This window comes from Bacillus pretiosus, from assembly GCF_052947655.1.
The window spans coordinates 4,765,391-4,880,733 of record NZ_CM129593.1 but is presented as its reverse complement, the minus strand read 5'-3'; the positions used below and the strand labels follow the sequence as shown (position 1 = coordinate 4,880,733).

The following is a 115,343-nucleotide window of genomic DNA, read 5'->3' as shown; positions in this document are numbered from 1 at the left end:
ATATGCATATTAGTACATATGAGCAAGGGAATCGTTTCAACCATGATCCGCTTCGCACGAGAAAGTTACTTCTTCATAAAAAAGAAATTGAGAAGTTAACGGGTGCTTCAAAAGAAACAGGCTATGCATTAGTTCCAGTTAGAATTTATTTAAAAAATGGATTCGCGAAAATGGCACTTGGTTTAGCAAAAGGTAAAAAGCAATATGATAAGCGTAACGATTTAAAAGAAAAAGAAGCAAAACGTGAAATTGCACGCGCGTTCCGTGATCGTCAAAAGATGTAATACAGATATTTACATTTGTAAAACGACGCGCGTATGTTATAATAACTTATGTAAGATTGTTGCACATTGAAAAACAGCTCTTAGTAGCTATCACGATATTTCTTCGTATGCTCCATTTTTATCATGGGGACGTTACGGATTCGACAGGGATAGTTCGAGCTTAGGTTGCGAGTCGAGGGGATCGGCCTCGTTAAAACGTCAAAGCCTATAATTGGCAAACAAAACAATCTTTCTTTAGCTGCTTAATTGCACTAAAGGTTCCTCCCTCCATCGTCCATGTGGTAGGGTAAGGGACTCAAACTAAGTGGACTACGCCGGAGTTCGCCGTCTGAGGGCGAAGGAAGAGAACAATCAGACTAGCAACTTGGAAGCCTGTCGATAGGCCGAAGAGTTCGCGAAATGCTAATATATCGACTACACTCGTAGAAGCTTAAGTGCCGATATTTTTGGACGTGGGTTCGACTCCCACCGTCTCCACCAATACATATTTGGTGGTTTTTTTATTTTGTATGATATGAACCATAACTTTTCCAAATTGGCGAGGTTATGGTTCTTTTTGTTTTGTGGTTTTATAAAATGCTTAAGTTGATGAGGGGGAGGGCGGTACCCCTGAAACAGAAAATGAAGAAATAGTTATTGCTGATAAACAGGTATATACTATAGCTACCTTTAATGATTACATAATATGTATTTAAATCTTCATATCCTTTGTGTTTCTATTCATATCTATTGTAAGATTATATAGAGTTCTCCTAATAAGCTGTTACAATGGCCTTTTTTAGGGGTTTCATATTTATAAATTTAAAAATGTTTTTTTGAGATAAATTGAAGTAGAGGTGAACCATCGGTGAGGCAGGTGTTAGTAATTAAGAATGAACGGTCTTTAGCAAAAAAAATCGTAAGCGGTTTAACGCAAGAGGGCCATTTCATTTTAAAACTTCACAATGAAAACCAAGGTTTAAATATAGCATATGAACAAGATTGGGATATTATCATATTGGATTGGGATTCATTAAGTATATCGGGACCAGAAATTTGTAGACAAATACGACTTGTTAAAACGACACCGATCATTATTGTGACTGACAATATTTCTAGTAAGGATTGCATAGCAGGGCTACAAGCAGGAGCAGATGATTATATTAGAAAACCATTTGTGAAAGAAGAATTAGTAGCAAGGGTTCAAGCTATTTTAAGGAGAACTGACTATATCCAGCAAAATGAGACAAACTTTTTTCAATTTAAAGATCTCTTTGTTGATACATCTAGCAATATTGTGAAAAAAGGTAGCGAAAATCTCTCGCTTACGAAGCGCGAGTACGATTTACTTGTATTTTTAATTAAGAATAAAAATACAATATTGAGCCGTGAAATGCTTTTAAATCAAGTTTGGGGATATAACGTAGTAGTGAATCCAAATGTAGTAGACTTATATATTGGGTATGTAAGAAAAAAGTTAAAGTGTGAGAAGAGAGACAGGTATATTCAAACGATACATGGCAGAGGCTATTCAATGGTTGAATGATAAAAATAAGATAATAAAATAGTTTCTGTGAAATATGAAAAGAAGGAAACTATAAAAAGAAGATTGCTATTAGGAAATGGTCATTGTTTTGCAGTAGAAATCATGGTTCATAAGGTGCTCAATCTATTGATTAGCACGTGTGTGGACTGACTCTGGTGCGCATTAGATGAGGTTGTATCTAATTTATGTTTAATTTGATTAACTCACACCATTCACAAGATTTTCACAGAATTAATGACTATACTTATTTACAGGATGTTCAAATGAAAATGATTATCAATAGCAATTTAGATACATGAAAGTTACTATCTAATTCAATCTATGGACGTCATCATTTTCGAACTAAATTACATAATAAGGAGTATACGTATGAAAAAAACTATGCTTTTAAAATTAGTAAGTATTCTAGCAATTTTCACTTTAATGTTAGTAGCTTGCTCAGATTCAAGTAAGGAAACTTCGAAAGCTAATAAAGGTGATAGTAGTGATAAACCAAAAACGGTTGAAATCACTGATGCTCATGGAACTGTTAAAGTCCCTGTAAATCCAAAGAATGTAGTTGCTTTAGATAATAGAACGTTTGAAACTTTAGCTGATTGGGGAATTAAATTAGCGGCTGCTCCAAAGGATATCATGCCTGCGGATTCAGCATATAAAAAGGATGATTCAGTTAAAAATATCGGGAATCACCGCGAACCAAATCTTGAAATCATTGCAGCGGCAAACCCTGACCTTGTAATCGTTGGTCAAAGATTTGCTGATCATTACGAAGAAATCAAAAAATTAGTGCCAAATGCAGCTGTTATTGATCTTAATTTTGATGTTTCTGAGAAGGCTACTAAGCCTGGAGAAAACTTAGTAAAAGGACTTAAAGATTCTACAACTACTTTAGGAAAAATCTTTGCTAAAGATAAAGAAGCTAAACAATTAGTAGCTGATTTCGATAAATCTATTGAAAAAGCAAAATCTGCTTATAACGGAAAAGATAAAGTTATGAGTGTTATCGTTACTGGTGGAAATATTGGCTTTGCTGCGCCGCACTCTGGTCGCGTTTGGGGACCTATGTATGAAATTTTCGGTTGGACTCCAGCATTAGAAGTTTCGAATTCTACTGCAGGTCATAAAGGTGATGACGTTTCTGTTGAAGCTATCGCACAAACGAATCCTGATTGGCTTTTCGTATTAGATCGTGATGCTGCAACATCTGATGCAGCTAAGTCAACACCTGCTAAGGATGTTATTTCTAAATCACCAGCTCTTCAAAACACAACTGCTGTTTCTAAAAAACAAGTTGTTTATGCACCAGAAGATACTTACACAAATGAATCAATTCAGACTTATGTAGAGTTATTTGGAAATCTTGCAAAAACTTTAGCTAAGTAGTGTAAAGGGGTACGAAACAGTGTCAAAAAATATGATTTCTAGGGTTGAGAATATTTCTCAACCCCAGTTTTATAATCACAATAAAATATGGACAAAACCTTTTATAATAACGGTTATAGTTGTTATAATTTTAGGGATTATATCACTGTTTACTGGAGTTTATGATATACGTGGACAAGAGGACGGAATGGAGATGTTTTTCATCACTCGTGTTCCAAGAACAGTTGCATTAATGCTTACTGGAGCTGCAATGGCGATGGCAGGACTCGTAATGCAACTCATTACACAGAATCGCTTTGTTGAACCTACTACAACGGGGACGATTGAATGGTCAGGCTTAGGCCTGCTTTTTGTGTATTTATTATTTCCTGCCCCGACTTTAGTTCAAAGAATGACTGGTGCAATCATTTTTTCTTTTATAGGAACTATGATTTTCTTTCTATTTTTAAGAAGAGTTAAGCTTCGTTCGTCTTTAATTGTCCCGATTATTGGATTGATGCTTGGAGCAGTTATTTCTGCAGTGTCTACTTTTTTGGGACTTCTTTTTCAAATGACGCAAAGTATTGAAACTTGGTTCGTAGGTTCATTTGCTAACATTCAGGTGGGAAGGTATGAATATTTATGGCTGATTGTTATCGTTACTTTGCTTATTTTTATGTATGCTAATAGATTGACTTTAGCTGGACTAGGAGAAGATGTCGCAACAAGCCTTGGCGTTAATTACAATAGAATTGTTCTTTTTGGGACTGGTCTTATCTCTGTTGCTGTTGGAATTGTTGCAGCTGTTATTGGACACTTACCTTTCTTGGGATTAATTGTGCCAAATATTGTTTCCATGTTTAGAGGAGATGATCTTAGAAGTAATTTACCTTGGGTTTGTGTGATTGGAATGGGGACAATCACTGCCTGTGACATCATTTCTCGGACAATTATAAAGCCTTTTGAAGTCCCTGTTTCTTTAATACTTGCAACAGTGGGAGCGGTCGTGTTTATTACTATTCTATTGAGACAAAGAAAACCAAGGAGGCTGCGATGATCACATTAGATTATAGAAATAAAGAAAATGTCGAAGTCGATTCTAGCCTTCATAATGAAAGTAGATCAGCTAGTGCTTTTCGTTCTAAGAAGGAGGCAAGACGTTATTGGATTGTACTGACAACATTGATTGCTTTAGGTCTCCTTTCTTCATATGGACTTTTAGTTTATAACAATCCAGTTCCGATAGATTCACCTTCTTTTATCCCGGTTGTTAAGAGAAGGATAGTAGCTATTGTTGCAATGATTATTGCTGCAGTTTGCCATAGCTTATCGACAGTTGCTTTCCAATCTATTACGAGCAATAAGATTATTACTCCTTCACTTTTAGGTTTCGAATCACTTTATTCAGCAATTCAAACGAGTACAATATTCTTTTTTGGTGCTAGTGCATTAATAAACTTTAATGGAATTGGGTCATTTTTATTTCAAGTTGTTGTGATGGTCTTCATGAGTTTGATACTTTATGGATGGTTACTTTCCGGTAAATACGGGAATTTACAACTTATGCTTTTAGTTGGAATTATTATTGGCACCGGGCTAAATTCTGTGTCAACTTTCATGAGAAAACTACTTGCGCCTTCAGAATTTGATATTTTACAAGCGAGATTATTTGGTTCTGTTAATCATGCAGACCCTGCATATTTTCCTGTTGTAATTCCTATGATCATAATTGTAGCGTTATTAATTTTTGCTCATTCTAAGAAGTTGAATGTTTTGTCACTAGGAAAGGATGTTGCTACTTCTTTTGGGGTTAAATATCAACCTAGTGTAATTTATACGCTTGTGTTAGTAGCTATTTTAATGTCTATCTCAACAGCTCTAATTGGGCCACTTACGTTCTACGGCTTTTTAGTAGCAACTTTGAGTTATCAGGCGGCGTCAACTTATGATCATAGATATATTTTCCCAATGGCTTTTGCTATAGGATTTTTAATAATGACGAGTGCATACTTTTTAATGTATCATGTATTCCATGCTCAAGGTGTAGTTTCAGTTATTATTGAATTATTTGGTGGAATCATATTCTTAACTATAGTTTTAAGGAAGAGGGCTTTATGATAAAAATCGATAATGTTAAAAAGTTCTATACTGATAAGGTGAAAATAGGACCTTTGGATATTGAAATACCAAAAGCGGGCTTTACTTCTTTAATTGGACCAAATGGCGCTGGAAAGTCTACGACACTATTGATGATTGGAAGACTTTTAGATATGGATGAAGGCCAAATTCAAGTAGCGAATATGGATGTTTCTGAATCCAAATCAAAAGACTTAGCAAAAATTTTGACTATATTGCGACAAGAAAATCATTTTGTAACGAGGCTTACCGTTAGACAACTAGTTGGATTTGGGCGCTTTCCTTATTCAAAAGGAAGATTAACTAAAGAAGATGAGGTTATCATTTCTAAATATATCGATTTCTTAGATTTAACTAGTTTAGAGAATAGATATTTAGATGAGCTTTCTGGTGGTCAAAGACAAAGGGCATATGTAGCGATGGTATTGTGCCAAGAGACTGAATATGTGCTATTGGACGAGCCTCTGAACAACCTTGATGTTGCGCGCTCTGTTCAAATGATGGAGCATTTGAGGCGTGCAGCTAATGAATTCGGAAGAACAATTTTGACTGTTATGCATGACATAAATTTTGCAGCTAAATACTCTGATAAAATTTGTGCTATGAAAGATGGGCAAATTGCTGCTTTTGGAACAGTAGAAGAGGTTATGGACCCAACACTTTTGACAGATATTTTTGAAACAAAAATAGAGATTATTAATGGTCCTTATGGGCCGATCGCTGTTTATTAGTTACAAAATGAGTATGCAAAAAAAAGCTGCTGTCTATATTTTATAGGCAGCAGCTTTTTTTTGCGATTGCCCATTCCGCGGATATTTCATTTGCGACGCTTTGAGCGCTCAGAATATGAGGTTGTATTTATAAAAAAGTTCTTTTACATACGGTGAATGTTATTCTCTCATTTCGAAAATGTCGTAATCAAAAGAGGTGATTAACATTATGATTTAACTCACCTTCAATCATAATTTTGCTATAATAAATAAGTATTTACGTGAAGGAGAGTGTGAAATGAAGTTTAATATCGATCATTACATAGCTAGCGTTTTGCAGTGGATATTGAATATAGCGTTAATTATATTGTCCATTGTTTTATCGATCTTTTTAATTAACGAGACGATTACATTTATTCAATACATATTTTCAACAAAGGAATATACATCGTATAAATTGGTTGAGAGCATCATCGTTTATTTCTTATATTTCGAGTTCATCGCATTGATTATTAAGTATTTTAAGTCGAATTATCATTTCCCGTTACGTTATTTTATTTATATCGGAATTACGGCGTTAATTCGTTTAATTATCGTATCTCATGAGGAACCGATGGAGACGTTGTTATATGCGGGATCCATTCTTGTTTTAGTCATTGCTTTATACATATCAAATATGAGAGATTTGAGAAAAGAGTAGTAGTGCAGACGTAAGTTTGCACTACTTTTTTACGTCTTGACATTCAAGTTGCTTGAAAGTTTACAATGTAAATAGGGCGTTTGAAATTGAAAAAAATTGAGAAATTAAGTGAAGAAGTTTCTTTTACTTGGAGGTTATAGCAATGAGTCAGGATTTGAAGTTACGTCCTTTAGAACGAGAAGATTTAAAGTTTGTACACGAACTGAATAATAATGCACATATTATGTCGTATTGGTTTGAAGAGCCATATGAGGCATTTGTGGAGCTGCAGGATTTATACGATAAACATATACATGATCAAAGTGAACGGCGTTTTATCCTAGAGAAAGATAATGAGATGGTTGGATTAGTTGAGTTAGTGGAAATTGATTATATTCATCGAAGAACAGAATTCCAGATTATTATTGATCCGAATTATCAAGGACATGGTTATGCAGCGGAAGCGACGCGTTTAGCGATGGATTACGCTTTTTCTGTATTAAATATGCATAAACTCTATTTAGTTGTTGATAAAGAGAATGAAAAAGCAGTACATGTTTATAAAAAAGTTGGATTTATGGTAGAAGGAGAACTTCTCGACGAATTTTTCGTTGATGGTAACTACCATAATGCGATAAGAATGTGTATGTTTCAGAAGCAATATTTTAGAACGAAATAATGGAGTGAAAAGGCTATAGATAATGATTGTCTATAGCCTTTTTTGTTGTGTTTAACAATAACTATTTATCGTAAAACAATAAATAGTTATTGACTGAGAATGTTAGTGGGCTTATTATGATGGTAGTGATAATAGTAAAAAGGAATGCAGATAAATTAATTGTGAAATCAAAGGAGAATATATGATGAAAAAATATTTATTAGCTTCTAGTCCAATATTTTTAGGAGTGTTATGTATCATTATGTTTAATGTAATTGGTTCGGAAGTAAAACGAGATGGAACTTTAGTGGAGCCATTTTACTTAATTCCGTTAGCATATTTATTTACTTTCACTGGAATTGTTGCAATTTTGTGTGTGGCTCTTTTCTCGGTGCTTCGAAAAAAGACAGCGTAATAAAACACTTGTCATGAAATAGAAACATACGATAGGGAAGAAAAATAAAAAGTGAGCTGAATCATGGTGAATCATTATTGTTATCCTGAAAGGCAAGTTGGATCGGCTATTACTTTGGCAGGAGCACAGGGGACAATTCATGCTGTGAATCAAGCGATTCAAATGCAGCAGCAAGCATATTTTGCACAAATGATGCAAGGGCAGTATATGTCGTACTCACAGCCTCCGATGCAAATTGTACATTACGATGTGCATCCAGCGGGTTTATTCTCCATTCCATATGGCGGGACATACTTCTTATGAAAGAAAGCGACTGATAAGAGTCGCTTTCTTTTTTTATATTCCGCCTAGTTTCATTCCAAGGAATGCAAAAAGGATACCAATAATATAAGTAGCACTTAAATATAGAAATAGTATGCCAAAGTTTTTACGATTGAAGAGCTGAATGGACTCTAGTTTAAATGTTGAAAACGTCGTAAAGGCACCCATAAATCCAGTACCTAATAATAATTGCCAACCTGTAGTGACTCCGTTGCCAATTATATATCCGAGTAAAAACGCGCCTGTTATATTAATGAGAAATGTAGCAATTGGAAAGGAAGTTTTATTTCTTTTTTTAAACCAATTACTAATTGCAAATCGTGTAATAGCACCGAAAAATCCACCTGTTGCTACTAATAAAGCTTCCATCATAAGTGATCACCTTCCGTAAGATGTTTCTTAATTAAGAAATCACCTAGTGTATAGCCAAGAGCAGACATAATGAGGCCACCGAGTATGCTGCATGATACATATAAGAAAGCCGTACCCCATTCAGAAAGATGGATTAGTTGCACAGTTTCTACACTAAATGTTGAAAACGTCGTAAAGGAACCGATGAATCCAGTCCCAATGCCTGTGATAATTTCTGCAGGCAAGATGTTTCTCCGAGCGATATACGTAGTCAGCCACGCTAATAAGAAGCAGCCGATTAAGTTGATGAGCAATGTAGCTAGCGGAAATGAATGATTCCATGAAGTATGAATAGTAAGACCTAAATAATAGCGAGAAAGGGCTCCTAATATACCGGCTATGCCAACGATAATATAAATCAATTTCTTCACCTCTTTAAATAGCTTGCTCAAAAAAATAGACTCCTACCAGTAGTTATACTGGTAGGAGTCGTTAGCTAAGCAGCAGTTATGGCGAACTCCATCGCCTATGATTATTACATATAGTGTACTAAAAATTGCGTAGAATTTCCAGTGAAGAAGTGGAGCTGTTTTGTATGTATGTGATGGTTTAGGATAGAGAATTTATACTTATAAACTAAATATAGTGATATAAGGTTTTTGATATGATAAAATGTTTCGTATGTCTGTCATTCGCTTCAGTTAACTGAAAATAAAGAAAAGTAAAATTGGTAGTTTTAGAAAAGGAGTCGTTCGTTTGAAAAAATTATTAAAAATAGTACTTATATGTATTTTAGTAGGGGTGGGAGTTGTAGGTGGTTTTTTAGCGTATATGACACTTACAAAAGAACAGCCAGCTAATGTTATAAGTTTGAAGGTGGAAAATAATAAGGAACGCGTGTTAGCGCTTGGAAATGAATTTAAAGTTACAACATTTAATATTGGATATGCTGGATTAGATAAGGATCAAGACTTCTTTATGGATGGTGGAAAAGGTTCTGGTTCAAGTAGTAAAGAGCAAACGGAAACGAATTTAAAGAAAATGCTTTCGTTTTTACAAAATGAGAATAGTGATTTTACGTTATTACAAGAAGTTGATATAAAATCAATGCGATCTTTTGATGTAAATGGGCATGAATTTTTGAAAAAAGGATTACCTGATTATGCTTCGTCGTTCGGAAAGAACTATGACACAAAATGGGTCCCTGTACCAATTACAAGTCCAATGGGATATGCGGAGGCTGGATTAAGTACGTTTTCTAAATATACAGTTCAAACAGCGCAGAGGTTCCAGCTTCCTGGAATGGAGCCTTGGCCAAAGCGTTTGTTTGATTTAGATCGAGCGATTGTTGAGCATAAAATACCTGTTAATAATGGGAAGTTTGTGAGACTCGTAAATTTACATTTGTCTGCGTATGATGAAGGCGGGAAAATTAGAAAACAGCAAGTAGAGTTTTTAAAAGAATATATGAACAAGCATTATGAAAATGGTGATTACGTAATAATGGGCGGAGATTGGAATCAATTACTTTCGAACGCTCAGTTAAGTGATCCGAAGTTTGTGAAAGAGCGTCCTGAGTGGTTAGTGGAGTTACCAAAGGACTTTACTGATGGTGGCTTTAAGTGGGCTGTAGATCCGTCTGTTATGACTGTGAGAGATGATGTGAAGAAGTATGTGGAAGGTGAAAACTTTGTCACGATTATTGATGGTTTTATCGTTTCACCGAATGTGGAAATTGTAAATGTACAAGGGAAAGATTTAAAGTTTGAAAATAGCGATCATAACCCAGTAAGTGCGGTATTTAAGCTGAAGTAATCGATATGTATAAGTAGAAGGTGGGGCTTCATATATGGAGTGGTTAAAGAGAACTTGTTTTTCTAACCTGGAGAAAGAATCACAGAAAAATCATTTATTGCTGTTCATTACGATTTGTAGTTTCTTTCTTGGAATAATCGCGATTGGGTATTACGGATATATTTTTACAGAGAGAGCAATAGCGTTTTGGGTTTGTGGTATTTCAGTTGTTGTATTTGGAACGCTGTTTACTTTTATAGAAAGCATGGAAGCGATGTATAAATATATCATGACATTTATGTTGCTTATTATGTCTTTCATTATGGTACAAGCTTTTAATGAAAGTCCGGCTGTATTTCAAATGGTCTACTTTACATTAGCAGTTTCACTTATTTATTTAAGTGAACGTCTCGTTATCATTCTCGGCGGAGTGGCGGTTATTATCACATTTATTCTTTGTAGTTATTGGCCGGAGCAATTTTTTGCTTATACAGCGGCATCTGAAGCTGCAAACTTCGCAAGCTTGTTAGCGATCGTAACGATTGCAATGTGGGGCGTAACGAAGATTGGCTCTAATTTGTTAGCTCGTTTAAGTGATGAGAAGCAAGAAGTAATGAGGAAAGCTCAGGAGCTAGAAGAAACGCAAAGACTGATTGAGGAAACGGTTGGGAAACTAGATAATAATTTCAATCACTTAAGAGAAAATATGAATACATCGATGGAGTCGATGAGTGAAATTAATTTTGCTTTTGAAGAGGTGGCAGTTGGCACTCAATCACAATCAGAGATGATGGCACGTTCAGTAGAAGTATTGAACGATATGGAAGGGAATATTGAACAAATCATTTCGCAAGTAAGAAATGCATCGACTCGTGTTGATGAAAGTTTAGAGATTTCAAAGGGTAGTGTACATACTTTACGAAATTTTGAAGCGAATATGAGAAGTTTAAATGATGTTGTTTCACAATCAGGAATTATATTTAGAGATTTAATGATGCAGTCGAAGCAAATCAACGAAATTGTAGATGTAATAACGAATATCTCAAGTCAGACGAGTTTGCTAGCTTTAAATGCAAATATTGAAGCGGCAAGAGCAGGCGAGCATGGAAAAGGATTTGCTATTGTAGCGAATGAAGTATTAAAGCTTGCCGAAGAATCAAATCGCTCTGCGGGGAGAATTCAAGGTATTTTGAAGGAGTTTAGTAATCAGGCAAGTAAAGTGGAAGTACAGGTAGAAAAATCAGAAAAAGTACAAGAAGAATGTAATGAAATGCTAGCAAGTGTTTTAACAAATGTAACGGATTTAGGAAAGTTTATTGATGCAATTAATGATGTAATGAGAGAGATTGTTGGTCATCAAGAAAACTTGCAGGTTAAAACGACAAATATCGTAAAGGATGTTACACATGCTTCTAATGTAATTCAGCAAACTTCTGCGGCTACGGAAGAAGTGTTGGCAAGTGTGGAAGAAGAAAAACATCGAAATGATATATCGGTGAAGACGTTGCATACTGTTAGCGAGCAAGTGAAGTTGCTAGAAAATATTTTAGAAAAGTAATATCTCTTAAAAAGGGCACACTATGTGTGCTCTTTTTTCATTTAAATGAATACTTGATAGTAATTTAATTGCTTTTCTGCGCGTTTTCTGCCAAGCTTAAGGAGATAAACTGAGACTTTAATTAGTGGGGCAATACGCTACTGATTATTAGTTGAACCCCGCAAATAGCGGAATAAAATACTTCAAAGAAAGAATTATATAGGTGACGCATATGATCGAAGTTAAGACTTCTGAACTTAGTGATGGAGAATTTAATAGAGGGGTATTTGCAACTCGTGATATTAAAAAGGGTGAGTTGATTCACTCAGCACCAGTTATCTCTTATCCGAATGAACAGCATGAACACATTGAGAAAACGTTACTTGCTGACTACGCATTTGAGTATGGGGTAAATCATACAGCATTCCTTTTAGGATACGGCATGTTATTTAATCATGCATATAATCCGAATGCAACGTATGATATTGTCTTTGAGAATCACACGTTTAACTTCTTTGCTTACAAAGATATAAAAGCGGGAGAAGAGATTCTAATCAATTATAATGGTGAAGTTGATGACGATGAGCTATTATGGTTTGATAAGGAAAAAGAAGAGAACGAAAAGTAAATTATAATAAGTAATAAAAAAGATGCTTTTACATAGGTAAAAGCATCTTTTTTTATTGATGAAAATAAAAAAAGATTACAAAAAAATACCACTTTATTTTCGTATGGTATAGTAAGATACTGAAGGATAGTGTTTTGAAAAAGTAATATATTTTACAAATTGTTGTCTTTCTGATGACATGTCAAGTTTAGTAGCCCATTTGGGTTGCTTTATTATGCAATATATATTTTAATATGAGTGGCACCTCTTATAAATTAAGAGGTTTATAGGTGTCTCGAATTGATTTTGGGTACACTGTATCCACCACTTTAGGTTCGTTCATGTATGTGGGGATATTATGGGCCCGTATAACGGGATAAAAAGAATATAGAAATAGAGGAATCGTAAAATGAATATGCAAGAGGTTTATAAATATTTAAGTACGGTATTGCCTGAAGGTCATGTGAAACAAGATGAAATGTTAAAGAATCATACGCATATTAAAGTTGGTGGAAAAGCAGATGTGTTCGTTGCGCCGACAAATTATGATGAAATTCAAGAAGTTATCAAATATGCTAACGAATATAATATTCCAGTTACGTTTTTAGGAAATGGATCGAATGTCATTATTAAAGATGGTGGAATTCGTGGGATTACCGTAAGTTTAATTCACATTACAGATGTGACTGTAACAGGAACGACGATTGTAGCACAGTGTGGTGCAGCAATTATTGATGTATCACGTATTGCATTAGATCATAATTTAACGGGTCTTGAGTTTGCTTGTGGTATTCCAGGTTCAGTTGGCGGAGCTTTATATATGAATGCTGGCGCATACGGCGGTGAAGTATCGTTTGTATTAACAGAAGCTGTCGTAATGACAGGTGATGGAGAGTTACGTACTTTAACGAAAGAAGCATTTGAATTTGGATATCGTAAGAGTGTATTTGCAAACAACCATTACATTATTCTTGAAGCGAGATTTGAGCTTCAAGAAGGTGTGCGTGAAGAAATTAAAGAAAAAATGGATGATTTAACGTTTAAACGTGAGTCAAAACAACCTCTAGAATATCCTTCATGTGGTAGTGTATTTAAGCGTCCACCAAATAACTTTGCTGGTAAATTGATTCAAGAATCAGGACTACAAGGTAAGCGAATTGGCGGAGTGGAAGTTTCTTTAAAACACGCTGGATTTATGGTGAATGTTGATAACGGAACAGCACAAGATTACATCGATTTAATTCACTTTGTACAAAAGACTGTTGAAGAGAAATTTGGCGTGAAGTTAGAGCGAGAAGTAAGGATTATTGGAGAAGATCTATAATAATCTTTGAATTAAAAGCGTATAAAAGTATGAATTATTTTAAAATAATATTTGGGTATTGTTGACAAGTTGTTTTCAATTCAATATAATGGCTAATAATTTAACAAATAACATACGTTGAAAGAGCCCAGTAGCAGTTTGTCACTGTTAACGAGAGAGCTAGGGGTTGCTGGAACCTAGCACAAACAAACTTGCGAATTACACTCTGGAGTATCTTAGGTAATGCTAAGCGGATTGGCAATCGATATTATTGCTAAGAGTGGTATGAGTAGCTATGCTATTTATACAAACTGGGTGGTAACACGGTGAATAATCGTCCCTATGTCATAGACATAGGGACTTTTTGTTTTAAAAAATAAAGGGGATGACAAAAGATGAATATTATTGATGAATTAGAATGGCGCGGCGCCATTAATCAACAGACGGACGAAGAAGGGTTACGTAAGCTAGTAGAAGAGAAAAAGATTTCACTATACTGCGGAGTTGATCCGACAGGTGATAGTATGCATATTGGACATTTAATTCCGTTTATGATGATGAAGAGATTTCAGTTAGCTGGCCATCATCCAGTTATTTTAATTGGTGGGGCAACAGGAACGATTGGTGATCCGAGCGGACGTCAATCAGAACGTCAACTTCAAACGTTAGAAGTAGTTCAGCATAATGTGGATGCGTTAACAGCGCAAATGAAAAAGCTATTTGATTTTGGCGGAAATAGCGAAGTGAAGATGGTAAATAACTACGACTGGACACATGAAATAAACATTATTGAGTTTTTACGTGATTACGGGAAGAACTTTAGCATTAATAGCATGTTAGCGAAGGATATTGTAGCAAGTCGTTTAGATACAGGAATTTCTTTTACAGAATTTACGTACCAAATTTTGCAAGCGATGGACTTCCATCATTTATACACGAAAGAAGATGTTCAACTGCAAATTGGTGGTAGTGACCAATGGGGAAATATTACGAGTGGTTTAGATTTAATTCGTAAGTTAGAAGGGCACGAAGCGAAAGTATTCGGATTAACGATTCCGTTATTACTGAAATCAGATGGTACGAAGTTCGGTAAATCAGCAGGTGGTGCAGTTTGGCTTGATCCTGAAAAAACAACACCATTTGAATTTTACCAGTTTTGGGTGAATACAGATGACCGTGATGTAGTGAAATACTTGAAATACTTTACGTTCTTAACGAAAGAGCGCATTGATGAATTGGCAACGAAGGTAGAAACAGAGCCTCATAGACGTGAAGCGCAAAAAGTATTAGCGGAAGAAATGACGAAATTCGTTCATGGAGAAGAGGCCTTCCTGCAAGCTGTGAAAATTACAGCAGCGTTATTTAGCGGAGATATTAAATCATTAACAGCTGATGAAATTGAGCAGGGCTTTAAAGAGATGCCAACATTCCAGTCTTCAAAGGAGACGAAAAATATCGTAGAATGGCTAGTCGATTTAGGAATTGAGCCATCTAGACGACAAGCACGTGAAGATATTAATAATGGAGCTATTTCGATGAATGGCGAAAAAGTAACGGATGTGGGTACAGATGTTACTGTAGAAAATTCATTTGATGGACGATTTATTATTATTCGTAAAGGGAAGAAGAACTACAGCTTAGTGAAGTTAGGAGAATAATTTGTGTGAAAGGATGGGAGTAGGAAGAATACTTCCATCTTTTCATATACACAATTTAGACATAAAATAATCAGTAAATTTAGATAATTAAAAGGGTTATAATATTCTTCTGCCGAATAAATAAGTTAGAGAAAATTACGGACAAAAATAGCCCGAACCATGCAGGGCATGATTCGGGCTTATATTCAGATTAGTAAGCTAAGCTGAATAGACCTTTAATGTGTGATAAGTAACGAACGTTACTTGCTTCTTTCATTAATGATGCTGGTAAGCCTTTAAGTGGAGTATTGCTTGCTCCAATTGTAGCAACAGCATCTTTACGTCCTAGACTAGCAAGTGTTCCAGAGTTTACAGGTGCGAACTCTTCGAATGCTTTGCCTTCTAGTGCTGCGTATAAGTTGTATCCAATTAACTCACCCATTTGCCAAGCGATTTGTGCAGTTGGTGGGTATGGACGTCCGTCTGGAGCGAAGACAACAGCGCTGTCTCCAGCAACGAATACGTCTTTGTGAGAAGTAGATTGTAGGTATGCATCAACTGTTGCACGGCCACGGTTTACTTCAAGACCTGATTCACCGATTAATGGGTTACCTTGTACGCCGCCTGTCCAAACGAATGTGTTAGCAACAAGTTTTTGACCGTCTTTTAAGTCGATTTCATTGCCAGCAACGTTTGTTACAGGAAGACCTGTTAAGAATGTAACACCGCGTGCTTCTAGGCTAGTAGTTGCACGTTCGATTAAGTGGTCTGGTAATACTGGAAGGATTTTTGGACCTGCTTCAACAAGAAGAAGTTTAACTTCTTTTGGATTTACGCCGTGGCTTTTTGCAAGTTTAGGCATAATGTCAGCAAGCTCACCAACTAGCTCAACGCCAGTTAATCCGCCACCACCGATTACGATTGTAGCATCAGCTTCGTTTTTCGTTTTCGCGTATTCACGAATACGGTCTTCAACGTGTTTGTAGATTTTGTTTGCATCAGCAGCAGATTTTAATACCATGCTGTTTTCTTCTAGTCCTGGAATACCGAAGTAAGCAGTTTTACTTCCTAAAGCAACTACAAGTGCGTCGTAAGATAAAGTAGTGCCACCAGCTAGTTTAATTTCTTTGCTATCAACTGAGAATGACTCAACTGTTGCGATTTTAAGATCGATGTCTTTACCTTTGAAAAGCTTTGTAAGTGGCATTGCAATTGCTTGCTCAGCAACGTTACCAGCTGCAAGGCGGTGTAGTTCAGTGATGATTTGGTGTGTTGGGTATTGGTTAATCACTGTAACTTGTGCTTCTGATTTGCTGTAATATTTACGTACGTTTAAAGCGGCAAGAAGACCGCCATAACCAGCGCCTAAGATGACAATTTGTTTTGACATAGTATGATATCCCCCGTCTTTACTAATTGTTGTTATAAGTTAACTTATTTATTGTTACGTTCTGCACTAATTTGAAGATATGCGTTCACAAAGCGGAACATTTTTTGTGCTTGTGGGTCTTTTAGTAATTTTAATAGACCGAACAGGCCGATAACTTCGTTGCTTTCGTCAGCACGATCTTTCGCTTCGATAGCAGTCGCAGCCATGCCTTTCACTGTATCTTTTACAGGTTCTACAAGCTCTGTGATTGCACTAACAGTGTCGCTTTTTAATACTTCATCAGTAGCAACAGTTTGAGCGAAGTCATAAGACTTAGTTAAAATATTAACAAGCTCAGTTAATTTTGGAAGCTGTTCTACTAGTGTAGTTAATGATTCTTGTACCTCAGGTTTTAACAACTGATCAAGTACATCAAGTTGTCCTTGGCTAGCAGAAATTTGTACAGTTTCTTGTTCTGGCTTTGTTTGAGTCATAGTTTCTGGCATCTCCAATTCTCCTTTACGATAGCAATACTCTTATTTTTGATAGGTAAGATAGTAAACGTTTGCGAAACTTTATACAAAGTTTCACAAAGCACAATAAAATGCCTTTAAATTTATGCCAGCAAGTAAGCTGAAATCATAAATCCAAAACCATAATGTCCTACCTATTATTTATGAACTGTCCGATACATGGCTTGTCCGCATAATGGAAAGTTCCTTTATCGGAAAGTGTATATAATATATATCCTATATTATATACTATATACACCTATGTTAACATAAAAATGATTCCTAATTATTTGATATTAAGCGTATAATGTAGTACTGACAAGGCGTGAAAGCGCATAAATTATTTTGTTAAGGTTAGAAAGGTACGTATATATAAATAAAAAAAGGAAAAAATGGACAAATTTATGTTCATTTTTTCCTTTTTTTATTGTTCACCTTCTGTAATTAGCATCGATGTGTTACCGCTTTTTTCAAGGTGGCATTCGCCCCAAGTACAAAGGGAATCAAGAATGGATTCTAAAGACCAACCGTAGTCTGTAAGAGAATATTCTACTTTCGGTGGTACTTGATTGTATACCTTTCTTTGAATAACTCCGTCTTCTTCTAATTCGCGTAATTGCTGTGTTAACATCTTTTGTGTAATACCAGGCATGAGACGTTTTAATTCACTCGTTCTCTTTGTACCTTTCGTTAAGTGGCAAAGAATAACGACTTTCCATTTTCCGCCGATAACCTCTAAAGTCGCTTCAACGGGAATATTATATTTCTTCATATAAAAAAATCTCCTTTGATGAATATAGATTTCAATTCTCCAACAAAAGAAGCCAAATAATTTAAATGTTACTAAAAAGTACCTATAGCACTTTAAAGTACGTACTTTTTATCATGTTGAATATGTTCCATAATAGCATACGTAAGAGGGAAATGAGTAGTACGGTACTAAAAAGTGCCTATGTTACTTTTTGGTACCTATCGTACTTTAAAGTGCGTTCTTCAAAAAAAGAGTGAAGCCATTCATAATAGCATATATCAGCAGTAACATTATTTTTGTAGAAGAAAAAAGGCCTTTTTTCATACTATTATGATTGGATTTCTCGTATTAAGGAGGAGTTCAATTGAATTCATATACAGTATCTTCTTCGGTAGTACAGACGAATCGGAGAAGCATGTTTGCTTTATTAGCACTAGCAATTAGTGCGTTTGGAATTGGTACAACCGAATTTATTAGTGTCGGTTTATTACCATCTATTTCAGAGGATTTACATGTTTCTGTTACAACAGCGGGTTTAACCGTTTCTTTATATGCATTAGGAGTAGCGTTTGGTGCCCCAGTATTAACGTCATTAACAGCTAGTATGTCGCGAAAGGCGTTATTAATGTGGATTATGATTATTTTCATTATTGGTAATGGAATTGCGGCAGTGGCAACAAGTTTTACTGTGTTGCTTATCGCAAGGGTTGTATCTGCGTTTGCACACGGCGTTTTTATGTCGATAGGATCCACAATTGCGGCTGCGCTTGTACCAGAGAATAAACGTGCGAGTGCAATTGCATTTATGTTTACTGGTTTAACTGTTGCGACCATTACAGGCGTACCGATTGGAACATTTATCGGTCAACAATTTGGCTGGAGAACATCGTTTATGGTAATTGTGGCAATTGGAATCGTTGCCTTAATCGCCAATAGTATGCTAATTCCTTCTAACTTAAAAAAAGGTACGTCTGTATCATTTCGCGATCAATTCAAACTGATTACGAATGGAAGGCTATTACTTGTATTTATTATTACTGCATTAGGATACGGGGGAACATTCGTAACGTTTACGTATTTATCTCCGCTATTACAAGAAGTAACAGGATTTAAATCAAGTACCGTTACAATTATTTTGTTAGTGTACGGAATTGCAATTGCGATTGGGAATATGGTTGGCGGGAAATTATCAAATCATAATCCGATTCGAGCATTATTTTACATGTTCTTTATTCAAGCAATTGTATTATTTGTTTTAACATTTACAGCGCCATTTAAAGTCGCTGGACTCATCACAATTATTTTTATGGGACTATTTGCGTTTATGAATGTTCCAGGGCTACAAGTGTATGTCGTTATCTTGGCTGAGAGATTTGTTCCAAGTGCTGTTGATGTGGCATCAGCGATTAACATTGCAGCATTTAACGCAGGAATTGCTCTTGGTGCTTACTTGGGCGGTATTGTAACGAACTCGTTAGGGTTAATTCATACGGCCTGGGTAGGCGGCATCATGGTAGCAGGGGCTGTAATTTTAACAGCGTGGAGTATGACATTAGAAAAAAGGGATTAAGTGAAATAAGGGAGAGAAAACATAATGAAAAATTTACAAAGTACAACAACATTGCATAACGGTGTAGAAATGCCTTGGTTCGGTTTAGGTGTATTTAAAGTAGAAGATGGACCAGAACTTGTAGAAGCAGTAAAATCGGCGATTAAAGCAGGATACCGCAGTATTGATACAGCTGCGATTTATGGAAATGAAAAAGCAGTTGGAGAAGGAATTCGCGCTGGTATAAAAGAAGCCGGGATTACTCGAGAAGATTTATTTATTACTTCAAAAGTGTGGAATTCGGATCAAGGATATGAAACGACACTTGCTGCATATGAAGAGAGCTTAAAAAAATTAGAGCTAGATTATTTAGACTTATATCTTGTCCATTGGCCTGTAGAAGGGAAATACAAAGATACGTGGAGAGCGTTAGAAACACTGTATAAAGAAGAACGTGTGCGTGCAATTGGCGTAAGTAACTTCCAAATTCATCATCTGAAAGACGTATTAGCAGGTGCAGAAATGAAACCAATGATTAACCAAGTGGAATATCACCCTCGTTTAACACAAAAAGAATTACAAGCGTTCTGTAAAGAGCAAGGTATTCAAATGGAAGCATGGTCACCACTTATGCAAGGTCAATTATTAGATAACGAAACATTAAAAGAAATTGCTGATAAGTATGATAAAACGACAGCTCAAATCATTTTACGTTGGGATCTTCAAAATGAAGTTGTAACAATTCCGAAATCAACGAAAGAACACCGCATTATTGCAAATGCTCATATATTTAATTTTGAATTAACGAAAGAAGATATGGAGAAAATTGATGCGTTAAATGAAAATCATCGCGTTGGTCCAGATCCTGATAACTTTGATTTCTAAACTTATAGTGGAGAGAAGGGGTGCAAACAGTTTGCACTCTTTTTTGTTTTGCTTATGCATAAAAAAAGTTTCTAACTAAATAATAAGCAGAAGAAAATTTGTTATTTCATAAGGGGTTGTAAACATGAATATAAAAAGATCGTTCAAGCTAATGGCCGCTTTTTTGAGTGTTTTATTTGTATTTGCGAACTTATTATTTCCACTTCAAAAAGCATTCGCGGAAGTTATGGATCATACAAAGTATGAAATGGATTGGAGTTATAGTAGGTCAAAGAAGAAACCAATTCGAACAGAGCTTATTAAAACAGCAGATGGAAAAATTGCCTTTTGCTTAAATGTAGATTTGAAATCTCCAAGCGGTCAAGATTTACCGGAAATGGGCAAAGTGGATATTAATGTATACCGTGTACTGTTAAATGGGTATCCGCAAAAGAGTCCACAAGAATTAGGTGTTTCTGATTGGAGAGAGGCACATTATGCAACGCAGCTTGCAGTATGGAATGCGTTAAAACAAATTGATATTAATGATTTAGATTTCCGTAATAAAAATGTAGAAAAGGTAACGAAAGATATCGTTGCAAAAGCAAGTGCTAGTGAAGAATTACAAGAAATTACGATGAGCGTAATACCGTCAGAAGAACAACAAGCAGTGTTGAAAAATGATTTCTTTGAAACAGGTTTATATACAGTAGAAACAAATGCGAAAAGCGGAACATATAAAGTGCAAGCAACAGGTGCACCAGAAGGCGCGAAATTTGTAAATGAAAAGGGCGAAGCAAAAACGGAATTTAATGTAGGAGAAAAGTTCCGCATCTTAATTCCGAAACAAACACCAGCTGGTGGGTTTAGCTTTAAAGTATTAGGAAATTTAACAAAGTTACAAGGGATTGCACATAAAGGGACACCGACTATTCAAAATGCAGTTGTATTACTTGAGCGTAGTGAAGAAAAAACAAGTCCGGAGTTATCGGTAAGTTGGAAAACAACAAATGGTCATGAGAATAATAAACCACATACTCCAAATGAACCACATAAACCGAATCAAAAGAGATAATGAAAAAGCATTGGCACACAGCCAATGCTTTTTTGCAGTTCATTTATTTACAGAGCCATTATCTTTAGTAAAGCAGTTTGCATATGCACTGAATGGATCTTCGATACTTTTCATTATATGGTTGACGCTTTTACAATGTATCGTTTGGTGGTTATTCGTAGATAGAAAAAGGAGTGGATTATAATCGATAAAGATATTTTAATGTTACCGCTAGTACTTATAGCGATTGCTCTATTTCTTTTCACTTCACAAATCTACATAGCGACCCTTTTGTATAAGTATGAAAAGTCTTGGTGGTGGGGAGGACTTAGTTTTCTTTTACCGTTCGGACTCAATGTGTATATATATCAAATTATTATATTAGAAAATCGAGTGGGGATATTGTTTGAAGGACTAAATTTAAGTGAAAGAAAATTATGGAGAAAAATATATGTTCTTGTTTGCATGCTTCGGATTTCTTGCATCACCAACATGAATATTTTGATCAGTACGGTATAATGAAAACAAGAAATTAGAGAGAGAGATAAAAAATGAAACTTCGTATTTGTGAAATAACGACAGAAAATCGGCATGAAATTGCTAAGTTAAAAGTAACAGAGGAACAGCATAAATTTATTGAAAGTACAGTTGAAAATTGTTTAGTTGATACTGAAACAAAATATAAAGAAGATGCAATTTCAGTAGGGCTATATGATGGTGATACACCTATTGGATATGCAATGTATGGCTGGTTTGAGGAAGAAGAAAAGGCTGTATATTTAAATCAATTTGTCATCGACAGTGCATGCCAAGGAAAAGGGTATGCAAAACCATTATTACGTTTGTTGATGGACCATTTTAACACAGAATATAATTGCAAAGTTATGTATTTAAGCATACATCCAGAAAATAAACTTGCACAAAAGTTATATGAATCAATAGGCTTCCATTTAACTGGTGAAATTGAAGATGAATGGTTACATGGAAAAGGATTTATAATGAAACGTATGCTGGATTAATAAAAACCTGTCCGGAAGATTAGTATCTTTCAGGCGGTTTTTTATTTTAAAATAGCATTGGAATTTAAAATTTGAACATTACGATTTTTGGATTAATTCATAAAATTTTAATATTAATCTAATTGAAATGTCTATCTAAGGAGAAAAATATCGTGTACAATTCACTTTGGAAAAACTGTCCATAGATGGATGCCTATGAATTAATTGTAAAAAACAATATTTTTATACACATTTTTCATGTATAGACAACAATACATATTAAATGTATTTCTTATCATTATCCCGTGATGTAAAAAAAGGAGAACTCATCATAAAACATAGAGAAAGATGAGGAGGAATTTTAGACTTAAAATTTTTTTCTATATAAGAAAGCGAATACATATAGGGAATAAAGGTAAGCGATATTGGGGCGCGAAGTTTTGTTGTGTATTTAAAATGGTTGTATAAAGATAAATTGATTTTGCAGTAAATGAATATATCTATGATGGTTTGCATTACAAAAAGAACAGGGGACACAGATTATGTCGAAGAAAAAGAGTAGTAGGGTATTAGTGGCTGGGATATGTATATCTACATTATTATCGCCAGTAGCTTTCGAAGCATCGAAAGGATATGCAGCACCTTTGGAAGAAAATAAAGGTGGAAAATTAGAAGAGGTTAAAGAGAATAAGTTTGAGCAAAGGACGTTTCATGTACCTGGAAAAGGTGATATAGAAAAGGAAACGAAACGCTTAAAAGTAAGTGTTCACCTTTCGGTTAACGAACCGACTGGAATTTATGCAGCGCCAAACGAAAAGATTACAATTGAAATAAAAGGAACGCAGTCTATTCAAGCTTTTATGGGAACGAGATCATATGATGAAAAGGACCCTGAAAAGTTTGATTTAAAACCTGGTAAAAATGTTATTTCATCACCAAATGGTGGTATTTTATATTTTTACAATATGAACGACGAAGGTGAGGTAACGGCTTCTGTTACGAATGGTGGTAGCCATTTTCCTTTGTTTATTTTAGGTAAGCATACGAAAAAAGATTTTGATGAAATGTTGAAGAAATATAAGGATCCTTATGCAGTTGAATTAAAAGGTGAGAGAAGTTTAATTACTGCGAGTTATAATGCTGTTCAAGATCATATGAACGATACAGATCCAATAAAGTTAATGAAATTACATGATAAGATTATTCGTTTGGAAAATGCAGTAGCAGGATTATCTGAGGACGGTATTGGAGTCGCAAAATCTCCAAATCATTACGTTCAGTTTGTTGAAAAACGGAATCCGGATGAAGATGATTATATGTTTGCAACAGATTATCGTACAGCATATATCCCAAAAGTAATGAATAGAGTATTGGATTTAGAAGTACTTGAAAAGGATGGTTGGGGACCATGGCATGAAGTTGGACATTTACATCAACAAAGGCCGTGGGACTGGGATGCTGTTGGGGAAGTAACAGTCAACATTTATTCTTTAGCAGTACAAAAAGCATTAGGGAATAAACTAGACATGGAAGAACATTATGAAAAATCATTTGAGTATTTAGAAAGACCTATTGCCGAAAGAGTAATTGATGAAATTGATCCGCTTACGATGTTTTGGCAATTAAATATCGTTTATGGGGAAGATTTTTATCCTACATTGCATCAAGCGTATCGCTTGTTATCTGAAGAGGAAATGCCTACTTCTGATGAAGAGAAAAAGCAAATGTTTGTTTATATGACATCAAAAGTGGCAGGACAAAATTTAGTTCCATTCTTTAAAGAATGGGGATTAACTCCAAGTGATGAGACTAGAGAAAAAATAGAAAAATTAAATTTACCTAAATTAGAAAAAGAAATATGAAAAGCTACAGATAGTAATGATATTCGCGAGAAGCAAGTTGAACCGTATAAAGTTCCGTATGGTGAACCTGCTAATGAGGTACAAAACCTTGTAGTTGGTACGAATTTTGATGAAGAAAAAGCGGGTAAACTTGTTCAAAATTTAGGTGAGAATGTAAAAGTAACAGGTAAGATTATATGGTCTAAATTAGACGCTGGAAAACAGGAAGTGTTAGTAGAAATTGAGGATGAGAAGGGAAATAAAAATTAAATTCCTGTTCAAGTTAATGGTATTTATGGTGACAGTATCATTTTTCAAGGAATTTCAAATGATGTAATGTCAACAGTGACGCTTCGTCACAATGAAAAAGAATTAAATGTAAACTTTACTAGTAATAAAATACATTACCGTTTTGAAAAAGAAGCATATATGGGTTTGACAGTATATGATCGAAATGGAATTGAAAAGAAACGTGTATCAGCAGAAGGGCAAGAAACTGGAAAAAGATTTGCTGAACTAAATGGAGTGGATTTTGAATATGGAGATGTAGTGAAAGTGTATCATGCCGAGTCAGGTCGTTTAATTTGGTACAAAAATAGTGAGTTAGTTGGAAAAGGAGATAAGAAAAAGTTTAAAGAAATTTCCTTCAAGATTACTCCAAATGGCTTAGAACAAGTGCAATAATAAAAAAAGCTCGTAAAACATTATGTTTTACGAGCTTTTTTTATTACTCAGCTTCAGAAACTACTGTGAAGCGTTCGTTTACGTGTTTTGGATTTTCGATTTCATCAAGTGCTGCAACTGCGAAGTCTTCGTAACTTACGTAGCTATCACCTTTTGCGTTAACAAGAAGGTTGTCTTTGCCAGCTGTATAAGAGCCTGTGCGTTTTCCTAATGCAAATAGTGCAGAAGGGCTGATGAATGTCCAAGTTATATCGTTTGTTTGTTGCAAGATTTCTAAGTTTTTACCTTGGTTTTGAGCTGTTGCAAGGTATTCATTTGGGAAACCTGGCGTATCAAATACACGCGTTGTTTTCTCTTCGTCTACAAACAAGCTTCCAGCGCCGCCAACTACAAGTAATTTTGTGTTAGGTGCACCTTTCATAGCTTCAATTAGTACGTTTCCTGCATCTACGTGAAGATGTTCTTCTCCTGCTGGAGCGCCGAATGCATTTACAACTATATCAAATGCTTGTAGGTCATTAGATGTAAGAGCGAATACATCTTTCTCTAAAACTTTTATATTTTCTTCTGTAATTTTTGCAGCGTTTCTTACGATTGCAGTTACTTCATGTCCGCGATCTAATGCTTCTTTTAAAATACGACTTCCTGCTTTACCAGTTGCTCCGATGATTCCGATCTTCATAATAAATCCCTCCAAATTGTTTTGTTAAAGTGTATATCTGAAAGTAAATGAATTTGTTGTAATAAGGTTTGTTACAACCTGATGTAATCATTATAGTTACAGGTTGGTGTTTTTGTCAATGGGGTAGTTTGTATATTTACTTTTTGTTTTAGTATGTACAGTTAAAGGGAGGAGAGTCATAAAGATATTGTTACTTCGTGTCTGGCTAATATTTGGAAATTGCAAATTGTCGAAAAATGTTGATTTTTAAATGTTTTTTAAATATAATTCGTTTTATGGAGAAAAGGAGGGGTTAATTGTATGAATATTTTAGAGCAATTTGTTTCATCAACGAATACAATTCTTTGGTCATATATTCTTATTGCAATGTTAATTGGTTTAGGTCTTTATTTTTCTATTAAATTGAAATTCGTACAAATTACTCATTTAGGGGAAATGGTTCGATTAATGAGTGATGGATTAACTGGAAAGACGCGTAAAAAAGGTAGTGTATCTTCTTTCCAAGCGTTCTGTATGAGTTCAGCAGCTCGTATTGGAATCGGGAACTTAGCCGGTGTAGCGTTAGCTATTTCTATGGGAGGACCTGGAGCGGTATTTTGGATGTGGGTTATTGCGATTGTCGGAGCGTCTTCAAGTTTCGTGGAAAGTACGCTTGCACAAATTTATAAAATAAAAGATGGCAGTGGCTTCCGTGGTGGTCCTGCTTATTATATGGAAAAAGGTTTAAATAAACGTTGGATGGGAATTTGGTTCTCTATCCTTATTACAATTAGTTATGGTTTAATTTTTAACTCAGTACAAGCAAATACAGTTACATTAGCATTTAAAAACGCTTTTGGTATTGAGCGTTACGTTGTTGGGATTGTATTAGCAGTATTAGTTGCGGTTATTATTTTTGGTGGCGTGAAAAGTATCGCGCGTATGTCTGAAATGATCGTTCCGCCAATGGCACTTATTTATATTGCAGTAGCAATTTTCGTTGTTATTAAAAATTATTATTTAATACCGGATATGTTTACAGAAATTTTTAAAGGAGCATTTGGTTTAGATTCAGCTGTAGGTGGCGGTATCGGTGCTGCAATGAAGTATGGTATTCAGCGCGGATTATTTGCGAACGAGGCAGGTATGGGTAGTGCGCCGAACGCGGCAGCAACAGCTGATGTAACGCATCCGGCGAAACAAGGTTTTATTCAAACAATTGGAGTGTTAGTGGATACATTCTTAGTATGTACATCAACAGCATTTATCGTACTATGTTCTGGTGCATATAAGGCAACAAATTTAGAAGGTATTGAATTAACGCAAAATGCATTAAGTTCACAAATTGGCCCATGGGCAAGTAGCTTCTTAGCGATTATTATTTTCCTATTCGCTTTCAGTTCACTTCTAGGAAACTACTATTATGGTGAAACGAACATTGAATTCATTAAACAAAGTAAAACTTGGTTAACGATTTACCGTATTGCGGTAGTGGGAATGGTATTATTCGGTTCTGTTGCCACACTTCAAGTTGTATGGAATATGGCGGATTTATTTATGGGACTAATGGTAATCACAAACTTAATCGCGATTACACTTCTTGGCCGATTTGCATATGCTGCTTTGGCAGACTATGTAAGGCAAAAGAAACAAGGAAAAGATCCAGTCTTCAGTGCAGATTCTATTCCTGGTTTAACGAATACGGAGTGTTGGGATAAGCCAGTGGTAACAGATAAAGAAAAAGCAGTGTAATGAAAAGGTGAGCATCGAGATAAATTCGATGCTCACCTTTTTTGTTGTAGTAAATGATGAAAAGGGTGAGAGGGAATTATTAATATAATTTTGTTTGTTCATTATTCCCGTTATTTGTAGAGAACGCACTGTCTTAAAAGTATGACCGGTCGAATGGGATGAGTGATTGAGTATTGGATAAATGCACATACTGGTTATATTTTTACGTAAAAAAACATATATGTTAAGAAATTTAACGTGTACATGTTATAAAACCTAACATAAAGTTCTTGATTACTAAAAGTTTTTAGAATATAATTTTCTTATTGTTAGGAAGAGGGGGCAATGCAATTATGGATTTTTTAGCTAAGGTAATTGGGGATGTAAATAATGTCCTTTGGTCATATGTCATTATTGCGATGTTAATTGGGTTAGGGCTTTACTTTTCATTTCGTGTGAAATTTGTCCAAGTTCGTTACTTCGGTGAAATGATTCGATTGCTTGGGGATGGGGCAAGTTCGAAAACGAGGAAAGCTCAAAAAGAGAAGAGCGGTGTATCATCGTTCCAAGCTTTTTGTATGAGTACAGCCTCTCGTGTAGGTACTGGTAACTTAGCTGGTGTAGCTATCGCAATCTCAGCAGGTGGACCAGGAGCGGTATTTTGGATGTGGTTAATTGCGGTAATTGGGGGTGCTTCTGCATTTGTAGAGAGCACATTAGCGCAAATTTATAAAGTAAAAGATGGGAATGCATTCCGTGGTGGTCCAGCGTATTATATGGAAAAGGGTTTAAAGAAACGCTGGCTAGGAGTTGTCTTCTCTGTTCTAATAACAGTTAGTTTCGGATTAATTTTCAACGCCGTGCAGTCAAACACAGTAGCGGCGGCTTTTGATGGAGCATTTAACACAGATGGTAAGTTTGTAGGTCTGTTTATGGCTGGTTTACTTGCAATCATTATCTTCGGCGGAGTAAAACGTATTGCACGTGCGGTTGAAATGATTGTTCCAGTAATGGCAATTATATATGTAGCAGTAGCATTATTCGTTGTTGTAACAAACATTACGGCAATTCCGTATGTATTTAAAGAAATTTTCTTACATGCTTTCGGAATTAAAGAAGTAGTAGGTGGGGGATTAGGAGCTGCGATTTTACTAGGGGTAAAACGTGGATTATTCTCAAATGAAGCAGGTATGGGTAGTGCGCCGAACGCAGCTGCGACTGCAAACGTAACGCACCCAGTTAAACAAGGTTTCATTCAAACTTTAGGGGTATTTACAGATACATTATTAATTTGTAGTTGTACAGCATTTATCATTTTATTATCAGATGTGCCTGGAGCGGCTGATTTAAACGGAATTCAATTAACGCAACAAGCATTAAGTCAACATATCGGACCGTGGGCTTCTATATTTGTAGCAGTTGCAATCTTCTTGTTTGCATTTAGTTCATTAGTGGGTAACTACTACTATGGTGAAACGAATATTGAATTCTTAAATGGAAGTAAAGTGTTATTAAATGTATACCGCATTGCTGTGCTTGGTATGGTTGTTTTAGGATCTGTAGCAACAATTCAAATCGTTTGGGATTTAGCAGATTTATTTATGGGGATTATGGCTGTTATTAACTTAGTTGCGATCGTATTCCTTTCTAAGTACGCTTTCGCGGCATTATCAGATTACGTTAAGCAAAAGAAACAAGGAAAAGATCCAGTATTCTATGCGGAGTCTATTCCAGGTTTGAACAATACAGAGTGCTGGGATAAGCCAGCAGTAGCTGATAAAGAAAAAGCAGTATAATGAGGTGAGCATCAAGTGAAACTTGATGCTCATTTTTTTGTTTTATCCTGCTATTTGTGAACAGTAAAACTCTCGATTGATACGGGCTAATAATCAGTGGGGATGATACTGATTAAAGTTTCGCTATATAATGTAAAAGACGAACATTCATGAACGTTTTATAATAAAATGTAATTTTTTTAAGAAAAGTGCGGATATGAGTTGTGATTTATGTTAGAATGGAAAATGCCTTTGAAACAAGAGGTTTTATGATCTTTCCTATTCGATTGAAGGTTTTAGAGGAGAAATGGAAAGTTCGGATTATTTCTTATTTCAAGTGGTCAGACGTTCAACGTTAATGAAGAGTTAAATGGAGGATTTTATTAATGAAGTTTGTTATGTTTCTTGTAGGATTGCTCGTTGTATTTGTACTCGGTTTTCTTATAAGTGCCGATCGAAAGAAGATTAAGTATAAACCAATCGCAATTATGCTTGTTATTCAGCTAGCGTTAAGTTATTTCTTATTAAACACGCAAGTTGGTTATATTTTAGTAAAAGGAATTTCAGATGGATTTGGCGCGCTTCTTGGATATGCGGAAGCTGGAATCGTTTTCGTATTTGGCGGTCTTGTTAATAAAGGAGAGGTTTCATTCTTCTTAACAGCGTTATTACCAATCGTATTCTTTGCCGTTTTAATCGGAATTCTGCAACACTTTAAAATTTTACCGATATTTATTCGTGCTATTGGTACTGCGCTAAGTAAAGTAAATGGTCTAGGAAAACTAGAATCATATAACGCAGTAGCAGCTGCCATTGTTGGGCAAGCGGAAGTATTTATTACAGTAAAAGATCAATTAAGTAAAATCCCAAAACATCGTTTATATACATTATGTGCATCTTCCATGTCGACAGTATCAATGTCAATCGTAGGTTCTTATATGAAAATGATCGAACCGAAATATGTAGTAACAGCACTTGTATTAAATTTATTTAGTGGTTTCATTATTATTCATATTATTAACCCGTACGATATTACAGAAGAAGAAGATACACTGAAATTAGAAAATAAGAAAAAACAGTCATTCTTTGAAATGCTAAGTGAATATATTATGCTTGGTTTCACGATTGCAATCACAGTAGCGGCAATGTTACTTGGTTTCGTAGCATTAATTACAGCAATTAATAGCTTGTTTGATTCAATGTTCGGTATTACATTCCAAGCTATTTTAGGATACATTTTCTCACCATTAGCATTTGTAATGGGTATCCCGCAAGCAGAGATGGTAACAGCGGGACAAATTATGGCAACAAAATTAGTATCAAACGAATTTGTTGCGATGCTGGATCTTGGAAAAGTAGCTGGTGATTTATCAGCTCGTACAGTTGGTATTCTTTCTGTATTCCTTGTATCATTTGCGAACTTCTCATCAATCGGAATTATCGCAGGTGCAACGAAAGGTATCGATGAAAACCAATCAAATGTTGTATCATCATTCGGTCTACGCCTTGTGTACGGTGCGACATTAGTAAGTATTCTATCAGCGATTATCGTTGGTGTTATGTTATAAACAAAGATGGCCCTAGCTTATAGCTAGGGCTATTTTTTATGGTAAATTTGCATGAAAAAACCAATTAGTTAGGAATATATTAACATATAAAAATCTTTTAAAATTTATATTGCATTTCGATTAGATAACGCTTACAATTTGATTTGTAGGTGGTATCAATTTCAGACTTTCAAGTATGGTAGGAGAGAAGAAGCTACCTTTTATAAATTGCAATTTATGTAAACGCTTACTGATTTTAGAAAACAGTTGAATAATATTTAGGGGTTTTAAATTTTTTAACATCAATGGTCAGACGTCATTCGTTATACGTTATACGACCAATAACTCGTGGGAGAAGTGGAGGATTCACATATGAAGATCGTAATGTTTCTAGTCGGTTTACTTGTAGTATTTGTACTAGGGTTCCTTATCAGTTCAGATCGTAAGAAAATTAAATATAAACCAATTGCACTTATGCTTGTCATTCAATTGGTACTTGCGTATTTCTTACTAAATACAAAGGTCGGATTTGTATTAGTAAAAGGGATTGCAGATGGATTTGGCGCTATTTTAAAATTTGCGGAAGCAGGGGTTAATTTCGTATTTGGTGGTTTAGCAAATGATGGACAAGCACCATTTTTCTTAACAGTATTATTACCAATTATTTTCTTAGCAGTATTAATCGGGATCTTACAACATATTAAAGTTTTACCGATTATCATCCGTGCAGTCGGTTTCCTATTAAGTAAAATTAACGGCTTAGGAAAACTAGAATCATATAATGCAGTAGCAGCTGCAATTGTTGGTCAAGGTGAAGTATTCATTACAGTAAAAGATCAACTAAGCAAATTACCGAAAAATCGTTTATACACACTTTGTGCATCTTCCATGTCAACAGTATCGATGTCAATCGTCGGTTCTTACATGAAAATGATTGATCCAAAATATGTAGTAACAGCACTTGTATTAAACTTATTTAGTGGATTCATTATCGTTCATATTATTAATCCATATGACGTAAAAGAAGAAGACGACATTTTAGAATTACAAGAAGATAAAAAACAAACATTCTTTGAAATGTTAGGCGAATATATTATGCTTGGTTTCTCTATCGCTGTAACAGTAGCGGCGATGTTAATCGGTTTCGTAGCATTAATTACAGCAATTAACGGTGTGTTCGATTCAATTTTCGGAATCACATTCCAAAGCATTTTAGGATACGTTTTCTCACCATTAGCATTCGTAATGGGTATTCCAACATCAGAGATGCTAACGGCAGGACAAATTATGGCAACGAAATTAGTAACGAACGAATTCGTTGCAATGCTTGACCTTGGAAAAGTAGCTGGTGATTTATCAGCTCGTACAGTAGGTATTTTATCTATCTTCCTTGTATCATTTGCGAATTTCTCATCAATCGGAATTATCGCAGGTGCAACGAAGAGTATCGATGGCAAACAAGCAAACGTTGTATCTTCATTCGGATTAAAACTTGTATACGGTGCAACGTTAGTAAGTATATTATCAGCGATTATCGTTGGGGTTATGCTTTAATAAAAACAAACGAAGTCGTTTATCTCTCGCCTAGAGGGATGAACGACTTTTTTATTTTGGTATGATAAATAATATAGAGAGGGGGAATTAGGGTGAAAGAATCGGATAGTTTAAGGGAGTTTGATGAGATTATAGAGAACATTAATCATTTAACTGGAGAAGATGCTAGAGCGTTTTTGAAGTTTATACATGGATATTTAAGCATAGTAGAAGAAGGAGATGGGACTTTTACTAATAGTAACTTTGTTGAAAAGGTTTCAGGGCTTTATAAGAAGGATTTGGCGAGGGTTATTCAGCTTAGAGAAGAAATAAAAAAATCACCTTAATACATTCATTAAGGTGATTGAAATACTATTCAGCTGGAGGCGTAAATGTACGTTTCTCTAATTCAGCGTCTAGCATAAATAATGCGTTTGAATCGCTTGTAATACGTTTTAATTTTTGGATGATGCTATCGAATGAAGATTCTTCTTCTACTTGCTCATCGACGAACCATTTTAAGAATGTAATTGTTGCATGCTCACGCTCATCCCAAGCGATATCAGATAAGTTGTAAATACGCTTCGTTACTTCACGCTCGTGCTCAAGTGCCACTTCAAAAGCGTTCAGTACAGATTCGTATTTGTTATTTGGATTATCAAATCCAGTAATAATAGCGCGCTCACCGCGGTCATTAATGTAGTTGTAAAGCTTCATTGCGTGGAAACGTTCTTCTTCAGCTTGTACAAGGAAAAAATTAGCGAATCCATCATAGCTCTCCGCCGTACAGTAAGCAGCCATCGCCATATAAGCATGGGCAGAGTAAAATTCAAAGTTCATTTGATCGTTTAATGCGTCGTGCAATTTTTTAGATAACATAAAATCCCCCTTAGTATTGTGACAAGAACATTATACCATAATTGATAATATTCTCATTTGGATACTTCGAACCTTTTCGAAAGCTTTGTGACGTGTGCCTCCATAATGTCTTGTAAATCTAAATCATATTTTTGTGAAAGAATAATAAGATTAGATAGTACATCACCAAGTTCTTCTTTTAACTCTTGTTTTAGTTCTTCTTCTGTTTTCACTTTTTCGTCAGGACGATCACGGCCAATTTCGATTGCGCGAACAACGCGTGAAACTTCTCCGACTTCCTCTGTTAAGAAATTTAAGCGAATAAAGGAATTATACTGTGACCAGCTTCGTTTTTCGTAAAATTCCTCCACCCATCTTTGAAATGCGACGATATCCATTTCTTCCTCATCCCTTCAATATGTTGTACAATATTCATTGTATCATAACAATATATAGTTTCGGGGTGTAGGAATGAGAAAGATTTGTGTGTTTGCAGGTTCCAACTTAGGGGAGAGGCCTGAATTTAAAGAGCAGGCAATAGCGTTAGGAAAAATGTTTGTTGAGAACGATTATGAGCTTGTATACGGTGGTTCTTGCGTTGGATTAATGGGAGAAGTGGCAAACGAAGTTCTTCGCTTAGGCGGACGTGTAACAGGTGTTATGCCGCGCGGTCTATTCCGAGGAGAAATTGTTCATACAGGGCTAACAGAATTAATTGAAGTAGAAACGATGCACGAGCGCAAAGCGAAAATGGCAGAGCTTGCGGATGCTTTTATTGCATTACCGGGCGGATACGGAACGTTTGAAGAGCTATTTGAAGTAGTATGTTGGTCACAAATTGGTATACATAATAAGCCGGTTGGTTTATTGAACATAAAAGGCTTTTATGGACCAATTTTGCAAATGGTTGAACGTGCAGCAGAAGAAGGATTTATGAATCCATCAAATAAAGAGTTGATCGTTTCAGCTGAGACGGCAGATAAACTAATTCATGCAATCCAAAATTATGTGCGTCCTGTTTTAGGAACGAAGTGGAAGCAGCTATCATAATACAATTTTATAGATGTTTTTGGAAACACATGTCATTTTATCTTGAAAAGGCATGTGTTTTTAATTTAGTTAAATATATTAATGTTAAGATGTAATATTTTAGGAAAAGGAGAAATAGATGGAGGAGTTTGTGTATTTACGTCCTGTTTTTAAAAGTATTTTAGCAGCGTCTATTCTTGCTATGCTAATTGTTTCAACACAGAAGAAAGAGCTAATTAATGAGTTTTCGCTTTGGTTTATTTCGATATTGTGTATCGGTGTTTCCGCGATAACATTGTTTATGTCTGGGTTTATCGTTGATGAGTATGATTTAGCTGGGGATGCACAGAGTTTTAGCATGTTTATTGCAATTGGCTGTATTAGCGGTTTGAATTTTATTATTTATTATAGACGGCAATAAAAGAAGGCATTCCGTATTACTTTGGAATGCCTTTATCACTTTGATTACTTTGTTTTTTATACAGGTACCAGCCACCCCAGCCGCCACCAATTGCTACAACAACGAGGAAAGCATAGTCTTTAACCTCGACACGTATATTGAAAATATTAGCTATAAGTAAGAGAATCCCAACTGTTATTAACGCAAAAAATGCTCTAATTAAGTAGTCTTTCAACTGAACCACTCCCGCCATTTAAGTAGTAAATGATGAATATGGAAAAGCTTTTTTGGATCTATTTTACTAAAGGATGTTACCTATATTTTAACATAAAAGGGATTGTAATATATTGATAAAAGTAGAGGAGAGGGGTGCTAATATTGTCGTGTTTTGTCGGTAAGTCGATATATTGGAAAAATCGCTGATATATTTGATGGAATCGCCGATATAATGCAAAAATCGCTGATATAAATTTCATGTACTGATATGCGCGATTAACCCCATAGAAAAAAGCGACTCTGAACGAGCCGCTTCCGCTTTAAATGATATCCAGCTCCGGTGACTAGAACAGTCGGTCATTTCGCGCCTTCCTGTGAGGCAAAAAGCGCCTCTTCGTCAGGAGCTCCAATGCCCTCTTGTTCTGAGCAAGTCACCTCCGCTTTTAATATTATCCAGCTCCAGCGGCTAGAACAGTCGGTTGTTTCACTCCTTCATTCGAGGCAAAAAGCGCCTCTTCGTCAGGAGCTCCAATGCCCTCTTGTTCTGAGCAAGTCACCTCCGCTTTTAATATTATCCAGCTCCAGCGGCTAGAACAGTCGGTTGTTTCACTCCTTCATTCGAGGCAAAAAGCGCCTCGTAATCAGGAGTTCCAACACCCTCCTGTTCTGAACGAGCCGCTTCCACTTTTACATAATATCCAGCTCCAGCGGCTAGAACAGTCGGTTGTTTCACTCCTTCATTCGAGGCAAAAAGCGCCTCGTAATCAGGAGTTCCAACACCCTCCTGTTCTGAACGAGCCGCTTCCACTTTTACATAATATCCAGCTCCAGCGGCTAGAATCTCCGGTCATTTCGCTCTCTCGCTCGAAGTAAAAAGCGCTTCAAGGTCGAGAGCTCCAATGCCCTGCGATTCTGAGCAAGCCGCTTCCGCTTTTAAATATATTATTGATTCAAGAACGCGCGTAGCATCCAAGCGTGTTTTTCTAGTTCTGTGTAGATGCCTAATAGTAGGTCAGATGTCATTTCGTCATCAGAGTTTTGAGCGATTTCCATGCCTTTTTTCAGTTCGACTAGCATCATTTCGTAGTCTTTCATAATTGATTCAACCATTCCTTCTGCAGTTTCGCCGTATGCTGCTTCTTGAATAGAAGATAGTTCTAAGTATTCTTTCATTGTTGCTACTGGTTTGCCGCCAATTGCTAAAATGCGTTCTGCAATTTCGTCGATGTGAGTAGCTGATTCTGTGTAAAGTTCTTCGAATTTCTCGTGTAATGTGAAGAATTGAGGTCCTTTTACGTACCAATGGAAGTTGTGTAATTTTGTGAATAAAACGCTCCAGTCTGCTACTTGTTTGTTTAATACTTCGATTACTTGTTTGTTCATTATGATCAATCTCCTTTTGAGTTGTTATGTTATATCAATTACTAATTTATAATAATTATAATCTAGTAATTTGTATAAATCAACCCTTTTGCTGGAATTAATTTGAACAAATTATGAACTGTTATAAATAAAAATCCCTATTACTGTGGAGTAATAGGGATTTTTATTTTGATATATAGCTCTTGTTCTAAACGAGCCACTTTCGCTTTTAATGATGTCCAGCTCCAGCGGCTAGAATCTCCGGTCATTTCGCTCTCTCGCTCGAAGCAAAAAGCGCTTCAAGGTCGAGAGCTCCAATGTCCTGCGATTCTGGACGAGCCGCTTCCGCTTTTAATTATTACACAGCCTTCTGTTTCTCTTCTACATCCTGTCCATCCCAACACTCTGTATTCTGTAAGCCAGGGATAGAACTTGCAACGAAGACAGGATCTTTTCCTTGTTTCTTTTGCTTTATATAGTCTACTAAAGCTGCGTATGCAAACTTGCTAAGGAATGAGATGGCAATTAAGTTTGTGAATACCATTAGTCCCATAAAGAAATCAGCTAAACTCCAAACTGTTTGAAGGGCAGCGATAGATCCGAAGAACACCATTCCGACAACTGCAACACGATAAATCAGTAACCATGTTTTGCTTTCTTTAATGAATGCGATGTTTGTTTCACCATAATAGTAGTTTCCTAGTAAAGAACTGAAAGCGAATAGGAAAATAATGATCGCTAAGAAAGTACTTGCCCACGGTCCGATTTGTGAACTTAATGCACTTTGTGTTAATTCAATACCTTGTAAATTTGTTCCTTTGTACAGTCCGGAACATAATACGATAAATGCTGTTGATGTACATACTAAGAATGTGTCCACGAAAACACCTAATGCTTGAACAAGTCCTTGTTTTACAGGATGAGATACATCTGATGTTGCTGCTGCGTTAGGAGAACTACCCATACCTGCTTCTGTCGCGAATAGACCACGCTGAATTCCGAACTTGATTGCTGCTCCAATACCACCAGCGATAGCTTGGTCTAAACCGAATGCACCATTAAATATTTCCATAAAAATGCTTGGTAACATAGTGAAGTTGTTAATAACGACAAAAATTGCCACACCAATATAAATAATTGCCATTGGAGGAACAATCATTTCTGTAATACGTGAAATGCTCTTGATACCACCGAAAATAATAACTGCAACTAATAAAGCTAATAGAGCTCCTACGATCGTTCGCTCTAATCCAAAAGCATTTTCAAACGCTATTGTTACCGTATTTGCTTGTACTGAATTGAAGATTAATCCGTACGCAACTGTAATAAGAAGTGAGAACCAAACACCCATCCAGCGTTTGTTTAATCCTTTTTCCATGTAATATGCTGGTCCACCACGGAACCTGCTGCCATCTTTTACTTTATAAATTTGCGCGAGCGTACATTCTACGAAACTAGTAGCTGCTCCGATAATTGCGATAAACCACATCCAAAATATTGCACCAGGTCCACCCATTGAAATGGCTAATGCTACACCAGCTAAGTTTCCGATACCAATGCGCGCTGCTGCACTTAAGCAAAATGCTTGGAATGGAGAGATGCTATCTTTCTTTTTTTCTTTTCGATTAAACCCTTTACTAATTAAACTGACCATCTCACGGAAATGAGTAATTTGGACGAATTTTAATTTGAAAGAGAAATAAAGACCGAAGCCGATTAGCATTGCAATAAGAATATATGACCATAAAATATTATTCGTTACCTCAAGGAATCTGCTAAAGATATCAACCATATAATACACTTCCTTTTTTCCGTAATAAGAAAATTATATGCAAAAAATATACGAGAATCAATTTTTCTAAAAAATTATGTTACATAAACATATTTTGTGTTATGATTATGTTACATCGTAATATTTTTAGAATTATTTACATTTTAAAAAACTAAATGTAAAGCGAGAAAGAGGGGATAATTTGAAAGAAGAAACTTTATTGAAAGTAAGCCTTAAAAGTTTGAAAATGAGAAGTAATATATTTTTTATCATTACATCTTTAAGTATCTTTTTAGGAGCCACTTATTATTACAATAAAAGATTTCCAAGTCACAGGTATCCTGAATGGTTAGAATTTCTAAAATTGATTTAATGAACAAAAGACAGAAAATTCAAATAAAGAAGTTATGGAGGAGCTAAATATGAATATTAGAGAAAGTGAACTTCCGGGTATTGGTTATAAGTTTCAAATCGTTACGAAAGGTAACGAAAAGATGGTGATTGTTATTCATGATGATGGACGTAGAGAAATGTATCATTTTGATTCAGATCATGAAGAAAGCATCTCAAGTATTTCATTACGTGACTCAGAGGCAAGACAAATTGCAGCAATATTAGGTGGAATGGTATACAAGCCTAGAGCATTAGAAAATGTTGAAATGGTCTTTGAAGGTTTAGCGATTGAGTGGTTTAAAGTAGAGAATGCTGCTCCAGCGCTTGGAAAAACAATCGGTGATCTTGAAATAAGAAAAACATATAGCGTAACGATCATTGCAGTTATGAAAAAGAATATGAAAAAATTATTTAATCCAGGGCCAGAAACGGTAATTGAAGAAGGCGATATGCTTGTAGTTTCAGGCGAGAGAGAAGAAATTAAAAAGATTATTAATGAGTTACTTTCGAATAGGGGGACTGACTAGATGGATACGTTAATTTTTGAAGTTGGTACAGCGTTAGTATTAGTTGCAATTGCGGCAGTAATTGCTGGAAAGTTTAAATTCTCAGTAATTCCGTTTCTAATTGTTCTTGGAATGTTAGTAGGGCCACACGCGCCGACAATAGGTGTTATCGATTTCAAGTTTATTGAAAGTGCAAGTGTCATTTCCTTCCTTGGACGGATTGGGGTTCTGTTCCTTCTGTTTTATCTAGGACTTGAGTTTTCGATGAAAAAACTAATAAAATCTGGACGTTCTATTGCGATTGGCGGAACGATCTATATTTTAATTAACTTTTCACTTGGGTTATTATACGGATTTATAATGGGATTCCCTTTACTAGAAATCTTAATTATTGCGGGTATTATTACGATTTCTTCTAGCGCTATCGTTGCAAAGGTGTTAGTGGACTTAAGAAGAACTGGTAATAATGAGACCGAATTAATTTTAGGAATTATTATGTTTGAAGATATATTCCTTGCTGTATATTTATCAGTTGTCTCTGGTTTAGTTCTAGGGGATCATGCTTCCTTCCTAGGTGCTCTTACTTCAATTGGAATTGCTCTAGGATACATGCTTCTATTCTTTATTGTAGCTAGAAAGGCGACGCCGTTATTAAATAAATTGCTCAATATTAGTTCAGATGAAATTTTCATTATTGTAGTATTTGCTTCGTTATTCTTTATTGCAGGTTTCTCGGAAACAATTCACGTTGCCGAAGCAATTGGAGCACTTCTTTTAGGGTTAGTTTTCTCTGAGACAGAGCATAGTGACAGAATTGAGCATCTCGTTGTTCCATTTAGAGACTTTTTCGGAGCTATTTTCTTCTTTAGTTTCGGATTAAGCATTGATCCGTTTTCATTAGGCGGAGCGATATGGTTAACGTTAGGTGCTGTCCTTCTTACAATCATCGGTAACTTTGTTGCAGGAATGATTGCAGGGCGACAAGCTGGATTATCTCATAAAGCGTCAACAAATATTGGATTAACAATCGTTTCAAGAGGAGAATTCTCCATCATTATGGCCAATATCGGAATCGCCGGTGGTTTAATGTCAGTCTTGAAACCATTCTCGGCACTATACGTGCTTATACTATCCATCTTAGGTCCACTTCTGACGAAAGAGTCAAAGAATGTATATAAATTTTTAAATAAAATCTTTAAGTGGGATACGAAGACTAACTAATTTTAAAAAAATAAAAGTACAAGATATTTACTGCTTGTACTTTTATTTTTTGCAATGAAAAAAGTAAAGAGAGGTACATAATGTTAGGAGAGTTGATTCATTCCGTTTTAGTTTTTCTAGAAGGACTTGGTTATTGGGGAATTATCTTGGATTGATGTTAGAGGTTATTCCGAGTGAAATCGTATTGTCTTATGCAGGTTATTTAGTATCAACAGGAAGCATTACGTTTTGGGGCGCTGTCGCGTTCGGTACAATTGGTGGTGTAATCGCACAATTATTCATTTATTGGATCGGTCGATACGGAGGAAGACCCGTCCTTGAGCGATATGGAAAATATATTTTAATTCAAAAGAAACATATTGATTATGCTGAAGATTGGTTTAATCGTTACGGAACTGGCGTTATTTTTACAGCGCGTTTTATTCCTGTTGTGCGTCATGCTATTTCGATACCAGCAGGGATTGCAAAAATGTCACATGCTAAGTTTATTACGCTAACTACATTAGCTGTTATTCCGTGGTCAATTGTATTTGTATATTTAGGTTTTAAATTAGGAACAGAGTGGGAAAGTATTAATAAAGTAGCTGGGCCATATGTGAAATACTTTGCACTTGCTGCTATTGTTTGTGCAATTGGTTACTTTGTATTAAAAAAAATGATGAAAAAAAAAGTGATTACGTAAAAAGAATCTATGCTGACATAGATTCTTTTTTTATTGTCATTTTTCGAAAGGGGAAAGAGTAGGTTTAATATTTTACATATTGTGGCATACATATAGGAAAAGGGAGTTTGGAAAGGGGATTATAGAAAAATGGAACTCCAGTTTCAAAATGTATATCAACAGGTGGAGAATTGGTATGTGTTGGATTCGGAGCTTCCTTGGGATGTCAAAAGGCTTAGAGATGATTTGTTTTCACTGATTGAAGTATGTAAAACACCAGTTATTTTTTGTGATACGTGTGATGCGAATCATGTGCTTCTATCATTAGGAGAAGAAGAAGAGGAATTCTTATTCCCAGTAGGTGGTTTTTATCATAAAGAAAAACAATTAATTTTTGTTTGCATATGGGAAGAGTATGAGCAGGTGCTCAAAACACTACTGCATGAATTTCGCCATGCGATGCAGCATAAGAGGGAAGTATTGTATGTTGGAAGTGAATTGTACGAAGATAGATGGATTGAGAAAGATGCGAGAAAGTTCGCGGAGAGGAAGTTAGATGAATATAAAAATAGAAAGTTAATGTAAAGCATAGTGGAGAAATGGCACTGTGCTTTCTTTATTAATTACTAAAAGTAAGTGATTGACTTTTATAAAGTTTAGTTCTAAACTAATGGTATGAAATGAGCGAGGTGATAGAATGAAGACAGAAGATAGACTCGGATTACTATTATGGTTTCGTTTATCACGTTTTTATAACAAAAGTATTCGTGAGACGAATCAGCATTTGAAAGAATGGAATGTATCTGCCGCTCAGTTTGATGTGCTAGCTCAAGTTGGAGGACATAATCGTCTAACGCAGCAAGAGCTCGGAAATAAACTATTTGTTACGAAGGGAAATATCACGCAGCTATTAAATAAAATGGAGCAGCTGGAGTGGATTCATCGTGAACAAGAAGGTACTACAAAATATATTTCGTTAACAGAAAAGGGAAAAGCTTTATATGAAGAAATCGTCCCGCCTCAAGAAACGTTCCAAGCGGAGCAGTTTCAAAATTTAAATGTAGAAGAACAACATCAATTATTACAATTACTAAAAAAATTACAGTGAGAAAAATTTTAAAAATAAATCTTGAATTCGAGATAATATGAGGTGAAGGATATGTTTAGAAAAGTTGATCATAAAAATATGGGAAGAGCAAATCACGGTTGGTTAAATACACATTTTCATTTTTCCTTTGCGAATTACTATAACCCGAATAATATGAACTTTGGAGCATTGCGTGTAATTAATGATGACCTAGTAGCGGCACAAACTGGTTTTGATATGCATCCGCACCGTGATATGGAAATCATTTCGTACGTTGTAGATGGTGCTTTAACACATGAGGATAGCATGGGGAACCGCGGAACAATTGAGCGAGGACATGTTCAATATATGAGTGCTGGCACAGGTGTATTTCATAGCGAGCATAATTTAGGAAATGAAACACTACGTTTATTACAAATTTGGATTTTACCAGATCGTGCGGATCATAAACCAAACTATGGTGAGTTTACATTTGATTGGAGTAAGCGTGAAAATGAATGGTTCCATATGGTATCTCCAGTAGAAGGAGAGGCACCAATTCGTATTCACCAAGATGCAAATTTATATTCTTTATCGTTAGATGCTGGAAAAGAAATTCATTTTCCGGTGCAAGAAGGCCGTCAATTGTACCTTGTACAAATTGAAGGGAGTAGTGTAATAAATGGTGAAAATCTTGTTATGCGTGATGCAGCAGAAGCGATAGAAGAGGATATTCATATTGAAGCGAAAGAACGATCACACTATTTAGCAATCGAATTGAAAAAATAATAGAACGTTTATGGAAAAGAGGACATCGAATGGATGTCCTCTTTTTTTGAGTGGAATTGTCAGAAAAAACTTTCTCAATATTTAGAAAAAGGTATTGGCCCGGAAAATAAGAATTGTATAAAAGTGTCAAAAATCTTTATGGGAATGGGGAATGTTATAGTGAAAAAGCAAGTCATTTCATCAGCATTAGCGTTAACTGTTATAGCCGGAGGATTTGGAACATTTGGAGCAACGACAACGAAAGCGGAAGAACAAAAAATTCAATATCATCAAGAATTTAAAACACCTGCATACATAGGTGAAGAATGGAAAGCACCGGAAGGACTAGATAAAAAAGAGACGGTCTTTCAATATTTAGAGAGTAAGAAAGATATGTTTAAATTAGCAGGAAATATTGATAAACACTTCAATGTCGTTGGAGAGGAAAAAGATGCTGAATCTGGTACGACACATGTGAAGTTAGTTGAGAAGCATAATAACATTCCTGTGTATGGTTCAGATCAAACTGTTACACTTGATAAAGAAAATAATGTAAAAGCATTCTTCGGACAAGTTATTCCGAATTTAGAGGATAAAAATATTCCTGCGTTTGCAAATATTAGTGCAGAGCAAGCTGAAACGATTGCAAAGGCAGATATTGAAAAAGAAGTTGGTAAAGTAAAGAATTATGACGGTGTGAAAAAAGATTTATTTGTGTATGAAAAAGATGGGAAGTACTATCTTGCATACTTAGTTAAAGCATCGATTTCAAAACCAGCTCCAGGATATTGGCATTATTTTGTTGATGCAACGAATGGAAATGTGATTGAGAAATATAACGCTGTAGATCACATTACAGGATTTGGTTACGGAGTATTGGGCGATAGACAATCATTTGAAATTGCTCAAGATGAGAAAACAGGAGCGTTCAACTTATTTGATGGTAAACGAGGACAAGGTGTTCACACATTTGATGCAGAAAATATGGATGAAAACTTGTTTAATTTATTCTCACAATGGCTTGGATATACAGGAGAAGAGGTTGAGAGTAAATCTAAGTTCTTCGAAGATAAAGCAGCGGTTGATGCGCATGTAAATGCAGGAAAAGTATACGATTACTACAAAAAGACATTTAATCGTAACTCTTTCGATGATAAAGGTGCGAAGCTTATTTCTACTGTTCACGTCGGAGAAAGCTGGAATAACGCAGCTTGGAACGGTGTACAAATGATGTATGGTGATGGCGATGGAAAAACATTCATTCCATTATCTGCTGGACTAGATGTTATCGGTCATGAATTAACGCATGCTGTAACTGAACATACAGCAAACCTTGTTTATAAAAATGAGTCAGGTGCGTTAAATGAATCGTTATCTGATATTATGGGTGTCATGGTTGAGAAGAAGAGCTGGGATTTAGGTGCTGACATTTATACACCTGGAAAACCTGGCGATGCACTTCGTTCTCTGAAAGATCCAGCATCTATTCCAAATCCATTAAAACCAAGTGAAGGTTACCCAGATCATTACAATAAACGCTACATTGGAACAGCTGATAATGGCGGCGTTCATATTAACAGTAGTATTAACAATAAAGCTGCATATTTAGTATCTGATGGCGGAGAGCATTACGGTGTGAAAGTAACTGGAGTAGGCCGTGAAGCGACAGAAAAAATTTATTACCGTGCTCTTACGAAATATTTAACTGCGAACTCTGACTTTAAGATGATGCGTCAAGCTGCTCTGCAGTCAGCTGAAGATTTATATGGTAAAAACTCTAAAGCTGTACAAGCTGTAACGAAAGCTTATGATGCAGTAGGCGTAAAATAATAAGAGAAAAAGACCTGACTAGGATGTCAGGTCTTTCTTTATTTAGTCACGAATACCTAATGCGATTTTCGCCATACGTGACATGCGTTCTTTAGACCAGGGTGGATTCCAAACGACATTTACTTCTATTTCATTGACTTCAGGTACGTTCGTTGATAATACTTTTTTAACGTCTGATACAATTTGCCCAGCCATTGGACAACCGATAGAAGTCATCGTCATCGTAATGACAGCATTATTATTTTCATCTGCTGTAACGTCATAAACTAATCCAAGATTAACAATATCAACACCTAGTTCAGGATCAATAACAGCTTCTAAGTTTGCATATAACTTTTCTTCAAATGCTTGTTGTGACATGTATAGCACCCCCTACATATTAATGATATCGGTTCTCATTATAACGGATATATATATAATATGCAGGGAATGAGCTCAAAAAAATATTCCTCTTGAAAGAGGAATATTTTTTGAAAGCTATTCAGTCTTGAAATGAGATACGAGTTGATCTAATTCTTCAACTGTTTGTTTCATTTGTTTAGCAGTTTGTGTCATTTCATTCATCGTAATGACTTTTTTCTCAGCAGATTGTGCTGTTGTCGCTGTTTCACTAGATACTTCAGTCGAAATAGAAGCGATGTTATTCAGTGAAGCGTTCATTTCTTCAGCGCTTGCAGCCATTTCCTCAGCGGTTGCTGAGATGTCTTGCATTTGAGTAGATACTTTATTTACTTGTTCCACAATCGTTGTGAAAGAGTTGCCGGCTTCACGAATGACATGAATGCCTTCAAATGCTTCCGAACGGCCTTGGGACATCATAGAGCTCGCAGTTTCAGTGTCTTGTTGAATTTGATGTAGTAGTTGGTTAATATCTGTTGCCGCTGTTTTAGATTGTTCAGCAAGTTTTCGAACTTCGTCAGCTACGACAGCAAAACCTTTTCCTTGTTCGCCAGCACGAGCTGCTTCGATAGATGCATTTAAAGCAAGTAAGTTTGTTTGTTCTGCGATATTAGAAATAGATTGAACAGCTGTATCAATATATTTCGTGTGGGTGATTAGACGTTCGACCACTTCTGACGTAGCATTTACCGCGTCGTGTATCGTTGTCATTTGTGAAACGGATTTTTGAATAACTGAACTTCCATCGTTAGCCTGTTCAGATGTAGTTACAGCAAGTTCAGTTACAGATGAAGCAGATTCAGCAATACGCTGAACGCTTACTGTCATATCGTCCATTGCAGTTGAGCTTTCTTCCATACTAGAGGCTTGCGATTGAATATTTGCATTTAAGCTAGACATCGAGCTTTGAACTCTTATTGTTGCCTCGCGTGATATATTCGTCTTTTCTAGCATATTTTCAGAAGCGTTTTGTACTTCTACGGATGTTTTTTGAACACGATTGATAATATGTTGTAGGTTTTCTAACATTTTATTAAATGATGTTGCAATCGTACCAATTTCATCATTACTATTTACTTGTAGGCGGGCTGTTAAGTCACCTTCTTGAGATGATAATTCTTTTAGCTTACTATCAATTTGTTGAATTGGTTTTACAAGTTTACCAGAGAACCACCATGCAAGAATGATAGCTACGATAATACAAATAACAAGTGATAAGAAGATAACATATTTAATTTGTAGTGAAGATTGATCAATTTTTTTGATAGATTGATCACGTAACTTAGCTTGTTCATTACTGTAATTTGTGAAATCACCAATTACTTTATAAACAGAGCCATTCTCTGTAGAAGCTACTTGTAAAGCTTCTTCCCACTTTTGTTCTTTTGCAAGGATGAAGACTTTTTCTTCAATAAATTTTCTCCAAGTGGACCCTAAATTCATTGTATCTTTCACGGATTGAGAAATATTTGGATTAGAAAGAAGTTTATCTTTTGAATCCTCCAGACGTTTACTCATCTCGTTAAACTTGTCTAATTCTACTTGATCGTGTTGTAGTAAATAACCTCTTAAAGCAGAAAGTTGTACTTGATAAGCGTCTCCACGCTCTTTCAATTCTGTTGCTAGAGGAGAAATTTCTTTTTGTAATGTTTCAGCTTTACGAGATTGGTCAATAGCAAAAAATAAAATAAAAGCTAAGGCGATGCCAAATAAAGCGCAAATCGTTCCCATCATGAACATTAGTTTTTTTCGAATGCTAATAAAATTCATATGATAAAAAGCCCCCTTTGTGAAATCTTAGTATTAGAATTAATTAATGTAAAAAATCGAAAGAAAGCTTTACTCCATCTGGAATAAAGCTTTCCTCTTTCCTCTAGGAATTATAGCAGACGTAATGAGAGATAGAAAGAGATATTTTAAGGTTAAAAAAAGAGAGACTGTAAATCTCTCTTTTTAACAACTTGGAGCTCATAGAAGTATAAAGGAAAGTTTCGCTTTAAACGTTTGTTTTGAAATGAGAAACGAGAACTTCAAGTTCTTGTACGGTCGTTTTCATTTCAGAAGCTTTTTTAGCAACGACACTCATTTTATTTACTTGGTCACCAGCCGAAGTTGCTGTTTGTGATGTTTCGGCGGCAACTTCATTTGAAATAGAGGCGATGTTATTTAAAGCTGCATTCATTTCTTCTGAACTTGCGGCCATTTCTTCAGCAGTTGCAGACATTTCTTGCATTTGTGTAGAGACTTTGTTAATGTGGTTAACAATTTCCGAGAATGAAGATCCAGCGGTACGAATGACTGTAATTCCTTCCGAAGCCTCTGACTGACCTTGTGTCATCATTTCATTTGCTATTTTTGTGTCAGCTTGAATTTGATGAAGTAAATGGTTAATGTCAGTTGCTGCTAGCTGAGATTGTTCAGCAAGTTTTCGTACTTCATCGGCAACAACGGCGAATCCTTTTCCGTGTTCGCCAGCACGTGCTGCTTCAATTGAAGCATTTAAAGCGAGTAAATTCGTTTGTTCCGCGATATTAGAAATGGATTGAAGTGCAGTATCAATATGATTTGTATGTGTAATGAGTCGCTCTACTACTTGTGATGTAGCGTTAACAGCTTCGTTAATTGTATGCATTTGTGTAATAGATTTCTCAATGACTTTATGCCCACTATCTGCTTTTTCTGAAGTTGTAACAGCTAGGCTAGCAACAGTAGAGGCAGATTCTGCAATACGCTGAACACTCGTTGTCATATCGTCCATTGCAGTTGAACTTTCTTCGATGCTTGAAACTTGTGAACGAATATTATACTCAAGAGCATTCATAGTTTCTTCGGTTTTTGCTGTATTTTCCATAGAAGCAGTGGTTTCGATAAACACATTTTCAGACGCTTCTTTTACACTTGTGGATGTTTGTTGCACTTGTTTTATGATACGTTGTAAGTTAGCGAGCATTTGATTAAAGGAATTGGCGATATCACCAATTTCATCTTTACTCGTTACGTGTAATCTAGCAGTTAAATCGCCGTCTTGAGAAGCTAATTCTTTTAATTTCTCATCAATTTGTCGTATCGGTTTAACGAGTTTACCAGAGAACCACCATGCTAATAAAATAGATGTTAACGTACATGTAATGAGTGAGAAGAAAATAATATATTGAATAAGAGATGAAGAAGACTCTACGTCAGCAATTAATGCGTCACGTTTATCATTTTCTTCATTTGCATATTTAGTAAAACGACTTAAAAGATCGTTTACATAATCGGTTTGAGCTAAAGCGATTTTGGACGCTTCGTCCCATTTTCCTTCGCGAGCGAGAGGGAGGACTTCATCATCTATGACGCTTCGCCATTTTGCTCCCATTAAAATCGCCTCTTTCATTCCTTCTGGGAGTTTTTTATCACTTGTTACTTTCTCTCTAGTATCAGCAAGTTTCTTTCCTTCTCGGTTGAATTTATCCAATCCTTTTTGATCATGTGACAGTAAATATTCTTGTAAACCGGCAACTTGTGCTTGGAACCAATCACCACGTTCTTTTAAAATTGTTGCTCGTTTTGATACATCATTTTTTAACGTTTCAATTTCGCTTGCTTGGTTCATAGCGAATGAAAGAATAACAATAAGAGCAATACTAAATAAAGAAGAAATGCTTAAGAGTGTGAACAGTAGTTTTTTGCGAATACTAACATATTTCATCGTTACCCCTGCCTTTAAAAACTATTTATTATGATTTATAAATATTAAGAACGCCATTAATAAAAACATCATTATGAAGTTATTAATCTGTTCAATGAAAATTATAGCAGATAATGGAAGATGGCAGATTGATATGAGTAAATGTTCTTAAAATGTATACATTTGTATATCAAAAAGTTCATAAATAAAAATGAGAAATGCTATTGTAATTTGAAATAACATCATGTATACTTCTAATTAGTTGATAACGATTATCAGTATCAACTGTAACATTACTCTTCGTTATGTTGGTCATACCCCTTTTTGACGACGTAAGTCAGAGACGAAATGTTGAAATATCTTGTGTCCTATTCTACAGAATTATGGTAATCTCCAACCTCAACTTATATGCGTGAGCATGCAAAAAGGATCCTATCCGTGAAGGGATCCTTTTTTGCATGCTGTCGCAATTAATGTATATAAACCAGGCACACGATCTTCAATTTCTTCCGGTGCAGTAGGAGGGAAGACCCACCTTTGATGAGACCCGTGTTCTTCAACTAGTTTTTCAATTTTAAAATGTTCTTCCGCAAGTGTTGTAATAATTTCTCCTAGCGTCCAGCGACGGATGGTTGTTTTAGGTAATGATTCTTTCTGCGCTTCTGTCAGAAGGATGCTATAAGCAACATCATCTTCAATTAATTCTTCATCGAAATAATTTCCGTTAGCCCGAAATGATGGGTGGTCTACGCCTAATAATTTCGTGTAAACAGGATGATAGTCACGAAGGATAAGCGTTCCATCTCCTTTAAGCAAGGTAGCAATTTTTTTAAAGAGCGGTTTTAAATCTAGAAAGTAATGGAGTACACCAAGTTCCAGTAATACGATATCAAATGATTCGGAGAGCTGCACATTTAGTACATCAGAAACGACATACTGGATAGAGACACCTGCTGCTTCCGCAAGTTCATTTGCATATTTTGCATTACTTGCCGAAATATCAACAACTGTTACGTCAGCTCCTAAAAGAGCGAGAGCAACGGCTTTATTGCCTTTTGAACCGAGTAAATTAATAATATGTTTTCCTTTTGGAGATTGTATGTAGGGTAAATAGTAATCTACCTCGCGCACGGGATCTTTCATAAGCTTTTTCGCATAATCGGCCGGTGCCCCGTGGCGATTCGTCCAAGCTTCATAAGCAGCTGCATTCCAGCTTTTTTCATTACGTGCGCTTAGTTGTTTTTGATTCAATCGTATCACTCCTTTTGTGAACGTATAGTTATTCTATGAGAGGATAGGATTTCCTTTTCTTTCTGAATAAAAGTTTGATTTTTCTGCAATTAAGTCGTAAAATACGTGTTATATATATAAGCGTTGAAAAGGAAAAGTAGGATGAAGCCATTCTTTCCAGAGAGCTTCGATAGCTGAGAAGAAGCAAGAATATTCATTTGAACAATGGCCTTTGAGCTTCGTCCTGAACTTATCAAATGATAATAGTAGGCGGCGACGAGAGTTGGTACTCGTTATCAAAACCACAGTATAAGAGCATATAGCTCCGTACTTGTTAAGGCTAATTATGTGAGTAATTGGCGAAATAAGGTGGTACCGCGACTGTTTATACAGCCCCGCCCTTATCTTTTTTAAGATAAGGGCGGGGCTTTTTTATATTTAAAAGGAGGAATGTAAGATGAGTATTTTTATTGGAGGCGCTTGGCCATATGCAAATGGTTCGTTGCATCTTGGACATATTGCGAGTTTGTTACCTGGAGATATTTTAGCACGTTATTACCGGGCAAAAGGTGAGAATGTGTTGTATGTTTCGGGAAGTGATTGTAATGGAACACCGATTGCAATTAGGGCAAAACAAGAAGGTGTGACGGCGAAGGAAATTGCTGATAAGTATCATGAAGAATTCCAGCGATGTTTTCATAAACTTGGTTTTACGTATGATTGCTATACACGTACAGATAGTGAGCACCATCATGAAACTGTTCAAAAAGTGTTTTTACGTTTATTAGAAGAAGATTATATTTATAAAAGGACAGTGGAACAAGCGTATTGCGAAGCGTGTACGCAGTTTTTACCTGATCGTTATGTAGAAGGCATTTGTCCACATTGCCATGAAGCAGCAAGAGGAGATCAATGCGATGCGTGTTCAGCTATTTTAGATCCACTCGATTTGTTAGAAAAGAAATGTAAGTTATGTGGTAGTACGCCATCCGTGCAGGAAACAGAGCATTTCTATTTTGCATTGCATACATTTCAGGAACAAATTAAAAGGGCTGTAGAAACTGCAAAACAAGAAGGAACATGGCGTGACAATGCGATTCAACTAACAGAGAGATATGTAAAGGAAGGATTACTAGATAGGGCTGTGTCACGTGATTTACCAATTGGGGTACCAATTCCAGTAGAAGGGTATGAAGATAAAAAAATTTACGTATGGATTGAAGCAGTGACAGGCTATTATTCAGCGAGTAAACATTGGGCTGAAGAAACAGGGAAAGATGATCAAGAGTTTTGGGGTAGAGAAGCGAAAACATATTATGTGCACGGAAAGGATAATATTCCGTTTCATTCCATCATTTGGCCAGCGGTATTACTTGGAATAGGAGAAGGAGCAATTCCTCGTCATATCGTTTCAAATGAATATTTAACAGTTGAAAAAAGAAAGTTATCTACAAGTAAAAACTGGGCAGTATGGGTGCCGGACATATTAGAACGCTACAATCCAGATTCTATTCGTTACTTTTTAACAGTCAATGCACCAGAAAATCGTGATACTGATTTTTCATGGCGTGAATTCATTTACAGTCATAATAGTGAATTGTTAGGTGCATACGGAAACTTTGTGAACCGGACATTAAAGTTTATTGAAAAGTATTATGATGGCATTGTACCGAATGGAATGATTAATGAAGAACTGAAAGAGAAGGTAGAAGGATTATATATAAATGTAGGAGAATCAATTGAGCAAACTAAATTTAAAGTGGCGTTAGAAACAATATTTGATGCAGTACGTTTTGCAAATAAATACTTTGATGAGAGGCAGCCTTGGAAACAAAGGGAAGATAATCCAGTTTCATGCGAAAAAACGATTTATAACTGTGTGTATCTTATCGCTAATTTTGCAAATCTCCTTGAACCGTTTTTACCATTCTCAAGTGAAAGAGTTAGAAATACATTATCGATTGTGAACCGAAATTGGGAGCTTCAAAATACGTTGCCGAATAGAATTGATAGTGTGCAGCCACTATTTGAACGAATTGATGTAAAACAAATTGAGCATGAGATAGAAAAGCTATATGGAGCGGTAAAGTGAGATAGAGAAAAAGAAAAAGACCTTTCAAATCAATGAAAGGTCTTTTGTTACGCAGTAGGATTCTCTTTCTTATCCTTTAAGAAGAAAAGCACAGCAAGGATCACGAGAATAATAGCTGCAATATCATATGTTATTTTGAAAGTAGTATTAAAGTTTAAGTACTCTACTAAAGGGGTTTTGACTGCTCCAGCATATATGCAAATGGGAATGATGAGCACATCGTAAAATTTCTTTTCTTTCATATATCTTATTAGGAAGAAGATACACATAATGGCAAAAAAAGCTACGCTTAAAATAGTCATTTATACCTCCAAATAGATTTCAAATTATACCATATTGTAACTGTATTTACATTTATATGCAAGTTTCTATTTTCATGCACTATGCACTATGCACGCTTCTATGCTTCTTTGCTTTCCTAGAGGTAAGCAGCTGAGGAGTAAAAATTCCAAGTAGTATAAAGAGTATCCCAATCCACTGCATGAAGGTTACGACTTCATGTACAAGTGTAATAGAAGCGATAATGGCCGTTGGTAATTCAGCTGCTCCTAGTATTGTACTAAGTCCTGTTCCTACTTTCGGTACACCAATTGAAAAACAAATGACAGGTACGACAACGCCGAACAATCCGAGGAAGAAAGCGTATTTCCAAAGACCGGCTTGCAGGGTACCATCCGTTAAAAAGGTTGGCGGGAAGAATAGGCATACGATTAGAGTAGCACTTGTTGTCATAAGAAAGCTTTTCGTATAAGGTGGAACTTCTGTAGCAACACGCCCACTTGCAAAAACATAGAATGAAAAAGAGACAGCGGCTAATAGACCAAAGATAATACCTTTCGTGGAAAAGTTTTGTCCGAGACCTTCAAAGACACCGCCTGCAAACAATGTTCCAGTAAATAAAATAATAATAGATATAACTTTCTCACGGTTTGGTAATGTTCGATTAGCGATTGCTTCTATAACGACACCAATCCATGTGAACTGGAAGAGTAGGACAACAGCGATAGATGCTGGTAGTTCTTCTACAGAAATAGCGTAGAAGATACCAGTCATACTCATTGTTGTGCCAACTGTTAGTAAGGAAAAGAATTGCTTTTTTGTTACTTTATGACGTGAAACGAAAAGAACGAGCAGAAGAAGCCCGATCCATCCGAAGACATATTGTCCCCCTAATAGTTGATGTGCTGAAAATCCATCAATGAATCCGAGTTTGAAAATAGTTGAAAGTACGCCGTAGCTACAAGCTCCGAATAAAACAAGTAATGAATACTTAAATTTCTCCATGAAGATCCTCCTTTTAAATAATAAAAAACGCCCGCTATCCAAATAAGGATAACGGGCGAACGAAACAGAGTAAGATACTCTACAAAATTCCGCCATTCATACGAAGTATGAATTTGGGGTATGAAATTGTAGTAGGTTTTTTACATTGCTTTTGGGAATACAATAGAACATTTTACACCTTGAGGTGTGTTTTGTATCCCATAAGGAAACTGATGTTTATCTAATATTTGTTTTACAATATATAGTCCAAGGCCACTACCTTGTACTAATCCGTGTTTGCCAGGGTTTGCGCGATAGAATGGCTCAAATAAATGGGCGAGTTTATCCTCATCAATTTGTGAACCTGTATTTAATACTTCTAATGCATAACCGTTTGGCTTTTCATAAAGCTTTATATATACATGCTGATGGTCAATTGTGTAATGAATTGCATTTGAAATAATGTTAAAAATAGCAGTTTGAATAAATTTAGGGTCAGCTAAAATTTGTACATCTTGCTTAATGTTAGATTGAACATTTAATTGCTTTACAGATACAAAGTAATCTACTTTCTTCATAACATCCTCAATAATATTAGTTAATGAGATAACTTTTAAATCAGGTTTAAATTGAGGATTTTGTATTTTGGATAATTCCGACATTTTTTCCGTTAATATGTTAATGTCTTGCATCATTTCATAGGAACGTTTTAAATATTTATCTCTATCTTTATAAGCTCCAATTCCGTGAATCATGCCATCTAGTTGTCCCATAACGGCTGCGATTGGTGTTTTTAATTCATGGGAAACCATAGACATAAATTCTTTACGAGATTGTTCTAATTGTTGTTCCTTTTTGAGTTCATTTCTTAAATCTTGATTGCTTGCATGTAAATTCTTCACTATATTTGGGACCTGTGAAGCAGCTACTTGCAAATTAAAATCTGTTTGATCTGTATTTTTGTTAAGTAGCTTTTTATCTGAGAAATCAAGATTCATAATATCTTTTAAAGCATCACTCATAAATTGAAAAGGTTTGGCAATTAGTTTCGTATAAATTAAAGATCCGAGTAAAGATAATGCAAGCATTGTCGCACCAATATGTGGAGCTAATTGCTGCAGTGCATCTGCTAATTTTGGATAATCTTGTGTATCATTTGTGTTATTTGCTGCATTTTGTTTATGTAAGGCATCATTAGTAGCGACTTGCTTTTCCATTTCTGTAAGTGGAGTAGAAGTGCTGTTTTTCCCCGCAATATTTTGGGTATGTTCTTTTGCTTTTACAGTTTGGCTAGGCTGCAAAAGGTGATTTATGGCTGTAGAGAGTGCTTTATAATCTATAATAGAAGATTGGAAATTGGAAATCATACTCTCTGAAACAGCCTTACTTTGATTCGTTTTACTTTGGTCGTTTTGTTTGTCTGAATCCGCTTGTTCTGTAGACAGCGCTCCATTTTCTTTTGCAAAACGTTCTTTATCGTAGTTTGAAGCTAGAAAATAAATAATTTGATAAAGACAAAGTGATAAAAGAATACAAAATAATAAGGTTTTGATGAAAATATTTTTGGTGATGTTGTCTGTACTACGATTCGATTTTGTAGCCAATGCCTTTCACCGTTTTAATATAAGGAATCCCTAATTTTTTTCTTAAGTTTTTAATGTGTGTATCTATAACTCTTACATCACCATAATGTTCATAGCCCCATACCTTATTCAGCAAATCACTTCTTGATAATACTTTTCCCCGATTTTGCAGTAAAGTATATAAAATTTCAAATTCTTTTGTTGTTAATTCAATTTGATTACCATGAACATAAGCGGCATAGGCTGTAGAATTTAACATCAATTCATGGAATTGTAGTATAGTTGCAGCTTCTGCTTCCTTCGTTGCTGCCCTTCTTAATACAGCCTCTACACGTTTAATAAATACGGTGTAATGGAACGGTTTCGTAATATAGTCATCAATACCTAACTCAAATCCTTTAATTTCACTTTCTTCATTATGTAAGCCTGTTAACATAATGATCGGTACATCAGATTGTCCTCGCATAATTTTACAAATACTATAGCCATCTATATCTGGTAACATCACATCAAGGAGGACAAGATCGTATGAATTTTTTTGGAAAAGAAGAATACCTTCTGTTCCAGCGCCAACGACATCAACAGTAAAGTTTTGTGCCATTAGAAATTCACGAATCAGTTCTTGTATATCTGGGTTGTCTTCAATCACCAGTATATGCGTCATAGTAACACCTCCTAAATAACGCTTTTTACTGCAATATTCGAATTCATCATTTTTTGGATAACTCAAATTGTTTATACATATAATAAGCCCCCGCTATAAAGTCATCATGAAAGTAGCAAGGGGAATGGTTTAGAGAAACTGAATATTTCAGAATTACATTAGTTCTATTATAGTATGTATTGTAAAATTTATAAAATATTATAACTGTATAATTTTAATATCCATGTTTATCAATGTTTTGATATTGCTTAACGAAACCTATTCTTATTATATATGTAAATACAGTTGTTTTGCTACTGTAAATGAATAAATAAAATAAGCCAAGATATAAAATTCTTGGCTACACATAAATCTTGTTTTTAGGTTATTTTACAGTGACGGTAGCTTGCTGCTGAATACGCTCAAATAACCAGTGTATATCATTGTTATACATACGAATACAACCTAGTGTTGTCCATTTGCCGATTGCTTGATTATTGTTAGTACCATGAATCGCATAAGTTGTTCCGTAAGTTCCTGCCATGTTTAGTCCGAGCCAACGGTCACCAAGTGGATTACGTGGATCGCCGCCTTTAATTTTTCCTGTATAGTAAGGACGGTTTTTAATTTTATTAACGATTTGAAAAGTACCTTTAGGCGTAGGTGTGGATGCTTTTCCAGTAGCGACAGTAAAACTCTTTATAAATTGTCCGTTTTGATAATAATCCATTTTATTTAACTGCGTATTCACGATAAGCTGATCGTTTGTTGTAGCTGCCTCAGCATTTGTGAATGGAATAGTTAAAAATCCTAATGATAATAGTGCGCTTAATAATAGTTTTTTCATTATATTCTCCTTTTTACTATTGTAATAGTCTTACATACAATGAATTTGCAATCCTCGTAATACTTTATTTACATTTTCATCTAATGTTTCAAAGAAGGTAGTAATCTTTGGATTTTGTTTGTTGTTTTTATCAATAAGTAATCTTTCATTTAGTAAAAGTTCACCATGTAGTCCAAAACTTTGAACTTGAATATTTAGCTCATCTTCAGTTTCAGAAATAATTGGTAAGAAGTAGTGGAAAGCTTTCGTTGGAATGATGTAACTTTTACCAATCATGCTTTCTTGATTTGAATTAATCCATTTTTTCGTAACAATCTTAATGTTCTTTTTTGAAACGATAAAAGACAGTGTTGTAGATTTTGTTAAACTTACGTCAAATTCACTTGTTTCACATATGTGTAAATTAAAAACGGTTTCATTTTGATGAGATTCAACATTTGTATTAATAAAATCATGCATTTTATAAGCTTCCATTTCTTATTCACCCTTTTTTCAATTTCGAAAAACTACTTATATTTATTCAATTTAATGCTTAGTCATATATTGGTTAAATTTTTCAACAAATTCCGATATAATCTTACAATACGTATATGAAGCTAATATGAAGTTAGTATGAGTTTGTGGTGGTTTTTTATTGAGAACAAAATAAGGTGACTTTAATTGTTAAAAACTGGATAAAAAATGCATATTAATGCCCTTGTTTCGTCTGATATATAGTTGTTAGCTTATTTTAAAACGATAATGGATAGTAGCAAATAATGAACAGAAAACTTTAGTGTGAGCCTTACAAAAATGTAATAAAAATGTAAGCTATTGTGATAGTTATTTCGACAATTTTTTTATACAATAATAGTAAGAAGTTGTACGTGATTGAAAGGAGAGATGACATGGAATGGGTTCATGAATTATTTCAGCAGTACGGGTACTATGTTGTACTTGTTGGTTTGCTGTTAGAATATATTGCACTTCCGTTTCCGGGAGAGCCAACGTTAGCATATGCGGGGTTTTTAGCACAGAAGGGCGATTTAAGTTTACCGATTTTAATTATCCTATCCTTTATTGGGACAAGTGTAGGAATGACAATTCAATACTTTTTAGGAAATAAATTAGGTATGCCCTTTATTCAAAAGTATGGGAAATACGTATTTTTAACACAAAGAAAAATCGACTTAACAAGAATGTGGTTTGATAAGTATGGATACTTCCTTATTTTTATCGGTTTCTTTATTCCTGGTGTACGTCATTTTACAGGATATTTTGCAGGAATTATTAACTTACCATTCCGTCGTTTTGCGATTACAATTTACTCAGGTGCTCTATTTTGGGTATCATTCTTCTTAATCGGTGGTTACTGGTTAGGTGGCAACTTACATGATATTTTTGGAGTGCTAGAAGATCATATCGGTAAAATCATTGTTGGAGTTATCGTTATCGTAGCAACTACGTTAGGAGTACGTTTCCGCAAACAACTAAAACGAGTATTGTTACAAAACGCAAGTTAATATGGAATCCATTCTATGTCAGAATTTAGGAAGGCAGTGCAGACGCACTGCCTTTTTATTTTATATTCCAATCTATTCTCAACTTTCCTTTTAACTTATTGCCATTAACTATAATGTAATACGTTCCCGTCTTAATTGCTGCAAATTGGTATGTATTAGGACCGTTTGAAGCTAAATAATTTTCTTCCTCTTGAAACTCACTAGCCATTTTTACGGCTCCCATGTAGCCATCCGGATTTTCAGCTCGTGATTCAATGGTAAATTCTAATATGTCACCTCGTTTTAGTTCAATGGGGACTTTATGTTCACCACTAAAATGTTGAAAAGATGCTTCGAAAGAGTTTTCTGTTTTTGTTTCGACCCATTGTTCTTTTGATGTTCCAACCTTTTCTAGATCGATAAAGTTGATTGTGATAAATATAATAAGCATAATGCCTGGCACGACATATTGTATCCACTTAAGTTTTGTTGCTATAACTGCACATAAGTAGAAAAAAAGAGAACACACTGCTCCAATTGATCCGAGAAACAAGAACTGTATTAGACTAGCTTCTTTAAATATTAGGAATGGAAGAGAAAATAAATAGCCGCAAAAAATATAAAGGCATAATGTCTTCAGTCTTGTATATGTTTTTAATTTCAATTTATCGATGCAAATAGAACAAAAAATTGCATACGCCGCAAGAATAGGAGCGAAGGGAACATAAAGTAGTTCTCGTAATCCAGCTAAGAAACTATATAATGTTTGTTGACTAGTTGTTAAGAGAAGCGTGCTAATAAGTAATAATAATAATAATAAAGCTGCTGTAAGCTTAGTAAGAACGTAAGAAAAGGTAGATGTTTTCTTCATATGGAACCTCCTTTGTTTAATATTTCACATTCATTATATAAGTTATTTTCATCATAATACATCTTTATTTTTGTCAATTATTATAGTCGTAATGACAATTATAATTGACAAAAATAAGGATATTATTTACAATTTTAATTAAATAAATGAAAAAGAGGGAAGACATGAAGCTTCAAAATCGAGTGAGGGAATTGCGAGCAAAGCATCGTTTATCACAAGGGGATTTAGGGAAAGCGATTGGATCATCACGGCAAACGATTAGTTTAATTGAGCGCGGGGATTATGCACCATCTATTGTATTGTCGCTAAAAATCGCACAAATTTTCAACGTACCGGTGGAGGAAATATTTGCGTTAGTGGAGGGGGAAGATGGAGATGAAGAGTAAAGTAAAGGGGAAAATTTTGGCTATACTGAAGTTGTTAGTAGGAGCGGTATGCGGTGGATTTATAGGGTATGTAGTAGGAGATATTGCAACAGAGGGAACTAGTAAAATATCTCCTGTTATTAGCATTGGCATGATGAGTTTATTTGGCGTAATAGCTATATATTATATTTGGAAGCGTACAAGAGCGCTCGCACAAACGAAAGATGAAGAAGAAAATGTTAAGGGACGAAGATTAGGAATAGCACTTATTTATTTTCGAGTAATGGAAATTGTTATTCCATCATGGTTTGTTTGCTCAGTTATCGCTTTTTATAGAACGTATACAAGTGAGGGAAACTTGCTCTTTGTTAGTGTAAGTATTGTGGTATCTACAGTGTGCTTTATTGCTATAACTTGGTTAGGATCTGTAATGAGGAAAAGGTATAACGCTCTATATCCAGAACAGAGTGTTACGTATTCTCAGTCAATGGAAATGTGGGCAAAGAATGCAGATGAGGGGCAAAAACAAATTGTTCATGAAGCGGGATATAAGGCATACCAATATACAAATATGACACTTGCCTGTGCGTGGTTAGCGGCGATTGTGTATGCACTTTTAGATGGGAAAGATTATTTTATGGTCATTATGATTTCGTTCGTTTGGGTATTACATGTTGGAACATATATGTACGAAATGCATAGAAAAATGATTTATTAAGGGGAGAAAAAGGTGGATATTTTAAGAAGGCCAGCTGGTTCACTGACAGTGGCGCTCATTCTGTCCATTTTATACGGAGTGATCCGAACTGGGAAATTAGAAACAATGTTGAATATATGGGCATTATTGGGGATTTTTCTGGCAGTGGTAATCATTCATGAGTTAGGACATGTCGTATTCGGCGTAATAGGTGGTTTGACATTTAAATTTATGACAGTAGGGCCTATTACTGTTCAAAAAGAGAGGGGAAAAGTACGCATTCGAGAAAATAAATTATGGGCGTACTTCGGAGGCGTGGCAATGTTAATACCGCCTTCTATAGTAACACCTAACCTTTCAAAAAAATGGGCATGGATGACTTTAGGTGGACCAATTACAAGTTTACTATTTGGTATTACTTTTGGTTACATATACATGGTGAGTTATTATCAATATCTTTTATATTTTTCTGTTTTCCATTTTATAATTTTTGCGGTTACAATCGCGCCGATAAAAGGAACGCTTATGAGCGATGGTATGCAATTTCTTATTCTAATTAAAGATGATGAAAAGGCGAAGCAGCATGTATATAACATTCAAGTATCGAGTGAGTTATTTAGTTATAAGAGGCCGAAAGATTGGGATAAGAGATTAGTAGAACTTAGCGAAGATAAAATAAAAGAAAATAAAAATATAAGAGAGATCATGAGCGGACTTATGCTCGTCTTCCTTGCCCGATCGGATCAAAAGGGAATGGAAAGAGCAATACTATATGTAGAACAAGTCGCCCAACTTTCTGTCACGAAAGAAAATAAATATTTTGTTAGTAGTTTTCATAGTTGGTATCTTTTATATAAAGCTCTTTATCAGATGGATAGTCTTTCTCTGCAAGAAGCGAAGGAACATGGGAAGGCCATTACAAAAGTGGACTTACATGGGTATTATCGCACACAAGGAATTGTTAAATATTTAGAGGGCGATATGGAAGCGTCCCACACTTATATGAGGAAAGCAGACAAAGAATTAAAGAGTGCCGAGAAGAGTGAAATAGGATATTTACAATTAGAGAGAGAATGGTTTGAGCAGCTGAAAGAGAGGGTATCTTACGATGGGTGAGGTATCCTCTTTTTTCTATGTCGTCTTATGCCGTTCCATAAAAAGTCTGGGGCGAGTAAAATAAGATAAGCAGAGCAAAGCTTGGAGGAATTCTAGATGGGAATTTTAACGATTATTTTAATAGTCTTGCTCATTTATGCTGTTTTTAAAGTAGCATATGTAGCATTAAAGATACTCGCAATCCTATTAGTTATCTTTTTAATCGTAGAGTTCGGCAGTAAGTTGCTTGGGGGATAGGGTATGTTGTGCGTTTTGAGTGTCGAAGGGTGTCGGTAAGTCGATAACCTGTGTCGAAACGTCGATATAATGAAAAAATCGTTGATATAAGTGGAGAAATCGATATATTTGAAAAATCGTTGATATATTCCGGTAAGTACCGGATGGGGTATGTAGAAAAGAAGTTGCCGTGAGGGTAGCTTCTTTTTATTATAGTGACAGGGCATAGAGCCTACATAGGTTGCTGAAAATTGTCGGTAAGTCGATATCCCGTGTCGAATCGTCGATATAATAAAAAAATCGCTGATATATTTCAGTAAATACCAATAGGGGTATGAAAACCGATCTAAAAAAGCTGGAAGAGTATCTTCCAGCTTACGAGTTACTTTCAATTTGGCGACCGTTCTCTTCTTCATTGTCTTGTAAAAGGTTGAATACGTCTGCTAGGCAGAATGCAATGAACCAAGTCCATAGACCGTGGAAGAAAGCTGAGCTTAATTGAAGTGGTAATGTATAGTTAGTCATTGAGTAGGAAATACATCCGCCAACGATTCCGATCATTGTTAATAACATTGTTTTTTGTGCATTTTCTTCTGGATTGAAGAGGAAGTAAATGTATCCACCTAAAATTGAAGCGCTTACAAGCGTTTCGATTCCATTAAAAATGATATTCTCTCCAAGCTGAGTGTTTGTCCAGAAGCAGATTGTTCCGCCGATAATAGCAAACAGGACAGCTATTGTATATCTTATATATTGATTCATATGTTCATCTCCTTATGTAATAAGATGATTTGGAAGTCAAAAAGGTAGGTATAGTATATTGAAGTGAATTTTAGTTGTACGTATCTTTTTATAAAAAGATCATGGAAGAATAACTAAGATGATCGGTTTTTTAAACCGTTACGTGTATGGTGTTTGAAATATACCTGACTGCTCGTTTCTTTTTGCTTGTAAAAATAAGAGAAACTTCCAAGTCTATATACTCTTTTTTTGTGAGTCTGCTTTCATTATAACACATTTAGGGCCACAATAATAGAATTATCTGATTTTGTAATAAGTGTAAAAAATAAAAATCGCAAGGAAATACCACTAACAATGCGGTTTAGTGGAAGAAGGATTTTAATTTATTATGATGAAATATGTAATCAAGGTGAGATCTAAGAAGGAGGCTTACATACTATAAAAAATGTTTTGTAGCATGAATGTAAGGGAGGAGAGCTAACTTGGAGATCACAACAGAAAGATTAATAATTAGACCTTTTAAGAGTACTGATTTACAGGATGTATTTGCTATTTATAATAATGATGATACATGTAAGTTCCTATTACATAATAAGTGGACTCATGAAGACATGCAGAAAAGATTTAATAAGAAGCTAGCAAACAATGTACTTACTGAAGAATCAATATTAAGTTTGGCAGTTATATACAAGACTAAAGTAGTTGGTGATTTATCCGTATGGTACACAAATATGAAAGACACTGTTGAGATTGGTTATAGTTTTTCAAATGAAGTAGCTGGGAGAGGTTTGGCAACAGAAGCAGTAAGTAGTTTGGTATTTAAATTATTTAATGAATTTTATGTACATCGTATACAAGCTAATCTTGATGCACGTAATACAGCTTCACAAAAATTGTGTGAACGAATAGGCATGAGAAAGGAAGCCCATTTCATACAAGATTTTTGGAGTAAAAATGAATGGACAGATAGTATTGTATACGGAATGCTATCCTCCGATTTGTAGTAATAAACTTCGTGATTTTATTATGCTAAAGGGTGCGTTAGTTGAATAACAAAGGGCATAACATATTATATATGACTAATATGTTATGCCCTTTCATGTATTAACCTTTTTTATATGCGTTTGAAACGGCCGACAATTTCAACTGTTTCAGTAATGTTCATGAATGCTTTGTTATCCACTTGACGGATAATACGTTTCATTTCGCCTAACTCATAGCGAGTCACGACAGTGTAAATCATTTTTTTCTTATGGTTTGTATAGCCGCCGACAGCATCTACCATTGTCACCCCGCGTATGCCGTGATGCAATAGTGCGCTTTTTATTTCCTCGCCTTTTTCTGTAACTGTCATTATCGTTAATTTAATATGTTTCGTATGCACAGCATCGATAACTTTGCTGACTACAAACCGGCTAATTAACGTATAAAGCGTAATATCCCATCCGAAAATAAATCCTGCTGCAACAAGTAAGATTAAGTTGAATCCAAAGATGATTGCTCCAATTGAAATATCTCGATGTTTCGCTACAATCAATCCAACAACATCAAAGCCACCTGTTGAAGAAGCAAATCGGAATATGATTCCGGAAGCTGCTCCGCAGATTACACCACCAAATACAGAAGACAGTAAAATATCGTCTGAAACTTGGTGTACAGGGATAATGTTCATCGCTAACGATGATATAGCTACAAAGTACGCTGTTAAAAAGGTTGTCTTCTTGCCTAAGTAAAAGTGACTTAAAATAAGAAGAGGAATGTTTAGTAAAAAGATAAGTGCACCGATATTGTAGTGCATTAAATAACCGATAATCATCCCTACACCAGCGAAGCCACCGCTAATCATGTTATGCGGGATAAAGAACATATTCATAGAAATTGCATACAAAATAGAGGCTACGAAAATAACAACCAACTGTATGATAAATTCTAAGTGAAATGTTTTAGCTGCTGGGAAGGATAAAAAGGCGGTGTCGGGAACGTAATCGGCGTCTCCTAGTTGACCCATAGTATGTTTCATCTCCATATTCATTTTTGATTACAAGAAGAGAATAAAGGTTTTTTCAAAAACTGGCAATAGTTTTATTATAATGCGAAAATTTTATAAATTTCTAACAAATTAAACCTATACAAGGATACGTGTGAATATACTAAAGAAAGCGAATACATTAGTTTTTTAGCATAGTTTTCTTGAGAAAATATGCAAAATACTTTTTTGACGATAAAAGGAAATAGAGAATGTTTGTTGAATGTGCTAAAATGACCTTATTAAGGATGTGAAGCGATGGAATTTTTATTGCAGGATGCAATTCTATATATATCGTTTGTAACGACAGCACTTTGTTTATTAGAAGTTTTCTTCCTTGCTAATGTTTCTCGCTTTGTGCGTCAGCAAGCATCAAGCGGTAGACAAAGAGCTTTTAAACTAGTTAATACGTGTGAAGAGGGTACTGGTAATGTAACGCTTTTCTCTATTTTTTATAAATATGGAATGATTCGTTCTGTGCGCAGACAAGAATCCAGTGAAGAGAATGACGAGGTCGGTCCGTATACACCAATGTTTCGCTAAATAATTACGAAACATTGGAGGAATGAACATGTTAAAATCATACCGAGCTGTGCTCGTTAGTTTATCATTATTACTTGTTTTTGTTTTATCTGGTTGCAGTAATGCAGCCCCAATTGATGCACATAGTACGGGAATTTGGGATCATTATTTCGTATATCCAATCTCGTTTATGATTCAATTTGTTGCTCATCACATACCAGGAGCTAGCTTCGGGATTGCTATCATTATTATGACGCTCGTTATTCGTTCAGCCATGATTCCATTAGCTGTTTCACAATATCGTAGTCAAGCGAAAATGAAGAAAATGCAACCTGAACTGCAGAAGCTGAAACAAAAATACGGTGATGTGGGTAAAGATCTTGAAAAACAAAAGCAGTATCAAAAGGAAATGTCGGAACTAATGAAATCAGGCGGTTGGAATCCACTAGCTGGTTGCTGGCCACTATTAATACAAATGCCGATTTTCTCTGCTTTGTATTATGCGATTAGCCGAACAGAAGAGATCCGTACATCTTCATTTTTATGGGTAAACTTAGGACATGCAGATCCTTATCATATATTACCGATTATCGCAGCGTTAACGACATTTATTCAGATGAAAGTTTTCCAATCTAATATTACAGCTGGAGAACAAGTACAGATGCTGAAAGTGCAGCAAATTATGATGCCAGCAATGATTTTATTTATGGGATTTGCGGCGCCATCAGGACTTGTGTTGTACTGGATAACGGGTAATTTATTTACAATGACACAAACAATTGTATTAAGAAGAATAATGGAACGTGAAGAATTACAATTACAAAAAGCTTAGAACAACGCCGCTCGGGATGAGCGGCGTTTTTTTGTTAAGTCGTTAAGGAAATGTTAAGAAACCGACATTACTATAGGAATTGTATACGAAAGTGTACATGCTTTAGAAATATGAAGGAGGAAATTTCCTATGAAGAAGAAAACAGTTGGGTATTTAGCGATTGCAGGTGCTTTATCATTCGGAATCATTGGAGGAGTCGGTATTCCGGCATTCGCGGCAACGGATACTCAAGCAGCTGAGCAGTCTACAAAAACGGCGAAAAAAGATTTAGATGACGCTACAAAACAAAAAGTAAAAACGATTATGGACGATACAAAGAAACAGTTGAAGGAGTTAGGTGTAAAGCTTCCAGAGAAAGAAAAACGTAAAGATATGTTTGCGGGATTAGATGATCAAACAAAAGAAAAAGCGAAATCAATTTTAGAGCAAGAGAAATCCGGTAAATTAACACGTGAACAAGCAAAAGAAGAATTAACAAAGCTAGGCGTGAAGTTCCCAGAGAAGGGTAAGCATGGAGACATGTTTGCTAACTTAGACGAAGCAACAAAAGAAAAAGCAAAATCAATTTTAGAGCAAGAGAAATCCGGCAAATTAACACGTGAACAAGCAAAAGAGGAATTAACAAAACTAGGCGTGAAGTTCCCAGAGAAGGGTAAGCATGGAGACATGTTTGCTAACTTAGACGAAGCAACAAAAGAAAAAGCAAAATCAATTTTAGAGCAAGAGAAATCCGGCAAATTAACACGTAAACAAGCAAAAGAAGAATTAACAAAGCTAGGTGTGAAACTTCCAGAGAAAGGTAAGCGTAAAGACATGCTTGCTGACTTAGATGAAGCAACAAAAGCAAAAGCAAAGTCTATTTTTGAACAAGAAAAATCCGGGAAATTAACACATAAGCAAGCAAAAGAAGAATTAACAAAACTAGGTGTGGAACTTCCAGAGAAAGAGAAGCATGAAGACATCTTTGCGGGATTAGATGAGACAACGAAAGAAAAAGCAAAAGCGATTTTAGAGAATGAAAAGAAACAATTAGAGGAATTGAACGTTGATTTACCGCACCATAAAGTGAAACTTTAATCAGTGGTGCATTTCCACTGATTATTAGTTGAACCAATCGGGCTTTTACGGGCAGTTAATATTCCAACTTCATCCTTGTATTCGCTGGATTTTAAGGTGGAAGTTTTACTGCCCGTTAATGCGGGGTAAATTTTTTATGAAAAAAGATGAGAAATAATTGAGTAAAGTCGTATCTTCCGTGTGGGCAACCGGAAGGTATGTATGTGAGGAGACTTTCTTTTAGAAAGTCTCCTCTTACTTATTGTCGTTTTTTGTTGGTAAATCGATATATTTTGAAAATCGCTGAGATAATTTTTACCGCTACGCTGTTCCAAAGATACTGGGGAATTAGAGAAATATTATAGCTTCTGTTATAATATAAGAAGAGAAACATTTCTTATGTTATATAAAAAAATATATTGATTTTTTCTAACAATTCAATATAATGAACAATAACTACAAAATTCGACATCAAGAAGTGATGATGAGGACATGATCAATTTTTTACGATTCTCAGAGAGGGAAGCCTTTGGCTGTGAGCTTCCTAATACGGAAAAATGGATTACCACCTCTGAACTGCAGCAGTGAACGGATACCTAGTAATTGCTTGCCGGCAAAAACCGTTATTTAGACTTGAGAAATTGGTGAAGTATGTTACTTTACGAATTGAAACAAGGGTGGAACCACGAATATAACACTCGTCCCTTTTTTAGGGAGGAGTGTTTTTTTATTTCATTTTTGCATCACACTAGAATTGGAAGGAGGATACGCAGCATGCATCATGATGAGAAGAACAAAATTGGTTTAACAGTAGCACTTTCTATCGTAGTAGGAACGATTATTGGATCTGGTGTGTTTATGAAGCCAGGGAGCGTATTAGATTACTCGGGGAGTTCTAATATGGCTATTCTTGCTTGGGTAATTGGTGGTCTGTTGACGTTAGCAAGTGGTTTAACAGTAGCCGAAATTGGAGCGCAAATCCCGAAAAATGGTGGGTTGTATACGTATTTAGAGGAGATTTACGGAAGTTTTTGGGGATATTTATCAGGCTGGATGCAAACAATTGTTTATGGACCAGCTATTATTGGAACATTAGGATTGTACTTTAGTTCTTTAATGATTAATTTTTTCTATTTAGATAAAGTATGGAATTTACCAATTGCTATTGGAACAGTTGTGTTCCTTGGCGTTGTAAATAGTATGGGAACAAAATATGGAGGTATCGTCCAAACGGTTACGACAATTGGAAAGATGATTCCAATCGTATTAATTGTTGTGTTAGGTTTTTGGAAAGGAAATAGCGATATCTTTAATGTAGTAGTGCCGATATCAGAAAATCAAAGTATCGGTATGGCAATTTTAGCAACATTATTTGCTTATGACGGCTGGATTCTACTTGCTTCGATTGGCGGAGAAATGAAGAATCCAACAAAGCTATTACCGAAAGCGATGACAGTTGGGATTTTAATTGTAACGGCTTCTTACGTACTAATTAACTTGGCATTATTAAATGTGTTACCAGCAGCGAAAATTGTAGACCTTGGAGAGAATGCAACAGCGACAGCTGCGGGCATGCTACTTGGAGAATATGGCGGGAAAATCATTAGTATCGGTATTATCGTTTCTATTTTCGGTTGTTTAAATGGAAAGATTTTAACGTTCCCACGTATTCCGATGTCTATGGCAGAGCGTGGACACCTTCCGTTTTCTAAGTTTATCGCAAAGGAAAGTCCAAGATTTAAAACACCAGCAAATGCGATTACTGTTGAAATCATTTTAGGAATTATTTTAATGGTTATTAGTGATCCGAATAAGCTATCTGAGATTTCCGTATTCATTATTTATATTTTCTATGTAATGACGTTTATTGGTGTCTTCATTTTAAGAAAACGTAACAAGAATAAAGAGCGTGCATACAGTGTACCGTTATTCCCGATTGTACCAATCGTTGCGATTTTAGGATCATTGTTTGTACTTGGAAGTGCGATTATTAATGATCCGGTAAGTTGTTTCTTATCAATTGGAATTGTCTTTACTGGACTCCCGGTATATTGGTATTTAAATAAGAAGAACAAAACTAGTGTTTAATAATTAGAAGGCAGGCGTATGATACGCCTGTTTTTTTATTGTAAAAAAATTGTACTTGTGTTCAATTTCTTTTTTGGTTACTATAGTCGTAGTAACCAAAAAAAGAAAGCGTGGGGAAAGACTTGAATTTTCGTGTGTATATTTTAGCTATCGCGGCTTTCGTAGTCGGAACGGTTGAGCTAATTATAGGAGGAACGCTCGATCTAGTTGCCAATGATTTAGGAGTATCTATTAGTGCAGCTGGTCAGCTTATAACAATATTTTCAGTAGTATTTGCTTTATCAGGTCCGGTTTTATTGGCGATAACTGGAAAATTCGAAAGAAAAAGATTATACATTGGGGCATTATCAATTTTCTTAATCGGAAATATTATTTCAGCATTTAGTGTGAATTATGGGATGTTAATGTTCTCAAGGGTTATTTGTGCGGCGAGTGGTTCGCTTATTATTGCACTGTCAGTAACACTTGCTTCTAGCGTTGTAGAACCACATTTTCGTGCGCGTGCAATTGGAATCATCTTCATGGGGATTAGTGGTTCACTTGTACTTGGAGTACCGCTTGGCCTTGTACTCGGAAATGCATATGGATGGCGTGCACCATTTGTACTCATTTCGATCTTAACAGTAATGGCACTCGCATGTATTTCATTATTCTTAACGAAAGTACCACCAACATCAGTGCTATCGATAAGAGAGCAAATCGCTACGTTAAAAGATAAAAAAATTGTCAGTGCACAGTTAACGTCATTCTTATTTTTAACGGGTCATTTAACACTATATGCATATTTAACACCATTTTTAAAAGATGTGATGCATGTTGAGGCAAATTGGATTAGTGTATTTTACTTCATTTTCGGAATTGCAGCGGTACTTGGAGGCGGCCTTGGGGGCTTGCTTGCTGATAAATGGGGATCGAAGAAAAGTATTATTTCAATTATTATCGTATTTGCGTGTGCGATCTTCATATTGCCAATGATGACATTTTCATTCCCGCTGTTCATTATTATGATGGGAATTTGGAGTATGCTTAGCTGGGCTATTTCACCAGCACAACAAAATTATTTAATTGAAATTGCACCAGAATCAGCTGGTATTCAGCAAAGTTTAAATAACTCTGCGCTTCACTTAGGGATTGCTCTCGGTTCAACAGTAGGCGGAGTTGTTATTGAGAAATCATCTGTTATATATAATGCTTGGGTAGGTGGCGGCTTTATTATATTAGCACTACTTTGTGCAATTTTCTCGATTACGAGAGGACGTTCTGCTCAGTTTGCAAAAGAAGAATCTATCGTTTGATAGGTTCTTTTTTATTTGTAAAAAATTGCAGGTTTTAGTAGGTGGATGGAGAAAGTTGTATGTAGCGAGGTGATGGAGAATGATGTCTAATTTCTCGGTATTTGGCATGATAATTGCTCTACTACCGATATTGATAGTTGTTGTTGTATTAAGGTGGGTCCGTTTCATCTATCAAAATTCAGAGAAACAAGTGGAGCAAAATGAGAAAATTATTGAGCTGTTGACGGAGATAAAGGAAAAAGATAAGTAATATGTATTCGTTTAAAATTTGTTTCTCGTAAGTTATGAAGGCACTTATAAAGTGCTTTTTTATTTTTTGGAAATTTAAAATATGTAATATTCATTTGTCAATAGCAGCATGAGAGCAAATAATTTAAAGGTTGCTTATTACTTTGGAACTTTCTCAATAATTCGACAAGATACTACAAAAAAACCACCTATTCTCTTTTTTTCACTATAAGTACAATGAAACAGTAAGATTGCTTCATGCAGAAATTTATATATGGTGGTGGAGAGAATGAAACGAAAGATGGTAGGTAAATGGTTTAGTTTTTTAAGCGCTCTTATTATTTTATTAGGAATTGCAATGCCACAAGTAAAGGCAGAGGTAATGAACAGAGAAACATATAAAATGGATTGGAGTTATAGTAATTCGAAACAGCGTGAAATAAAAACAGAAATAATTAAAACGGCTTCGGGTAGTATTGCGTATTGTTTAACGCCTGATTTGCGTTCTCCAAATGGAGATGATTTGCCTGAAATGGGGAAGACATCTGATGCCGTATATCGTGTTTTATTAAATGGATATCCTCAAAAAAGCCCATCTGAATTAGAGGTAGCGACGACGGAAGAAGCACATTATGCTACACAATTAGCGGTATGGATTGCAGCAAATGAATTAACGGTAGAAGATTTAGTTGCAAAAAATGAACGAGTACATAATCTTATGAAGCGTTTAGTAGAGGCTTCAAAAAAAGAAACTGGATCACAAGATGTATTCTTTAAAGTTAACCCTGTAGATCCACAAACTGCTACACAAAAAGATGATTATTTAGAAACAGGGTTTTATGCAGTGCAAACAAATGCGGTTTCTGGCTCTTATACAATTCTTCCTGAAAATGCTCCTAAAGGGCTTCGAATTGTAAATGAAAATGGAGAAGAAAAAAGTACATTATCAATTAACGAAAAATTTAAAATATTAATCCCGAAAGATACGAGTAGTGGTAATTTTAAAATGAAAGTGAAGTCTACTTTAACAAATTTACAAGCAATAGCTTTTAAAGGATCAGAAAAAGTTCAAAATACAACGGTATTGTTACAAAGAAATAGTGAGAAAATCAGTACAGATTTAGTTGTAAATTGGGAATCAGTAGGCTCTTTAAAGATTATGAAATTAGGAGAAAAAAAGGAATTATTAAAAGGAGCGGTGTTTGAAGTTTCTAATGAAAACTTTAAACAAAATGTCATGACTAATGATAAGGGGATTGCGGAGCTAGGGAATCTTCCAATCGGTATATATAGCGTCAAAGAAATTCAAGCGCCAGCTGGATATGTGTTAGACGGAAGTATTAAAAAAATTGAAGTGAAAACTGGTGAAACTGCTGTATTAGAGTTGAAAAATGAAAATATAAAAGGTGAACTAGAAATAACGAAAGTAAATATAGCGGATGGGAATACAAAATTACCAAATGCAGAGTTTACAATCTACAACGAACAAGGGAAAGAAGTAGTAAAAGGGAAAACGGATGAAAAAGGTGTAGCGAAATTTAAACTACCATACGGAAAGTACACGTATAAAGAAACAATAGCACCGAATGGATATGTAATAAGTGAAGAGACGTTTGCATTTGAAATAAAAGAGAATGGAGAAATTATTAAACATATCGTTCAAGATAAAAAAGTAGAAGGTGAACTAGAAATAACAAAAGTAGATGTAGCGGATGGGAATACGAAACTGCCAAATGCAGAGTTTACAATTTATAATGAACAGGGAAAAGAAGTAGTAAAAGGAAAAACAAATGAGCAAGGTATAGCGAAATTTAAACTACCATACGGAAAGTACACGTATAAAGAAACGATAGCACCGAATGGATATGTAATAAATGAAGAGACATTTGCATTTGAAATAAAAGAGAATGGAGAAATTATTAAACATATCGTTCAAGATAAGAAAGTAGAAGGTGATTTAGAAATAACGAAAGTAGATGTAGCGGATGGGAATACGAAACTGCCAAATGCAGAGTTTACAATCTACAACGAACAAGGGAAAGAAGTAGTAAAAGGGAAAACGGATGAGCAAGGTATAGCAAAATTCAAACTACCATATGGAAAGTACACGTATAAAGAAACAATAGCGCCGAATGGATATGTAATAAATGAAGAGACATTCTCATTTGAAATAAAAGAGGATGGAGAAATTATTAAACATATTGTGAAAAATAAGAAAGAAGAAAAGGCATCACTTCCTTCTAAGCCAAATAAGCCAACACCGAGTGGAGAAGTGAAACCTTCCGCTGATGTGAAGCCGATGCAACAACATAATACTCATAATGAAGTGCGTTTACCAGCTACTGGCGGCGTCGGCAATGAATTTACGGCTTTATTCGTTTTAGGAATTGGTTTTATTATTGCTGGTGCTTATATATTAAGGATGAAAAATAGAAAAGAAATGTAGAAAAAAACGCCTTGTAATAGAGGCGTTTTTTTAGTATCTTAACTTCCTCAACAAACTCTTAATTTCCTCATCTTGCATGAAGAGATCCAGATGCTTTTCTGTAATTTTTGCAAGTGCAACGTCGTGATAGAAAAATTCTGTAAAGAACTTTACGAAAGGTTGCGACATTGTTTTCATCGCTTGCCATGACTCTTGCTCTACACCAGCAAATAAAATTTCGCGGTCGTCAACGATGAGTAGCAAGTAGCGTTCTAATGCGTTAGGTTCTTCAGTTGGGATTAGAAAATGCATGTTTTCTAAGTCTGTTTCTACTTTTCCAACTATAAGGGACTCGAGTTTGACGCCTTGTTTTGCTTTTTCTTCTAGTGAAGGAAGGTATTCTGAAAGAGTGTCATTCCAAGCTGAAATGCGAATTGATTCTTTTGCACTTTCGATGAGTTCTTTACTTTGAACTCGAATAGAAGATTGCATTTTTAAGCTCCACACACGGTCATCTGTAAATGATTTTTTTGATATATTCGTTTCTAATTCTTTAATGTTTGATTGAAATTCTGTCGTTAATTTTTCAATTGCGAGCTTTAGTGGTAATGCTGTATACAATTTTTTCTTTTCTGAAACAGAATCCATTACCATTCCTTTATCAATCAGGCGTGCTAGCACTTCATATATTTTTGCTTTTGGAACACCAGAATGCTTCACAATTGTTGTAGCATCTAATGGTTCATTGCTTGATACGACAACTTCATAAGCTTGGCTTTCATATTGTGAGAAACCGAATTTTTGTAACATAGTTCCCTCCGAACGAATGAGATGATATAGCTTAAGGATAATGAACTATTTGTTTTTGCACAAGTGGTAGTAGGTTTTCTACTCAGATTGAGATGAGAATTAATTTCAATTTTTTAATTTTATCCATTATACTTAATATATTGATTAATATGATTACAATACAACGAGAAGGGGATGCTTGGGGGAAGATGTTGAGAAGTTTACGTTTAAAAATTGCGGTAGTATTTTCGGTGCTTATTTCTATGATGTTTGTAATATTAGGTACAGCTATGTATCAATTACAGAAAGAGAAGGAAGTGCGCTCCTTAGACCAATATTCTCAAAATACGATGGATCTTGTGACAGAGCAACTTACGACATTTGTTCAAAGAACGGATGAAGATATGGGATATTATGCGAACAGTGAGATGGTTCGTAATATACTTCAAGACGGAGTTACTCCAGAAGAAGAAGCATTTTTGACGAAAGAGTTTTCAGAGTACAAAAAGAATCATCCTGGTATTTTAGACTTATATATTGGTACGAAAGATAAAAAAACATTAAGTGCCAATCTTGCTGAAGGTGGACAAGTGCCAGAAGGATATGATCCAACGACAAGACAATGGTATAAAGAATCAGAAGCTGATGTGAAAAAGGTTCACTGGGGACAACCTATGTATGAAATTGCAACAGGTAAGTTAAGTGTGGGAGTTTCTAAAGCAATTACAGCTCAAGATGGATCTGTGTTAGGTGTTGTTGCGATGGATGTATCGCTCGGAACAATTCAGAAGTTACTTCATAATATTCAATACAATAATGGCGGAGAAATGTTTATTATAAATGATAAAAGTATGGCTCTTGTTTACCCAGAGAAAATAGGGAAAGATGTTTCGAAAGAGCCACTTGTGAAGAGTTTAAATAAAGAGGTAACAAAATATGCTGTCACTACATTAAAAGGTGAAGATGTAGTTGTTTATAGCCAGTCATTTGATTTGATGAAATGGAAAATAGGAATTTTTTATCCGAAAGAAACGATTGATGGGCTATTAAATAGTATGAGAAATACAGTCCTTATAATGGCATGTATTAGTTTATTAGTTGGAATCGCAGCTTCATACTTGTTCTCAAGAAGATTAGCAAGACCATTGCAACTATTAACAAATCACGTTCAAAAAGTAGCAGAAGGTGACTTAACGTTGCAAATGAAAGTGACAAGTAAGGATGAAGTTGGAGAGCTGACGAATCATTTTAATCATATGGTTGAGCAAATGAATGAAATGGTAAGTAAAATTAAAAATAGTGTATCAACAGTGCAACAATCAACGAATAATCTACATTATTTAACGAATGAAACTGTAGCAGCTAGTAGAGAAGTATCAGGTGCAATGGATGATGTGAGCGGAGGAGCTTCTACTCTTGCTAATAGTGTAGATGAAGTTTCAGAGCAACTCGAGAATATGGCGCAGTCAGTGGAACAAATGAATAATTCGGTTGGTGAAATAAAAGGTGTGGCTGGCAAAGCTGAAGAGGCATCTAAGCAAGGATTAAATACGATGCGTAATTTAGTTCGTACAAGGGGCCAATCATCTTCGATTGTTGTTCATACAGAGGAAGCATCCGGAAAGTTAGAGCAAAGAGTTGGATCGATTCAAAATGTTGTAGAGCTTATAAAAGGTATTTCGGATCAAACGAATTTACTTGCTTTAAATGCTTCGATTGAGGCGGCGCGTGCAGGGGAACAAGGTAAAGGCTTTGCTGTTGTTGCCGAAGAAGTTCGAAAGTTAGCGGAACAATCGAAAGAGGCGACAGGAGAAATCGCAACGATGATTGGCGATGTACAAGTAGAGGTAAAACGAGTTGTAGAGGTTATAAGTAAATTAAAAGATATTGCAGATATACAAAATAAAGTTACGACAGAGGCAGAAACGGAATTCCGCACAATTATGTCAGTTGTAAATACAATTAGTACTTCAGTCGAACAAATTGTAGAAGAGGTACATAACATCGGTTACGAGCAAGGAGAAATTACAACGGTAATGCATACAATTGCTAGTACAAGTCAAGAAAGCGCAGCTGTTTCGGAAGAAGTAAATGCTGCAACTGAATCTCAAGTGAGTCATCTAGAAAAGGTAGCTCATACGATGGAAAGTTTGACGGAGCATATGAGAGACTTAGAAAGATTGGTTGAACAGTTTAAAATAGAGGAATAACAAATTAGTAAAATGATGAGTATTTCGGTAAAATAGACAATGGATATATAAGAAGCAATTATAGGAGGAAGACTACTATGGCAATTGTTGACGTATCGATTATTCCAGTAGGAACTGGTAATCCAAGTGTTAGTGAATATGTAGCAGAAGTACAAAAGGTGCTAGAGAAAAATGCAGATCGCGTGAAGTATCAATTAACACCAATGAATACAGTAATTGAAGGAGATCTTCCTGTCATTCTAGAAGTAATTCAACAAATGCATGAAGTTCCATATACGAAAGGTGCACAGCGCGTTGCAACAACAATTCGTATCGATGATCGTCGTGATAAAGTAAGCACGATGGAAAAGAAATTAAACTCTGTTCGATCAAAATTATAAGAAAAAGCAGCGATCTTCGCTGCTTTTTTCATATAGGAGGTAGATAAGATGAGTGAAAAGTTTAACGAACAATTTGACGGGTTACTAGAAAAATACACGGAACTATTACTTGGAGAGAGCAATGCAGAGAGAAAAGAACAGGTGCAGAAGTGGGCACTGTATTCTTACATAGCGAAGACGATGCCGGCTTTAGTGAAGCATTGGAATGAGACATATCCTGATGCGAAAGAAGAGATGGTACAGTTAATTACAGATATTAAAAAGTTGAATGAAGAGAAGAGAAATGAGCAATAAAAAACTTGAGGTAAATATAATCTCAAGTTTTCTGTATTAATATCCTTATATAATTTACATGGAATATAAAGGGTTTTATAAGCATGTCGAATATTTTCGACATGCTTATTTTGTGCCTAGTAAAGTCGTTTTTTCTAAATGTCGAAAAATATTCCCTGCATATTTATAAGCGAGAATATAGGTTTTTAAATGTTTTTATAGTATTTTATAAATTATCTAAATAATTATTTGTATCCAATAATTTTAAACAATGATATAATTTTGAAGAGGGGTAAAAAACAGATAAATTACAGTCATAGGGGTGAATTACATGGAACAATTAATGCGAAATTCGTTTCTTTTCTTGTCAAAAAATAAAGCGCTAACAAAACTGGCTAAAAAGTACGGTTTACGCTTTGGTGCAGGTCGCTTTGTCGCAGGGGAGACAATTGAATTAGCGACAGCAGCTATTAAACAATTGAACAAGCAAGGACTTTGTGTAACAATCGATTATTTAGGGGAATTCGTTGATAATGAAGCGGAAGCAAATGAAATGGCTAACCAATCGATTGAAGCAATCCGTGCAATTGGAAGAGAAGGTCTTGATTCGCAGCTTTCTTTAAAAATGACTTCTATGGGATTAGATATCTCTGATGAAATCGTAATGAACAACATGCGCCGTATTTTAGAAGCTGCAAAAGAAAATGGTGTGTTTGTTACCATTGATATGGAAGACTATACACGCTGCGGAAAGACAATTGATATCTTTAAACAGTTAAAATCTGAGTACGATAATATTGGTACAGTTATTCAAGCTTACTTATATCGTACAGAAAAAGATATGGAAGAATTAAATGCTTATAGTCCTAATTTACGTCTTGTAAAAGGAGCTTATAAAGAACCTGAAGAGGTAGCGTTCCCGGAGAAGAAAGATGTAGATGATAACTATAAAAAAATTATTAAAATGCACTTATTAAATGGAAATTATACTGCGATTGCTTCACATGACGAAGCGATTATTGAATATACAAAAAAACTTGCCGAAGAACACAACATTCCAAGAGACCAATTTGAATTCCAGATGTTATATGGTATTCGTAATGAGCGTCAACTTGAGCTAGTAAAAGAAGGTTACAAAATGCGTGTTTATGTGCCTTATGGAAACGACTGGTATGGCTACTTCATGCGTCGTCTAGCAGAGCGTCCAGCAAACGTTGCGTTCGTGTTAAAAGGTATGGTTAAAAAATAACCAAGGAGAAAATACTCCTTGGTTATTTTAATTGCTGAAATGCGTAATGTGCCATTTTCTTCGTATCAGGATATAGCTGCGTGCGAGTAGAAGATAAAACAACATTAATGACGCGTTTACCGTCTTTTTCATCCACTGTTACGACCGTATATTTTCCGAGAGCTGATAGACCGCTTTTACTTCCAATTGCATATGGATCGTCATATAGTTCTTCTCGTCCATAGTTTGCGATGTTTGGAGAGCGTTCTGAAGTATGTAGAGTTGTACGTGTTGAATTCATATATTCTAAAACAACTGGGTACTTTAATGCTTCTTTCGTAATCATAGCAATGTCATATGGCGATACTTTATTTCCAAGTGCATCAGCACCACTTGCGTTTTTGAAAGTCGCATGCTTTGTACCAAGTTCCTTCGCTCTTGCATTCATCATTTTTACAAATTCATTTTTTGATCCTGCGATATGTTCTGCGATGGATTCAGCTATCGGGTCTGCACTAATGATAAGCATAAGCTTTAATGCCTCATCCCGCTTTAACTTTTCCCCGGCACGAAGTTTAATTTTCTTACTTTGACTTTCTGTTTTAATTGCGTTCTCTGTAACTGTAATTTCTTCATTTTCTTTTACATTCTCTAGTAAGAGTAAGGTAGTCATCATTTTCCCTATACTAGCCGGATAAGAGCGTTCATCTTCCCGTTTCCCATACAAAATTTCACCTGTGTCTGCATCGATTGTAATGCCATATTGCCCAGTAATGTTAGGTTGATCCGCTCTTACAGCTTGTTGCCTTTGTGCATAAGAGAAGAAAATCATCCCTGTAAATAGTGTAGCAATCATTACAATCATAACTATTGTTCGTTTCATCATCGTTCCCTCTTTTGTTTTCCATATGTACAAATAAATTGGGCAGAAAAAGCAGCCATTACCCATTATGCCACGTTTTCTGCCCAAAAATATACCGTTATTTTTCGCCCATATTATGCTTCTTATATTGTTGGTTATTACCTTGACGGCCCTTTTCCACACCGTGATTATGAGGACCTGCATTTCCAGTTACGCTTGCTGCGCTAATTCCAGCCTTTGAAGGGTTCTTCTTAAGTTTTGCCATATATATTCCTCCAGTTTCGTCAGATTATAAAAAGGAAAAGTGCATTTTAATGAAGAAAATACACATGTATAGCATAGCCAAATGAAAGAAATATATTTATTTCAGAAAATTTTATCAATAAATATATTGCGAAAATTCAAACTGTATCATATATTTATTAGTAGAGGCTCACTCATTGATTGCGACTTATGTCGAAAAATTGAATGAGCATTCATTCAAGAATAGGGGGAGAAATGGATGTTCCAAATTAAAAAGGCTGCTGTTCTAGGTTCAGGCGTAATGGGTTCAGGGATTGCGGCACACTTAGCTAATATTGGTATTCCGACATTATTGCTTGATATTGTACCACCTGCGCTAACAAAAGAAGAGGAAGCGAAGGGACTTACATTAGAACATAAAAGTGTGAGAAATCGTTTTAGTAATACGGCTGTGCAAAAACTATTAAAGCAAAAACCAGCTCCTCTGACAGTGAAAGGAAATCTAGCACTGATTGAAGCAGGTAACTTAGAAGATGATCTTGAGCGTCTAGCTGATGTAGATTGGATTATTGAAGTAGTAGTTGAAAACTTAGATATTAAAAAGAAACTATTTGAAAAAGTAGATGCTGTTCGTAAACCGGGTTCTATTGTAAGCTCGAATACGTCAGGCATTTCAGTAGAAAAAATGGCAGAAGGTCGTTCAGACGACTTCCAGAAGCACTTCTTAGGCACACACTTTTTTAACCCACCACGATATTTAAAACTTCTAGAGGTAATACCGACGAAAGAAACAGATCCACAAGTATTAAGCTTCATGAAACTATTTGGCGAAGATGTTCTTGGAAAAGGCGTTGTTATCGCAAAAGACACACCAAACTTTATTGGAAACCGCATCGGTACGTATGGTTTATTAGTAACTCTTCAAGAGATGATAAAACGCGGCTATAGCATTGGGGAAGTTGATTCTGTAACAGGCCCACTTATTGGTCGTCCGAAGAGTGCAACGTTCCGTACATTAGATGTTGTCGGTTTAGATACATTCGTACACGTTGCAAATAACGTATATGAAAACGTACAAGAAGAAGAGCGTGATGTATTTAAAGTACCAGCTTTCATGCATGACATGCTTGATAAAAAATGGCTTGGAAGCAAAACAGGTCAAGGCTTCTTCTTAAAACAAGGAAAAGAAATTTTAGAACTAAATCCTGAAACGATGGAATACGAAGCCCGCAAAAAATTAAAAGCGGCATCTATCGAGTTAAGTAAACAAGAAAAAGGTTTATCGAATAAATTGAAAGCGCTTGTATACGCGAAAGACCGCGCAGGAGAGTTGTTATGGAACATCATCACACCAACTCTTTTATACTCTGCAAAACTTCATAAAGAAATTGCTGACGATATCGTTGCAATTGACCAAGCGATGAAGTGGGGCTTCGGCTGGGAGCAAGGACCGTTTGAAGTTTGGGATGCAATCGGCGTTGAAAAGTCCGTTCAAAAGATGGAAGAAAACGGCGTAGTTGTTCCGACTTGGGTGAAAGAAATGTTAGAGAAAGGTTTCACTACTTTCTACAAACATGATAACGGAGATAGCTACTATTACGATAATGGCGAATATAAGCTAATCGAACGTAATAAAAAGGCAATTTCTCTTAAGCAATTAAAAGCGAAAAATGGCGTATTAAAGAAAAATAGCGGAGCAAGCTTAATTGATTTAGGTGACGGCATCCTTTGCTTAGAATTCCATTCGAAGAGCAATGCAATCGGTATGGATATTACGCAAATGATTAACTACGCTGTTGATGAAGTAGAAAAGAATTATAAAGGTCTTGTTATCGGTAACCAATCGAAGAACTTCTGCGTTGGTGCGAACTTAGCAATGATCTTAATGGAAGCGCAAGATGACAACTACTTTGAAATTGAGTTGGTTGTGAAGAACTTCCAAGATGCAATGACGAAAATTAAATACTCTTCTAAGCCAGTTGTAGCAGCACCATACGGTATGACGCTTGGTGGAGGTACAGAAGTTTGTTTACCAGCAGCGAGCATTCAAGCTTCTAGTGAAACGTATATGGGCTTAGTAGAAGTTGGTGTTGGCTTAATCCCTGGCGGAGGCGGTAATAAAGAGCTATACATTAAACACTTAAATAAAATGCCAAACGGTGTAGAGTTTGATCTGCAAAAAGTTGCGAATAAAGTATTCGAATCTGTAGCGATGGCGAAAGTTTCTACATCAGCACAAGAAGCTGTATCGAACAACTTCTTAGGCGATAAAGACGGTATTAGTGTGAATGGTGATCACTTACTATATGATGCGAAACAAAAAGCACTTTCTTTATATGAAGCTGGCTATAAAGCGCCGATTCGTAAAAAGATACCAGTTGTTGGTGAAACAGGATATGCAACTCTTGTACTTGGTGCAGAAGCAATGCACTTATCAGGTTACATTTCTGAACATGATCTTCACATTGCGAAGAAACTTGCATATGTCATCGCGGGCGGAAAAGTGCCGTACGGAACAGAAGTTGATGAGCAGTATTTATTAGATGTAGAACGTGAAGCATTTATTAGCTTAGTAAGTGAGATGAAATCACAAGCAAGAATGCAGCACATGCTTGTAAAAGGAAAGCCATTACGTAACTAATAACGAGGGGAGATATCGTTCATGAGAGAAGCTGTCATTGTTGCGGGAGCAAGAACACCAATTGGAAAAGCAAAGAGGGGTTCATTAAAAACAGTTCGTCCTGACGATCTAGGGGCGTTAGTAGTAAAGGAAACATTAAAGCGTGCGAATTATGAAGGACCAATCGATGATTTAATTTTCGGTTGTGCGATGCCAGAAGCAGAGCAAGGGTTAAATATGGCTCGTAATATCGGCGGACTAGCAGGACTTTCTTACGATGTTCCAGCTATTACAATTAACCGTTACTGTTCTTCAGGGTTACAAAGTATTGCTTACGGAGCGGAGCGTATTATGCTTGGTCACTCGGAAGCTGTATTATCAGGCGGAGCGGAATCAATGAGTTTAGTTCCGATGATGGGACACGTTGTTCGTCCAAATAGTCGCCTTGTTGAAGCAGCTCCAGAATATTATATGGGTATGGGACATACAGCAGAGCAAGTTGCTGTGAAATATGGAATTTCTCGTGAAGAACAAGATGCATTTGCAGTAAGAAGTCATCAACGTGCTGCGAAAGCATTAGCTGCAGGGAACTTTGCTGATGAAACAGTATCTGTAGATGTAACGTTACGTACGGTTGGATCAAACAATAAACTGCAAGAAGAAACAATCATTTTCGCACAAGACGAAGGTGTAAGAGCAGAAACGTCGCTAGACATTTTAGGTAAATTACGTCCAGCATTTAACGTTCGCGGTTCTGTAACAGCTGGTAACTCTTCACAAATGAGTGACGGTGCAGCATCTGTACTATTAATGGATCGTGAAAAAGCAGTGAGTGATGGCATGAAACCACTTGCGAAATTCCGTTCATTTGCAGTAGCTGGCGTACCACCAGAAGTAATGGGAATTGGCCCAATCGCTGCAATTCCAAAGGCATTAAAATTAGCTGGTTTAGAGCTATCTGATATTGGCCTATTCGAACTAAATGAAGCATTCGCTTCTCAATCGATCCAAGTTATTCGTGAGCTTGGTTTAGATGAAGAAAAAGTAAACGTAAATGGCGGTGCAATAGCACTTGGACATCCACTTGGCTGTACAGGAGCAAAACTAACACTATCTCTTATTCACGAAATGAAACGCCGCAACCAACAATTCGGTATCGTAACAATGTGTATCGGCGGCGGAATGGGAGCAGCAGGAGTGTTTGAATTACTATAAAAAAAGTGGAAGCGGCTCGCTCAAAATGAGACGCCGCCAATACAAAGAATGGAAGCAACAAAGGTTTATAAAAAATAAAATTGAGAGCCAGCTTCTTTCAAAAAGAAAGAAGCTGCTTATGAAAATATGAAGGAGGAAATTTTCATGGAAAAAACAGTAGGAAATGCGGTTAAAGGCGGTAGCTTTTTAGTTGATGAGATTACGATTGATCAAGTGTTTACGCCAGAGGATTTTTCATCTGAGCATAAAATGATTGCAAAAACGACAGAGGACTTTATCGTAAATGAAGTTCTTCCAGAGCTTGAATATTTAGAGCAACACGAGTTTGATCGTTCTGTTCGTCTTTTAAAAGAAGCTGGGGAACTTGGTTTATTAGGCGCTGACGTACCAGAAGAGTACGGCGGAATTGGCCTTGATAAAGTAAGCTCAGCGTTAATCGCAGAGAAATTCTCGCGCGCTGGTGGTTTTGCAATTACTCACGGTGCTCACGTAGGTATCGGATCATTACCAATCGTGTTATTCGGTAATGAAGAGCAAAAGAAAAAGTATTTACCATTACTTGCAACTGGTGAAAAATTAGCGGCATACGCATTAACAGAGCCAGGTTCAGGGTCTGATGCATTAGGTGCGAAAACAACTGCACGTTTAAATGCAGAAGGTACACATTACGTATTAAATGGTGAAAAACAATGGATTACAAACTCTGCATTCGCTGACGTATTTATCGTATATGCAAAAATTGATGGAGAGCACTTCTCAGCATTTATCGTAGAGAAAGAATATGCTGGCGTATCTACAAGCCCAGAAGAAAAGAAAATGGGTATTAAATGTTCTTCAACTCGTACGTTAATTTTAGAAGATGCATTAGTACCGAAAGAAAACTTACTTGGTGAAATCGGTAAAGGTCATATTATCGCGTTCAACATTTTAAATATCGGCCGTTATAAATTAGGTGTTGGTACAGTTGGATCTGCGAAACGTGCAGTAGAAATTTCAGCACAATATGCAAACCAACGTCAACAGTTCAAACAACCAATCGCTCGCTTCCCATTAATTCAAGAGAAACTTGCGAATATGGCAGCGAAAACATATGCAGCTGAAAGCTCTGTATACCGTACAGTAGGTTTATTCGAAAGCCGCATGAGCACATTATCTGAAGAGGAAGTAAAGGACGGTAAAGCAGTAGCAGCTTCTATCGCTGAATATGCAATCGAGTGTTCTTTAAATAAAGTATTCGGTTCTGAAGTACTAGATTATACAGTTGATGAAGGTGTTCAAATTCACGGTGGTTACGGATTTATGGCAGAGTATGAGATTGAAAGAATGTACCGCGATTCTCGTATTAACCGTATTTTCGAAGGAACGAACGAAATTAACCGCCTAATCGTACCAGGTACGTTCTTACGTAAAGCGATGAAAGGTGAATTACCACTTCTTCAAAAAGCACAAAAATTACAAGAAGAGTTAATGATGATGATGCCAGAAGAAGTAGGCGATGAGCCATTAGCACTTCAAAAATATTTAGTAACTAACGCGAAGAAAATCGGCTTAATGGTAGCTGGATTAGCTGCTCAAAAATACGGTAAAGCATTAGATAAAGAGCAAGAAATTCTTGTGAATATCGCTGACATCGTAAGCAACCTATACGCAATGGAGTCAGCTGTTCTTCGTACAGAAAAGGCAATTAAAACAACTGGTCTTGAAAAGAATAAACAAAAAGTGTTATACACTGAAGTATTCTGCCAAGAAGCGTTCAACGAAATCGAAGCAGATGCGAAAGAAACACTTATCGCAGTTGAAAACGGCGACATGCTGCGCATGATGTTATCATCATTACGTAAATTAACTCGCCACACACCACTTAACGTAATTCCGAAGAAACGTGAAATCGCTGCGAAAATTTTAGAAGATGAGCGTTACACAGTTTAATAGCTGTAAAGAAAAGTAGTCGTATAAACGGCTACTTTTCTTTTTTTTTTGCAAAAATGAAAATTTTAGTGACAAAAAACTAATACCATTAGTATAATGAAACTAATGGTATTAGTTTTCGTGAAAAGGGAGCTGGAAATATGAGAGTGATACATGAAAAAACGGTATATCAATTGTCATTTTTGCCAAGAGTGTTTCCTGTGAATTGTTACTTTGTCGAGGAAGAAGATGGTTTAACTTTAATTGATGCGGCTTTGCCATATAGCGCAAAAGGTATTTTACAGGCGGCTGAAAAAATAGGGAAACCAATTACGAATATTGTATTAACACATGCGCATGATGATCACATCGGTGCATTAGACGCATTAAAGGAAGTGCTTTCTAATGTTCCAGTCTATATTTCTAAGCGGGACGCAAAGCTTTTAGAAGGAGATACGACGTTACAAAAGGATGAACCGAATATACCGATAAAAGGCGGTGTACCTAAAAAGGTAAAAACGGTACCTGATGTTTTATTGGAAGATGGCGACCGAGTTGGATCGCTTCTTGCGATTATGACGCCGGGACATACGCCAGGCTCCATGTCGCTTCTTGATGTACGAAATAAAGCTCTTATTGTCGGGGATGCCTTCCAAACAAGAGGAGGTATGGCTGTTTCGGGACAAATGAAATTTTGGTTTCCGTTTCCTGCAATGGCAACGTGGAGCAAAGAAATATCATTACAAAGTGCAGAGAAGCTAAGCGAATATGAGCCTTCCTTACTTGCGGCAGGACATGGGAAAATGATAAAGAATCCAGGTACTGTCATAAAACATGCTATTAAGGAAGCTAAGCGGAATATAGAAAGTAGAAAAGAGGGTTAATTTATGTCACCAAGAATCGGACTTACATTACAGAAAATTGTAGAAACAGCAGCAGAAATTGCAGATACAAATGGAATACAAGAAGTAACGTTAGCTTCATTAGCGCAAACATTAGGGGTACGTTCCCCCTCGCTATACAATCATGTGAAAGGTTTACAAGATGTACGGAAAAATCTTGGCATTTACGGAATCAAACAGCTGTATAACAGACTGGAAGAAGCGGCCGAGGGTAAACGGATGGATGAAGCAATTCATGCTTTGGGAGAAGCGTATGTAGCATTCGTACGCAAACATCCTGGACTGTATGAAGCAACTTTTTTACGAGATGAAGAAGTAAGAAAAGCAGGTGACGGAATTGTAAAGCTTTGTCTTCATGTTTTACAACAATACGGCTTAGAAGGAGAGAATGCACTTCATGCGACGCGTGGATTCAGAAGTATTTGTCACGGGTTTGCGTCGATTGAACAGCAAGGGGGATTTGGTCTACCGTTAGATTTGGATATAAGTTTACATGTATTATTGGAAACGTTTATTAAAGGATTACATGTAATAAAAGATTGAATAAGAAGAGAGACAGTCAGCAACCTTAGGAGAAATTCTAAGGTTTTTTAGTGTATATGATTTCAAAAGAACAGAATACTAAAGGAGAATGTATGAAGAAAGGTAGGAGTATTCTATGCAAAATTTAACAGAGCTTGAAGTAGAAAACTTACGCCATTTAATTGGTGGACATGCAACAATTATTAATAAGTTAGACCAGTACGCACAGGCTTGTACAGATCCACAACTGAAACAAATGCTACAAAAGGATGCACAAGATGCACGAAATACGAAACAGCAATTGATGACTTTTCTAGGATAGGAGGAAGCGACAGATGAATGAAAAAGATATGGTAAATGATTATTTAGCAGGATTGAATGCAAGTTTAACAAGTTATGCAAATTATATTTCTCAGTCTGATAATGAACAGTTACATCAAACGTTAATCCAAATTCGTAATCAGGATGAGATGCGTCAACGTAATATGTATGAGTACGCAAAGCAAAAGAGTTATTATAAGCCAGCTGCACCTGCTAACCCAATGGTTGTACAGCAATTAAAAGGTCAATTAAGTGCGGAATAATGGGATGAAGAAACGAGCGAATGAAGTCGCTCGTTTTTTTGTTTTGGGCATGTCAATAAATATATAATAAATATTTTTTAAGTTGTAACAAATATGACGAAAATGGAATATAACAATTCACAAAAAGGACAAAAGTTTGCTCAATATTTCACAAAGTATCCATGGTTTATATCGTGGGAATCTATATAATGAGGAGTGTAAAGAACAAAAGAAATAGATTATATGATCAATTAGGAGAGATTGCTATGAAAAGAAATACAAGAAAAATTGCAATTATCGGTACTGGATTAGTTGGATCAAGTTGTGCATATTCCATTGTAAATCAAGGCATTTGCGAAGAACTATTATTAATTGATATAAATCATGAACGTGCAGTTGGGGAAGCAATGGATTTATCACACTGCATTAACTTTACAAATACAAGAACAAAAGTATATGCAGGAAGCTATGAAGACTGCAAAGATATGGACATCGTTATTATTACAGCAGGACCAGCACCAAAACCTGGACAAAGTCGCTTAGATACTTTAGGAGCGAGTGCGAAGATTATGGAAAGTATTGTTGGCGGCGTAATGGAAAGTGGATTTGATGGTATTTTCTTACTTGCATCGAACCCAGTTGATATTATTACATATCAAGTGTGGAAATTATCTGGATTACCTAGAAATCGTGTGATCGGTACTGGTACATCACTAGATTCTTCTCGCTTAAGAACAATTTTATCTGAAATGTTACATGTAGATCCTCGTAGTATTCATGGGTATTCTCTAGGAGAACATGGTGATTCTCAAATGGTTGCTTGGTCTCACGTAACTGTTGGCGGAAAGCCGATTCTACAAATTTTAGAAGAGAAAAAAGACCGATTTGGTGAAATAGATTTAGATGAAATTGTTGAGAAGACTGCAAAAGCTGGATGGGAAATTTATAAACGAAAAGGTACTACTTATTACGGAATCGGAAATTCTCTAGCATATATTGCGAGCTCAATCTTTAACGATGATTACCGTGTCATTGCTGTATCAGCTATTTTAGATGGGGAGTACGGTGAGTATGATATTTGTACAGGAGTGCCAGCTATTATTACTAGAGATGGTATAAAAGAAATTGTAGAACTAAACTTAACAGAGGATGAAGAATCTCGATTCGCAAAATCAAACGATATTTTACGTGATTATATGAAAACAATTGGTTACTAACTTATAGGAGAAGGTGAAACAAATGAAGGAATATATAATGTCTCGTGTATTTAAAGCATCTGCTGGAATCGCACAAGGTATTTTCGTATCCCTTGGAATTGGTTTACTAATCGAAAATATAGGAAGAATTGTTGATATTCCATTGCTTATTACAATCGGAGTTGTTGCAAAATCGCTTATGGCACCAGCCATTGGTGCCGGAATTGCCTTTATGCTCGGTGCAAATGGTCTTGTAATCTTCTCGGCTATGGTAGCTGGAGCGATTGGTGCTGGATCCATTTCAATTACTGAAGCAGGTCTAATTATTAAAACAGGTGAGCCAATCGGTGCATTATTAACAGCAACTTTAGCTGTATATATTGGTAAACGTTTAAGTGGAAAAACTGCGTTAGATATGATGCTCGTTCCATTTGCGGCAATATTAGGTTCTGGTTTAGTTGGTATTTGGTTGTCTCATAATATTACTCCTGTGTTAAATACAATTGGAGCATTCATTAAAGATAGCTCAGCTGGTAGCCCGTTCATCGCTTCTATTGTTATTGCAGTCGTTTGGGGACTATTACTTATCTCTCCAGCTTCATCAGCTGCGTTAGCGATCGCACTTAGCTTAGACGGTGTTGCAGGTGGTGCTGCTCTTGCAGGCTGCGTTGCTCAGTTTATCGGATTCTCTGTAATCTCAGCGAAAGAAAATAATTTAGGCGGCATATTAGCTCAAGCGCTTTGTACTCCGAAAGTACAGTTGCCAAATATCACTAAAAATCCAATGATTCTCGTCCCAACTGTCGTCGCCAGTGCTATAGTTGGTCCAGTATCCGCATTAATTTTCCAACTAGAAGCAGGAAAAGAAATTGCAGGTCTTGGATTAAGTTCTCTTATCGCACCAATTAATTTAATTTCTAGCGAAGGATGGGAAGTTGTCCCAGCGATGGTAATCACTTATATCATCATTCCGGTAGCTGTTTCTTATATACTTTACATTGCTCTTAAAAAAGCAGGTCGTATTCACTCTGGTGATATGACTGTACCGCAATCTTAAATTGAAAATCTCCTTTTATATAGAGAAAAGCAGACTGGAAGCCACAGTCTGCTTTTTACATTTTGTGATTTTGTTTTACTGGAACACGTACAGTTTCTTTTGCTAATAAAAGCTGAACGCCGAAGTAAAGTATGCTTGCAAGCGTCATTCCAGAAATGGCGTCTACAAATGCGTGTTGCTTCGTAAATAGCGTTGATAAAATAATAAGCGTACCGAAGAAGGTAAGAATATAATATTCAAAAGCATGTTGTTCTCTACGTTTAAAGGCAGCTAGCATAATCACAAAGGTAGTAAGAACGTGAATGCTAGGGAAACAGTTTACCGGTTGGTCGATACTATAAATATAGCGGACTAGTTCGGAAAATACGTCGGATCCAACGACTGTTGGACGTGGTACAGTTGTCTGCCAAAAATAATAAATAGAAAAACAAGCAAGTTTTCCAAGAATTATACTACTTAAAGTGACATAATATTGTTTTCGATTCGCAAAGCAATAATAAATAAGTGCGCCGTATAAGTAAGGAAACCAAAGTAAATAAGGAATAATAAATGCTTTCACAAATGGAATCCAATCATCTACTACAGTTGTGACATCTACTGCGTGTACAGTAGATTTATTTAATACATCGTAAAGGGGACTTACGAGTACGAGTAGAAGTATATAACTTAACGGAAGAAAAGATGAAAGTTTAAATTTCTTCATGATAATCTCCTATGTTTAGTAATGTAAATAAATTCAATTGATTATAATATAGAAACGTCATTTGAGCTATCGATTTTACTTACATTTTCTTGAATTCACCTTACGTTTTTGTCACTTGACTTAAAAGAAGGGGAGGGTGCTAAATGAAGCGTTTATCGTATTTCTTATTTTTTATATTGATATGCCTAGTCAGTGCGGGGTGTGCAAAGGATAAAGAAGGAGAGAAATTAGAATATAACGGAAGAGCCCTCGTAATTGGAGTTATTGGAGAAAAGCCGAAAGATACGTTTAGGAATATAAAGTTTGAGGAAACAAAGTTAGAGGAACTGGAAAAGAAATCTAAGGAAGTGGATGGTTTTTTAATAATGAAAGATCACTTTCAAGAAGCCTCAACAGAGCAGTATAAAAATGTATTTTCATCGCTAAAGAAACCAGTATTTTTTATCGGTTTGCAAGATAAATCATATTCAACGTTTATTACAAAGGGGATAGAGTATAACAGTGCACGAAAAGATGTAAATGCTATGTATACGCAAGGCTTTGCAAATATCGGAAGTGGTGAAGGACAACAATGGGCAGTCGGTTTGTCCAATGGTGGCAATACTGAAGAAAGTATTCATAATATGTATATCGTCGTATTTCAAACAATTGCCGATTATTTGAATAGATGATGAAGAAGCCTGTATAAGAGGCTTCTTATTTTTTATGCAGAAGCACAGATAAAAATATTATTGAGAAGTTCACGCAAGCTTTACAACGTATGCGAGATGTAATGATACCGATTTATAATTTTATATCAGCTATTGCGCATTTAATTATAAAGTTTTAATGAAGCGCATCCAGGAATCGGTTATATAGTGGTTCAAATGATTTCGTTATTTATGCGATTACTTGTTGGGATTGCTAAAGCTATTTTGTCCTACACTAGTAGGGTTTTTTTATTAACAGTAATTCCTCAGTATTTATGAAATATACAAATATGCATATTGTATTTATTTGGATATTTTAGTATGTTAAAATTAAATATAAGGATTTTTTTATGTAACGAACTAAAATCAGAAATATCCAATGAATTTTGAGAGGTGTTACATGTTTAAAAACAAGAAATTAATTCGATTTGGTCTAACATTACTAGTATGTTTATATGTAATTGATTTTACAATCAGTTATTTTCAAACATATCTTGAATCAGCGGCAGGGATTAGATGGGTAGTATCAGAAACTTGGAGAACTATTTTATTAGATGCCCCTGAAAGTATATTGGTTATTTTAGGCGCAATTGCTTTATATGATTTCACAAAAGAAACATCACCAAAAGATGCATCCATTTAAATGCGTCTTTTTTATTTGCAGTAATTTCTTCAACATCATGGCATACTCTCACTATTACGGTCAAAATCGTTAGTTCCTTTTATCTGTATATCTTTGTCATGTAAAGTGTCTCCAGGTTTTGTGACTATAGGATGAAATGGTTAAATAAATGTTTGTTTGAGATGTATGTTCGGTAGGAAGAAACCGATGCAGCCCAAGGGTTAGAAAAGAAAAATAGGGAGCTAATCAAACGTTTGTTTAAGATGTATGTTCGGTAGGAAGAAACCGATGCAATTCAAGGGTTAACAAAGAAAAATGTGGAATTAATCAAACGTTTGTTTAAGATGTATGTTCGGTAGGAAGAAACCGATGTAGCCCAAGAGTTAGCAAAGAAAAATAGGGAGTTAATCAAACGTTTGTTTAAGATATATGTTCGGCGAGTGATGAGAGAAGAATCTAAAAAAATATATATTTATTTTTTCTTAACAAATGGCGGGAAAATAAGGAAAATTCGCAGGATTATTAAAATTTATCACGAAATAAGTAAAAGTTTAGCGAATAATCGTTTGAAATAATAAAACGTTTTCTATATGATAAAGGTAAAGGTTAGTAAAAAAGTAGGTGAATTTATGACAGTAACATTTTATTCATATCCAAAGTGTGGCACATGTCAAAAAGCAAAGAAATGGTTTGAGGCAAACGATGTAGCATATGAGATGATTCATATTGTTGAAAATCCACCATCAAAAGAAGATTTACGTAATTTACATGAAAAAAGTGAATTACCATTAAAAAAATTCTTTAATACAAGTGGAATGCGTTACCGCGAACTTGGTCTGAAAGATAAGTTAAAGGATGCAAGTGAAGACGAAATGTACGAACTTTTAGCATCTGATGGCATGTTGATTAAACGTCCAATCGTAACAAATGGAACGAATGTAACACTTGGTTTTAACGAAGAGCAGTTTGAAAGTGTGTGGAAAAAGTACCAATAAGGTATTTTTACATAATTAATACATTCACTGGAGGTACAGTCATGAGCATTCCAAATAATTTACGTTACTCTGAAGAACACGAATGGGTAAAAACTGAAGGTAATGAAGTTGTTATCGGTATTACTCACTTTGCACAAGGTGAGCTAGGCGATATCGTATTCGTTGAACTTCCTGAAGTAGGTGCAACAATCGAAGCTGACGAGCCATTCGGAAGCGTAGAATCTGTTAAAACAGTTTCTGAGTTATACGCACCTGTAAGTGGTAAAGTTGTAGCAGTAAACGAAGAATTAAGTGACCAACCAGAACTTGTTAACGAATCTCCATACGAGGGTGCATGGATGGTTAAAGTTGAACTTTCTGATGCAAGCCAAGTTGAGAAGTTATTAACTGCAGAAAAATATGCAGAAATGACAAACCAAGACTAATTATAGTCGACTAAAGGACAGCCTTTGTGCTGTCCTTTTTTATTTTGTGTAAAATAATGAACGTAGAATCATATACTAATTATCGTGTAGGAGAATGTTTTTTGAAAAAACTATTTCGTTTAATTTTTTATTGTCCAGCTCCAGCGGCTAGATTGTTCGGTGGCTTCGCTTCTTCCTACAAGGCAAAAAGCGCCTTTACGTCAGAAGCTCCATCCCCCTCACAATCTGAACGAGCCGCTTCCGCTTTTCTTTATGATCCAGCTCCAGCGGCTAGAACAGTCGGTCATTTCACTCCTTCACTTGAGGCAAAAAGCGCCTCTAGTTCAGGAGTTCCAATGTCCTCTTGTTCTGAGCAAGCCGCTTCCGCTTTTCTTTTGCAAAAATAAACAGGAAACAACATGAAAATAACGAATATACTATATACTAAGTTAAAGGTTGTATAGTATATGGTGATCGGGTGATGACATATGATTTATGTAGAAAAAGTCATTATTGTAGAAGGTAAATCAGATAGAAGAAAGATTGAATCTATTATTCGTGAACCGGTGGAAATTGTTTGTACAAATGGTACAATTGGTTTATCGAAAATGGATGAGCTCATTGATCAGTTTTTTGATAAGGAAGTGTATGTACTAGTGGATGCTGATGATGCTGGAGAAAAGTTAAGGAAGCAATTTCGAAAAGAATTTCCGCAAGCAGAGCATATTTACATTGATCGCTCGTACCGAGAAGTGGCAACTGCGCCATCTTCACACTTAGCAAATGTATTATGGGGAGCTGACATTGACGTTTATACAGAATATTTACGGTAAGGAATGATAGAAGTGATTGATTGGACAGGAGCCGAAGCTACAGCCCTAATAGAGAACGAAGAAAAAACAGTGTTATATGTATATACTCCAATGTGTGGAACATGCCAATTAGCAAAAAAGATGTTAACAGTTGTTGAGATGACAATTGAAGACCTCCAAATTGGAATGTTAGATTTAAATTATGCTCCGCATTTAGCGAAAGAGTATGGAATCGAAAGTGTACCGTGTTTACTTGTTTTTGAAAATGGGACACTCATGAAGAAGATATATGCATTTCATTCGGTTGAATATTTATATACGGAATTAAAGTAGGCGGCAAAGTTTTTGCCGCCTCGACATATTTCTCGGGAAATATGTCGAGATGCAGGGTGGTTACAGTATTTGTCGAGCGAAAGTAACAGGATTGCTCTTTAGTGAGAGGGAATGGTATGTGTAATAGAAAGTGATATGAAGGATGTGATTTAGGGTGAAATTATATTCTTTGCTGCAATCATTTGTAAATTACGCTAATGGTCAATATCATTTAGAGCCGCTTTTAAGACAAGGAGAAAAAACTGTTAATTTCCGCTTTGGAGATGAAAGTTGTTCGTTACAAATTTCAAGAGATTATATAGAGCTGCTACATGAGGAAAGAGGAACGGAGCAAATCGTTTGTGTAGATGAGGAAGATGTAAAACAATTGGTGAACGGAAATGTACGATTGCAAATGCTAATGAACGATGGACGTGTACAATATTCGGGAACGTATCGAACGATGCTATTAGTTGAATCGATGTTCCATATATGTAAACCGATGTCAGTAGGTGCTTAAAATTCTGAAGTTTCATTTTTTACGAAAATTTCTGTTGACATGGTGTGTGGATATTGATACAATTCAATTCATAAAATATAGATAATTTCATAAATTACAAATCAGACGAAAATGTAATCTGATTTCTCTTATCAAGAGAGGTGGAGGGACTGTGCCCTGTGAAGCCCGGCAACCGTCAACTTATGTTGAAATGGTGCCAATTCCTGCAAAGCAAATGCTTTGAGAGATGAGAGAGAGGGATAATGTTGTTATATACGCATATAAACCTTTCTGCTTCTCTAAAGCGGAAAGGTTTTTTTATTGTTTGAATGTGGAGGACATTCAAACAATAAAAGTAGTGATAACGGTGGACTACACGCATTAAAAATAAAAAATTGCGGAGTCGACCAAAAATCTAGCTTCAGCGGCTAGAACAGTCGGTCGTTTCATCCCTTCCTATGAGGCAAAAAGCGCCTCTACGTCAGGGATTCGGGCGTCCTCTTGTTCTAAACGAGCCGCTTACGCTTTTTAAACAAAAAAAGGGGTGAACATCATGATCTTGTTAGAAAATGTAAAGAAAATATATAAAGCAAAAAGCGGTGATGTCACTGCTGTAGATAATGCCAATTTAAAAATAGACAAAGGTGAAATATTTGGTGTAATCGGATATAGTGGCGCTGGGAAAAGTTCTTTAATCAGATTATTCAATCAGTTAGAGAAACCAACTTCTGGCCAAATTACAATTGCAAATCGTGTGATTTCAGCAATTACAGGGAGTGAACTTCGTAAGGCAAGGCAAGAAATCGGAATGATTTTTCAGCACTTCAACTTACTTTGGTCACGAACTGTACGCGAAAATATCGAGTTCCCACTTGAAATTGCAGGTGTTGATAAGGCGAAGAGAAGAAAACGAGTGGATGAGTTAATTCATCTTGTTGGATTAGAAGGAAGAGGGGACGCGTATCCATCTCAGCTGAGCGGAGGACAAAAGCAACGCGTTGGTATTGCAAGAGCATTAGCTAACAATCCACAAGTGCTTTTATGTGATGAAGCGACATCAGCTCTTGATCCAGAAACGACAGATCAAATTTTAGATTTATTATTAGATATTAATAAGCGTCTCGGTTTAACAATTGTACTCATTACACACGAGATGCACGTGATTCGAAAGATTTGTAATCGAGTGGCGGTAATGGAGAAAGGGAAGATTGTAGAAACGGGTCCAGTACTTGATGTATTCCGCAATCCGCAGAAAGACATTACAAAGCGATTTGTACAGCAGTTAACGGATTCTGAAGATACAAATGAAACGATTGAAAGTTTAATTGAAAAGTATCCAGATGGTAAAGTAGTTCGTTTGCAGTTTATCGGTGAAGCTGTAGAAAGACCAGTACTTCAAAGATTAATGCAACGCAGTGATATAGAAGTTAGCATTTTGCAAGGAAACATCGCCCAAACAAATAACGGCTCTTACGGTAGTTTAGTTATTCATTTAAATGGTGAGGAAACAGCGATTCAGCAAGCAATAGAGGGAATACATCAAGATCAAGTAGAGCTGGAGGTGATTGCACATGGATAAGTTACTCACAAATATTGATTGGAATCAAATGTTAGAAGCAACTGGTGAAACGTTATATATGACGGCAATCGCAGCTCTTGCCACATTTGTTTTAGGACTAATTTTAGGATTGTTACTCTTTATGACAGCGAAAGATAATTTATGGGAAAACAAATCGGTTAACACGGCGATTGGAGCGTTCGTAAACATTTTCCGCTCGATACCATTCATCATTTTAATCATTTTATTAATCCCATTCACAAAGATTCTGCTTGGAACAATTCTTGGAGCGAGTGCAGCACTGCCAGCTTTAATTATTGGAGCGGCACCGTTTTACGCGAGAATGGTTGAAATTGCACTTCGCGAAATTGATAAAGGTGTAATTGAAGCTTCAAAAGCAATGGGAGCAAAAACAAGCACTATTATTTTGAAAGTATTAATTCCAGAATCGTTACCAGCATTAGTATCTGGTATTACGGTTACAACAATCGCTTTAGTAGGCTATACAGCAATGGCGGGGGTTGTTGGTGCTGGTGGCCTTGGAACACTTGCTTATTTAGAAGGATTCCAGCGAGGAAATAACGATGTAACAATCGTTGCGACAATTTGTGTATTACTAGTGGTATTTTTCATTCAGTGGATTGGTGATAGTGTAACGACTCGAATAGATAAACGATAATAAAAAAACAGGAGGATGTTTCAAATGAAAAAATTATTACTTACAGCACTTATTTCAACTTCTATTTTTGGGTTAGCTGCTTGTGGCGGGAAAGATAAAGATGAAAAGAAACTAGTTGTGGGGGCTTCTAACGTGCCGCACGCTGAAATTTTAGAAAAGGCAAAACCGTTACTTGAGAAAAAAGGAATTGAATTAGAAGTGAAAAAGTTCCAAGATTACGTGTTACCAAATAAATCGTTAGCGGATAAGGATTTAGATGCAAACTACTTCCAGCATATTCCGTATTTAGAAAAAGAAATGAAAGATAAAAAATATGATTTTGAAATAGCAGGGAAAATTCACTTGGAACCAATTGGTGTATATTCTCAAAAATATAAGAGTTTAAAAGAACTTCCAGACGGGGCGACAATTATTATGAGTAATTCCGTTACTGACCATGGACGTGGTTTAGCAATTTTACAAAAAGAAGGCATTTTAAAAATTAAAGACGGAGTAGATCCAGTTAGTGCAACTCCAAAAGATATTGCAGATAATCCGAAAAACTTAAAGTTCAAAACGGATATCGAGCCTGGTTTGTTACCACAAGTGTATAACAATAAAGAAGGCGACGCTGTTTTAATTAACTCGAACTATGCAATTGATGCGAAATTAAATCCAGAAAAAGATGCAATTGCAATTGAAGGTGATGATTCTCCATACACAAACGTATTAGTGGTTCGTAAAGGTGATAAAGATAAAAAAGGGATTAAAGAGCTTGTAGAAGTATTGCATTCTAAAGAAATCGAAGACTTTATTAATAAAGAATATAAAGGAGCGGTTGTTCCTGTAAAAGAATAATTGCTGAAAAGAGCTGGTGTATGCCAGCCTTTTTTATAACTACATAACTATAGGGGAGAAGGGGACATCATATGAAAAAGATTCTATTGTCAGTTGTTACAGCACTGTCTGTATTTACATTAGCTGCTTGCGGAGGGGAAGAAGAGAATAAGCTTGTTGTGGGAGCTTCTAACGTGCCACATGCTGTTATTTTAGAAAAGGCACAGCCGATACTAGAGAAAAAGGGCATTAAATTAGAGATTAAAAAGTTCCAGGATTATGTTTTGCCGAATAAAGCGTTAGCGGATAAGGAAATTGATGCGAACTACTTCCAACACATTCCTTACTTAGATAAAGAAATTCAAGAAAAGGGATATAAAATTGTAAACGCAGGAAAAATCCATTTAGAGCCAATGGGCATTTATTCTAAGAAGTATAAAAGTTTAAAAGAATTGCCAGATGGCGGAACAGTTATTATGAGTAATAACGTAGCGGAGCGTGGCCGTATGCTCGCATTGTTACAAAAAGGTGGCGTTATTAAATTAAAAGACGGTGTAGATGTTGTTAAAGCAACAGTAAAAGATGTTGTAGAAAATCCGAAAAACTTAAAGTTTAAAACAGATGTAGAACCGGGACTTTCACCGAAGCTATATGAAAATAATGAAGGTGATGCTTTATTCATTAATTCAAACTACGCAATTGATGCGAAATTAAATCCAACAAAGGATGCAATTGCGATTGAAGGATCAGACTCTCCGTATGCAAATATTATTGCAGTTCGTAAAGGTGACGAGAAGAAAAAAGAAATTAAAGAACTAGTAGAAGTACTGCATTCAAAAGAAATTCAAGATTTTATTAATAAAGAATATAAAGGTGCTGTACTTCCGGTAAGTGAATAAATATAAGGGAAGGACTGGAAAATTACCAGTCCTTTTTTCTTTATATAAATAAGAAGAAAGATGTATCATATAAAGATGCAAGGGAAATACTTATATACATTTGTGAAAAAATTGTTACTTTTTTTCGTCGTTTGCGATATCATTTTATTTGATATAAAATTAGAATGAGAATAAAATGAGAATATGAACGTTTTAGGAATTTTTAAAATGTATATAGAGGATTAATGGAGGTATTGAGATGGCTGGTTCTACATTAACGGTTAAAGACTTACACGTATCAATCGACGGTAAAGAAATTTTAAAAGGTGTAAACCTTGAAGTAAAAGGTGGAGAAATCCACGCAATTATGGGACCTAACGGAACAGGTAAATCAACTTTATCTTCTGCAATTATGGGTCACCCAAAATATGAAGTAACAGAAGGTAGCATCATCATCGACGGTGAAGATGTATTAGAAATGGAAGTAGATGAGCGAGCACAAGCAGGTCTATTTCTAGCAATGCAATATCCAAGTGAAATTAGCGGAGTAACAAACGCTGACTTCTTACGTTCTGCAATTAACGCACGTCGTGAAGAAGGCGATGAAATTTCTCTTATGAAATTTATCCGTACTTTAGATAAAAACATGGAATTCCTAGAAATGGATCCAGAAATGGCACAACGTTACTTAAACGAAGGTTTCTCTGGTGGAGAGAAAAAACGTAACGAAATTCTTCAATTAATGATGATTGAGCCAAAAATTGCAATCTTAGATGAAATCGACTCAGGTCTTGATATCGATGCATTAAAAGTTGTATCTAAAGGTATTAACCAAATGCGCGGCGAAGATTTCGGTTGCCTAATGATTACGCATTACCAACGTTTATTAAACTACATCACTCCAGACTTCGTTCACGTTATGATGAACGGTCGTATCGTTAAATCTGGTGGCCCTGAGCTTGCACAACGTCTAGAAGCTGAAGGTTACGACTGGATTAAAAAAGAATTAGGTATTGAAGACGAAACAGCAGAGCAAGAAGCGTAAGAGAGGAGCATAAACATGACAATCGGTACATTACCTTTCGATCAAGAAACAATCCGTCAGCGCGCAAGCGAAGTAAACGAAGCTGCTTGGTTGACTGAGTTCCGCTTACAAGCTCTTGCACAAGCAACTGAACTTCCAATGCCAACGCCTGATAAAACGAAAATTGAAAAATGGGACTTTATCGGAAAAGGCGACGCTGCTAAGCAAGAGCCTGTAAGTTCTTTAACAGAGCTTCCAGAAGCAGTGAAAAACTTAATCGATGAAAATAACAGCGTATTAGTACAACGTACTGGTACAACTGCATTCGTTTCTTTAGCAGACGAAGCAAAAGAAAAAGGTGTTATTTTTACAGACATCGTAACAGCTGCAACAGAGCATGCTGAACTATTACAAAAGTATTTAATGAAAGACGGCGTGAAGGTAGACGAGCATCGTTTAACTGCACTTCATGCTGCATTAATCAACGGCGGTGCATTTGTATATGTTCCGAAAAACGTTGTTCTTGAAACTCCACTTCAAGCTGTATTCTTAGTAGACGGCGAAGAAGCTAACGTATATAACCACGTATTATTCGTAGCTGATGCGAACAGTACTGCAACTTATGTAGAAAACTACGTTGCAAATGAAAATGCTAAAGGTATTGCAAATATCGTAGCAGAAGTAATCGTGGAACAAGGCGCACAAGTGAAATTTGGTGCGGTTGATCTATTAGCAAAAGACGTAACAACTTACGTTAACCGCCGCGGTGTTGTTGGACGCGACGGCCGCATTGATTGGGCTCTAGGCCTTATGAATGACGGAAACACAATTTCAGAGAACGTTACGAATTTAATGGGCGACGGATCATATGCTGATACGAAAACAGTAACAATTGGTCGTGGTAACCAAACACAAAACTTTACAACTAAAGTTGTTCACTTCGGTAAACACTCTGAAGGTTGGATTTTAAAACACGGTGTACAAAAAGATAGTGCAACATCTATCTTTAACGGAATTGGTAAGATTGAACACGGTGCATCTAAATCAAATGCACAACAATCTTCTCGCGTTCTTATGTTAGATGAAAAAGCTCGCGGTGATGCAAACCCAATTCTTTTAATCGACGAAGATGATGTAATGGCAGGTCACGCAGCTTCAGTAGGCCGCGTAGATCCGTACCAATTATACTACTTGATGAGCCGTGGTATTCCAAAACGCGAAGCAGAACGTTTAGTCATCCATGGATTCTTAGCACCTGTAGTAAATGAGCTTCCAATTGAAGGAGTAAAGGCACAGCTTGTTGAGGTAATTGAAAGGAAAGTTCGCTAATGAATATTCATGAAATACGCAAACAGTTTCCAATTCTTGATCAAAAAGTGAACGGCAAACAACTTGTATATTTCGATAGTGCAGCAACTTCTCAAAAACCAATTCAAGTCATTGAAACGTTAGAACGTTACTATAAAGAATATAATTCTAACGTGCATCGCGGTGTTCATACGCTCGGTACGAAAGCTACCGACGCGTATGAAGGTGCACGCGAGAAAGTTCGCAAGTTTATTAACGCGAAATCAATGGAAGAGATTATTTTCACGCGCGGAACGACAACTGCATTAAATACAGTAGCGGCTAGCTATGGTCTTGAAAATGTAAAAGAAGGCGATGAAATCGTTATTTCTTACATGGAGCACCATAGTAACATCATTCCGTGGCAACAAGTTGCGAAGAAAACTGGTGCAACTTTAAAATACCTTCCGCTTCAACCAGACGGTACAATTTCTTTAGAAGATGTTCGTCAAACAGTTACACCGAATACAAAAATCGTTTCTATTATGCAAGTATCAAACGTACTTGGAACGATTAACCCTGTAAAAGAAATCGGAGCAATCGCACATGAAAACGGTGCAATCATGATCGTTGATGGAGCACAAAGTGCACCTCATATGAAAGTGGATGTACAAGATTTAAACTGTGATTTCTACGCATTATCTGCTCATAAGATGTGCGGACCTACAGGTATCGGCGTATTATATGGTAAAAAAGAATTGCTGAACAATATGGAGCCAATTGAATTTGGCGGCGAAATGATTGATTTCGTAGATTTACAAGAATCTACTTGGAAAGAGCTTCCGTGGAAGTTTGAAGCAGGTACACCGATTATCGGTAATGCAATCGGACTTGGTGCGGCAATTGATTTCCTAGAAGAAATCGGTCTTCATAATATTGAAAAGCATGAACATGAATTAGCGCAATATGCTTTAGAAAGACTATCAGAAGTAGATGGCGTTACAATTTATGGTCCAAAGCATCGCGCTGGTCTTGTTACATTTAATATTGAAGACGTACATCCTCATGATGTAGCAACTGTATTAGATGTAGAAGGCATTGCGGTTCGCGCAGGACACCACTGTGCACAACCGCTTATGAAGTGGCTGAAAGCTTCTTCTACAGCACGTGCGAGCTTCTATTTATATAATACAAAAGAAGAAATTGATACATTTGTTGAATCACTAATCAAGACAAAGGAGTATTTCACAAATGTCATTTAATAATTTAGATACGTTATACCGTCAAGTTATTATGGATCATTATAAGAATCCTCGTAACAATGGCGTGTTAGAAGATAGTGTTACTGTTAACTTGAACAATCCAACTTGCGGCGATCGTATTCAACTTACGATGAAAGTAGAAGAAGGTATTGTACAAGAGGCGAAGTTTGAAGGAGAAGGGTGTTCTATCTCAATGTCTTCAGCTTCGATGATGACACAAGCAGTAAAAGGTAAGAAAATTGAAGAGGCACTTCAGCTTTCTAAAATTTTCTCTGACATGATGCTAGGAAAAGAGTACGATGACAGCATTGATTTAGGAGATATTGAAGCATTACAAGGCGTATGCAAGTTCCCTGCACGTATTAAATGTGCAACATTAGCGTGGAAAGCGTTAGAAAAGGGCTTAAACGAAGATAAGTAATGTTAAAGGTTCCTAAAAACGAGGTTATCTAAGGAGGGACACACCAACATGGCGAAGCAACTGCCAGATATCGGCGATTATAAATATGGTTTCAAAGACAAAGACGTTTCGATTTTCCGTGCTGGACGCGGTTTAACAAAAGAAATCGTTGAAGAGATTTCACGTATGAAAGAAGAACCACAGTGGATGTTAGACTTCCGTTTAAAATCACTGGATAAGTTCTATGAAATGCCAATGCCACAATGGGGCGGCGACTTAAACGACTTAGATTTCGATGAAATTACGTACTACGTAAAACCATCTGAGAAATCTGAGAAGTCTTGGGATGAAGTACCTGAGGAAATTAAAGCGACATTTGATAAATTAGGTATTCCTGAAGCTGAGCAAAAATATCTAGCTGGTGTATCTGCACAGTACGAATCTGAAGTTGTATACCACAACATGAAAGAAGACCTAGAAGCTCTAGGAATCGTCTTCAAAGATACAGATAGCGCATTAAAAGAGAACGAAGATATTTTCCGTGAGCATTTCGGAAAAGTAATCCCACCAACAGACAACAAATTCTCTGCATTAAACTCTGCAGTTTGGTCTGGTGGATCATTCATCTACGTTCCAAAAGGTATTAAAGTGGATACACCACTTCAAGCGTACTTCCGTATTAACTCTGAAAATATGGGACAATTCGAGCGTACGCTTATCATCGTAGACGAAGGCGCACACGTACACTACGTAGAAGGTTGTACAGCACCTGTTTACACGACTAACTCACTTCACAGTGCGGTAGTAGAGATCATCATTAAGAAAGATGCATATTGCCGTTATACAACAATCCAAAACTGGGCGAACAACGTATACAACCTAGTTACAAAACGTGCGGTTTGTGAAGAAAACGCAACGATGGAATGGATTGACGGTAACATCGGATCTAAATTAACGATGAAATACCCAGCAGTTATCTTAAAAGGCGAAGGCGCTCGTGGTTTAACATTATCTATCGCGATTGCTGGTAAAGGCCAACATCAAGATGCTGGTGCGAAAATGATTCACTTAGCACCAAACACGTCTTCAACAATCGTTTCTAAATCGATTGCGAAGCATGGTGGTAAAGTAACTTACCGTGGTATCGTACAATTCGGACCAAAAGCGAAAAACTCTCGCTCTAACATCGAGTGTGACACGTTAATCATGGATAACCAATCTACATCTGATACAATTCCTTACAACGAAATCAAAAACGATTACGTTTCACTTGAACACGAAGCGAAAGTATCGAAAGTATCAGAAGAACAATTATTCTACCTAATGAGCCGCGGTATTTCTGAGCAAGAAGCTACAGAAATGATCGTAATGGGCTTCATCGAGCCATTCACTCGCGAACTTCCAATGGAATACGCAGTTGAAATGAACCGCCTAATCAAGTTTGAGATGGAAGGTTCTATTGGTTAATATATGTATGAAGAAAGCGCCCTGCACAGCAGGGCGCTTTCTTATGTTGTGCTGGGGTCGATTCAGTTTAGGTCAGTCTGGTATACCCAGGTTGGTATTCAGCTGAATATATTAGCGATTATTCAAATATATCGACCACAACTCGTAATATATCAGCGATTATTGCAATATATCGACGATTCGACAAGGGATATCGACTTATCGACAAAGTAAGACAAAAGAAATTCCGTATATACCCCACAACATGTTGTAGGAAAAGAGACCGACTGGAAGTAAAGCAAAGATACTGACAAATCCACTGACAATCTATTGGAAAATGCAATTGAAGCCCACCTACCGAACTCTCTGTTAAACTTTTTGACAAATCCCCGGAACCCCAACAAATCCCCCGTTCAATCATCTAAAACCCTTCCACACACTAGAAAAAGTTTTCTTATCAAAAAGGACAATCTTTTGCTTTTTCTTATAATGCGAGTACAATGTAAAATAGCAAGAAAAGACGAAAAGTATTTACAGGATTATTGCGTACGTGTAGCGTAAATGGCAGTAAGGAACTGAGAGGAGGTTTTTTCTCTGAATATAAATAAAGAAACAATCATCCACCTTTATCATACAAACGATATACATAGTCATTTTGAAAATTGGCCGCAAATTTCTCGGTTTGTACAAGGGGAGAAAAAGCGAAGACAGGAAGCGGGAGAGACCGTTTTGACGGTTGATATCGGCGATCATGTGGATCGTTTTCATAGTATTTCGGAAGCGACGAATGGACTTGGCAATACGAAGCTTTTGAATGAGGCGTTATATGATTATGTAACGATCGGAAATAATGAAGGAATTACGTTAGCGAAGGAGCATTTGAATCGTCTATATGATGCTGCTGGATTTGAGGTGCTCGTCGCGAATTTATTTGAAAAAGAAGGGGTACGTCCAGCGTGGGCAAAGCCTTATAAATTACATACAACGACAGAAGGAATTACGATTGCTTTTATCGGATTAACAGTAGCGTATCCAGAGTTTTATCATATGCTCGATTGGCATATTGAAGATCCGCTTATCCATTTAGAGTCTATTTTAGAAGAAGTGCGAGATGAGGCTCATATTACGGTTGTCCTTTCTCATCTTGGAAAAAGCATGGATGAGTATATGGCAGAGCATTATGATATAGATGTTATTTTAGGTGCACATACGCACCATTTATTTGAGCGTGGCATTCTTATGAATAATACTTTACTTTGTTGTTGTGAAAAGTGGGGACGTTACGTTGGGCACGTTCAGCTTACTGTGGATAAAGAGACGAAGAAGCTGTTGAAAAAGGACGGTAGAGCGATTAAGACAGAACGGTTAGGTGCTTATAGCAAAACGTTATCCACAATTGAATTGCTGCAGGAAGAAAGTAAACAGATTATGGCAGAGCCTGTCGTTCATTTAAAGGAATCTTTACCAGTCGATTGGTTTCATGAGACGGCATTTTCGCACATGTTAGCAAATGCGCTGAAAACGTGGTGCGGTGCAGAAATTGGAATGGTGAACGCTGGTGTGCTATTAGAGGGATTAAATGAAGGTGTTGTGACGCGCGGAGATATTCACAGAATTTGTCCACATCCAATTAATCCATGTTTATTAAAAGTGCCGGGGAAAACGTTAAGAGAAGTTATTTTGAAAGCATGTCGCCCGAATATGGAGAACCTTGAGGTAAAAGGATTCGGATTTCGTGGAAAAGTGATGGGGAAAATGATTTACGCTGGTGTCGAAGTCATTCCAGATATGATTCCTGGGAATAAAATTTTACTGGAAGATGTATTGATTAACGGGGAATCGCTGGAATTAGATCGTATATATACGGTAGGAACGATTGATATGTTTACATTCGGATACTTATACCCAGAGCTATCCACACTTTCTGACAAACAATATTATATGCCAGAGTTACTCAGAGATGTGTTAACAGACGTGTTGATAACTCATACATCTTCCGTCAAACTATAGGCTAGTTAACTTGTAACACTCATTTTTCTCTTGTCATACAGATAAGAAAGAGAGGAGTGTGAACTATGGTTAATGTGGAGCCAATTATAATCGATAATTATACGTTTATTGCGGTTAGCGTCAAACTTCCAAAGACAAATTTGCTAGCTGTAATGAGCGATAAAGGATATATTATGTGCGGTGCATTAGATGTAGGTCTTTTAAATGAGAAGTTAGGTGATCGAGGAATTATTGCTGGCCGTGCGGTTGGTGTAAGAACGATTGAACAACTTCTTGAAGCGCCGCTAGAATCAGTAACGATTGAGGCCGAAGCATTAGGTATTACGGCAGGCACAATCGGAAAAGAAGCATTATTAAAAATGAGATAAGCATATATCGTCCCTCCTTCTTGCATAGAAATGATATAAGAAGGAGGTTTTTTTATGAGTATATTTCGTTCGAAAAATTCGCGGTTTCGAAGGGGACCAATTTCCTTTCGGCACATACTGCTTATGTCGTTTATTCTTTTTGTCATATTACTCGTGCAAGGATTATGGATTGTGAATAAAAGCATTCAGCCGACATTACTTAAATATGGGGAAGTAGAGACGCATAAAATGGCGACAGCGGTTATGACGAAGGCGGTAAAAGATAGAATTAATGAAGGGTTTGATGTCGATTCATTAATGAAAGTACAAAATGATAAAAACGGAAAAGTATCCACAATTAATTTAAATACAAAGCAAGTAAATGAAATCGTAACGTCAACGACCACATACATAGAAAAATATTTACAGCAAGTAGAACAAGGTGATTTGAAGGGGCTAGGTATTTCTGAAAAAAATGGAGCAACGATGGCAGTTCCTTTTGTTCGTGTAACGGATAATGCGCTTCTTGGAAATATAGGTCCCGATATTCCAATTGATTTCACGACGATTGGTCATGTGAATACGGATATTAAACAAAAAATTGAACCGCACGGGATCAATACGACAGCGATTCAAATTATTATGGAGATGGAAGTCACGTTGCAAGTGATTATTCCATTTCATACGAAAGAAATAAAGGTAAAACAAGATGTTCCGATTGCAACGCGTATTGTTCAAGGGGAAGTGCCTACTTATTATGGAAGTGGGAGTGTTGTTGTACCTGATAAAAAGAAAACGGATAGTTAGCCGAATTAAAAAAAATAACCGTAGCAATATGCTACGGTTATCGTTTTGTATTCGTGCGTTCTTTTCGCTCCCAAAGACTTAAATGCATGTATGGATCGAAAGCCCATTCTGTATAACCATTGTCTTTATACATACCGAAATGTAGGTGGGGCGGGAATTTTCCAGCTGTGCCGGGAGGGCCGTAACCGGTGCTACCGACAAATCCGATTACTTTTCCTGGTTCGACAATTTGTCCAAGCTGTATTTCTTTTGAGAATCCGCCTAAATGAGCGTAATAATGGTAATTATTATGAAGGTCGCGAATACCGATGCGCCATCCGCCAAGACGGTTCCAGCCTTTTGTTTCAATAATGCCATAGCAAGTAGATCTTACTGGTACACCATAGCCTGCAAAAATATCAGTTCCTTCATGAACTCTCCTTCCCCCAAAACTTCTTCCAGCACCGAAAGTACTACGGTAGCTATGGTCACTACGAATCGGAAGAGGGAAAGCATTTCCTTCTAAATTAATACGTCCGTAATGTTTATAAATTTGGGCGTATTCGGTAATTAATTCAACTGTTTTCGCACGTCTATAATATTCCCAAAGCATAATGTGAACACGGTCTTCGGACGTTCCTTGTTTCTTTAAAATTGTCGCTGCTGTATGCAGAAGATCACGGTCGTTATTTGCGTTTGCAAATCCATCTTTGTCACCATCTAAACCCAATCCGCCAAATAGAGAAATTGTATGGGGGAGAGTGTCGTTACCATTAACGGGACCAGCCCATATTTCTGGTTTGAAATAAAGGGAGATAATGGCATCTGGTTTTTTCGGAATATCTTTTCTTACGCTCCGTATATTTCTTTCGTATTGATCCATTGCAGCTAAGTAATACCACGGAATGCCTGAAGATTGCTCGGTTTCTTTATATAGTGCCATGCGCTTTTCGTATATGCTTTGCTGATTATCTTCACCGTAAGCGATATTTTGGTGGAGAAGAAAGCAAATCGAAAGCAAAAGAGAAATTTTTCGAAGCATGAAATAGACTCCTTTCACAACATCACTCTTTTTAGTGTGGGATATACGGAGTATTTCATTATAGGGAACGATTGGAAAAAATCTTAGAATCTTCATTTGAGCAAATCGCTTTCATACGTTAGAATAGATATGTTACATTGAAAGAAGCGAACACGGTAAATTATTTCATATTGTGCGGAGTTGATAACCATGACAAAACAAACAGAATATAAGCGCAAGCCCGAATGGTTGAAAATTAAGTTAAACACGAATGAAAACTATACAGGCTTAAAGAAAATGATGCGTTCTAAGAATCTTCATACAGTTTGTGAGGAAGCAAAATGTCCGAATATTCATGAATGCTGGGCTGTAAGAAAAACAGCAACATTTATGATTTTAGGTGCGGTTTGTACACGTGCTTGTCGTTTTTGTGCGGTTAAAACAGGCTTACCAACTGAGCTTGATTTACAAGAGCCAGAACGCGTAGCAGATTCTGTAGTACAAATGGGCTTAAAGCACGTTGTTATAACAGCGGTTGCACGTGATGATTTAAAGGACGGGGGAGCAGCTGTTTTTGCTGAAACAGTACGCGCTGTACGTCGTAAAAATCCATTTACGTCAATCGAAGTATTACCATCTGATATGGGTGGAGTAGAAGAAAACTTAAAAATGTTAATGGATGCAAAACCAGATATTTTAAACCATAACATTGAAACAGTACGTCGATTATCTGACCGAGTTCGCGCTAGAGCAAAATATGATCGTTCATTAGAGTTTTTACGTCGAGCAAAAGAAATGCAGCCTGATATTCCAACTAAATCGAGCATTATGGTGGGCTTAGGTGAAACGAGAGAAGATTTAATTGAAGCGATGGATGACTTACGTGCAAACAATGTGGATATTTTAACTCTTGGACAATACCTACAGCCATCTAAGAAGCATTTACCAGTTCTTAAATATTACCCACCAGCAGAATTTGCAGAGCTTAAAGAAATTGCACTTAGCAAAGGCTTTAGCCACTGTGAAGCTGGCCCACTTGTGCGTTCTTCTTACCATGCGGACGAGCAGGTTCGTTCTGCAAAAGAAAAAACAGCAGAAGCAAAATAATGAAAAAAGAGAGCTAATCATTAGCTCTCTTTTTGTTTATATTCTAAAACAGTATTTGGGCATGTTAATAAGATTTTCTTTAATTCCTCTGTGGATAATTCAATTGTAAATTCAGGTACACCAGGTGTAATTAAAATTTTATCGTAAGCATAAATAGCACTATCCACAATAATCGTTACATTTTGTGAATAACCGAAAGGAGCTACACATCCTGGAGTACAGCCTGTTTCTTCTCTTAGCTCATCAGGAGAACAGAGAGATAAGCTTTCTCCTGTTATTTCTTTCATCTCTCCTCGGTTGAGCCTTGTACCCTCTAACGTAAAAAATACGTAATAATCTCCAGACTTTGATTTTAAAAATAAGCTTTTACTTGGAGTGCCGTGTAAGCCAAGCCTTTCACGTACGATACGATCTGTTTCATAATCGAGTACTGGTTCGTGTTCAAACTTTTCGTAAGAAGCATTTGTTTTATGTAGTAAAGCAAGTACATCTTCGTACATATGGAGTGATACCCCTTTCTATTGTTAGTACAGTTTCTTCTCGTGGCGTCAACTGAATGTGTTGGAAAGAGATATTACTTGGACGGTGCTTCCCATAATCGTTTTAGGATACATTGTTTATCGAGTGTAATTTCGTAAATATCAGGATTCGTTAAAGCTCTCCATTCAATAAAGCCGATCGTATGATCAAAGTGCTTTAAAATGAGCGTCAGTAAGTTGCCGTGTGTAACAAGTAGTGTTGTAGTATGGTTTAACTTTAAAACGTCTTGGATAAGTGATATAGCACGATCCGTCGCTTGTTTTGTTGACTCTCCGCCTGAAAAGGCGATATCTATATTTGTAAAAGTAGATTCTAGTTTTTGCAACCAATCATCCATTGGAACGTCGCTTAATATGCGTTCAGCTAATCGTTCATCTTCTTGGATAGACAAGTTAGCTTGAAGCGCATAGGGCCGAATAGAATCGATAGCTCGCACAAATGGGCTTGAAATAATATGATCTATTTGTGATTGGTTTTCTAAGAGGAATGTAGCAAGAGTGTTTGCTTGATTTTTTCCTGCAATCGTTAATTCGGCATCACGTTCTTGTCCAGTTGCTGAACAATGTCGTATTACAATCAATTTCTTCACAATTCATCCCCATCTTTCAAGTTGACGCTATATACTTCGACAAATGTGGGAAAAATTCCTTTTTATTGGAAACGGCATATTGATTTAAATATGTGGAAAAGTAATGTGGATAAATGAACATTTGAGGTGTAATGATGAAAAAAATGATATGTATTATATTCGGTCTTTGTTTTTTTATACACTTGTCCACAACATATGCAGAATCCAATCAAAAATTAAATTATCCAAGCAATCGAAATAAATCATTTGTGAGTGAAGATGTGTTTTACGAACAGTTAGATAAGAAAATCTATAAAGAATACAACAATGCAGCATATAGCGTTCGAAAAAAGATTTTATTTAAAGAAGTGCCGGATAAAGAATTTTCTTTCAGAAAAAAAGCAGCCGTGGGTTGTCGTAGTAGCGTGGTACTTCAAGATTTTTTTGTTCACCCTGATCGCCAAGTTTATTTTTTTGCTTCCTTTTCTCAAAATGAAGCAGAAGAGTTTCATAAGTACATTGTTATAGATGCAGAAACAAAGAGGGAGCTGCAAGAGGGCAAGAGTTATCATCATTGCAAAAATCGTGGTAAAAAATAACCCACCAGCTGGTGGGTTATTTTTTATTCCGGTACACTCATTAATTTCTCTTTCATTTTACGAATAAGAATGACAGCACCAATTGTGAAGAGAAGGGTAATTCCTTCTGCAACAAAGATGTTAATTGTTTTTGTTTGATAAAGTGCCGCGAAAAAGTCTACAAATGCGTGGAATAATATAGCGTAAACAAGGAAGATATATTTCTTCTGTTTTACTGCGTATAAGACAAGCATTGTAAAGGCAATTTGCAATACAAGAGCCATAATTCTTTCCAAGCTGCCAAGGAAGTATAAATAAGCAGGTTGTTCTATTAACATATCCTTTACAAGATTTAATTGTGGTAGTTTTTCTGCCATTTGAGCGAAGCTACCATTGTTAATAGCATTAGCGAATATAAGTGTCTGCAATGCAGAGAATCCGCCAACTAAAATGGATTCAATCCCGCCGTGACCAATTCCATAAGCGAAGCCATCTTTATATTCTAGATATTTTTTTAGTAGGAAGAAGAAGGCAACGAAGCGTCCTAATTCTTCAAAAATACCAGCAGTTAGTCCGCCATAAATTGCAAAGACAAACGGATTTTCTAAAAATGGAGCGATTGCTGGATTACCACGCATAAATAGGTGGAACGGTGTTTCGAGAATTTGGGTAAATCCAATAAAGATAAGAACACCAACGCCGACCACTTTCCAATTAATATTATATTTTTTACGGAAATAAACAAACGCAATAATAGGTACCAGAATCGAAATCACAAGTTGAATTGTGATACTGGCAATTACCGTACTTGAAACCATACTTTCACCGCTTTCTAATATATGTACATATCTATTATGCATGAAATATAGTGGAGATGAAACTTTTAACAAAAAATGAATTTACTTATTGACTCTAACGTTGCGTCATACTTTATCGTATGTATTAAGGGGAGATACACATGACAATGAAGGTAAAAGAAGTAGCTAATTTAGTTGGAATTAGTGTGCGCACACTGCATCATTACGATGAAATTGGGTTGTTAACCCCAGACGAGACGACAGAGTCTGGATATCGTCTGTATTCCAATAAAAATTTAGAGACATTGCAGCAAATTTTATTTTTTAAAGAGCTAGGCTTCCCTTTGAAGAAAATTAAAGAAATTATCATGAGTCCATCATTTGACCACGAAGAAGCACTACAGCTTCATAAGAAAATGCTTCTTGAAAAACGTGCCAGATTAGATAAGGTGATTGCGACAATTGATAAAACAATTCAGCATACAAAAGGAGAGATTGAAATGACGAATAAAGAGAAATTTGAAGGGTTCGATTTCAGCCATAATCCGTACGAAGAAGAAGCGCGTGAACGATGGGGAGACGCAGCTGTAGATAAGGCTAATGAATACGCGAAAGGTATGTCAAAAGATAATCAAGAAGAGTTTAATACTATTTACAGAAATTTAGCGGCGCTTAGACACGGCGCACCAGATTCTAAAGAGGCACAAGAAGCAATTGGAGTATGGTACGATTACTTGCAAAACTTTGGAGAATATTCACTAGATGCTTTTAAAGGACTCGGTCAAATGTACGTCGCTGATGAGCGCTTCATGAAAAATATCGATAAGTTTGGTGAAGGTTTAGCACAGTTTATGTGTGATGCGATGGAGGTTTATGCGGATCGTAAGAAATAGTAAAAAAGGTGGAGGTTTTCTCCACCTTCTTTATTTTTTAATCATATCATTCAAAGTCTGATCCCCCGTATTGTTTAAATGAGGATTTTTGCTCATTTCTCGCTTTAGCATGTCGAGGCTCTGTGTATATTCTGTATCATTTAAGCTACCTGATTGAAGGCCTTGAATTTGAGAAATCAACTTTTGGTCTGTTGATACATATGCTTTATAATAGCGAGGGACGATGGACAAAGCAGCTTTATATACTTGATCCGCTACGAGTTTTGGATCCGTTGTGTTTGCACGGTATACAACAAATACTTCATCATCGGTAACGAGCGTAGCAGCGTTTGTAACGTCAGGAAGTTTGACTGTCATGCTTGTAATCATTTCAGCGACTTTCTCACGGTTAATGGCTCCTACTTGTTTGTTAGATACTTCATGTTTTTGTTTAGATGAATAACCGACTCTCGTTAATCTTGTATTTGTATTTTCCGTATGATACATGTCGTTTTTATTGGAAACAAGAACACGACTTCCTTCTTCACGTTCCATTTCGGCTTTATTAGATGATTGACAGCCTGCAAATAAGGAAAGAGTGAGGAGAGAGAGTATAATTTGTTTTTTCACGATGTATCACCTCCTTCTCCATAGCATGCACTAATTTTCAATTTTTTGTATTTGAAATTGTTGGTTGGTATGCTTTGTGATACGATAAAAAGAAGAATGCTTAGAGAGGAAGTTAATGATGGAGCAAAAGCAAGAGCAAGAGATGCATGCTACGGTGAGCATTAATAATGTTCAGTACGAAGTAATTAAAAACTTTCGTGACGGTTTTAATGAAGAAGCATTTAAAGAGCGTTATGCAGAAATCTTAAATAAATATGATTACATCGTAGGGGATTGGGGTTATGAGCAACTTAGATTGCGCGGTTTCTTTGATGATAGTAATCAACGTTCGACATATGATACGAAAATTAGTACGTTAACGGAGTATTTATACGAGTACTGTAATTTCGGTTGTGCACACTTCGTATTACGAAAAGTGAAGAAATAAAAAAATCCTCTTACGATTGTAAGAGGATTTTTTGCATATTTTCGCTTATAAACAAATCGAGATATGATCGCCTTCAGAAAGTATTGTATTTGGTTTCATTTGTTGTCCGTTCAATTGAATATCCCCATTTTTAATTTTATCCACAATGCGTGTACGGCTCCAGTCGGAAATATATGTGGATAAGGCTTTATCCATTCGGTGGGAACCGAAAACGATATCTAATACGATCGTGATTTCGGCTATGCCGTTTTCTTTATGTTGCGTAATGGAAATGGTAGTAGTTGTTTCTATTTGATCTTGCTGCGTCATGTCGAATGTTTCAACGTGATCAGTGAATGCTTTATAAATACGAAGCTTTTGATTCCACGTATGATCTTTCGGACATTTATAAATGGCAAAGCGGTATATATTTTTTCCGTTGGCGTTATGCCTACGAATATTCGTGTCAGTAAATAAGGTAGTGCGTCTGCAATTTTTACAATACTTTTCGATTGTGTTTTGCTCATTTTCATATAAACTCCAAGAAAGTTGTACTTTCTGCATTTTCCTTCACCTCTTATAGTAGTGGTAAAGGAACGTAATACAGCTATTTGGATGTCTTGTAGTATGAAGACATGATAAAAAGACAAAAATAAAAGGAGATTCCCTTAGGAACCTCCGTAAACATCATACTACAGATGCGTTACGTTCCTTTGTAATGGGAATGGGCAGACTACTCCCTTGAAAAAGCACGGTGCTTTTTTGAGAGTAATGCTATCCAATTGCTGGTCCATTACAAAGTAAATGTTGGCATACGTAGATAACGTCCTTTCTATCCAAATAGATTTATTCTTAATTATAACATATAAGATTGAAAATTCAAAATACTTAAAGCGAAAAAACACCAGCTAAAATAGCTGGTGCCTAAGATAAATTATATAAGTTCAAATAAAAATGAGCGTAATTCTTCTGCAATTTCTTCAGTCATAGAAAATGCATGCTCTAAGTAGCCTGGTTCGTTTAAATCGTCAGGACCGATGATTGCAAATCTATTGCGCTGTATATCAAGGACAATTGTTTTACCGTAATGACGATCGGAGTATAAAAGCGCTAAATCATGACGCTCATTTTCTCCCATAAAGCTAACGAAACGAGTTCTTGTAGCGACTGTATCGTCGTACAGAAAGAAACGTTCTTCCATACACATGGCTCCTTTATTAAATATCTAAGTTTAAGTGTGGTTTATGATCTAAATGGTGATGCGTTTTAATGAATCGTACCGTTCTTGTTTTGTAACGCATAACGATAGAATATGTTTCAGCTAGATCTCCGCCAAGGAATTTAACACCGTCTAATAACTCACCAGCAGATACACCAGTTGCTGAGAAGATTGCATCATCCCCAGATACTAAGTCATCTAACATAAGAAGTTGACGAGGATCTTCTAATCCCATTTCACGACAACGAGCTTCTTCTTCTTCGTTCATTGGAACTAAGCGAGCTTGCATTTCACCTTCAAGGCATTTTAATGCTGCTGCAGAAATAACACCTTCTGGAGCTCCGCCAATACCTACGAATAAATCAATACCCGTTCCAGGTAGTGCTGTTGCGATTGACGCACCAACATCACCATCACCAAATAATTTTACGCGTGCACCTTTTGCACGAACACGGTCAATAATATCTTGATGACGTTCACGTTCTTGCACGATAACTGTTAGATCGCGAATCTTTTTATTGTTAGCTTCTGCTACAATTTCAATTGTTTTTTCAATTGGATCATCTAAGCTAATTTTACCAGCTGCTTTTGGACCAACCGCGATTTTTTCCATGTACATATCAGGAGCATGAAGAAGGTTTCCTTTATCTGCGATTGCGATAACTGCCATTGCATTTGCAAGACCTTTTGCAACGATGTTTGTACCTTCTAATGGATCAACGGCAATGTCTACTTCTGGACCGTTACCTGTTCCTAGTTCTTCACCAATATACAACATCGGTGCTTCATCAAGTTCTCCTTCACCAATTACAACTGTACCTGCCATGTTTACTGAATCAAACATATCACGCATTGCTGTAGTTGCTGCATCATCTGCTTCGTTTTTCTTTCCGCGGCCCATCCACTGTGCGGATGCTAATGCTGCTGCTTCTGTTACACGGACAATTTCTAGTGCGAGTTCACGTTCCAAGATTCCATTCCTCCAATTTCAAAAATCATACAAATATAACTATAACAAATAACGGAGAAAAGGTGAATTCGAAAAATTGTCGATTTTTTCAGAAGAAAGCGTTACAATTAAAATGTAAATGCTTTAATTTCCAGGTAGGTGACATTCATGTATTTTGTAGACAGAAAGAAAATAGAACAAATGTTAGTATGTTTAGAACAAGCAACAAGTACATTTCAAGAGAAAAAGATATATGAAACCGAGTTTGAATTTTACGCATTAGAACGTATAGCTCATCTAATTATTGATTGTGTATTAGATGTAGGGAATGCGATGATTGATGGATTTATTATGCGCGATCCAGGAAGTTATGAAGATATTATCGATATTTTGATGGACGAGCGAGTGATAAGTGCAGAAGAAGGACGAGGAATGAAAGAAATTATCCTTCTTCGAAAAATGCTTACGCAAGATTATATTCAAATGAATCATGATGAATTATATAAGACGATTCAAAAACATATTGCAGTGGTAGAGAAATACCCAGCAAATATTCGCAGTTATTTAGAGAAGGAATTAGGACCTGTATCTGCATTTGTACCAGAATAATTATGCTTATAAGATCCCCGGGACTGCCTTTTGGGGATCTTATATTGTATGTGAGAAAGTAAAGGGAAAAGGGAGAAGGGAGAAGGGTTAAGCATGGGGGAAGCACGTACGACGAAAGATGAAATTGTACAATTGTTGAAAGTTAAGGGAGAGCACACAGTAGCGGAACTAGCTGACGTTTTAGAGATTACAGAAATGGCGATCCGAAGACATTTAAGTAATCTTGAGAAAGATGGTTTCATTTATTCTAAGATGGTAAGACAACATGTCGGAAGACCAACTTATTTATATGGATTAAGTGAAAAGGGAGAAGATACATTCCCGAAGGAGTATAAGCAATTTGCGATTGATATGCTAGAAGATTTAGCTCGAATGGGTGATGAAAAAATACTTCGTTACGTTTTAACAGAGAGAACGAAGCGAATGGAAGAACAGTTGCAAAAACGAGTGAGTAATCAAAAGAATTTAGCATTTAAAGTGCAAGAGATAGCGGCTATGCAAGAGAAAAATGGTTATATGGTTCAAATAAAGAGAGATGGGGAGAACTCTTTCGTAATTGAAAAACAAAACTGTCCGTTAAAAGAAATTGCAGAGA

The 115,343-nt window shown here is 36.1% G+C and carries 122 protein-coding genes, 1 other RNA gene, 3 pseudogenes, 2 riboswitches and 3 other annotated features (2 of these 131 running past the window's edge); of the genes and pseudogenes, 89 read left to right on the top strand and 37 right to left on the bottom strand.

Translation table 11 applies throughout. The features are described 5' to 3' along the window. The 11 genes from smpB to ACU8YW_RS25320 all read left to right on the top strand — a co-directional run. A protein-coding gene (gene smpB, locus ACU8YW_RS25370) for an SsrA-binding protein (protein WP_426934175.1) crosses the window boundary here: on the top strand, positions 1-284 show its 3' portion. 184 nt of this gene lie to the left of the window's left edge; the window shows 284 of its 468 coding nt (coding positions 185-468); the start codon falls outside the window, past its left edge; it ends in the stop codon at positions 282-284. 125 nt (positions 285-409) lie between these two features. After that, positions 410-764: a transfer-messenger RNA gene (gene ssrA / locus ACU8YW_RS25365) on the top strand. 367 nt (positions 765-1,131) lie between these two features. Beyond that, positions 1,132-1,809, top strand: a complete 678-nt coding sequence (locus tag ACU8YW_RS25360) for a response regulator transcription factor (protein WP_087983994.1) — start codon at positions 1,132-1,134, stop codon at positions 1,807-1,809. A 369-nt stretch (positions 1,810-2,178) separates the two neighbouring features. Further along, on the top strand, positions 2,179-3,192 hold the full coding sequence (locus ACU8YW_RS25355) for a siderophore ABC transporter substrate-binding protein (protein WP_097906735.1): 1,014 nt from the start codon (positions 2,179-2,181) through the stop codon (positions 3,190-3,192). A 31-nt stretch (positions 3,193-3,223) separates the two neighbouring features. Next, entirely contained in the window at positions 3,224-4,228 is a 1,005-nt protein-coding gene (gene fatD, locus ACU8YW_RS25350; protein WP_514132809.1) for a petrobactin ABC transporter permease FatD, read from the top strand. After that, entirely contained in the window at positions 4,225-5,289 is a 1,065-nt protein-coding gene (fatC, locus tag ACU8YW_RS25345) for a petrobactin ABC transporter permease FatC (RefSeq protein WP_087983991.1), read from the top strand. The genes fatD and fatC overlap by 4 nt, the downstream gene beginning before the upstream one ends. Then, the gene (gene fatE, locus ACU8YW_RS25340; protein ID WP_000590056.1) at positions 5,286-6,038 is read left to right on the top strand and encodes a petrobactin ABC transporter ATP-binding protein FatE; all 753 of its coding nucleotides are present in this window, start codon (positions 5,286-5,288) and stop codon (positions 6,036-6,038) included. The genes fatC and fatE overlap by 4 nt, the downstream gene beginning before the upstream one ends. Before the next feature lie 277 nt (positions 6,039-6,315). Further along, on the top strand, positions 6,316-6,717 hold the full coding sequence (psiE, locus tag ACU8YW_RS25335) for a phosphate-starvation-inducible protein PsiE (RefSeq protein ID WP_000671178.1): 402 nt from the start codon (positions 6,316-6,318) through the stop codon (positions 6,715-6,717). Between the two features lie 142 nt (positions 6,718-6,859). Beyond that, positions 6,860-7,375 (top strand): spermidine N1-acetyltransferase, encoded by a 516-nt coding sequence (speG, locus tag ACU8YW_RS25330; RefSeq protein WP_088064778.1) that lies wholly within the window; start codon positions 6,860-6,862, stop codon positions 7,373-7,375. A gap of 181 nt (positions 7,376-7,556) precedes the next feature. Then, entirely contained in the window at positions 7,557-7,769 is a 213-nt protein-coding gene (locus ACU8YW_RS25325) for a DUF3955 domain-containing protein (RefSeq protein ID WP_088064777.1), read from the top strand. Between the two features lie 63 nt (positions 7,770-7,832). Then, the gene (locus ACU8YW_RS25320; protein ID WP_046955610.1) at positions 7,833-8,072 is read left to right on the top strand and encodes a DUF3947 family protein; all 240 of its coding nucleotides are present in this window, start codon (positions 7,833-7,835) and stop codon (positions 8,070-8,072) included. Between the two features lie 33 nt (positions 8,073-8,105). Here the strand turns inward: ACU8YW_RS25320 and crcB (ACU8YW_RS25315) are convergent, their stop codons facing one another. Then, complete coding sequence (gene crcB / locus ACU8YW_RS25315; RefSeq protein ID WP_087983007.1) at positions 8,106-8,462, bottom strand: fluoride efflux transporter CrcB; 357 nt, start codon at positions 8,460-8,462, stop codon at positions 8,106-8,108. Continuing rightward, positions 8,459-8,863: a fluoride efflux transporter CrcB gene (gene crcB / locus ACU8YW_RS25310; RefSeq protein WP_426934202.1), complete on the bottom strand. Its 405-nt coding sequence runs from the start codon at positions 8,861-8,863 to the stop codon at positions 8,459-8,461. Before crcB (ACU8YW_RS25310) ends, crcB (ACU8YW_RS25315) begins: the two co-directional genes overlap by 4 nt. 54 nt (positions 8,864-8,917) lie before the next feature. Further along, positions 8,918-8,977: riboswitch (Fluoride riboswitch) on the bottom strand. Between the two features lie 220 nt (positions 8,978-9,197). On the opposite strand from crcB (ACU8YW_RS25310), the gene ACU8YW_RS25305 reads away from it, so the two are divergent. From ACU8YW_RS25305 to tyrS, 5 genes are all read left to right on the top strand, one after another. Beyond that, positions 9,198-10,256, top strand: coding sequence for an endonuclease/exonuclease/phosphatase family protein (locus ACU8YW_RS25305; RefSeq protein WP_088064775.1), 1,059 nt, complete (start codon positions 9,198-9,200; stop codon positions 10,254-10,256). 34 nt (positions 10,257-10,290) lie between these two features. Next, positions 10,291-11,793: a DUF4077 domain-containing protein gene (locus ACU8YW_RS25300; RefSeq protein ID WP_088064774.1), complete on the top strand. Its 1,503-nt coding sequence runs from the start codon at positions 10,291-10,293 to the stop codon at positions 11,791-11,793. Positions 11,794-12,004: 211 nt separating this feature from the next. Beyond that, positions 12,005-12,400, top strand: a complete 396-nt coding sequence (locus tag ACU8YW_RS25295) for an SET domain-containing protein (protein ID WP_000573650.1) — start codon at positions 12,005-12,007, stop codon at positions 12,398-12,400. Positions 12,401-12,788: 388 nt separating this feature from the next. Next, positions 12,789-13,703 (top strand): UDP-N-acetylmuramate dehydrogenase, encoded by a 915-nt coding sequence (murB, locus tag ACU8YW_RS25290; protein WP_048542427.1) that lies wholly within the window; start codon positions 12,789-12,791, stop codon positions 13,701-13,703. Between the two features lie 108 nt (positions 13,704-13,811). After that, positions 13,812-14,027, top strand: a binding site (T-box leader). A gap of 50 nt (positions 14,028-14,077) precedes the next feature. Then, positions 14,078-15,340 (top strand): tyrosine--tRNA ligase, encoded by a 1,263-nt coding sequence (gene tyrS / locus ACU8YW_RS25285; RefSeq protein ID WP_426934177.1) that lies wholly within the window; start codon positions 14,078-14,080, stop codon positions 15,338-15,340. Positions 15,341-15,530: 190 nt separating this feature from the next. Here the strand turns inward: tyrS and ACU8YW_RS25280 are convergent, their stop codons facing one another. From ACU8YW_RS25280 to ACU8YW_RS25270, 3 genes are all read right to left on the bottom strand, one after another. Continuing rightward, positions 15,531-16,709, bottom strand: coding sequence for an NAD(P)/FAD-dependent oxidoreductase (locus ACU8YW_RS25280; RefSeq protein WP_000043194.1), 1,179 nt, complete (start codon positions 16,707-16,709; stop codon positions 15,531-15,533). A gap of 44 nt (positions 16,710-16,753) precedes the next feature. Beyond that, on the bottom strand, positions 16,754-17,194 hold the full coding sequence (locus ACU8YW_RS25275) for a DUF1641 domain-containing protein (protein ID WP_001115312.1): 441 nt from the start codon (positions 17,192-17,194) through the stop codon (positions 16,754-16,756). Between the two features lie 430 nt (positions 17,195-17,624). Next, complete coding sequence (locus ACU8YW_RS25270) at positions 17,625-17,972, bottom strand: winged helix-turn-helix transcriptional regulator (protein WP_000760478.1); 348 nt, start codon at positions 17,970-17,972, stop codon at positions 17,625-17,627. A 394-nt stretch (positions 17,973-18,366) separates the two neighbouring features. On the opposite strand from ACU8YW_RS25270, the gene ACU8YW_RS25265 reads away from it, so the two are divergent. From ACU8YW_RS25265 to ACU8YW_RS25245, 5 genes and pseudogenes are all read left to right on the top strand, one after another. Beyond that, positions 18,367-19,521: an MFS transporter gene (locus ACU8YW_RS25265; protein ID WP_176546149.1), complete on the top strand. Its 1,155-nt coding sequence runs from the start codon at positions 18,367-18,369 to the stop codon at positions 19,519-19,521. A gap of 24 nt (positions 19,522-19,545) precedes the next feature. Continuing rightward, positions 19,546-20,385: a glyoxal/methylglyoxal reductase gene (gene pgoN, locus ACU8YW_RS25260; RefSeq protein ID WP_426934178.1), complete on the top strand. Its 840-nt coding sequence runs from the start codon at positions 19,546-19,548 to the stop codon at positions 20,383-20,385. Between the two features lie 124 nt (positions 20,386-20,509). Next, complete coding sequence (locus tag ACU8YW_RS25255; protein WP_088123710.1) at positions 20,510-21,439, top strand: thioester domain-containing protein; 930 nt, start codon at positions 20,510-20,512, stop codon at positions 21,437-21,439. Positions 21,440-21,969: 530 nt separating this feature from the next. Beyond that, complete coding sequence (locus tag ACU8YW_RS25250; protein ID WP_088064769.1) at positions 21,970-22,437, top strand: GNAT family N-acetyltransferase; 468 nt, start codon at positions 21,970-21,972, stop codon at positions 22,435-22,437. A gap of 521 nt (positions 22,438-22,958) precedes the next feature. Beyond that, positions 22,959-24,929 (top strand): annotated as a pseudogene (locus ACU8YW_RS25245) (M60 family metallopeptidase); the annotation flags it as partial. Between the two features lie 55 nt (positions 24,930-24,984). Here the strand turns inward: ACU8YW_RS25245 and ACU8YW_RS25240 are convergent. Continuing rightward, entirely contained in the window at positions 24,985-25,623 is a 639-nt protein-coding gene (locus ACU8YW_RS25240) for an NAD(P)-dependent oxidoreductase (protein ID WP_088064768.1), read from the bottom strand. 300 nt (positions 25,624-25,923) lie between these two features. On the opposite strand from ACU8YW_RS25240, the gene ACU8YW_RS25235 reads away from it, so the two are divergent. The 5 genes from ACU8YW_RS25235 (at position 25,924) to ACU8YW_RS25215 (ending at position 32,535) form a co-directional block, all read left to right on the top strand. Continuing rightward, entirely contained in the window at positions 25,924-27,354 is a 1,431-nt protein-coding gene (locus ACU8YW_RS25235) for an alanine/glycine:cation symporter family protein (RefSeq protein WP_088064767.1), read from the top strand. A 332-nt stretch (positions 27,355-27,686) separates the two neighbouring features. Beyond that, on the top strand, positions 27,687-29,129 hold the full coding sequence (locus ACU8YW_RS25230; RefSeq protein ID WP_426934179.1) for an alanine/glycine:cation symporter family protein: 1,443 nt from the start codon (positions 27,687-27,689) through the stop codon (positions 29,127-29,129). A 365-nt stretch (positions 29,130-29,494) separates the two neighbouring features. Further along, entirely contained in the window at positions 29,495-30,676 is a 1,182-nt protein-coding gene (locus tag ACU8YW_RS25225; protein ID WP_000673848.1) for a NupC/NupG family nucleoside CNT transporter, read from the top strand. Between the two features lie 351 nt (positions 30,677-31,027). After that, entirely contained in the window at positions 31,028-32,209 is a 1,182-nt protein-coding gene (locus ACU8YW_RS25220) for a NupC/NupG family nucleoside CNT transporter (protein ID WP_046960038.1), read from the top strand. A gap of 92 nt (positions 32,210-32,301) precedes the next feature. Then, positions 32,302-32,535, top strand: coding sequence for a hypothetical protein (locus tag ACU8YW_RS25215; protein WP_088064765.1), 234 nt, complete (start codon positions 32,302-32,304; stop codon positions 32,533-32,535). A gap of 25 nt (positions 32,536-32,560) precedes the next feature. On the opposite strand, the gene ACU8YW_RS25210 is transcribed toward ACU8YW_RS25215, so the two are convergent. Both ACU8YW_RS25210 and ACU8YW_RS25205 read right to left on the bottom strand, forming a co-directional pair. Then, positions 32,561-33,067: a ferritin gene (locus tag ACU8YW_RS25210; RefSeq protein WP_046955624.1), complete on the bottom strand. Its 507-nt coding sequence runs from the start codon at positions 33,065-33,067 to the stop codon at positions 32,561-32,563. Positions 33,068-33,120: 53 nt separating this feature from the next. Beyond that, entirely contained in the window at positions 33,121-33,444 is a 324-nt protein-coding gene (locus tag ACU8YW_RS25205; RefSeq protein ID WP_000355764.1) for a MazG nucleotide pyrophosphohydrolase domain-containing protein, read from the bottom strand. A gap of 73 nt (positions 33,445-33,517) precedes the next feature. Between ACU8YW_RS25205 and ACU8YW_RS25200 the strand changes: the two genes are divergently transcribed. Then, positions 33,518-34,096, top strand: coding sequence for an LOG family protein (locus tag ACU8YW_RS25200; protein ID WP_097907639.1), 579 nt, complete (start codon positions 33,518-33,520; stop codon positions 34,094-34,096). 118 nt (positions 34,097-34,214) lie between these two features. Next, entirely contained in the window at positions 34,215-34,496 is a 282-nt protein-coding gene (locus ACU8YW_RS25195; protein ID WP_088064764.1) for a hypothetical protein, read from the top strand. A gap of 16 nt (positions 34,497-34,512) precedes the next feature. On the opposite strand, the gene ACU8YW_RS25190 is transcribed toward ACU8YW_RS25195, so the two are convergent. From ACU8YW_RS25190 to ACU8YW_RS25175, 4 genes are all read right to left on the bottom strand, one after another. Further along, entirely contained in the window at positions 34,513-34,710 is a 198-nt protein-coding gene (locus ACU8YW_RS25190; RefSeq protein WP_000656314.1) for a hypothetical protein, read from the bottom strand. Positions 34,711-35,262: 552 nt separating this feature from the next. Next, positions 35,263-35,499 (bottom strand): hypothetical protein, encoded by a 237-nt coding sequence (locus ACU8YW_RS25185; RefSeq protein ID WP_426934180.1) that lies wholly within the window; start codon positions 35,497-35,499, stop codon positions 35,263-35,265. Between the two features lie 134 nt (positions 35,500-35,633). Continuing rightward, positions 35,634-36,074 carry a Dps family protein gene (locus tag ACU8YW_RS25180; protein WP_001041898.1) on the bottom strand — a complete coding sequence of 147 codons (441 nt, stop codon included), beginning with the start codon at positions 36,072-36,074 and terminating at the stop codon, positions 35,634-35,636. A gap of 337 nt (positions 36,075-36,411) precedes the next feature. Continuing rightward, positions 36,412-37,845, bottom strand: coding sequence for an alanine/glycine:cation symporter family protein (locus ACU8YW_RS25175; protein WP_088064763.1), 1,434 nt, complete (start codon positions 37,843-37,845; stop codon positions 36,412-36,414). Positions 37,846-38,246: 401 nt separating this feature from the next. Between ACU8YW_RS25175 and ACU8YW_RS25170 the strand changes: the two genes are divergently transcribed. From ACU8YW_RS25170 to nprB, 7 genes and pseudogenes are all read left to right on the top strand, one after another. Further along, on the top strand, positions 38,247-38,744 hold the full coding sequence (locus ACU8YW_RS25170) for a cation:proton antiporter regulatory subunit (RefSeq protein WP_001026071.1): 498 nt from the start codon (positions 38,247-38,249) through the stop codon (positions 38,742-38,744). Next, complete coding sequence (locus ACU8YW_RS25165) at positions 38,745-39,944, top strand: cation:proton antiporter (RefSeq protein ID WP_000380218.1); 1,200 nt, start codon at positions 38,745-38,747, stop codon at positions 39,942-39,944. An 80-nt stretch (positions 39,945-40,024) separates the two neighbouring features. Then, positions 40,025-40,626 (top strand): annotated as a pseudogene (uptA, locus tag ACU8YW_RS25160) (undecaprenyl phosphate transporter UptA). Positions 40,627-40,755: 129 nt separating this feature from the next. Beyond that, complete coding sequence (locus tag ACU8YW_RS25155) at positions 40,756-41,190, top strand: DUF3920 family protein (RefSeq protein WP_000422822.1); 435 nt, start codon at positions 40,756-40,758, stop codon at positions 41,188-41,190. Between the two features lie 112 nt (positions 41,191-41,302). Further along, on the top strand, positions 41,303-41,713 hold the full coding sequence (locus tag ACU8YW_RS25150; RefSeq protein ID WP_000845460.1) for a MarR family winged helix-turn-helix transcriptional regulator: 411 nt from the start codon (positions 41,303-41,305) through the stop codon (positions 41,711-41,713). 51 nt (positions 41,714-41,764) lie between these two features. Continuing rightward, positions 41,765-42,460: a pirin family protein gene (locus ACU8YW_RS25145; protein WP_088064759.1), complete on the top strand. Its 696-nt coding sequence runs from the start codon at positions 41,765-41,767 to the stop codon at positions 42,458-42,460. Between the two features lie 159 nt (positions 42,461-42,619). Continuing rightward, complete coding sequence (gene nprB / locus ACU8YW_RS25140; protein ID WP_446894021.1) at positions 42,620-44,269, top strand: neutral protease NprB; 1,650 nt, start codon at positions 42,620-42,622, stop codon at positions 44,267-44,269. Positions 44,270-44,311: 42 nt separating this feature from the next. Here the strand turns inward: nprB and ACU8YW_RS25135 are convergent, their stop codons facing one another. The 4 genes from ACU8YW_RS25135 to ACU8YW_RS25120 form a co-directional block, all read right to left on the bottom strand. After that, positions 44,312-44,629, bottom strand: coding sequence for a metal-sulfur cluster assembly factor (locus ACU8YW_RS25135; RefSeq protein WP_000082523.1), 318 nt, complete (start codon positions 44,627-44,629; stop codon positions 44,312-44,314). A gap of 117 nt (positions 44,630-44,746) precedes the next feature. Then, complete coding sequence (locus ACU8YW_RS25130; RefSeq protein WP_426934181.1) at positions 44,747-46,438, bottom strand: methyl-accepting chemotaxis protein; 1,692 nt, start codon at positions 46,436-46,438, stop codon at positions 44,747-44,749. 226 nt (positions 46,439-46,664) lie between these two features. Further along, the gene (locus ACU8YW_RS25125; protein WP_106383002.1) at positions 46,665-48,359 is read right to left on the bottom strand and encodes a methyl-accepting chemotaxis protein; all 1,695 of its coding nucleotides are present in this window, start codon (positions 48,357-48,359) and stop codon (positions 46,665-46,667) included. A gap of 411 nt (positions 48,360-48,770) precedes the next feature. Continuing rightward, the gene (locus ACU8YW_RS25120; RefSeq protein WP_426934182.1) at positions 48,771-49,589 is read right to left on the bottom strand and encodes a class I SAM-dependent methyltransferase; all 819 of its coding nucleotides are present in this window, start codon (positions 49,587-49,589) and stop codon (positions 48,771-48,773) included. Between the two features lie 114 nt (positions 49,590-49,703). Further along, positions 49,704-49,974: a binding site (T-box leader), on the top strand. 51 nt (positions 49,975-50,025) lie between these two features. On the opposite strand from ACU8YW_RS25120, the gene metG reads away from it, so the two are divergent. Continuing rightward, the gene (gene metG / locus ACU8YW_RS25115; protein WP_340437838.1) at positions 50,026-51,660 is read left to right on the top strand and encodes a methionine--tRNA ligase; all 1,635 of its coding nucleotides are present in this window, start codon (positions 50,026-50,028) and stop codon (positions 51,658-51,660) included. 47 nt (positions 51,661-51,707) lie between these two features. Here metG and ACU8YW_RS25110 read toward each other — a convergent pair whose 3' ends face one another. The 6 genes from ACU8YW_RS25110 to ACU8YW_RS25085 form a co-directional block, all read right to left on the bottom strand. Continuing rightward, positions 51,708-51,962, bottom strand: a complete 255-nt coding sequence (locus ACU8YW_RS25110; RefSeq protein ID WP_000154152.1) for a hypothetical protein — start codon at positions 51,960-51,962, stop codon at positions 51,708-51,710. A 79-nt stretch (positions 51,963-52,041) separates the two neighbouring features. Continuing rightward, positions 52,042-52,944, bottom strand: a complete 903-nt coding sequence (locus tag ACU8YW_RS25105; protein ID WP_098857433.1) for an EamA family transporter — start codon at positions 52,942-52,944, stop codon at positions 52,042-52,044. A gap of 140 nt (positions 52,945-53,084) precedes the next feature. Beyond that, positions 53,085-54,527, bottom strand: a complete 1,443-nt coding sequence (locus ACU8YW_RS25100) for a sensor histidine kinase (protein ID WP_426934183.1) — start codon at positions 54,525-54,527, stop codon at positions 53,085-53,087. Continuing rightward, positions 54,505-55,170: a response regulator transcription factor gene (locus tag ACU8YW_RS25095; protein ID WP_000148835.1), complete on the bottom strand. Its 666-nt coding sequence runs from the start codon at positions 55,168-55,170 to the stop codon at positions 54,505-54,507. Before ACU8YW_RS25095 ends, ACU8YW_RS25100 begins: the two co-directional genes overlap by 23 nt. A 364-nt stretch (positions 55,171-55,534) precedes the next feature. Continuing rightward, complete coding sequence (locus tag ACU8YW_RS25090) at positions 55,535-55,996, bottom strand: L,D-transpeptidase (RefSeq protein WP_097907648.1); 462 nt, start codon at positions 55,994-55,996, stop codon at positions 55,535-55,537. A 30-nt stretch (positions 55,997-56,026) separates the two neighbouring features. Continuing rightward, complete coding sequence (locus tag ACU8YW_RS25085; RefSeq protein ID WP_000388758.1) at positions 56,027-56,470, bottom strand: DUF3978 family protein; 444 nt, start codon at positions 56,468-56,470, stop codon at positions 56,027-56,029. A 413-nt stretch (positions 56,471-56,883) separates the two neighbouring features. On the opposite strand from ACU8YW_RS25085, the gene ACU8YW_RS25080 reads away from it, so the two are divergent. After that, on the top strand, positions 56,884-57,498 hold the full coding sequence (locus tag ACU8YW_RS25080; RefSeq protein WP_088064752.1) for a DedA family protein: 615 nt from the start codon (positions 56,884-56,886) through the stop codon (positions 57,496-57,498). A 55-nt stretch (positions 57,499-57,553) separates the two neighbouring features. Here ACU8YW_RS25080 and ACU8YW_RS25075 read toward each other — a convergent pair whose 3' ends face one another. Next, positions 57,554-58,348, bottom strand: coding sequence for a hypothetical protein (locus ACU8YW_RS25075; protein ID WP_097889589.1), 795 nt, complete (start codon positions 58,346-58,348; stop codon positions 57,554-57,556). Positions 58,349-58,512: 164 nt separating this feature from the next. Here ACU8YW_RS25075 and ACU8YW_RS25070 point away from each other — a divergent pair, with 164 nt between their 5' ends. The 4 genes from ACU8YW_RS25070 to ACU8YW_RS25055 all read left to right on the top strand — a co-directional run bounded on the left by ACU8YW_RS25070 (position 58,513) and on the right by ACU8YW_RS25055 (position 60,763). Further along, positions 58,513-58,734: a helix-turn-helix transcriptional regulator gene (locus ACU8YW_RS25070; protein WP_087981953.1), complete on the top strand. Its 222-nt coding sequence runs from the start codon at positions 58,513-58,515 to the stop codon at positions 58,732-58,734. Beyond that, entirely contained in the window at positions 58,718-59,431 is a 714-nt protein-coding gene (locus tag ACU8YW_RS25065) for a DUF3169 family protein (RefSeq protein WP_137035352.1), read from the top strand. The genes ACU8YW_RS25070 and ACU8YW_RS25065 overlap by 17 nt, the downstream gene beginning before the upstream one ends. A 12-nt stretch (positions 59,432-59,443) precedes the next feature. Further along, positions 59,444-60,526, top strand: coding sequence for a site-2 protease family protein (locus tag ACU8YW_RS25060; RefSeq protein ID WP_199695830.1), 1,083 nt, complete (start codon positions 59,444-59,446; stop codon positions 60,524-60,526). A 96-nt stretch (positions 60,527-60,622) separates the two neighbouring features. Further along, positions 60,623-60,763 (top strand): DUF3985 family protein, encoded by a 141-nt coding sequence (locus ACU8YW_RS25055; protein WP_098094346.1) that lies wholly within the window; start codon positions 60,623-60,625, stop codon positions 60,761-60,763. A 354-nt stretch (positions 60,764-61,117) separates the two neighbouring features. On the opposite strand, the gene ACU8YW_RS25050 is transcribed toward ACU8YW_RS25055, so the two are convergent. Next, a complete protein-coding gene (locus ACU8YW_RS25050) occupies positions 61,118-61,504 on the bottom strand; it encodes a DUF3938 domain-containing protein (protein WP_001077775.1) in 387 nt (128 codons plus the stop codon). Between the two features lie 461 nt (positions 61,505-61,965). Here ACU8YW_RS25050 and ACU8YW_RS25045 point away from each other — a divergent pair, with 461 nt between their 5' ends. Continuing rightward, entirely contained in the window at positions 61,966-62,487 is a 522-nt protein-coding gene (locus ACU8YW_RS25045) for a GNAT family N-acetyltransferase (RefSeq protein WP_088064748.1), read from the top strand. A gap of 110 nt (positions 62,488-62,597) precedes the next feature. Here the strand turns inward: ACU8YW_RS25045 and ACU8YW_RS25040 are convergent, their stop codons facing one another. Then, positions 62,598-63,491, bottom strand: coding sequence for a YitT family protein (locus ACU8YW_RS25040; protein WP_000530033.1), 894 nt, complete (start codon positions 63,489-63,491; stop codon positions 62,598-62,600). A gap of 276 nt (positions 63,492-63,767) precedes the next feature. Here ACU8YW_RS25040 and ACU8YW_RS25035 point away from each other — a divergent pair, with 276 nt between their 5' ends. The 7 genes from ACU8YW_RS25035 (at position 63,768) to ACU8YW_RS25005 (ending at position 71,976) form a co-directional block, all read left to right on the top strand. Continuing rightward, positions 63,768-64,052: a hypothetical protein gene (locus tag ACU8YW_RS25035; RefSeq protein ID WP_000394932.1), complete on the top strand. Its 285-nt coding sequence runs from the start codon at positions 63,768-63,770 to the stop codon at positions 64,050-64,052. A gap of 28 nt (positions 64,053-64,080) precedes the next feature. Further along, complete coding sequence (gene yidC / locus ACU8YW_RS25030; protein WP_087981939.1) at positions 64,081-64,863, top strand: membrane protein insertase YidC; 783 nt, start codon at positions 64,081-64,083, stop codon at positions 64,861-64,863. Between the two features lie 129 nt (positions 64,864-64,992). Next, positions 64,993-65,940: a hypothetical protein gene (locus ACU8YW_RS25025; RefSeq protein ID WP_426934184.1), complete on the top strand. Its 948-nt coding sequence runs from the start codon at positions 64,993-64,995 to the stop codon at positions 65,938-65,940. A 451-nt stretch (positions 65,941-66,391) separates the two neighbouring features. Further along, positions 66,392-66,628, top strand: a binding site (T-box leader). A 65-nt stretch (positions 66,629-66,693) separates the two neighbouring features. Beyond that, the gene (locus tag ACU8YW_RS25020; protein WP_426934185.1) at positions 66,694-68,007 is read left to right on the top strand and encodes an APC family permease; all 1,314 of its coding nucleotides are present in this window, start codon (positions 66,694-66,696) and stop codon (positions 68,005-68,007) included. Positions 68,008-68,117: 110 nt separating this feature from the next. Beyond that, on the top strand, positions 68,118-69,302 hold the full coding sequence (locus ACU8YW_RS25015) for an MFS transporter (protein WP_142291827.1): 1,185 nt from the start codon (positions 68,118-68,120) through the stop codon (positions 69,300-69,302). A gap of 79 nt (positions 69,303-69,381) precedes the next feature. Further along, positions 69,382-69,552: a hypothetical protein gene (locus ACU8YW_RS25010; RefSeq protein WP_087986001.1), complete on the top strand. Its 171-nt coding sequence runs from the start codon at positions 69,382-69,384 to the stop codon at positions 69,550-69,552. Positions 69,553-69,819: 267 nt separating this feature from the next. Further along, positions 69,820-71,976 (top strand): SpaA isopeptide-forming pilin-related protein, encoded by a 2,157-nt coding sequence (locus ACU8YW_RS25005; RefSeq protein ID WP_446894020.1) that lies wholly within the window; start codon positions 69,820-69,822, stop codon positions 71,974-71,976. A 30-nt stretch (positions 71,977-72,006) separates the two neighbouring features. On the opposite strand, the gene ACU8YW_RS25000 is transcribed toward ACU8YW_RS25005, so the two are convergent. After that, positions 72,007-72,765, bottom strand: a complete 759-nt coding sequence (locus ACU8YW_RS25000) for a TrmB family transcriptional regulator (protein WP_087986003.1) — start codon at positions 72,763-72,765, stop codon at positions 72,007-72,009. A 188-nt stretch (positions 72,766-72,953) separates the two neighbouring features. Between ACU8YW_RS25000 and ACU8YW_RS24995 the strand changes: the two genes are divergently transcribed. The 4 genes from ACU8YW_RS24995 to ACU8YW_RS24980 all read left to right on the top strand — a co-directional run bounded on the left by ACU8YW_RS24995 (position 72,954) and on the right by ACU8YW_RS24980 (position 76,856). Next, the gene (locus ACU8YW_RS24995; protein WP_088608561.1) at positions 72,954-74,954 is read left to right on the top strand and encodes a methyl-accepting chemotaxis protein; all 2,001 of its coding nucleotides are present in this window, start codon (positions 72,954-72,956) and stop codon (positions 74,952-74,954) included. A 77-nt stretch (positions 74,955-75,031) separates the two neighbouring features. Then, positions 75,032-75,334: an MTH1187 family thiamine-binding protein gene (locus ACU8YW_RS24990; protein ID WP_001018862.1), complete on the top strand. Its 303-nt coding sequence runs from the start codon at positions 75,032-75,034 to the stop codon at positions 75,332-75,334. Positions 75,335-75,382: 48 nt separating this feature from the next. Beyond that, positions 75,383-75,628 carry a YusU family protein gene (locus tag ACU8YW_RS24985; RefSeq protein ID WP_087986005.1) on the top strand — a complete coding sequence of 82 codons (246 nt, stop codon included), beginning with the start codon at positions 75,383-75,385 and terminating at the stop codon, positions 75,626-75,628. Between the two features lie 310 nt (positions 75,629-75,938). Further along, positions 75,939-76,856, top strand: coding sequence for a proline dehydrogenase family protein (locus ACU8YW_RS24980; protein ID WP_046955846.1), 918 nt, complete (start codon positions 75,939-75,941; stop codon positions 76,854-76,856). 22 nt (positions 76,857-76,878) lie between these two features. On the opposite strand, the gene ACU8YW_RS24975 is transcribed toward ACU8YW_RS24980, so the two are convergent. Beyond that, the gene (locus tag ACU8YW_RS24975) at positions 76,879-77,718 is read right to left on the bottom strand and encodes a D-alanyl-D-alanine carboxypeptidase family protein (RefSeq protein WP_000831460.1); all 840 of its coding nucleotides are present in this window, start codon (positions 77,716-77,718) and stop codon (positions 76,879-76,881) included. A gap of 97 nt (positions 77,719-77,815) precedes the next feature. Then, on the bottom strand, positions 77,816-77,962 hold the full coding sequence (locus ACU8YW_RS24970; protein WP_001096344.1) for a YuzL family protein: 147 nt from the start codon (positions 77,960-77,962) through the stop codon (positions 77,816-77,818). A gap of 237 nt (positions 77,963-78,199) precedes the next feature. Between ACU8YW_RS24970 and ACU8YW_RS24965 the strand changes: the two genes are divergently transcribed. From ACU8YW_RS24965 to ACU8YW_RS24925, 9 genes are all read left to right on the top strand, one after another. Continuing rightward, positions 78,200-80,581: a 3-hydroxyacyl-CoA dehydrogenase/enoyl-CoA hydratase family protein gene (locus ACU8YW_RS24965; protein ID WP_000486366.1), complete on the top strand. Its 2,382-nt coding sequence runs from the start codon at positions 78,200-78,202 to the stop codon at positions 80,579-80,581. Positions 80,582-80,602: 21 nt separating this feature from the next. Then, complete coding sequence (locus ACU8YW_RS24960) at positions 80,603-81,775, top strand: acetyl-CoA C-acetyltransferase (protein ID WP_001206340.1); 1,173 nt, start codon at positions 80,603-80,605, stop codon at positions 81,773-81,775. A 144-nt stretch (positions 81,776-81,919) separates the two neighbouring features. Next, positions 81,920-83,704, top strand: coding sequence for an acyl-CoA dehydrogenase FadE (locus ACU8YW_RS24955; RefSeq protein ID WP_000416287.1), 1,785 nt, complete (start codon positions 81,920-81,922; stop codon positions 83,702-83,704). Between the two features lie 140 nt (positions 83,705-83,844). Beyond that, entirely contained in the window at positions 83,845-84,567 is a 723-nt protein-coding gene (locus ACU8YW_RS24950) for an MBL fold metallo-hydrolase (RefSeq protein WP_426934187.1), read from the top strand. Between the two features lie 3 nt (positions 84,568-84,570). Then, a complete protein-coding gene (locus tag ACU8YW_RS24945) occupies positions 84,571-85,128 on the top strand; it encodes a TetR/AcrR family transcriptional regulator (protein WP_087986011.1) in 558 nt (185 codons plus the stop codon). Between the two features lie 115 nt (positions 85,129-85,243). After that, positions 85,244-85,429 carry a hypothetical protein gene (locus tag ACU8YW_RS24940; RefSeq protein WP_001180550.1) on the top strand — a complete coding sequence of 62 codons (186 nt, stop codon included), beginning with the start codon at positions 85,244-85,246 and terminating at the stop codon, positions 85,427-85,429. Between the two features lie 13 nt (positions 85,430-85,442). Beyond that, the gene (locus tag ACU8YW_RS24935; RefSeq protein WP_088608557.1) at positions 85,443-85,691 is read left to right on the top strand and encodes a spore coat protein; all 249 of its coding nucleotides are present in this window, start codon (positions 85,443-85,445) and stop codon (positions 85,689-85,691) included. A 245-nt stretch (positions 85,692-85,936) separates the two neighbouring features. Then, on the top strand, positions 85,937-86,887 hold the full coding sequence (locus ACU8YW_RS24930) for an L-lactate dehydrogenase (protein ID WP_088608556.1): 951 nt from the start codon (positions 85,937-85,939) through the stop codon (positions 86,885-86,887). 22 nt (positions 86,888-86,909) lie between these two features. Further along, on the top strand, positions 86,910-87,923 hold the full coding sequence (locus tag ACU8YW_RS24925) for a PTS sugar transporter subunit IIC (RefSeq protein ID WP_000666174.1): 1,014 nt from the start codon (positions 86,910-86,912) through the stop codon (positions 87,921-87,923). A gap of 55 nt (positions 87,924-87,978) precedes the next feature. Here ACU8YW_RS24925 and ACU8YW_RS24920 read toward each other — a convergent pair whose 3' ends face one another. Further along, positions 87,979-88,626: a phosphatase PAP2 family protein gene (locus ACU8YW_RS24920; RefSeq protein WP_048542336.1), complete on the bottom strand. Its 648-nt coding sequence runs from the start codon at positions 88,624-88,626 to the stop codon at positions 87,979-87,981. A gap of 143 nt (positions 88,627-88,769) precedes the next feature. Here ACU8YW_RS24920 and ACU8YW_RS24915 point away from each other — a divergent pair, with 143 nt between their 5' ends. From ACU8YW_RS24915 to yunB, 21 genes and pseudogenes are all read left to right on the top strand, one after another. Continuing rightward, on the top strand, positions 88,770-89,297 hold the full coding sequence (locus tag ACU8YW_RS24915) for a hypothetical protein (RefSeq protein ID WP_149212850.1): 528 nt from the start codon (positions 88,770-88,772) through the stop codon (positions 89,295-89,297). A 171-nt stretch (positions 89,298-89,468) separates the two neighbouring features. Continuing rightward, positions 89,469-89,594, top strand: a pseudogene (locus tag ACU8YW_RS24910) (quinol oxidase); the annotation flags it as partial. Positions 89,595-89,694: 100 nt separating this feature from the next. Beyond that, positions 89,695-89,958 (top strand): DUF3937 family protein, encoded by a 264-nt coding sequence (locus ACU8YW_RS24905; RefSeq protein WP_098091829.1) that lies wholly within the window; start codon positions 89,695-89,697, stop codon positions 89,956-89,958. A 608-nt stretch (positions 89,959-90,566) separates the two neighbouring features. Then, entirely contained in the window at positions 90,567-90,932 is a 366-nt protein-coding gene (locus tag ACU8YW_RS24900; RefSeq protein ID WP_000218969.1) for an arsenate reductase family protein, read from the top strand. A gap of 41 nt (positions 90,933-90,973) precedes the next feature. Beyond that, positions 90,974-91,357, top strand: a complete 384-nt coding sequence (gene gcvH / locus ACU8YW_RS24895) for a glycine cleavage system protein GcvH (RefSeq protein WP_000026896.1) — start codon at positions 90,974-90,976, stop codon at positions 91,355-91,357. A 101-nt stretch (positions 91,358-91,458) separates the two neighbouring features. Continuing rightward, entirely contained in the window at positions 91,459-91,743 is a 285-nt protein-coding gene (locus ACU8YW_RS24890; RefSeq protein ID WP_446894019.1) for a hypothetical protein, read from the top strand. An 81-nt stretch (positions 91,744-91,824) separates the two neighbouring features. Beyond that, complete coding sequence (locus ACU8YW_RS24885; RefSeq protein ID WP_000640866.1) at positions 91,825-92,169, top strand: toprim domain-containing protein; 345 nt, start codon at positions 91,825-91,827, stop codon at positions 92,167-92,169. A 3-nt stretch (positions 92,170-92,172) separates the two neighbouring features. Then, positions 92,173-92,481 (top strand): thioredoxin family protein, encoded by a 309-nt coding sequence (locus tag ACU8YW_RS24880; RefSeq protein WP_076541789.1) that lies wholly within the window; start codon positions 92,173-92,175, stop codon positions 92,479-92,481. 154 nt (positions 92,482-92,635) lie between these two features. Continuing rightward, positions 92,636-92,980, top strand: coding sequence for a hypothetical protein (locus tag ACU8YW_RS24875; protein WP_000781217.1), 345 nt, complete (start codon positions 92,636-92,638; stop codon positions 92,978-92,980). 125 nt (positions 92,981-93,105) lie between these two features. Beyond that, positions 93,106-93,213, top strand: a riboswitch (SAM riboswitch). Positions 93,214-93,512: 299 nt separating this feature from the next. Beyond that, positions 93,513-94,538, top strand: coding sequence for a methionine ABC transporter ATP-binding protein (locus tag ACU8YW_RS24870; protein ID WP_088064733.1), 1,026 nt, complete (start codon positions 93,513-93,515; stop codon positions 94,536-94,538). Then, positions 94,531-95,196, top strand: coding sequence for a methionine ABC transporter permease (locus tag ACU8YW_RS24865; protein WP_000359548.1), 666 nt, complete (start codon positions 94,531-94,533; stop codon positions 95,194-95,196). The genes ACU8YW_RS24870 and ACU8YW_RS24865 overlap by 8 nt, the downstream gene beginning before the upstream one ends. 24 nt (positions 95,197-95,220) lie before the next feature. Then, a complete protein-coding gene (gene metQ / locus ACU8YW_RS24860; RefSeq protein ID WP_097891388.1) occupies positions 95,221-96,033 on the top strand; it encodes a methionine ABC transporter substrate-binding lipoprotein MetQ in 813 nt (270 codons plus the stop codon). A gap of 71 nt (positions 96,034-96,104) precedes the next feature. Then, on the top strand, positions 96,105-96,911 hold the full coding sequence (gene metQ, locus ACU8YW_RS24855) for a methionine ABC transporter substrate-binding lipoprotein MetQ (protein ID WP_097907384.1): 807 nt from the start codon (positions 96,105-96,107) through the stop codon (positions 96,909-96,911). A 238-nt stretch (positions 96,912-97,149) separates the two neighbouring features. Beyond that, the gene (gene sufC, locus ACU8YW_RS24850) at positions 97,150-97,935 is read left to right on the top strand and encodes a Fe-S cluster assembly ATPase SufC (protein WP_000929161.1); all 786 of its coding nucleotides are present in this window, start codon (positions 97,150-97,152) and stop codon (positions 97,933-97,935) included. 15 nt (positions 97,936-97,950) lie between these two features. Further along, the gene (sufD, locus tag ACU8YW_RS24845) at positions 97,951-99,243 is read left to right on the top strand and encodes a Fe-S cluster assembly protein SufD (RefSeq protein ID WP_000152177.1); all 1,293 of its coding nucleotides are present in this window, start codon (positions 97,951-97,953) and stop codon (positions 99,241-99,243) included. Continuing rightward, the gene (gene sufS / locus ACU8YW_RS24840; RefSeq protein ID WP_001020765.1) at positions 99,243-100,463 is read left to right on the top strand and encodes a cysteine desulfurase SufS; all 1,221 of its coding nucleotides are present in this window, start codon (positions 99,243-99,245) and stop codon (positions 100,461-100,463) included. Before sufD ends, sufS begins: the two co-directional genes overlap by 1 nt. Beyond that, on the top strand, positions 100,453-100,884 hold the full coding sequence (gene sufU / locus ACU8YW_RS24835) for a Fe-S cluster assembly sulfur transfer protein SufU (protein WP_000009525.1): 432 nt from the start codon (positions 100,453-100,455) through the stop codon (positions 100,882-100,884). Before sufS ends, sufU begins: the two co-directional genes overlap by 11 nt. Before the next feature lie 48 nt (positions 100,885-100,932). Beyond that, positions 100,933-102,330 (top strand): Fe-S cluster assembly protein SufB, encoded by a 1,398-nt coding sequence (sufB, locus tag ACU8YW_RS24830; RefSeq protein ID WP_001118829.1) that lies wholly within the window; start codon positions 100,933-100,935, stop codon positions 102,328-102,330. A 573-nt stretch (positions 102,331-102,903) separates the two neighbouring features. Beyond that, positions 102,904-104,319 (top strand): bifunctional metallophosphatase/5'-nucleotidase, encoded by a 1,416-nt coding sequence (locus ACU8YW_RS24825; RefSeq protein ID WP_446894117.1) that lies wholly within the window; start codon positions 102,904-102,906, stop codon positions 104,317-104,319. Positions 104,320-104,384: 65 nt separating this feature from the next. Further along, positions 104,385-104,687 (top strand): YunC family protein, encoded by a 303-nt coding sequence (locus ACU8YW_RS24820; protein WP_000248463.1) that lies wholly within the window; start codon positions 104,385-104,387, stop codon positions 104,685-104,687. A 54-nt stretch (positions 104,688-104,741) separates the two neighbouring features. After that, complete coding sequence (gene yunB, locus ACU8YW_RS24815) at positions 104,742-105,473, top strand: sporulation protein YunB (RefSeq protein WP_446894018.1); 732 nt, start codon at positions 104,742-104,744, stop codon at positions 105,471-105,473. Between the two features lie 37 nt (positions 105,474-105,510). Here yunB and ACU8YW_RS24810 read toward each other — a convergent pair whose 3' ends face one another. Continuing rightward, on the bottom strand, positions 105,511-106,494 hold the full coding sequence (locus ACU8YW_RS24810; protein ID WP_000944677.1) for a M23 family metallopeptidase: 984 nt from the start codon (positions 106,492-106,494) through the stop codon (positions 105,511-105,513). A 189-nt stretch (positions 106,495-106,683) separates the two neighbouring features. On the opposite strand from ACU8YW_RS24810, the gene lipA reads away from it, so the two are divergent. Continuing rightward, entirely contained in the window at positions 106,684-107,580 is an 897-nt protein-coding gene (gene lipA / locus ACU8YW_RS24805) for a lipoyl synthase (protein ID WP_000166369.1), read from the top strand. Positions 107,581-107,600: 20 nt separating this feature from the next. Here lipA and ACU8YW_RS24800 read toward each other — a convergent pair whose 3' ends face one another. After that, a complete protein-coding gene (locus ACU8YW_RS24800; protein WP_048542306.1) occupies positions 107,601-108,080 on the bottom strand; it encodes a YbaK/EbsC family protein in 480 nt (159 codons plus the stop codon). 74 nt (positions 108,081-108,154) lie between these two features. Further along, entirely contained in the window at positions 108,155-108,709 is a 555-nt protein-coding gene (locus tag ACU8YW_RS24795; protein WP_088080791.1) for a histidine phosphatase family protein, read from the bottom strand. A gap of 134 nt (positions 108,710-108,843) precedes the next feature. On the opposite strand from ACU8YW_RS24795, the gene ACU8YW_RS24790 reads away from it, so the two are divergent. Then, on the top strand, positions 108,844-109,287 hold the full coding sequence (locus ACU8YW_RS24790; protein ID WP_088608550.1) for a hypothetical protein: 444 nt from the start codon (positions 108,844-108,846) through the stop codon (positions 109,285-109,287). A 23-nt stretch (positions 109,288-109,310) separates the two neighbouring features. On the opposite strand, the gene ACU8YW_RS24785 is transcribed toward ACU8YW_RS24790, so the two are convergent. Beyond that, a complete protein-coding gene (locus ACU8YW_RS24785) occupies positions 109,311-110,126 on the bottom strand; it encodes a YhfC family intramembrane metalloprotease (RefSeq protein ID WP_116868002.1) in 816 nt (271 codons plus the stop codon). Between the two features lie 98 nt (positions 110,127-110,224). Between ACU8YW_RS24785 and ACU8YW_RS24780 the strand changes: the two genes are divergently transcribed. Further along, on the top strand, positions 110,225-110,956 hold the full coding sequence (locus ACU8YW_RS24780) for a MerR family transcriptional regulator (RefSeq protein ID WP_262719597.1): 732 nt from the start codon (positions 110,225-110,227) through the stop codon (positions 110,954-110,956). Between the two features lie 30 nt (positions 110,957-110,986). Here the strand turns inward: ACU8YW_RS24780 and ACU8YW_RS24775 are convergent, their stop codons facing one another. Continuing rightward, positions 110,987-111,565 (bottom strand): YhcN/YlaJ family sporulation lipoprotein, encoded by a 579-nt coding sequence (locus ACU8YW_RS24775; RefSeq protein WP_046954398.1) that lies wholly within the window; start codon positions 111,563-111,565, stop codon positions 110,987-110,989. A 142-nt stretch (positions 111,566-111,707) separates the two neighbouring features. On the opposite strand from ACU8YW_RS24775, the gene ACU8YW_RS24770 reads away from it, so the two are divergent. Then, positions 111,708-111,992, top strand: coding sequence for a YutD family protein (locus ACU8YW_RS24770; protein WP_370512873.1), 285 nt, complete (start codon positions 111,708-111,710; stop codon positions 111,990-111,992). 45 nt (positions 111,993-112,037) lie between these two features. Here ACU8YW_RS24770 and ACU8YW_RS24765 read toward each other — a convergent pair whose 3' ends face one another. From ACU8YW_RS24765 to glpX, 3 genes are all read right to left on the bottom strand, one after another. Then, a complete protein-coding gene (locus ACU8YW_RS24765) occupies positions 112,038-112,535 on the bottom strand; it encodes a cytoplasmic protein (RefSeq protein WP_088064724.1) in 498 nt (165 codons plus the stop codon). Positions 112,536-112,905: 370 nt separating this feature from the next. After that, entirely contained in the window at positions 112,906-113,172 is a 267-nt protein-coding gene (locus ACU8YW_RS24760; protein ID WP_000392614.1) for a DUF3055 domain-containing protein, read from the bottom strand. A 16-nt stretch (positions 113,173-113,188) separates the two neighbouring features. Beyond that, positions 113,189-114,160: a class II fructose-bisphosphatase gene (gene glpX / locus ACU8YW_RS24755; RefSeq protein WP_000439090.1), complete on the bottom strand. Its 972-nt coding sequence runs from the start codon at positions 114,158-114,160 to the stop codon at positions 113,189-113,191. Between the two features lie 147 nt (positions 114,161-114,307). On the opposite strand from glpX, the gene ACU8YW_RS24750 reads away from it, so the two are divergent. Both ACU8YW_RS24750 and ACU8YW_RS24745 read left to right on the top strand, forming a co-directional pair. Further along, entirely contained in the window at positions 114,308-114,748 is a 441-nt protein-coding gene (locus ACU8YW_RS24750) for a DUF86 domain-containing protein (RefSeq protein ID WP_106382993.1), read from the top strand. A 93-nt stretch (positions 114,749-114,841) separates the two neighbouring features. Then, a protein-coding gene (locus ACU8YW_RS24745) for a helix-turn-helix transcriptional regulator (RefSeq protein ID WP_060488135.1) crosses the window boundary here: on the top strand, positions 114,842-115,343 show its 5' portion. The gene runs 131 nt beyond the window's last position; the window shows 502 of its 633 coding nt (coding positions 1-502); its start codon is at positions 114,842-114,844; the stop codon falls past the right edge of the window.

Excerpts from the sequence above, each read along its gene's own strand:
- fatD (WP_514132809.1), top strand. The coding sequence starts at position 3,224 with ATGATTTCTAGGGTTGAGAATATTTCTCAACCCCAGTTTTATAATCAC.
- ACU8YW_RS25220 (WP_046960038.1), top strand. The coding sequence starts at position 31,028 with ATGAAGATCGTAATGTTTCTAGTCGGTTTACTTGTAGTATTTGTACTA.
- ACU8YW_RS24980 (WP_046955846.1), top strand. The coding sequence starts at position 75,939 with ATGGAACAATTAATGCGAAATTCGTTTCTTTTCTTGTCAAAAAATAAA.
- ACU8YW_RS24935 (WP_088608557.1), top strand. The coding sequence starts at position 85,443 with ATGAATGAAAAAGATATGGTAAATGATTATTTAGCAGGATTGAATGCA.
- ACU8YW_RS24750 (WP_106382993.1), top strand. The coding sequence starts at position 114,308 with ATGTATTTTGTAGACAGAAAGAAAATAGAACAAATGTTAGTATGTTTA.
- ACU8YW_RS24970 (WP_001096344.1), bottom strand. The coding sequence starts at position 77,962 with ATGGCAAAACTTAAGAAGAACCCTTCAAAGGCTGGAATTAGCGCAGCA.
- ACU8YW_RS24975 (WP_000831460.1), bottom strand. The coding sequence starts at position 77,718 with ATGAAACGAACAATAGTTATGATTGTAATGATTGCTACACTATTTACA.
- ACU8YW_RS25225 (WP_000673848.1), top strand. The coding sequence starts at position 29,495 with ATGAAGTTTGTTATGTTTCTTGTAGGATTGCTCGTTGTATTTGTACTC.
- ACU8YW_RS25270 (WP_000760478.1), bottom strand. The coding sequence starts at position 17,972 with ATGAAGAAATATAATATTCCCGTTGAAGCGACTTTAGAGGTTATCGGC.
- tyrS (WP_426934177.1), top strand. The coding sequence starts at position 14,078 with ATGAATATTATTGATGAATTAGAATGGCGCGGCGCCATTAATCAACAG.
- ACU8YW_RS24905 (WP_098091829.1), top strand. The coding sequence starts at position 89,695 with ATGAATTTTGAGAGGTGTTACATGTTTAAAAACAAGAAATTAATTCGA.
- ACU8YW_RS24800 (WP_048542306.1), bottom strand. The coding sequence starts at position 108,080 with ATGTACGAAGATGTACTTGCTTTACTACATAAAACAAATGCTTCTTAC.
- ACU8YW_RS24885 (WP_000640866.1), top strand. The coding sequence starts at position 91,825 with ATGATTTATGTAGAAAAAGTCATTATTGTAGAAGGTAAATCAGATAGA.
- gcvH (WP_000026896.1), top strand. The coding sequence starts at position 90,974 with ATGAGCATTCCAAATAATTTACGTTACTCTGAAGAACACGAATGGGTA.
- ACU8YW_RS24990 (WP_001018862.1), top strand. The coding sequence starts at position 75,032 with ATGGCAATTGTTGACGTATCGATTATTCCAGTAGGAACTGGTAATCCA.
- ACU8YW_RS25065 (WP_137035352.1), top strand. The coding sequence starts at position 58,718 with ATGGAGATGAAGAGTAAAGTAAAGGGGAAAATTTTGGCTATACTGAAG.
- speG (WP_088064778.1), top strand. The coding sequence starts at position 6,860 with ATGAGTCAGGATTTGAAGTTACGTCCTTTAGAACGAGAAGATTTAAAG.
- ACU8YW_RS24930 (WP_088608556.1), top strand. The coding sequence starts at position 85,937 with ATGAAAAGAAATACAAGAAAAATTGCAATTATCGGTACTGGATTAGTT.
- ACU8YW_RS24900 (WP_000218969.1), top strand. The coding sequence starts at position 90,567 with ATGACAGTAACATTTTATTCATATCCAAAGTGTGGCACATGTCAAAAA.
- ACU8YW_RS25195 (WP_088064764.1), top strand. The coding sequence starts at position 34,215 with ATGGAGGAGTTTGTGTATTTACGTCCTGTTTTTAAAAGTATTTTAGCA.
- ACU8YW_RS25280 (WP_000043194.1), bottom strand. The coding sequence starts at position 16,709 with ATGTCAAAACAAATTGTCATCTTAGGCGCTGGTTATGGCGGTCTTCTT.
- metQ (WP_097891388.1), top strand. The coding sequence starts at position 95,221 with ATGAAAAAATTATTACTTACAGCACTTATTTCAACTTCTATTTTTGGG.
- ACU8YW_RS25025 (WP_426934184.1), top strand. The coding sequence starts at position 64,993 with ATGAAGAAGAAAACAGTTGGGTATTTAGCGATTGCAGGTGCTTTATCA.
- ACU8YW_RS24920 (WP_048542336.1), bottom strand. The coding sequence starts at position 88,626 with ATGAAGAAATTTAAACTTTCATCTTTTCTTCCGTTAAGTTATATACTT.
- ACU8YW_RS25210 (WP_046955624.1), bottom strand. The coding sequence starts at position 33,067 with ATGTTATCTAAAAAATTGCACGACGCATTAAACGATCAAATGAACTTT.
- ACU8YW_RS25300 (WP_088064774.1), top strand. The coding sequence starts at position 10,291 with ATGGAGTGGTTAAAGAGAACTTGTTTTTCTAACCTGGAGAAAGAATCA.
- pgoN (WP_426934178.1), top strand. The coding sequence starts at position 19,546 with ATGAAAAATTTACAAAGTACAACAACATTGCATAACGGTGTAGAAATG.
- ACU8YW_RS25010 (WP_087986001.1), top strand. The coding sequence starts at position 69,382 with ATGATGTCTAATTTCTCGGTATTTGGCATGATAATTGCTCTACTACCG.
- ACU8YW_RS24915 (WP_149212850.1), top strand. The coding sequence starts at position 88,770 with ATGAAGCGTTTATCGTATTTCTTATTTTTTATATTGATATGCCTAGTC.
- metQ (WP_097907384.1), top strand. The coding sequence starts at position 96,105 with ATGAAAAAGATTCTATTGTCAGTTGTTACAGCACTGTCTGTATTTACA.
- ACU8YW_RS25040 (WP_000530033.1), bottom strand. The coding sequence starts at position 63,491 with ATGGGTCAACTAGGAGACGCCGATTACGTTCCCGACACCGCCTTTTTA.
- ACU8YW_RS24765 (WP_088064724.1), bottom strand. The coding sequence starts at position 112,535 with ATGCAGAAAGTACAACTTTCTTGGAGTTTATATGAAAATGAGCAAAAC.
- ACU8YW_RS24770 (WP_370512873.1), top strand. The coding sequence starts at position 111,708 with ATGCATGCTACGGTGAGCATTAATAATGTTCAGTACGAAGTAATTAAA.
- ACU8YW_RS24950 (WP_426934187.1), top strand. The coding sequence starts at position 83,845 with ATGAGAGTGATACATGAAAAAACGGTATATCAATTGTCATTTTTGCCA.
- ACU8YW_RS24790 (WP_088608550.1), top strand. The coding sequence starts at position 108,844 with ATGAAAAAAATGATATGTATTATATTCGGTCTTTGTTTTTTTATACAC.
- ACU8YW_RS25235 (WP_088064767.1), top strand. The coding sequence starts at position 25,924 with ATGAATATTTTAGAGCAATTTGTTTCATCAACGAATACAATTCTTTGG.
- ACU8YW_RS25250 (WP_088064769.1), top strand. The coding sequence starts at position 21,970 with ATGAAACTTCGTATTTGTGAAATAACGACAGAAAATCGGCATGAAATT.
- yidC (WP_087981939.1), top strand. The coding sequence starts at position 64,081 with ATGTTAAAATCATACCGAGCTGTGCTCGTTAGTTTATCATTATTACTT.
- sufB (WP_001118829.1), top strand. The coding sequence starts at position 100,933 with ATGGCGAAGCAACTGCCAGATATCGGCGATTATAAATATGGTTTCAAA.
- ACU8YW_RS25105 (WP_098857433.1), bottom strand. The coding sequence starts at position 52,944 with ATGGAGAAATTTAAGTATTCATTACTTGTTTTATTCGGAGCTTGTAGC.
- ACU8YW_RS25130 (WP_426934181.1), bottom strand. The coding sequence starts at position 46,438 with ATGAATTTTATTAGCATTCGAAAAAAACTAATGTTCATGATGGGAACG.
- ACU8YW_RS25005 (WP_446894020.1), top strand. The coding sequence starts at position 69,820 with ATGAAACGAAAGATGGTAGGTAAATGGTTTAGTTTTTTAAGCGCTCTT.
- ACU8YW_RS25055 (WP_098094346.1), top strand. The coding sequence starts at position 60,623 with ATGGGAATTTTAACGATTATTTTAATAGTCTTGCTCATTTATGCTGTT.
- metG (WP_340437838.1), top strand. The coding sequence starts at position 50,026 with ATGAGTATTTTTATTGGAGGCGCTTGGCCATATGCAAATGGTTCGTTG.
- ACU8YW_RS25070 (WP_087981953.1), top strand. The coding sequence starts at position 58,513 with ATGAAGCTTCAAAATCGAGTGAGGGAATTGCGAGCAAAGCATCGTTTA.
- yunB (WP_446894018.1), top strand. The coding sequence starts at position 104,742 with ATGAGTATATTTCGTTCGAAAAATTCGCGGTTTCGAAGGGGACCAATT.
- ACU8YW_RS25020 (WP_426934185.1), top strand. The coding sequence starts at position 66,694 with ATGCATCATGATGAGAAGAACAAAATTGGTTTAACAGTAGCACTTTCT.
- ACU8YW_RS25050 (WP_001077775.1), bottom strand. The coding sequence starts at position 61,504 with ATGAATCAATATATAAGATATACAATAGCTGTCCTGTTTGCTATTATC.
- ACU8YW_RS25200 (WP_097907639.1), top strand. The coding sequence starts at position 33,518 with ATGAGAAAGATTTGTGTGTTTGCAGGTTCCAACTTAGGGGAGAGGCCT.
- ACU8YW_RS25165 (WP_000380218.1), top strand. The coding sequence starts at position 38,745 with ATGGATACGTTAATTTTTGAAGTTGGTACAGCGTTAGTATTAGTTGCA.
- ACU8YW_RS25085 (WP_000388758.1), bottom strand. The coding sequence starts at position 56,470 with ATGGAAGCTTATAAAATGCATGATTTTATTAATACAAATGTTGAATCT.
- ACU8YW_RS25000 (WP_087986003.1), bottom strand. The coding sequence starts at position 72,765 with ATGTTACAAAAATTCGGTTTCTCACAATATGAAAGCCAAGCTTATGAA.
- ACU8YW_RS24955 (WP_000416287.1), top strand. The coding sequence starts at position 81,920 with ATGGAAAAAACAGTAGGAAATGCGGTTAAAGGCGGTAGCTTTTTAGTT.
- ACU8YW_RS25265 (WP_176546149.1), top strand. The coding sequence starts at position 18,367 with ATGTTTGCTTTATTAGCACTAGCAATTAGTGCGTTTGGAATTGGTACA.
- ACU8YW_RS25125 (WP_106383002.1), bottom strand. The coding sequence starts at position 48,359 with ATGAAATATGTTAGTATTCGCAAAAAACTACTGTTCACACTCTTAAGC.
- ACU8YW_RS25320 (WP_046955610.1), top strand. The coding sequence starts at position 7,833 with ATGGTGAATCATTATTGTTATCCTGAAAGGCAAGTTGGATCGGCTATT.
- sufU (WP_000009525.1), top strand. The coding sequence starts at position 100,453 with ATGTCATTTAATAATTTAGATACGTTATACCGTCAAGTTATTATGGAT.
- lipA (WP_000166369.1), top strand. The coding sequence starts at position 106,684 with ATGACAAAACAAACAGAATATAAGCGCAAGCCCGAATGGTTGAAAATT.
- ACU8YW_RS24960 (WP_001206340.1), top strand. The coding sequence starts at position 80,603 with ATGAGAGAAGCTGTCATTGTTGCGGGAGCAAGAACACCAATTGGAAAA.
- crcB (WP_087983007.1), bottom strand. The coding sequence starts at position 8,462 with ATGATGGAAGCTTTATTAGTAGCAACAGGTGGATTTTTCGGTGCTATT.
- ACU8YW_RS24995 (WP_088608561.1), top strand. The coding sequence starts at position 72,954 with ATGTTGAGAAGTTTACGTTTAAAAATTGCGGTAGTATTTTCGGTGCTT.
- ACU8YW_RS25110 (WP_000154152.1), bottom strand. The coding sequence starts at position 51,962 with ATGACTATTTTAAGCGTAGCTTTTTTTGCCATTATGTGTATCTTCTTC.
- ACU8YW_RS25090 (WP_097907648.1), bottom strand. The coding sequence starts at position 55,996 with ATGAAAAAACTATTATTAAGCGCACTATTATCATTAGGATTTTTAACT.
- sufS (WP_001020765.1), top strand. The coding sequence starts at position 99,243 with ATGAATATTCATGAAATACGCAAACAGTTTCCAATTCTTGATCAAAAA.
- ACU8YW_RS25075 (WP_097889589.1), bottom strand. The coding sequence starts at position 58,348 with ATGAAGAAAACATCTACCTTTTCTTACGTTCTTACTAAGCTTACAGCA.
- ACU8YW_RS25230 (WP_426934179.1), top strand. The coding sequence starts at position 27,687 with ATGGATTTTTTAGCTAAGGTAATTGGGGATGTAAATAATGTCCTTTGG.
- ACU8YW_RS24985 (WP_087986005.1), top strand. The coding sequence starts at position 75,383 with ATGAGTGAAAAGTTTAACGAACAATTTGACGGGTTACTAGAAAAATAC.
- ACU8YW_RS25150 (WP_000845460.1), top strand. The coding sequence starts at position 41,303 with ATGAAGACAGAAGATAGACTCGGATTACTATTATGGTTTCGTTTATCA.
- ACU8YW_RS25240 (WP_088064768.1), bottom strand. The coding sequence starts at position 25,623 with ATGAAGATCGGAATCATCGGAGCAACTGGTAAAGCAGGAAGTCGTATT.
- sufC (WP_000929161.1), top strand. The coding sequence starts at position 97,150 with ATGGCTGGTTCTACATTAACGGTTAAAGACTTACACGTATCAATCGAC.
- ACU8YW_RS24760 (WP_000392614.1), bottom strand. The coding sequence starts at position 113,172 with ATGGAAGAACGTTTCTTTCTGTACGACGATACAGTCGCTACAAGAACT.
- ACU8YW_RS24820 (WP_000248463.1), top strand. The coding sequence starts at position 104,385 with ATGGTTAATGTGGAGCCAATTATAATCGATAATTATACGTTTATTGCG.
- ACU8YW_RS25095 (WP_000148835.1), bottom strand. The coding sequence starts at position 55,170 with ATGACGCATATACTGGTGATTGAAGACAACCCAGATATACAAGAACTG.
- ACU8YW_RS24810 (WP_000944677.1), bottom strand. The coding sequence starts at position 106,494 with ATGCTTCGAAAAATTTCTCTTTTGCTTTCGATTTGCTTTCTTCTCCAC.
- ACU8YW_RS25255 (WP_088123710.1), top strand. The coding sequence starts at position 20,510 with ATGAATATAAAAAGATCGTTCAAGCTAATGGCCGCTTTTTTGAGTGTT.
- psiE (WP_000671178.1), top strand. The coding sequence starts at position 6,316 with ATGAAGTTTAATATCGATCATTACATAGCTAGCGTTTTGCAGTGGATA.
- ACU8YW_RS24785 (WP_116868002.1), bottom strand. The coding sequence starts at position 110,126 with ATGCATAATAGATATGTACATATATTAGAAAGCGGTGAAAGTATGGTT.
- ACU8YW_RS25170 (WP_001026071.1), top strand. The coding sequence starts at position 38,247 with ATGAATATTAGAGAAAGTGAACTTCCGGGTATTGGTTATAAGTTTCAA.
- ACU8YW_RS25035 (WP_000394932.1), top strand. The coding sequence starts at position 63,768 with ATGGAATTTTTATTGCAGGATGCAATTCTATATATATCGTTTGTAACG.
- ACU8YW_RS24870 (WP_088064733.1), top strand. The coding sequence starts at position 93,513 with ATGATCTTGTTAGAAAATGTAAAGAAAATATATAAAGCAAAAAGCGGT.
- ACU8YW_RS25135 (WP_000082523.1), bottom strand. The coding sequence starts at position 44,629 with ATGTCACAACAAGCATTTGAAGAAAAGTTATATGCAAACTTAGAAGCT.
- ACU8YW_RS25155 (WP_000422822.1), top strand. The coding sequence starts at position 40,756 with ATGGAACTCCAGTTTCAAAATGTATATCAACAGGTGGAGAATTGGTAT.
- ACU8YW_RS25145 (WP_088064759.1), top strand. The coding sequence starts at position 41,765 with ATGTTTAGAAAAGTTGATCATAAAAATATGGGAAGAGCAAATCACGGT.
- fatE (WP_000590056.1), top strand. The coding sequence starts at position 5,286 with ATGATAAAAATCGATAATGTTAAAAAGTTCTATACTGATAAGGTGAAA.
- ACU8YW_RS24925 (WP_000666174.1), top strand. The coding sequence starts at position 86,910 with ATGAAGGAATATATAATGTCTCGTGTATTTAAAGCATCTGCTGGAATC.
- ACU8YW_RS25180 (WP_001041898.1), bottom strand. The coding sequence starts at position 36,074 with ATGAACAAACAAGTAATCGAAGTATTAAACAAACAAGTAGCAGACTGG.
- ACU8YW_RS24965 (WP_000486366.1), top strand. The coding sequence starts at position 78,200 with ATGTTCCAAATTAAAAAGGCTGCTGTTCTAGGTTCAGGCGTAATGGGT.
- ACU8YW_RS25325 (WP_088064777.1), top strand. The coding sequence starts at position 7,557 with ATGATGAAAAAATATTTATTAGCTTCTAGTCCAATATTTTTAGGAGTG.
- ACU8YW_RS24880 (WP_076541789.1), top strand. The coding sequence starts at position 92,173 with ATGATAGAAGTGATTGATTGGACAGGAGCCGAAGCTACAGCCCTAATA.
- ACU8YW_RS24945 (WP_087986011.1), top strand. The coding sequence starts at position 84,571 with ATGTCACCAAGAATCGGACTTACATTACAGAAAATTGTAGAAACAGCA.
- murB (WP_048542427.1), top strand. The coding sequence starts at position 12,789 with ATGAATATGCAAGAGGTTTATAAATATTTAAGTACGGTATTGCCTGAA.
- ACU8YW_RS24940 (WP_001180550.1), top strand. The coding sequence starts at position 85,244 with ATGCAAAATTTAACAGAGCTTGAAGTAGAAAACTTACGCCATTTAATT.
- ACU8YW_RS24865 (WP_000359548.1), top strand. The coding sequence starts at position 94,531 with ATGGATAAGTTACTCACAAATATTGATTGGAATCAAATGTTAGAAGCA.
- ACU8YW_RS25295 (WP_000573650.1), top strand. The coding sequence starts at position 12,005 with ATGATCGAAGTTAAGACTTCTGAACTTAGTGATGGAGAATTTAATAGA.
- ACU8YW_RS25275 (WP_001115312.1), bottom strand. The coding sequence starts at position 17,194 with ATGCCAGAAACTATGACTCAAACAAAGCCAGAACAAGAAACTGTACAA.
- ACU8YW_RS25205 (WP_000355764.1), bottom strand. The coding sequence starts at position 33,444 with ATGGATATCGTCGCATTTCAAAGATGGGTGGAGGAATTTTACGAAAAA.
- ACU8YW_RS25080 (WP_088064752.1), top strand. The coding sequence starts at position 56,884 with ATGGAATGGGTTCATGAATTATTTCAGCAGTACGGGTACTATGTTGTA.
- ACU8YW_RS24780 (WP_262719597.1), top strand. The coding sequence starts at position 110,225 with ATGACAATGAAGGTAAAAGAAGTAGCTAATTTAGTTGGAATTAGTGTG.
- sufD (WP_000152177.1), top strand. The coding sequence starts at position 97,951 with ATGACAATCGGTACATTACCTTTCGATCAAGAAACAATCCGTCAGCGC.
- fatC (WP_087983991.1), top strand. The coding sequence starts at position 4,225 with ATGATCACATTAGATTATAGAAATAAAGAAAATGTCGAAGTCGATTCT.
- ACU8YW_RS25175 (WP_088064763.1), bottom strand. The coding sequence starts at position 37,845 with ATGGTTGATATCTTTAGCAGATTCCTTGAGGTAACGAATAATATTTTA.
- ACU8YW_RS25355 (WP_097906735.1), top strand. The coding sequence starts at position 2,179 with ATGAAAAAAACTATGCTTTTAAAATTAGTAAGTATTCTAGCAATTTTC.